The 114,632-nt window shown below is 75.4% G+C and carries 105 protein-coding genes and 1 tRNA gene; 51 read left to right on the top strand and 55 right to left on the bottom strand.

Translation table 11 applies throughout. The annotated features are described in order from the left end of the window. Nucleotides 1–14: 14 nt before the first annotated feature. A tRNA-Tyr gene (locus tag KK617_RS00790) sits at nt 15–96 on the top strand. A 71-nt stretch (nt 97–167) separates the two neighbouring features. Here KK617_RS00790 and KK617_RS00785 read toward each other — a convergent pair. Further along, nucleotides 168–1,145, bottom strand: a complete 978-nt coding sequence (locus KK617_RS00785; protein WP_277497481.1) for a Gfo/Idh/MocA family oxidoreductase — start codon at nt 1,143–1,145, stop codon at nt 168–170. Nucleotides 1,146–1,201: 56 nt separating this feature from the next. Between KK617_RS00785 and KK617_RS00780 the strand changes: the two genes are divergently transcribed. The 5 genes from KK617_RS00780 (at nt 1,202) to KK617_RS00760 (ending at nt 4,375) form a co-directional block, all read left to right on the top strand. Next, complete coding sequence (locus KK617_RS00780; protein WP_277497506.1) at nt 1,202–1,516, top strand: EXLDI protein; 315 nt, start codon at nt 1,202–1,204, stop codon at nt 1,514–1,516. Nucleotides 1,517–1,566: 50 nt separating this feature from the next. After that, entirely contained in the window at nt 1,567–2,343 is a 777-nt protein-coding gene (locus KK617_RS00775) for an ATP-binding cassette domain-containing protein (RefSeq protein WP_277497480.1), read from the top strand. Further along, complete coding sequence (locus tag KK617_RS00770; protein ID WP_277497479.1) at nt 2,340–3,188, top strand: ABC transporter permease; 849 nt, start codon at nt 2,340–2,342, stop codon at nt 3,186–3,188. The genes KK617_RS00775 and KK617_RS00770 overlap by 4 nt, the downstream gene beginning before the upstream one ends. 78 nt (nt 3,189–3,266) lie before the next feature. Further along, complete coding sequence (locus KK617_RS00765; protein ID WP_277497478.1) at nt 3,267–3,866, top strand: hypothetical protein; 600 nt, start codon at nt 3,267–3,269, stop codon at nt 3,864–3,866. Between the two features lie 65 nt (nt 3,867–3,931). After that, the gene (locus KK617_RS00760; protein WP_277497477.1) at nt 3,932–4,375 is read left to right on the top strand and encodes a hypothetical protein; all 444 of its coding nucleotides are present in this window, start codon (nt 3,932–3,934) and stop codon (nt 4,373–4,375) included. 51 nt (nt 4,376–4,426) lie between these two features. Here KK617_RS00760 and KK617_RS00755 read toward each other — a convergent pair whose 3' ends face one another. The 3 genes from KK617_RS00755 to KK617_RS00745 are packed head-to-tail and all read right to left on the bottom strand — an operon-like array spanning nt 4,427 to nt 7,176. Then, nucleotides 4,427–5,467 (bottom strand): phosphatidylserine decarboxylase, encoded by a 1,041-nt coding sequence (locus KK617_RS00755; protein ID WP_277497476.1) that lies wholly within the window; start codon nt 5,465–5,467, stop codon nt 4,427–4,429. Between the two features lie 3 nt (nt 5,468–5,470). After that, the gene (locus KK617_RS00750) at nt 5,471–5,620 is read right to left on the bottom strand and encodes a hypothetical protein (protein ID WP_277497475.1); all 150 of its coding nucleotides are present in this window, start codon (nt 5,618–5,620) and stop codon (nt 5,471–5,473) included. Nucleotides 5,621–5,652: 32 nt separating this feature from the next. Next, a complete protein-coding gene (locus KK617_RS00745) occupies nt 5,653–7,176 on the bottom strand; it encodes a PucR family transcriptional regulator (protein WP_277497474.1) in 1,524 nt (507 codons plus the stop codon). A gap of 159 nt (nt 7,177–7,335) precedes the next feature. On the opposite strand from KK617_RS00745, the gene KK617_RS00740 reads away from it, so the two are divergent. Then, nucleotides 7,336–7,800 (top strand): nucleoside deaminase, encoded by a 465-nt coding sequence (locus KK617_RS00740; RefSeq protein WP_277497473.1) that lies wholly within the window; start codon nt 7,336–7,338, stop codon nt 7,798–7,800. Next, complete coding sequence (gene codB, locus KK617_RS00735) at nt 7,797–9,170, top strand: cytosine permease (RefSeq protein ID WP_277497472.1); 1,374 nt, start codon at nt 7,797–7,799, stop codon at nt 9,168–9,170. Before KK617_RS00740 ends, codB begins: the two co-directional genes overlap by 4 nt. 67 nt (nt 9,171–9,237) lie before the next feature. Here the strand turns inward: codB and KK617_RS00730 are convergent, their stop codons facing one another. The 6 genes from KK617_RS00730 to KK617_RS00705 all read right to left on the bottom strand — a co-directional run bounded on the left by KK617_RS00730 (nt 9,238) and on the right by KK617_RS00705 (nt 14,296). Beyond that, entirely contained in the window at nt 9,238–9,501 is a 264-nt protein-coding gene (locus tag KK617_RS00730; protein ID WP_277497471.1) for a hypothetical protein, read from the bottom strand. A 99-nt stretch (nt 9,502–9,600) separates the two neighbouring features. Beyond that, nucleotides 9,601–10,239, bottom strand: a complete 639-nt coding sequence (locus KK617_RS00725; RefSeq protein WP_277497470.1) for a LysE family translocator — start codon at nt 10,237–10,239, stop codon at nt 9,601–9,603. A 126-nt stretch (nt 10,240–10,365) separates the two neighbouring features. Next, nucleotides 10,366–11,991 (bottom strand): fibronectin type III domain-containing protein, encoded by a 1,626-nt coding sequence (locus KK617_RS00720; protein WP_277497469.1) that lies wholly within the window; start codon nt 11,989–11,991, stop codon nt 10,366–10,368. Nucleotides 11,992–12,610: 619 nt separating this feature from the next. Next, the gene (locus KK617_RS00715) at nt 12,611–13,069 is read right to left on the bottom strand and encodes a pyridoxamine 5'-phosphate oxidase family protein (RefSeq protein WP_277497468.1); all 459 of its coding nucleotides are present in this window, start codon (nt 13,067–13,069) and stop codon (nt 12,611–12,613) included. Nucleotides 13,070–13,144: 75 nt separating this feature from the next. Continuing rightward, entirely contained in the window at nt 13,145–13,669 is a 525-nt protein-coding gene (locus KK617_RS00710; RefSeq protein ID WP_277497467.1) for a MarR family winged helix-turn-helix transcriptional regulator, read from the bottom strand. 9 nt (nt 13,670–13,678) lie between these two features. Beyond that, a complete protein-coding gene (locus KK617_RS00705) occupies nt 13,679–14,296 on the bottom strand; it encodes a TetR/AcrR family transcriptional regulator (protein WP_277497466.1) in 618 nt (205 codons plus the stop codon). 24 nt (nt 14,297–14,320) lie between these two features. Here KK617_RS00705 and KK617_RS00700 point away from each other — a divergent pair, with 24 nt between their 5' ends. Then, complete coding sequence (locus tag KK617_RS00700; protein WP_277497465.1) at nt 14,321–15,508, top strand: MFS transporter; 1,188 nt, start codon at nt 14,321–14,323, stop codon at nt 15,506–15,508. A gap of 19 nt (nt 15,509–15,527) precedes the next feature. On the opposite strand, the gene KK617_RS00695 is transcribed toward KK617_RS00700, so the two are convergent. After that, complete coding sequence (locus KK617_RS00695) at nt 15,528–16,091, bottom strand: DUF5709 domain-containing protein (protein ID WP_277497464.1); 564 nt, start codon at nt 16,089–16,091, stop codon at nt 15,528–15,530. A gap of 101 nt (nt 16,092–16,192) precedes the next feature. Here KK617_RS00695 and KK617_RS00690 point away from each other — a divergent pair, with 101 nt between their 5' ends. Both KK617_RS00690 and KK617_RS00685 read left to right on the top strand, forming a co-directional pair. Beyond that, nucleotides 16,193–16,882 carry a class E sortase gene (locus KK617_RS00690; RefSeq protein ID WP_277497463.1) on the top strand — a complete coding sequence of 230 codons (690 nt, stop codon included), beginning with the start codon at nt 16,193–16,195 and terminating at the stop codon, nt 16,880–16,882. A 121-nt stretch (nt 16,883–17,003) separates the two neighbouring features. After that, nucleotides 17,004–18,563, top strand: coding sequence for a hypothetical protein (locus KK617_RS00685; RefSeq protein ID WP_277497462.1), 1,560 nt, complete (start codon nt 17,004–17,006; stop codon nt 18,561–18,563). A gap of 12 nt (nt 18,564–18,575) precedes the next feature. On the opposite strand, the gene KK617_RS00680 is transcribed toward KK617_RS00685, so the two are convergent. From KK617_RS00680 to KK617_RS00670, 3 genes are all read right to left on the bottom strand, one after another. Beyond that, nucleotides 18,576–18,974: an alpha/beta hydrolase-fold protein gene (locus tag KK617_RS00680; protein ID WP_277497461.1), complete on the bottom strand. Its 399-nt coding sequence runs from the start codon at nt 18,972–18,974 to the stop codon at nt 18,576–18,578. A gap of 172 nt (nt 18,975–19,146) precedes the next feature. Next, nucleotides 19,147–19,776, bottom strand: coding sequence for a uracil-DNA glycosylase (locus tag KK617_RS00675; protein ID WP_277497460.1), 630 nt, complete (start codon nt 19,774–19,776; stop codon nt 19,147–19,149). 55 nt (nt 19,777–19,831) lie between these two features. Continuing rightward, nucleotides 19,832–21,076 carry an alpha-amylase family protein gene (locus tag KK617_RS00670; protein ID WP_277497459.1) on the bottom strand — a complete coding sequence of 415 codons (1,245 nt, stop codon included), beginning with the start codon at nt 21,074–21,076 and terminating at the stop codon, nt 19,832–19,834. A gap of 173 nt (nt 21,077–21,249) precedes the next feature. On the opposite strand from KK617_RS00670, the gene KK617_RS00665 reads away from it, so the two are divergent. From KK617_RS00665 to KK617_RS00640, 6 genes are all read left to right on the top strand, one after another. Further along, nucleotides 21,250–21,633: a hypothetical protein gene (locus tag KK617_RS00665; protein WP_277497458.1), complete on the top strand. Its 384-nt coding sequence runs from the start codon at nt 21,250–21,252 to the stop codon at nt 21,631–21,633. Nucleotides 21,634–21,938: 305 nt separating this feature from the next. Next, nucleotides 21,939–23,000 carry a glycosyltransferase family 4 protein gene (locus KK617_RS00660; protein WP_277497457.1) on the top strand — a complete coding sequence of 354 codons (1,062 nt, stop codon included), beginning with the start codon at nt 21,939–21,941 and terminating at the stop codon, nt 22,998–23,000. Beyond that, complete coding sequence (locus KK617_RS00655; protein ID WP_277497456.1) at nt 22,997–24,040, top strand: glycosyltransferase; 1,044 nt, start codon at nt 22,997–22,999, stop codon at nt 24,038–24,040. Before KK617_RS00660 ends, KK617_RS00655 begins: the two co-directional genes overlap by 4 nt. Beyond that, nucleotides 24,037–24,840, top strand: a complete 804-nt coding sequence (locus KK617_RS00650) for a galactosyltransferase-related protein (protein ID WP_277497455.1) — start codon at nt 24,037–24,039, stop codon at nt 24,838–24,840. Before KK617_RS00655 ends, KK617_RS00650 begins: the two co-directional genes overlap by 4 nt. After that, on the top strand, nt 24,837–25,862 hold the full coding sequence (locus KK617_RS00645; protein ID WP_277497454.1) for a hypothetical protein: 1,026 nt from the start codon (nt 24,837–24,839) through the stop codon (nt 25,860–25,862). Before KK617_RS00650 ends, KK617_RS00645 begins: the two co-directional genes overlap by 4 nt. Next, complete coding sequence (locus KK617_RS00640) at nt 25,859–27,157, top strand: glycosyltransferase (RefSeq protein WP_277497453.1); 1,299 nt, start codon at nt 25,859–25,861, stop codon at nt 27,155–27,157. Before KK617_RS00645 ends, KK617_RS00640 begins: the two co-directional genes overlap by 4 nt. On the opposite strand, the gene KK617_RS00635 is transcribed toward KK617_RS00640, so the two are convergent. Beyond that, complete coding sequence (locus KK617_RS00635) at nt 27,145–28,281, bottom strand: glycosyltransferase family 1 protein (RefSeq protein ID WP_277497452.1); 1,137 nt, start codon at nt 28,279–28,281, stop codon at nt 27,145–27,147. The two genes, KK617_RS00640 and KK617_RS00635, sit on opposite strands and share 13 nt — an antisense overlap. Before the next feature lie 68 nt (nt 28,282–28,349). Between KK617_RS00635 and KK617_RS00630 the strand changes: the two genes are divergently transcribed. Continuing rightward, a complete protein-coding gene (locus KK617_RS00630) occupies nt 28,350–29,309 on the top strand; it encodes a WcbI family polysaccharide biosynthesis putative acetyltransferase (protein ID WP_277497451.1) in 960 nt (319 codons plus the stop codon). Nucleotides 29,310–29,315: 6 nt separating this feature from the next. Here the strand turns inward: KK617_RS00630 and KK617_RS00625 are convergent, their stop codons facing one another. Continuing rightward, nucleotides 29,316–29,540 (bottom strand): hypothetical protein, encoded by a 225-nt coding sequence (locus tag KK617_RS00625; RefSeq protein ID WP_277497450.1) that lies wholly within the window; start codon nt 29,538–29,540, stop codon nt 29,316–29,318. A 151-nt stretch (nt 29,541–29,691) separates the two neighbouring features. Here KK617_RS00625 and KK617_RS00620 point away from each other — a divergent pair, with 151 nt between their 5' ends. Together KK617_RS00620 and KK617_RS00615 are read left to right on the top strand one after the other, a co-directional pair. Beyond that, complete coding sequence (locus tag KK617_RS00620; protein WP_277497449.1) at nt 29,692–30,591, top strand: ATP-binding cassette domain-containing protein; 900 nt, start codon at nt 29,692–29,694, stop codon at nt 30,589–30,591. Between the two features lie 250 nt (nt 30,592–30,841). Continuing rightward, the gene (locus KK617_RS00615; RefSeq protein WP_277497448.1) at nt 30,842–31,633 is read left to right on the top strand and encodes an SDR family oxidoreductase; all 792 of its coding nucleotides are present in this window, start codon (nt 30,842–30,844) and stop codon (nt 31,631–31,633) included. A 30-nt stretch (nt 31,634–31,663) separates the two neighbouring features. On the opposite strand, the gene KK617_RS00610 is transcribed toward KK617_RS00615, so the two are convergent. The 7 genes from KK617_RS00610 to KK617_RS00580 all read right to left on the bottom strand — a co-directional run bounded on the left by KK617_RS00610 (nt 31,664) and on the right by KK617_RS00580 (nt 41,936). After that, nucleotides 31,664–33,166 (bottom strand): carboxyl transferase domain-containing protein, encoded by a 1,503-nt coding sequence (locus KK617_RS00610; RefSeq protein ID WP_277497447.1) that lies wholly within the window; start codon nt 33,164–33,166, stop codon nt 31,664–31,666. A gap of 142 nt (nt 33,167–33,308) precedes the next feature. Beyond that, entirely contained in the window at nt 33,309–34,442 is a 1,134-nt protein-coding gene (locus tag KK617_RS00605; protein WP_277497446.1) for a ring-opening amidohydrolase, read from the bottom strand. Nucleotides 34,443–34,503: 61 nt separating this feature from the next. Beyond that, nucleotides 34,504–35,505, bottom strand: a complete 1,002-nt coding sequence (arcC, locus tag KK617_RS00600; protein WP_277497445.1) for a carbamate kinase — start codon at nt 35,503–35,505, stop codon at nt 34,504–34,506. Between the two features lie 154 nt (nt 35,506–35,659). Next, complete coding sequence (locus KK617_RS00595; RefSeq protein ID WP_277497444.1) at nt 35,660–36,823, bottom strand: CoA transferase; 1,164 nt, start codon at nt 36,821–36,823, stop codon at nt 35,660–35,662. A 57-nt stretch (nt 36,824–36,880) separates the two neighbouring features. Then, on the bottom strand, nt 36,881–37,798 hold the full coding sequence (locus tag KK617_RS00590; protein WP_277497443.1) for an NmrA family NAD(P)-binding protein: 918 nt from the start codon (nt 37,796–37,798) through the stop codon (nt 36,881–36,883). Nucleotides 37,799–37,803: 5 nt separating this feature from the next. Further along, nucleotides 37,804–39,828, bottom strand: a complete 2,025-nt coding sequence (locus tag KK617_RS00585) for a hydantoinase B/oxoprolinase family protein (protein WP_277497442.1) — start codon at nt 39,826–39,828, stop codon at nt 37,804–37,806. Further along, entirely contained in the window at nt 39,825–41,936 is a 2,112-nt protein-coding gene (locus KK617_RS00580; protein ID WP_277497441.1) for a hydantoinase/oxoprolinase family protein, read from the bottom strand. Before KK617_RS00580 ends, KK617_RS00585 begins: the two co-directional genes overlap by 4 nt. Nucleotides 41,937–42,310: 374 nt before the next feature. On the opposite strand from KK617_RS00580, the gene KK617_RS00575 reads away from it, so the two are divergent. Genes KK617_RS00575 through KK617_RS00565 form a run of 3 tightly spaced genes read left to right on the top strand, consistent with a single transcriptional unit; the run spans nt 42,311 to nt 45,487 of the window. Continuing rightward, nucleotides 42,311–43,159 carry a MoxR family ATPase gene (locus KK617_RS00575; RefSeq protein ID WP_301799679.1) on the top strand — a complete coding sequence of 283 codons (849 nt, stop codon included), beginning with the start codon at nt 42,311–42,313 and terminating at the stop codon, nt 43,157–43,159. Next, nucleotides 43,156–44,349, top strand: a complete 1,194-nt coding sequence (locus tag KK617_RS00570) for a VWA domain-containing protein (RefSeq protein ID WP_277497439.1) — start codon at nt 43,156–43,158, stop codon at nt 44,347–44,349. Before KK617_RS00575 ends, KK617_RS00570 begins: the two co-directional genes overlap by 4 nt. Next, nucleotides 44,342–45,487: an XdhC/CoxI family protein gene (locus KK617_RS00565; protein ID WP_277497438.1), complete on the top strand. Its 1,146-nt coding sequence runs from the start codon at nt 44,342–44,344 to the stop codon at nt 45,485–45,487. Before KK617_RS00570 ends, KK617_RS00565 begins: the two co-directional genes overlap by 8 nt. A gap of 286 nt (nt 45,488–45,773) precedes the next feature. On the opposite strand, the gene KK617_RS00560 is transcribed toward KK617_RS00565, so the two are convergent. From KK617_RS00560 to KK617_RS00545, 4 genes are read right to left on the bottom strand one after another with little or no spacing between them, the layout of a single operon-like run. Then, on the bottom strand, nt 45,774–46,979 hold the full coding sequence (locus KK617_RS00560) for an MFS transporter (RefSeq protein WP_277497437.1): 1,206 nt from the start codon (nt 46,977–46,979) through the stop codon (nt 45,774–45,776). Further along, a complete protein-coding gene (locus KK617_RS00555; protein ID WP_277497436.1) occupies nt 46,976–48,394 on the bottom strand; it encodes a DUF1116 domain-containing protein in 1,419 nt (472 codons plus the stop codon). The genes KK617_RS00560 and KK617_RS00555 overlap by 4 nt, the downstream gene beginning before the upstream one ends. Continuing rightward, the gene (locus KK617_RS00550) at nt 48,391–49,899 is read right to left on the bottom strand and encodes an FdrA family protein (RefSeq protein ID WP_277497435.1); all 1,509 of its coding nucleotides are present in this window, start codon (nt 49,897–49,899) and stop codon (nt 48,391–48,393) included. The genes KK617_RS00555 and KK617_RS00550 overlap by 4 nt, the downstream gene beginning before the upstream one ends. Next, on the bottom strand, nt 49,896–50,759 hold the full coding sequence (locus KK617_RS00545) for a DUF2877 domain-containing protein (protein WP_277497434.1): 864 nt from the start codon (nt 50,757–50,759) through the stop codon (nt 49,896–49,898). Before KK617_RS00545 ends, KK617_RS00550 begins: the two co-directional genes overlap by 4 nt. A 75-nt stretch (nt 50,760–50,834) precedes the next feature. Between KK617_RS00545 and KK617_RS00540 the strand changes: the two genes are divergently transcribed. The 10 genes from KK617_RS00540 (at nt 50,835) to KK617_RS00495 (ending at nt 64,971) form a co-directional block, all read left to right on the top strand. Further along, the gene (locus KK617_RS00540) at nt 50,835–52,610 is read left to right on the top strand and encodes a PucR family transcriptional regulator (protein ID WP_277497433.1); all 1,776 of its coding nucleotides are present in this window, start codon (nt 50,835–50,837) and stop codon (nt 52,608–52,610) included. 202 nt (nt 52,611–52,812) lie between these two features. Further along, the gene (locus tag KK617_RS00535; protein ID WP_277497432.1) at nt 52,813–54,267 is read left to right on the top strand and encodes a solute carrier family 23 protein; all 1,455 of its coding nucleotides are present in this window, start codon (nt 52,813–52,815) and stop codon (nt 54,265–54,267) included. 87 nt (nt 54,268–54,354) lie between these two features. Next, nucleotides 54,355–55,284, top strand: coding sequence for a xanthine dehydrogenase family protein subunit M (locus KK617_RS00530; RefSeq protein ID WP_277497431.1), 930 nt, complete (start codon nt 54,355–54,357; stop codon nt 55,282–55,284). Then, nucleotides 55,281–55,898: a (2Fe-2S)-binding protein gene (locus tag KK617_RS00525; protein WP_277497430.1), complete on the top strand. Its 618-nt coding sequence runs from the start codon at nt 55,281–55,283 to the stop codon at nt 55,896–55,898. Before KK617_RS00530 ends, KK617_RS00525 begins: the two co-directional genes overlap by 4 nt. After that, complete coding sequence (gene cutA / locus KK617_RS00520; protein ID WP_277497429.1) at nt 55,895–58,381, top strand: aerobic carbon-monoxide dehydrogenase large subunit; 2,487 nt, start codon at nt 55,895–55,897, stop codon at nt 58,379–58,381. The genes KK617_RS00525 and cutA overlap by 4 nt, the downstream gene beginning before the upstream one ends. After that, nucleotides 58,378–59,091, top strand: a complete 714-nt coding sequence (locus tag KK617_RS00515; RefSeq protein ID WP_277497428.1) for a carbon monoxide dehydrogenase subunit G — start codon at nt 58,378–58,380, stop codon at nt 59,089–59,091. The genes cutA and KK617_RS00515 overlap by 4 nt, the downstream gene beginning before the upstream one ends. Continuing rightward, entirely contained in the window at nt 59,091–60,026 is a 936-nt protein-coding gene (locus KK617_RS00510; protein WP_277497427.1) for a carbon-nitrogen hydrolase family protein, read from the top strand. Before KK617_RS00515 ends, KK617_RS00510 begins: the two co-directional genes overlap by 1 nt. Nucleotides 60,027–60,124: 98 nt before the next feature. Beyond that, nucleotides 60,125–60,334 (top strand): hypothetical protein, encoded by a 210-nt coding sequence (locus KK617_RS00505; protein WP_277497426.1) that lies wholly within the window; start codon nt 60,125–60,127, stop codon nt 60,332–60,334. 58 nt (nt 60,335–60,392) lie between these two features. Further along, the gene (locus KK617_RS00500; protein ID WP_277497425.1) at nt 60,393–62,558 is read left to right on the top strand and encodes an ATP-binding protein; all 2,166 of its coding nucleotides are present in this window, start codon (nt 60,393–60,395) and stop codon (nt 62,556–62,558) included. A gap of 34 nt (nt 62,559–62,592) precedes the next feature. Beyond that, nucleotides 62,593–64,971 carry an excinuclease ABC subunit UvrA gene (locus KK617_RS00495; RefSeq protein WP_277497424.1) on the top strand — a complete coding sequence of 793 codons (2,379 nt, stop codon included), beginning with the start codon at nt 62,593–62,595 and terminating at the stop codon, nt 64,969–64,971. 58 nt (nt 64,972–65,029) lie between these two features. Here the strand turns inward: KK617_RS00495 and KK617_RS00490 are convergent, their stop codons facing one another. Then, complete coding sequence (locus KK617_RS00490) at nt 65,030–65,470, bottom strand: ATP-binding protein (protein ID WP_277497423.1); 441 nt, start codon at nt 65,468–65,470, stop codon at nt 65,030–65,032. Between the two features lie 123 nt (nt 65,471–65,593). Continuing rightward, nucleotides 65,594–66,370 carry a GAF and ANTAR domain-containing protein gene (locus KK617_RS00485; RefSeq protein WP_277497422.1) on the bottom strand — a complete coding sequence of 259 codons (777 nt, stop codon included), beginning with the start codon at nt 66,368–66,370 and terminating at the stop codon, nt 65,594–65,596. A 204-nt stretch (nt 66,371–66,574) separates the two neighbouring features. Between KK617_RS00485 and KK617_RS00480 the strand changes: the two genes are divergently transcribed. Together KK617_RS00480 and KK617_RS00475 are read left to right on the top strand one after the other, a co-directional pair. Next, on the top strand, nt 66,575–66,880 hold the full coding sequence (locus tag KK617_RS00480) for an STAS domain-containing protein (RefSeq protein WP_277497421.1): 306 nt from the start codon (nt 66,575–66,577) through the stop codon (nt 66,878–66,880). 26 nt (nt 66,881–66,906) lie between these two features. Beyond that, nucleotides 66,907–67,338, top strand: coding sequence for an ATP-binding protein (locus KK617_RS00475; RefSeq protein ID WP_277497420.1), 432 nt, complete (start codon nt 66,907–66,909; stop codon nt 67,336–67,338). A 54-nt stretch (nt 67,339–67,392) separates the two neighbouring features. Here the strand turns inward: KK617_RS00475 and KK617_RS00470 are convergent, their stop codons facing one another. Further along, nucleotides 67,393–67,923, bottom strand: a complete 531-nt coding sequence (locus tag KK617_RS00470) for a hypothetical protein (RefSeq protein ID WP_277497419.1) — start codon at nt 67,921–67,923, stop codon at nt 67,393–67,395. Between the two features lie 105 nt (nt 67,924–68,028). Further along, nucleotides 68,029–69,282 (bottom strand): GAF domain-containing SpoIIE family protein phosphatase, encoded by a 1,254-nt coding sequence (locus tag KK617_RS00465; protein ID WP_277497418.1) that lies wholly within the window; start codon nt 69,280–69,282, stop codon nt 68,029–68,031. A 67-nt stretch (nt 69,283–69,349) separates the two neighbouring features. On the opposite strand from KK617_RS00465, the gene KK617_RS00460 reads away from it, so the two are divergent. After that, nucleotides 69,350–71,008, top strand: coding sequence for a PP2C family protein-serine/threonine phosphatase (locus tag KK617_RS00460; RefSeq protein ID WP_277497417.1), 1,659 nt, complete (start codon nt 69,350–69,352; stop codon nt 71,006–71,008). 43 nt (nt 71,009–71,051) lie between these two features. Here the strand turns inward: KK617_RS00460 and KK617_RS00455 are convergent, their stop codons facing one another. From KK617_RS00455 to KK617_RS00440, 4 genes are all read right to left on the bottom strand, one after another. Continuing rightward, complete coding sequence (locus KK617_RS00455; protein ID WP_277497416.1) at nt 71,052–71,894, bottom strand: alpha/beta fold hydrolase; 843 nt, start codon at nt 71,892–71,894, stop codon at nt 71,052–71,054. A gap of 50 nt (nt 71,895–71,944) precedes the next feature. Continuing rightward, the gene (locus tag KK617_RS00450) at nt 71,945–72,619 is read right to left on the bottom strand and encodes a cysteine dioxygenase family protein (protein WP_277497415.1); all 675 of its coding nucleotides are present in this window, start codon (nt 72,617–72,619) and stop codon (nt 71,945–71,947) included. After that, nucleotides 72,543–73,574: an amidohydrolase gene (locus tag KK617_RS00445; RefSeq protein WP_277497414.1), complete on the bottom strand. Its 1,032-nt coding sequence runs from the start codon at nt 73,572–73,574 to the stop codon at nt 72,543–72,545. The genes KK617_RS00450 and KK617_RS00445 overlap by 77 nt, the downstream gene beginning before the upstream one ends. A gap of 82 nt (nt 73,575–73,656) precedes the next feature. Beyond that, entirely contained in the window at nt 73,657–74,730 is a 1,074-nt protein-coding gene (locus KK617_RS00440; RefSeq protein ID WP_277497413.1) for a spore photoproduct lyase family protein, read from the bottom strand. A 120-nt stretch (nt 74,731–74,850) separates the two neighbouring features. Here KK617_RS00440 and KK617_RS00435 point away from each other — a divergent pair, with 120 nt between their 5' ends. The 3 genes from KK617_RS00435 to KK617_RS00425 all read left to right on the top strand — a co-directional run bounded on the left by KK617_RS00435 (nt 74,851) and on the right by KK617_RS00425 (nt 78,072). Further along, nucleotides 74,851–76,269: a mycothione reductase gene (locus tag KK617_RS00435; RefSeq protein WP_277497412.1), complete on the top strand. Its 1,419-nt coding sequence runs from the start codon at nt 74,851–74,853 to the stop codon at nt 76,267–76,269. A gap of 49 nt (nt 76,270–76,318) precedes the next feature. After that, entirely contained in the window at nt 76,319–77,098 is a 780-nt protein-coding gene (locus KK617_RS00430) for a GNAT family N-acetyltransferase (RefSeq protein ID WP_277497411.1), read from the top strand. A gap of 116 nt (nt 77,099–77,214) precedes the next feature. After that, the gene (locus KK617_RS00425) at nt 77,215–78,072 is read left to right on the top strand and encodes a M15 family metallopeptidase (RefSeq protein ID WP_277497410.1); all 858 of its coding nucleotides are present in this window, start codon (nt 77,215–77,217) and stop codon (nt 78,070–78,072) included. A 21-nt stretch (nt 78,073–78,093) separates the two neighbouring features. Here KK617_RS00425 and KK617_RS00420 read toward each other — a convergent pair whose 3' ends face one another. The 11 genes from KK617_RS00420 to KK617_RS00370 form a co-directional block, all read right to left on the bottom strand. After that, nucleotides 78,094–78,999 carry a hypothetical protein gene (locus KK617_RS00420; RefSeq protein ID WP_277497409.1) on the bottom strand — a complete coding sequence of 302 codons (906 nt, stop codon included), beginning with the start codon at nt 78,997–78,999 and terminating at the stop codon, nt 78,094–78,096. A 161-nt stretch (nt 79,000–79,160) separates the two neighbouring features. Further along, nucleotides 79,161–79,772: an NAD(P)H-dependent oxidoreductase gene (locus tag KK617_RS00415; RefSeq protein WP_277497408.1), complete on the bottom strand. Its 612-nt coding sequence runs from the start codon at nt 79,770–79,772 to the stop codon at nt 79,161–79,163. A 385-nt stretch (nt 79,773–80,157) separates the two neighbouring features. Further along, nucleotides 80,158–81,432 carry an HNH endonuclease signature motif containing protein gene (locus KK617_RS00410; RefSeq protein WP_277497407.1) on the bottom strand — a complete coding sequence of 425 codons (1,275 nt, stop codon included), beginning with the start codon at nt 81,430–81,432 and terminating at the stop codon, nt 80,158–80,160. 324 nt (nt 81,433–81,756) lie between these two features. Beyond that, nucleotides 81,757–82,518, bottom strand: coding sequence for an ABC transporter permease (locus KK617_RS00405; RefSeq protein ID WP_277497406.1), 762 nt, complete (start codon nt 82,516–82,518; stop codon nt 81,757–81,759). A gap of 54 nt (nt 82,519–82,572) precedes the next feature. Continuing rightward, a complete protein-coding gene (gene ribA / locus KK617_RS00400; protein WP_277497405.1) occupies nt 82,573–83,247 on the bottom strand; it encodes a GTP cyclohydrolase II in 675 nt (224 codons plus the stop codon). 75 nt (nt 83,248–83,322) lie between these two features. Continuing rightward, nucleotides 83,323–84,300 carry a TauD/TfdA family dioxygenase gene (locus tag KK617_RS00395; protein WP_277497404.1) on the bottom strand — a complete coding sequence of 326 codons (978 nt, stop codon included), beginning with the start codon at nt 84,298–84,300 and terminating at the stop codon, nt 83,323–83,325. A 148-nt stretch (nt 84,301–84,448) separates the two neighbouring features. Beyond that, a complete protein-coding gene (locus KK617_RS00390; protein ID WP_277497403.1) occupies nt 84,449–84,772 on the bottom strand; it encodes a multidrug efflux SMR transporter in 324 nt (107 codons plus the stop codon). 104 nt (nt 84,773–84,876) lie between these two features. Further along, a complete protein-coding gene (locus tag KK617_RS00385; RefSeq protein WP_277497402.1) occupies nt 84,877–85,365 on the bottom strand; it encodes a DUF4383 domain-containing protein in 489 nt (162 codons plus the stop codon). A gap of 157 nt (nt 85,366–85,522) precedes the next feature. Then, nucleotides 85,523–87,037, bottom strand: a complete 1,515-nt coding sequence (locus KK617_RS00380) for an FAD-dependent oxidoreductase (RefSeq protein ID WP_277497401.1) — start codon at nt 87,035–87,037, stop codon at nt 85,523–85,525. A gap of 1 nt (nt 87,038) precedes the next feature. Further along, the gene (locus KK617_RS00375; protein WP_277497400.1) at nt 87,039–89,312 is read right to left on the bottom strand and encodes a catalase; all 2,274 of its coding nucleotides are present in this window, start codon (nt 89,310–89,312) and stop codon (nt 87,039–87,041) included. A 27-nt stretch (nt 89,313–89,339) separates the two neighbouring features. Then, nucleotides 89,340–90,563 carry a cytochrome P450 gene (locus tag KK617_RS00370; RefSeq protein ID WP_277497399.1) on the bottom strand — a complete coding sequence of 408 codons (1,224 nt, stop codon included), beginning with the start codon at nt 90,561–90,563 and terminating at the stop codon, nt 89,340–89,342. Between the two features lie 147 nt (nt 90,564–90,710). Between KK617_RS00370 and KK617_RS00365 the strand changes: the two genes are divergently transcribed. Further along, nucleotides 90,711–91,889, top strand: a complete 1,179-nt coding sequence (locus tag KK617_RS00365; protein ID WP_277497398.1) for an alcohol dehydrogenase catalytic domain-containing protein — start codon at nt 90,711–90,713, stop codon at nt 91,887–91,889. Between the two features lie 76 nt (nt 91,890–91,965). Here the strand turns inward: KK617_RS00365 and KK617_RS00360 are convergent, their stop codons facing one another. Together KK617_RS00360 and KK617_RS00355 are read right to left on the bottom strand one after the other, a co-directional pair. Continuing rightward, nucleotides 91,966–92,799: a sigma-70 family RNA polymerase sigma factor gene (locus KK617_RS00360; RefSeq protein WP_277497397.1), complete on the bottom strand. Its 834-nt coding sequence runs from the start codon at nt 92,797–92,799 to the stop codon at nt 91,966–91,968. A 277-nt stretch (nt 92,800–93,076) separates the two neighbouring features. After that, a complete protein-coding gene (locus KK617_RS00355; protein ID WP_277497396.1) occupies nt 93,077–93,640 on the bottom strand; it encodes an isochorismatase family cysteine hydrolase in 564 nt (187 codons plus the stop codon). A gap of 150 nt (nt 93,641–93,790) precedes the next feature. On the opposite strand from KK617_RS00355, the gene KK617_RS00350 reads away from it, so the two are divergent. Then, nucleotides 93,791–94,648 (top strand): SDR family oxidoreductase, encoded by an 858-nt coding sequence (locus KK617_RS00350; RefSeq protein WP_277497395.1) that lies wholly within the window; start codon nt 93,791–93,793, stop codon nt 94,646–94,648. Nucleotides 94,649–94,667: 19 nt separating this feature from the next. Here KK617_RS00350 and KK617_RS00345 read toward each other — a convergent pair whose 3' ends face one another. After that, nucleotides 94,668–96,572, bottom strand: coding sequence for a hypothetical protein (locus tag KK617_RS00345; protein ID WP_277497394.1), 1,905 nt, complete (start codon nt 96,570–96,572; stop codon nt 94,668–94,670). Between the two features lie 70 nt (nt 96,573–96,642). Next, nucleotides 96,643–98,271: an acyl-CoA dehydrogenase family protein gene (locus KK617_RS00340; protein ID WP_277497392.1), complete on the bottom strand. Its 1,629-nt coding sequence runs from the start codon at nt 98,269–98,271 to the stop codon at nt 96,643–96,645. Nucleotides 98,272–98,333: 62 nt separating this feature from the next. On the opposite strand from KK617_RS00340, the gene KK617_RS00335 reads away from it, so the two are divergent. The 10 genes from KK617_RS00335 (at nt 98,334) to KK617_RS00290 (ending at nt 108,187) form a co-directional block, all read left to right on the top strand. Further along, complete coding sequence (locus tag KK617_RS00335; RefSeq protein WP_277497391.1) at nt 98,334–99,065, top strand: PaaX family transcriptional regulator C-terminal domain-containing protein; 732 nt, start codon at nt 98,334–98,336, stop codon at nt 99,063–99,065. Nucleotides 99,066–99,125: 60 nt separating this feature from the next. Further along, nucleotides 99,126–99,968: an NmrA family NAD(P)-binding protein gene (locus tag KK617_RS00330; protein WP_277497390.1), complete on the top strand. Its 843-nt coding sequence runs from the start codon at nt 99,126–99,128 to the stop codon at nt 99,966–99,968. Between the two features lie 80 nt (nt 99,969–100,048). Continuing rightward, nucleotides 100,049–101,704, top strand: a complete 1,656-nt coding sequence (locus KK617_RS00325; RefSeq protein WP_277497389.1) for an FAD-dependent oxidoreductase — start codon at nt 100,049–100,051, stop codon at nt 101,702–101,704. 58 nt (nt 101,705–101,762) lie between these two features. After that, nucleotides 101,763–102,647, top strand: a complete 885-nt coding sequence (locus KK617_RS00320) for a Cof-type HAD-IIB family hydrolase (RefSeq protein WP_277497388.1) — start codon at nt 101,763–101,765, stop codon at nt 102,645–102,647. Then, complete coding sequence (locus tag KK617_RS00315; RefSeq protein ID WP_277497387.1) at nt 102,644–103,414, top strand: sulfite exporter TauE/SafE family protein; 771 nt, start codon at nt 102,644–102,646, stop codon at nt 103,412–103,414. The genes KK617_RS00320 and KK617_RS00315 overlap by 4 nt, the downstream gene beginning before the upstream one ends. 47 nt (nt 103,415–103,461) lie before the next feature. Continuing rightward, nucleotides 103,462–104,859 (top strand): NAD(P)/FAD-dependent oxidoreductase, encoded by a 1,398-nt coding sequence (locus KK617_RS00310; RefSeq protein WP_277497386.1) that lies wholly within the window; start codon nt 103,462–103,464, stop codon nt 104,857–104,859. Between the two features lie 106 nt (nt 104,860–104,965). Continuing rightward, nucleotides 104,966–105,817: an ATP-binding cassette domain-containing protein gene (locus tag KK617_RS00305; RefSeq protein ID WP_277497385.1), complete on the top strand. Its 852-nt coding sequence runs from the start codon at nt 104,966–104,968 to the stop codon at nt 105,815–105,817. After that, nucleotides 105,814–106,506, top strand: coding sequence for an ABC transporter permease subunit (locus KK617_RS00300; RefSeq protein WP_277497384.1), 693 nt, complete (start codon nt 105,814–105,816; stop codon nt 106,504–106,506). The genes KK617_RS00305 and KK617_RS00300 overlap by 4 nt, the downstream gene beginning before the upstream one ends. Next, entirely contained in the window at nt 106,503–107,276 is a 774-nt protein-coding gene (locus KK617_RS00295; protein ID WP_277497383.1) for an ABC transporter permease subunit, read from the top strand. Before KK617_RS00300 ends, KK617_RS00295 begins: the two co-directional genes overlap by 4 nt. Continuing rightward, nucleotides 107,276–108,187, top strand: a complete 912-nt coding sequence (locus KK617_RS00290; protein ID WP_277497382.1) for an ABC transporter substrate-binding protein — start codon at nt 107,276–107,278, stop codon at nt 108,185–108,187. Before KK617_RS00295 ends, KK617_RS00290 begins: the two co-directional genes overlap by 1 nt. 10 nt (nt 108,188–108,197) lie before the next feature. Here the strand turns inward: KK617_RS00290 and KK617_RS00285 are convergent, their stop codons facing one another. The 5 genes from KK617_RS00285 to icmF form a co-directional block, all read right to left on the bottom strand. Further along, nucleotides 108,198–109,385 (bottom strand): thiolase family protein, encoded by a 1,188-nt coding sequence (locus tag KK617_RS00285; RefSeq protein WP_277497381.1) that lies wholly within the window; start codon nt 109,383–109,385, stop codon nt 108,198–108,200. A gap of 46 nt (nt 109,386–109,431) precedes the next feature. After that, nucleotides 109,432–110,202, bottom strand: a complete 771-nt coding sequence (locus KK617_RS00280; RefSeq protein ID WP_277497505.1) for a helical backbone metal receptor — start codon at nt 110,200–110,202, stop codon at nt 109,432–109,434. Between the two features lie 31 nt (nt 110,203–110,233). Continuing rightward, nucleotides 110,234–110,554 carry a DUF4333 domain-containing protein gene (locus tag KK617_RS00275; RefSeq protein WP_277497380.1) on the bottom strand — a complete coding sequence of 107 codons (321 nt, stop codon included), beginning with the start codon at nt 110,552–110,554 and terminating at the stop codon, nt 110,234–110,236. Between the two features lie 116 nt (nt 110,555–110,670). Further along, nucleotides 110,671–111,210 (bottom strand): DUF4333 domain-containing protein, encoded by a 540-nt coding sequence (locus KK617_RS00270; protein ID WP_277497379.1) that lies wholly within the window; start codon nt 111,208–111,210, stop codon nt 110,671–110,673. A 79-nt stretch (nt 111,211–111,289) separates the two neighbouring features. Next, entirely contained in the window at nt 111,290–114,565 is a 3,276-nt protein-coding gene (gene icmF, locus KK617_RS00265; protein ID WP_277497378.1) for a fused isobutyryl-CoA mutase/GTPase IcmF, read from the bottom strand. Nucleotides 114,566–114,632 lie beyond the last annotated feature (67 nt).

The following is a 114,632-nucleotide window of genomic DNA, read 5'->3' as shown; positions in this document are numbered from 1 at the left end:
GGAGGCACGAGCACGGCGGGTTGCCCGAGCGGCCAATGGGAGCGGACTGTAAATCCGTCGGCGTAGCCTTCGAAGGTTCGAATCCTTCACCCGCCACGCGTGCGAGGGACGGCCCCCGGCCTGCAGAGATGCGGATCGGGGGCCGTTCTGCGTCCCGGGCGGAGGGCTCAGCCCGGGAAGGTCACGCCCAGCTGGCGGCGCAGGTCGTCCATCTGCGCCATCAGCGTCAGCGTCTGCGCGTGCGGCACGAGCGGGCTCTCGAGCAGCCCCGCCGCGAGGCAGCGACCGACCTCGACGATCTCGTTGCCGTAGCCCGCGCCGATCACCGGCTCCTCGCCCTCGATCGTCACCGGGTCGCCGTCGATCGGGTGGAAGACCGCACGGGCCGGGTGGTGGAACGGCGGCTCGAGCTCGACGAGGCCGCGGTCGGTGGCGATGCGGCCCGAGCGCCCCGACCACGACGTCATGGAGGCGGTCATCGTCGCGAGCGCGCCGCCGGGGTAGCGCCCCGTGACCGCGCAGTCGAGGTCGATCCCGCGGTCCGACAGGGCGGCGACGCCGGTCAGCTCCTCGGCCTCGCCCAGCGCGAGGTGGGCCAGGGTCAGTGGGTAGATCCCCATGTCGAGCAGCGCGCTCGCACCCAGCGCCGGGTCGAGCATCCGGTCGTCGGGGTCGGCGTCGACGACGAAGCCGAGCTCCGCGTGCAGGTGACGGGGGGTGCCGAGCTCCCCGGCGCGCAGCCGGCGCGCCACCTCCCGGACCACGGGGTGGGTCGCCATCCACATGGCCTCCATGAAGAAGAGGCCGCGCTCCGTCGCGAGGGCGATCATCTCCTCGGCGTCGGCCCGGTCGAGCGCGACCGGCTTCTCGCAGAGCACGTGCTTGCCGGCCTCGAGGGCGAGCCGCACGTGCGCGAGGTGCAACGCGTGGGGGGACGCGACGTACACGACCTCCACCTCCTCGTCGGCGACGAGGGCCTCGTACGACGCGTGCGCCCGCGGGACGTCGAACTCCGTCGCGAAGGCGGTGGCGCTCCCGGCGCTGCGCGAGCCGACGGCGACCACCCGTGCGTCCGGGACGAGGGCCAGGTCGCGCGCGAAGCTCCGCGCGATCTTGCCGGTGGCGAGGATCCCCCAGTTGACCATGCGGCCGAGCGTAGCGGCGGGGCCGTGCGGGGTGGCACGGGAGGCCCCAGGGCGTCCTGCTCGTGGACTGGAGCCGGGTCACCGGGGGCGTCGAGGAGCGCTTCCGCGTGTACCGCACGCGCACCGGCCGCTTCGCGCTGCACGTCGCCCGCCCCAAGGGGTTCGTCCACACCGCGGGCAAGGCCGGTGAGCTGACCGGCTGGCGCAAGCACTTCGCCTCCGAGCAGCAGTGGGGCGAGACCGCCGCCTCCGCCGTCCTCGAGGTCTTCGAGACCGCCGAGGAGCTGCAGGCGGCACTACCGGCCGAGCTGGCCGACCTGGTGGGGGCCCTGGCCACCGCCGAACCCGAGGTCGAGGACCTCGACATCTGACGCGCCCCGACGTCGCCGGGGCGTTCCCGGCGACGCTTCGAGGAGCGCACATGTCCACCAGTCCCGTCCCGGCGATCGAGGTCACCGGGCTCCGCAAGACCTACCGCGACCGCGCCGTGCTGCACGGTCTCGACCTCACCGTGCCCGCGGGCACCGTGACCGCACTGCTGGGGCCCAACGGCGCCGGCAAGACCACGACCGTCTCGATCCTGTCGACGCTGCTGCCCGCCGACGGCGGCACCGCCCGCGTGCTCGGCCACGACGTGGCCCGCGACCCGCAGGCCGTGCGCCGCGTCATCGGCGTGACGGGCCAGCTGTCCGCCGTCGACCCGCTGCTGACGGTGACCGAGAACCTGCGGCTCGTCGCCGACCTGTTCCACCTGCCCCGGGCCCACGCACGGCGTCCTACGACGGAGCTCACCGACCGCTTCGGGCTCGGCGACGCCGCGCGCCAGCCGGCCCAGCGGCTGTCGGGCGGCATGCGCCGCAAGCTCGACCTCGCGATGACCCTCGTCGGCGACCCGCAGGTCGTGTTCCTCGACGAGCCCACCACCGGGCTGGACCCCCGCGCCCGCCGCGACCTGTGGGACCAGGTGCGCGCGCTGGTGGCCTCGGGCGTGACCGTCCTGCTCACCACGCAGTACCTCGACGAGGCCGACCAGCTCGCCGACCGCGTCGCGGTGCTGCACGAGGGGCGGCTCGTCGCCCACGACACCCCGGCCGGGCTCAAGGACGCCCACGCGGCCGGCTCGCTCGACGACGTCTTCCTCGCCCTCACCGCCCCGGCCGCCCCGGGGACCGACACCGCCCCGGAGGCCCGCTCATGACCACCGCCACGCCCGCCGTCCTCCCCGCTCGTCCCCACGAGCGTCTCGCGTGGCTGCTCGCCGGGCGCGACCTCGTCACCATGACGCGGCGCAGCCTGCTGCGGATGGTCCGCTACCCGTCGTTGACGGTGCTGATCGTCGCGATGCCCGTCGTGCTGCTGCTCGTCTTCGTCTACGTCTTCGGCGGGGCCGTCGGCGCCGGGGTGGTGCCCGGCGCGGTGCCGGGGGCCTCGGGTCGGGAGGCCTACCTCGACTACATCACCCCCGGCATCCTCGCGATGACCGGCGCCAGCATCGCCCAGTCGACCTCGATCAGCGTCGCGATGGACATGTCGGACGGTGTCGTCACGCGGCTGCGGACCATGCCGGTCGCGCCCCTGGCGGTGTTAGGCGGCCACGTCGTCGCCGCGGTCGTGCAGACGCTGATGGCGATCGCCGCGGTGCTCGGCGTCGCCGTGCTGCTGGGCTTCCGCCCGGACGCCGGGCCGGCCCACTGGCTGCTGCTCCTCGGCTTCGTCGCCCTGGTCGCGCTGATGCTCACGTGGCTGAGCGCGGCGATGGGCGCCGCGGCGCCGTCGGTCGAGTCGGCGTCGAACACGCCGATGCTGCTCCTGCTCCTGCCGTTCCTCAGCAGCGGCTTCGTGCCCGTCGAGACCATGCCGGGCCCGGTGCGGTTCTTCGCCGAGCACCAGCCGTTCACGCCGATCATCGAGACCCTCCGCGGCCTGCTGGCCGGGCAGGCCGTCGACGCCACGACGGCCGGCGCCGCGGTCGCCTGGTGCGTCGGGCTCGGGGCGCTCGGGTGGCTGTGGGCGCGCGCGGCCTACCGCCGTCCCCGCGTCTGACGTTCCCGCCCGGGGCGGCCGGCGCGCGTGCCACGATGGGCGCCGCCGGTCGCCCCGACCGGCGAGCGAGGGGGGCGGGTGACAGCGACGACGACGGCCCCGGCGGTGGCGACGGGACGCGGTGACCTGACGCGGGTGCTGCAGGTGGGCTACCTGTACGTCGCGCTCGCCGCGGTCGGGCACGCGGTCTGCGTGCTGGTGCACCGCGCCGAGGTCGAGGAGCTCGTCGCCGCCCTCGAGGGCGGGTCCGGTTGGATCGCCTGGGTGGCGACGCCGGTCCTCCCGCTCGCGTCGCGCCTGGCGCTCGCGGCCGCCGCCGTGGTCGTGGTGGCCACGGTCCTGGCGGTGCGCGCGCTGCCCGTGCCCGTCGTCCTGACGAGCGCGGCGCTGCTCGTGCCGCTGCTCGGTGTCGTGCCGCCCGGACCATGGCCTCCCGGGCAGTGGGAGGGGACGAGCGCGGCCACCGCCGACGACTGGTCGCCGTACGTCGCTCCGCTGGCCGCCGACGCCGTCGCCGTGGGCGTGGCGCTGCTCCTGGCCGCGGTCGTCACGGTGCGGCGACGCACCGGGGAGCGTGGCACGACCCGTACGACGCTGCTCACCGTCGCGGCACTGGCGGCGATCACGGCGGTGCCGGTCGGCATGACGTTCCTCGAACCGCTCCGGTGGCTGCCCTGACGGGTGCCGCTCGATCGGCGGCGCGTCAGGTTTGCCGGCGTCGCGCCGGCGTCATCCTCGCCGGCATGGCCGACGACTTCGACGTCACGTACCGCCCCGACGAGTCCGCGCGCAGCCGGGCGGTCGCCGTGCTCGTCGCCGTCCTGGGGCTGGTGGCGCTCGTGCTCGCCCTGGTGCGTCTCGTCGACGGCGCGGAGGTCGACGGCCCCGACGCCGTCAGCACGGAGACGTTCACCGTCGCCTGCGCGTCCGTGCTGGCCGGCCCCGCGGAGCCGGCCGACGACGAGACCGACGACGGGCCGGACGGTGGCGGACGGCTCGGCGAGGACGGTGAGCCGGTGGTCGAGGACGACCCCGGCCTGGGCGGCGCCGACGGCGTCGGCCCGGCCCGCGACGCGTGCGACCGGGCGCGGACGCAGCGCCTGGGCCAGGCGGGCGTGCTCGCCGTCGCGGGCCTGCTCGCCCTCGCCGGCGCGGGCGTCCTGCGGGCGCGCGCCGACGCGGACTGAGCCACGGCGGGCCTGCGGCGGTGACGGGGAGCGGTCTGCGCCGCGTGCTCCTCAGGCGCAGCGGGCGATGACCGTGCCCGTGCGCCGGGGCTCCTCGCCGGTGTCGACGTCCAGGTCGACACCGGACTGGAACAGCAGGATCAGGTCGGAGCCGCCGAACTGGAAGAACCCGAACTCCTCGCCCTTGGTGACGAGGCGGCCCTCCGTGGTGGTGAGGTTGACCAACGCCACGTGCGACATGCCCACGGGCACGATCGCCACCAGGCCGACGTCGCCGTCGGGGGAGTCGGCGGTGTCGAGCACGACGACCCCGCGGGTCTGGCTGAACTCGTAGCCCGTCTCGGCGTCGTCGAGAGACAGCAGCTCGCCGTCGGTCAGCTCGACCTGCGCGTAGACCCGGCCGGGCACGACGTACGACTCGAGCACCCGCCCCGACACGGGGAGGTGGTAGCGGTGGTAGGCCGGGGGCGGCAGCACGTAGTGCACGAACGTCCCGCCCGCGAAGGCGTCGGCGTACGCGCTGCCCTCCAGCAGCTGGCGCAGGTTGCCGTAGGTGTGGGTCTGCTTGACCCGGGTCGCCGGGATCGCGGAGTCGTCGCCGACCGCGTAGGTGGCCACGTAGCTGCAGTCGCCGGGGCAGGTGACGACGCGGTTGTCGCCCGGACCGGCGAGCGGGCGCAGGCCGGGGTTGAGCTCGCGCGCGAAGAACTGGTTGAACGTCAGCCAGCCGCTGGGGGAGTTGGGCCGGCCGTCGGGCATGAGGGAGTCCTCGACGGCGTACTCCTCACCGTTCTCGCGGAAGGAGCCGAGAACCTCGTCGGAGAACGACTCGGGGGTGTCGAGGAACGCGCCCCACTCCCGGGCGAAGCGCGTCATCCAGTCGCGGAACGCCGCGTGGCTGCCGCCGACGGTGTCGCTGTCGTCGTCGTCCGCCGGCTGGTCGAGGAGCCAGTAGAAGTGCGCGAGCCGGTGCGCGACCTCCTTGGAGTACTGCTCGTGGGGGGCTCCCACCGCCCAGACGGGGTCGCCGCCGTGCCGGGGGATCCAGCGCACGAACCCGCGCAGGTAGGCGTCGTACGACGCGAGGTCCACCGGTTAGTCGAGCGCGGCGAACAGGTCCGGCCGCAGGCCCTCCTCACCGCGCTCGCGGGCTCGGGCGAGCGAGGCCAGCAGGCGCTCGGTGAGCGCCTCGTCCTCGGCGAGCAGGGCGCGCAGGGCGTCGACGACGTCGTCGGGGTGGGGCACGACCGATCGGTACCCAGCTGCGGGGCGTCCGCTCAGAACGAGGCCTGCGGGTCGAGCCCGGTCCGCAGGCGCCACGCGGTCAGCGCGAGCGTCAGACCCGCCCGGTGCTCGGGGTCGTCGAGGCTCACGCCGAGCAGGCGCTCGACGCGCTCGAGGCGGGCGTAGAGCGACTGCCGGCGGATGCCGAGGGCCTGCGCGGTCGCCGCCTTCGACAAGGCGTGGCGCAGGTAGGCGTCGAGGGTGCGGAGGAGGGCCGAGCCGTGGGACCGGTCGGCGTCGACGAGCGGGCCGAGCTGCTCGGCGACGAAGGCCGCGACCTCGTCGGCGCTGGTCACCGACGCGAGGAGTCGCTGCACGCCGAGGTCGCGCGCGAGCACGGCGCCGCCCGGGCTGCCGTGGCGGCGGGCGAGCCGCAGGAGGTCGCGGGCCTCCTCGAGGCGGGGCGCGAGGGTCGTCAGGTCGCCGGTCGGCGAGGTCACGGCGAGCAGGACGGCGCTGGGGCACCCCAGGTGCCGGCCCACCGCGTCGGCGACGTCGGCCAGGTGGCGCCGCGTCGTCCGCGCGTCCCACGACGGCGGCAGCCGGGTGACGCTCACGACGTGGGTGCCCACGACGCCGGCCACCGCGGGCGCGGGTGGCGCGTGCTCGCGCAGCGCCGCCAGCAGGTCGGTGGGGGCGACGTCGGGCCCGGCGTCCAGCGCGGTGGTCGCCACCAGGTCGCCGGCGGCGACCCGCAGCCCGGCGTGCGCCAGGCGCGAGGCCACGTCGCCGGCCGAGACGAGCACGCCCGCGTGGAGGTCGCTGATCATGGCCTGCTCGGCCGAGGAGTGCTGCCCGGGGTCGGGGTGGCGGGCCAGCTCGAGCGCCACCGCGACGGCCGCCTGCGCCGCGACCCGGCGGGTCAGCGGGGTCGCCGGGGCGAGCAGCACGAGCGTCGCCCGGGCGCCGCGCCGCCCGAGCACCGGCGCGGTCGTGCGGTCGTCGGGGGAGCGCACCGTGCGGATCCGGCTGCGCTCGACCAGCCGCCCGCCCATGTCGTGCACCTCGGCCTGGCAGCCGGCGGCGCGCGCCACCTCGTCGAGCAGTGCCCGCAGCCCCGCGGCCGAGAGCACGAGGTCGACGAAGCGCCGGGGGATGGCGTCCCCGCCGCCGTCGGGGTCGGAGCGGCGCCGCAGCACCAGCTCGTGGAAGTCCTCGACGTGCCGCTCGAAGGGCACGACCGCGCCGAAGGCGAGCAGCACGAGCCCCCGCTCCCGCGCGCGGCGCACGAGCGGCTCGGGGACGTCGAGGAACGACCGGCCCAGCTCGAGGCCGAGAGCGACGCACCCGGCGTCGGCGAGCTGGTCGACGTACGTCGCGAGCTGGGCGTCGGTGCGTCCGTGCAGCCCGAGGCCGGTGGTGAGCAGCACCTCGCCGCCCTCGAGCAGGGCGCCCATCTCGTAGACCTCCGAGGAGTGGACCCACCGCACCTCGGCGCCCGCCACCTCGCCCGCGAGGACGGTGGGCCGGGCCGCCCGGAAGGCCGGCAGGGCCAGCACGTCGGCCAGGGGGACCACCGCCACGCACCTCCCGCTCGACGTCCGGTCTCCGTTCGGGAGACGATGTGTCCACCCGACCGGCCGTCAGCGCGGACAGCCTGTCCCTTGGGCGTCGCGTGCCATCCCACCAGCATGTGACCCGTACCACAAGGGCGAGCCGCCCTACCCGACCGAGAGGTGAGCACCGTGCGAGACCAGGACCGACAGTTCCTCGACCAGGCCGTCGAGCAGGCCAGGATCGGCTGGGAGGAGGGCGGCGTCCCCATCGGGGCCGCCCTCGTGCACGGGGGCGAGCTGCTCGCCGTCGGCCGCAACCGCCGCGTGCAGCTGGGCAGCGCCATCCGCCACGGCGAGACCGACTGCCTGGAGAACGCGGGCCGGCTGCCGGCCCGCACCTACCGGGAGAGCACGCTCTACACGACCCTCTCGCCCTGCTACATGTGCGCCGGCACGATCGTGCTCTACGGCATCCCGCGCGTCGTCGTCGGCGAGAACGAGAGCTTCCAGGCGTCGGAGGAGTGGCTGCGCTCGCACGGCGTCGAGGTCGACGTCGTCGACGACGCCGAGTGTCGCGCCCTCATGGAGAAGATGATGGCCGAGCGGCCGGAGATCTGGGCCGAGGACATCGGGGAGGAGGCGTGAGCACCGAGGCGGTGCGCGCCGGCGGCCCGGCGGGGGCGGGCGGCCCCGGTGGCGGGCCCGGCGACGGGCCCCGCGGAGCCGAGGGCGCGGTCGTCGACCACGACTACCCGGTCACCCCGGTCCCGGCCCACGCCCGGAAGTCGCTGTTCTCGCTGGCCGTCGTGCTGCTGGGCTTCACGGTCTTCACGCCCACGATGCTGGCGGGCGCGGAGCTCGGCAACGCGTTCCCGCTGGCCGACCTGCTCTGGGTGATCCTGCTCGGCTCGCTCATCCTCGGCGCCTACGTGGCGGTGCTCGGCTGGATCGGCGCGCGCACGGGCCTGACGACGGTGGTGATGGCGCGCTACACGCTCGGCACCTCGGGCTCGCGCTTCGCCTCGCTGCTGCTGGGCGGCACGCAGATCGGCTGGTACGGCGTCATCATCGGAACGATCGGCGCCCTCACCGCCCAGGCGTTCGGGTGGGAGTCCTACGCCGCCGAGGCGGCCGTCATGATCGCGGCCAGCGTGCTGATGTGCGTCACGGCCTGCTACGGCTACCGCGGGATGTACTGGGTCTCGCTCATCTCGACCCCGCTCATCCTCGTGCTGGCCGTCTGGGTCGTGCACCGCTCGCTGCAGGAGGTCGGCGGCTGGTCCGGGCTCGCCGACGTCGACCCCGACGGCTCCATGACGCTGGCCGTCGCGGTGACGACCGTGGTCGGCACGTTCGTGTCCGCCGGCACGCAGACCCCGAACTGGACCCGCTTCGCCCGCCACGGGTGGCACGCCGTCCTCGCCTGCTGCATCGGCTTCCTCGTCGGCAACGGGCTGATGATCTTCTTCGGCGCCGTCGGCGCCATGACCTTCGGCGAGGGCGACTTCGTGCTGGTGCTCTACCAGCTGGGCCTCGTCGGCTGGGGCCTGTTCCTGCTCTTCGGCAACCTGTGGAAGTCGAACGCGGACACGGCGTACGCCTTCGGCGTCGCGGGCGCCGCCATGTTCGATAAGCCGAGCAAGATCCCGTTCGTCGTCGGCGGCTCGGTCATCGGCACGGTGCTGGCCCTCGCGGGCATGCACGAGCACCTCGTCGACTACCTGGTGCTGCTCGGCATCTTCGTGCCGCCGCTGGGCGGCGTCATCATCGGGGACTACCTCGCCCGCTGGCGCCGGGGCATGCCCGAGGGGGCGCGGCTGCCGTCGTACGACGTGCCCGTCCTCGCCTGCTACGTGGTCGCGAGCGCCCTGGCGTGGGGCTCGGACCACCTCGAGATCGGCATCCCGCCGCTCGTCGGCATCCTCGTGGCCGCCGCCCTCGCGTACGTCGTGGGTCGGGTCCGCCCCGGCACCGCGGTCGGCGCGGGGGAGACCTCGGTGACCTCGGCGCGCTGAGCCCGACCGGCACCACACGGCGACGGCCCCGCCCCCACGAGGGGACGGGGCCGTCGTGCCGTGCGGGTCAGATCCAGCGCGCGCCGATCTCGTCGTGCAGCTGCTGGGTCTTGCGGACCTTCAGCACCCCGTCCTCGACCCGGGCCTCGAGGCCGACCTCCGTGGCGATCGCGATGATCGCGTCCCGCTCCTCGGGGTGGTCGTCGGCGTCGCCGCCGTCCCACAGATCCAGCCACTGGTCGGTCGGGTCGTCGCTGCCCACGTCGGCCCACACCCGGCAGATCCGGTCGAGCTCGTCCTGCGTCATCGGGCGGGTGGGGGTGGCGTACATCGGCGGCTCTCCTGGGTCGTGGGGTAGGTCGTGGGCTGGATCCGGGTGGGGCGTGACCGCTCCGGACGTCCCCCGCCGCCGGGCGGGGCAAACCCCGGGTCAGGAGCGCCGGCCCACCGTGGCGAGCAGTCCGCCGAGGCCGATGAGGGCGACGCCCGAGACGCGGTCGACCACCAGCCGGGAGCGCCGCGCCCCGAGCGCCGAGCGCAGCCGCTGCACCCCGGCGACGAAGACGGCCCACCACACGAGGCCGAGCGCGACGTCGAGGGTGCCCAGCAGCAGCACCTGCGGGGCGACCGCGGACGACGTCGACAGGAACTGGGGCAGCACGGCGACGAAGAACAGCGCCGCCTTGGGGTTCAGGACGTTGGCGACGAACGACTGGCGCCACACGGCGAGCGAGGACGTGGCGGGGGTCGGGCCGCCGTCCGCCTGCGCCTCGGCGAGCCGGTGGCGGAAGGAGTCGCGCAGGGCGCGGGCGCCCAGGAAGACGAGGTACGCCGCGCCCACCAGCTTCAGCACGAGGAACGCCTCCGCGCTGGCCAGCAGCACGGCGGCCACGCCGACGGCCGCCGCGGTCATGTGCACCACCAGGCCCGACTGCACCCCGAGGGCGGCGACGAGCCCGGCCCGTCGCGAGGTGGCCGCGTGGCGCATCACCACGAACCAGTCCGGACCCGGCGTCACGTAGGCCACCGTGGCGACGAGGAGGAAGGCGCCGATCGTCCCGAGATCCATCACCCCACCCTCGCGCCGCCGACGGGAACGGACAAGGGGGGTACGACGAACGGGCGGGCGCCGCGGGTCGCGACGCCCGCCCGTCGGCGGAGCGGGTTCCGGGCCCTGACACCGGGCCCCGGGGCCTCAGCGCAGGGTGACGAGGCGGACCGGGGAGCCGGCCGAGTTACCGAGGCGGTTGGCGGCGTACACGCGGAAGTAGTGGTTCCCGCGGCCCAGGCCCCGGAAGGTCAGCTCGCGCGTGGAGGCCGGGACGGCGACGTAGGTGTTGCCGTGCTGCACGACGTACCCGGTCACGGGGAAGCCGCCGTCGGTGCGGGGCGGGGTCCAGCCGACGGTGACGTCGGCGCCGCGCACCCGGACGCCCGGGAGGGCCGGGGCGGCCGGCGGGCGGACGACGTTCGTGGTCACGACCGGGCTGCCGGCCGAGTTCCCCTTGCGGTTCGCGGCGTAGACGCGGAACGCGTGCGTGCCCGCAGCCTGGCCGCGCATCGTGACGCGCCCGAGGTCACCGGGGACGGTGAACCAGCGGGAGCCGCCGACGCCGGTCTGGTGCACGACGTACTCGGTCACGGGGCTGCCGCCGTCGGCCACGCGGCCCCAGGTCAGGGTGACGTCGCCGGTCGTCGTGGAGCGCACCACGGGCGTGGTCGGGGTCGCGGGGCGCGTCGCCGCCGGGCTGCCGTCGCAGACGGTGGTGCTGCCGACGTGGTACTCGAGGGAGTCACCGAAGTGGTCGTCCTCCTCGATCGAGAACTCCGACCAGTAGACCTCGATGCCCTCCTCGCCGACGCCGGAGAAGTCGAACGTGACCGGGGCGTCGCCCATCCACTCGTCGAACCAGTCGGGGTCGATCGGCTCGTAGTCGGTGATCTCGACGCCGTCGAGCGACATGGCGCCGTCGGCGTCGCGGTAGAAGACGTGCCCCAGCTGCAGGAAGCGGTCGTGCGGCGGCACGAAGGTCAGCTCGCAGCCGGCGACGCCGACCCGGGAGGTCTGCGTGCCCTCGCCGACGCCGCACTCGAACGTGTCGACGGAGTCGATCGCGGGCTCGCTGTCGTCGTCGGGGTGCTGGGCGAGGAACTCGACCGAGGTCCAGGCGCTGGTGACGGTGAACGCCCCGCCCGGCTGCAGGAGGACGGTCTCGAAGTAGTCCTCGTACTCCCACTCGCCGTCGACCTCGACGGTCTCACCGCTCCCGGCCTCGCGGGCCAGCTGGGTGTCGGAGGCCGCGAGACGCTCGCGCATCTGCTGCGGCACGGCGAGGGCGATGAGCAGGCCGCCCTCGGCGTAGGCCAGCTCGACCGGGTAGTCCCGCTCGTTGCGGATGTCGACGGCGCACCCGTCGCTCACCACCGTGAGCAGGTCGGTGCCCTGCTGGGTCGTGAAGTGGTCCGACGCGCGGCCGGTCCCGGAGTCGTACTCCTCCCACCCGTGCGGGGCCAGCGCGTAGCCGCGGGTCGGGGCCGCGGTGATGAGCAGCTGCCGATACCCCTGCTCGTCCGCCGCCGGCACGTCGACCTCGCCGGTGAGGGTGCGGCCACGCTCGTCGAGGTACCGCACGCCCTCCACGGTCGGGATGAGCAGGGTGTCGAAGTCGACGTACGACGGCCGCGGCGGCACGACCGCGGTGGCGGCCCCCGCGGCGGGCGCGATCGCGGTCGTCGCGGCCACGCCGGTGGCGAGCGTCGCGGTCAGCGAGACGGACAGGGCGGCGACGCGCGTCAGCGCGTGCCGAGGACGAGTGGTCACGAGTGGTCCCCCGGTGTCGGTGGTGCCGCGCCCCCCGGCGCGCGAGCGAAGTAAAGCGCCCCGCGGGCCCCGGTGTCGCGGCGACGACCGGTCCGGCCGCAGGCGGTCCAGACCAGGGGGCGGGATCCGCGCGTCGGGGGAACCGTCGGGCGCTCCCGCGGCGTCCGGGATGGTCGTCGGGTCCGCTGGCGCGGCTACCTCGACCACCGACTCCCGGTGGTCGAGGTGGGTCGGTCTGGCAACCCCTCGACACCCGACGACCACCGTCCCCGATGGTTGAGGTGGGTTGGTCTGGCAACCCCTCGAAACCAGACGACCACCGTCCCCGGTGGTTGAGGTGGGTTGCTCTGGCAACCCCTCGAAACCACGCGGTCATCGGCGGGTGGGGTGGTTTCGAGGGCCGCTGGCGCGGCCACCTCGACCACCGTCCCCGGTGGTTGAGGTGGGTTGCTCTGGCAACCCCTCGAAACCACAGGGCCATCGGCGGGCGGGGTGGTTTCGAGGGCCGCTGGCGCGGCCACCTCAACCACCGGTACGGGCCGCTGGCGCGGCCACCTCGACCACCGCTCTAGGCCGCTGGCGCGGCCACCTCGACCACCGGTACGGGCCGCCGTACCCCTCAGGCGTGGTGCACGTGCCGGCCGGTGACCTGGTGCGGCTGGATGCGCAGCGTCCACGACCTCGGACCGCCGGGCCACGGCACGAGTCGGTGCAACGCCTCGGCGGCCAGCAGCTGCTCGTCGTCGACGAGGCCGCTGGTGCCCCGCACCACGACGCTCCAGCCGTCGCGCGCGAGCTGCGCGTGGTGGTCGGCCTCGAAGACGACCTCGCCGTCGTGGTCGGCCAGGGCGGCCAGGGCGCTCTCGGGGGAGGTGCGCAGGAAGATCGCGCCCTCCACGACGCGGTAGTTGACCGGCAGCAGCACGATCCCGTCGGGGCCGAGGAACGCGACCCGTCCGACGGTCGTGGTCGCGAGGAGCTCGTAACACCGCTCGGTGCTCAGCTCCTGCGACGTGCCCTCCGCGGCGGACCTGTCGGTCGTGCCCGGGTCCGTGCTGCGCTGGTCCGTCGAGTCCATGCCTGCTCCTCCCGTCACGGGCGGCGGCGGACCGCCCTCGTCAGGCTAGCGCCGGGGGCGGTAGCGCCCGGCGGGTCAGCAGGGTCCGGGGTCGCTGCGGGTGCACGCCCGCGGGTCGGGGGCGATGCGGTCGAGCGCGCGGACCAGCTGCTGCAGGTCGAATCCGTCGACCTGCTCGATCAGGTGGTGCCGCACGCTCGCGAGGTGGGCCGGCCACGCCTGGCGCAGCCGCTCCAGCCCGGCGTCCGTCAGCACCGCGGTGGCGCCGCGCCCGTCGTCGGTGGCACGGCGCCGCTCCACCCAGCCCTCGCGCTCGAGCCGCTGCACGACCCGGGTCATCCCGCTCAGCGACAGGTTGGCCGCCAGGGCCAGGTCGCCCATGCGCAGCGTCCGACCGTCGGCCTCCGACAGGTGCATCAGGGTGAAGTAGTCGGTCAGCGCCAGCCCCTCCTCCCGCACGAGATCGGCGTCGAACGAGCGGGTGACGACCGCCGAGGCGCGCGCGAAGGCCCGCATGAAGGCCTCCTCGTCCGGCGAGAGCGGGACGGGGTGCTCCTCCGCGCGGTCGCCCGTGGGGTCGCCGGGATGGTCCGTGGTCACCAAGACAGGTTACTTGACTCTGCAATGATCCACGAGTGCCGCCGCGACGGCGCGTGCGTCGCGTCGTACCGACGGGGTCCCGCCCCCGTCGCCCCCGTCGCCCCCGTCGCCCTCGTGGGCCGTGTCGCGCAGCCGCATCGCGAGCTCCCCGGACACCACCAGCAGCAGGGCCTCTGCCAGCGCGTCGGCCCCCGCCTCGCCGACGACCGGTACGGCGAGCCGCCGCAGCGTCGCGCGCAGTGTGGTCGTGTCCCGCGCGACGGCGACGGCCAGTGGCGGGGGAGGGTCGACGTACTCCGCCGCGGTGCCGAGGAACGCGCACCAGCGCGCGGCGCCCGGCCGGGTGCGGAAGGTGTCGAGCGCGTCGAAGACCGCGAGCAGCCGGTCGGTGTCGGTCGTCGCGGCGGCGACGGCGGCCTCCCAGGTGGCGACCCACTCGTCGTGACGACGCTCCAGGGCCGCGGCGAGCAGGCCGTCCTTGCTGCCGTAGGCGCGGTAGAGGGTCGCGGGGGACACCCCGGCGAGCGCGAGCACCTCGTCGACGGGCGTGGCCGCGATGCCGCGGGTGAAGAGGAGGTGCTCGGCCGCGTCGAGGAGCTTCTTCTCGGTGCTCGCGCGGGTGGCCACGCCCTCCACCCTAGACTCGGGAGAATGAAACGCACGTTATCGTTTGTCGAGCCCCGTCCGATGGCCCTCGTCGTGACCGGGACGTGCCTCGTGGCGGCGACCTACGGTCTCGTGCGGCTGGCCTACGGGCTGTTCCTCCCCGACGTCGCGGCCTCGCTCGACCTCGACCCGCGGCTCGCCGGCTGGACCTCGTCGGCGGCGTCGCTGTCCTACTGCGTCGGCGCGCTCCTCGGGCTGGGGGCCGACCGGGCACCCCGGCTCGTCGTCGTCGGCGCGCTCGCGACGGGCGCGGTGGGCTCGGCCGGCATGGCGCTGGCCCCCGACCGCGCCTGGTTCGCGGCGCTGGCGGTCCTCGGGTCCGCCGGCGCCGGCCTCGCCTCGCCGGGGCTCGTCGGCCTCGTCGACCGGGTCGTCCCGGCCGAGGGCCGCGCGCGGGCCCAGGCGGTGGTCAACTCCGGCACCGGGCCGGGGCTCGTCGCGGCCGGCCTGCTCGCGCTGCTGCTCCTGCCGGACTGGCGCCTCGGCTTCGCCGTCAGCGCCGGGCTGACGCTGCTGGCCGGCGCGGGCGTGCTGCTCGCGGCCGGCCGCGGCGCGGCGTACGGGGTGGGGGCCGACCGGCCCGAGCGCCGTGGGCAGGCGGAGGGTCGGGGTCGAGCAGGACGGGGTCTCGTGGTCGCGCTGGCCGCCCCGGCGGCGGGCGCGCTCGGCCTGGGAGCGGCGTCGGCCGCGGTGTGGACCTACGGACGCACGCTGCTCGTCGACGAGGGCGCGGGGCCGACCGGCTCGACGGTGGGCTGGATCGCCGTCGGGGTCGGGGGCGCGGCCACCGTCCTCACCGCCGGCGTCCTCGGCGCCCTCCGGCCACAGGTCGCGTGGCGCGCGACGGTGCTGGCCGTCGCGCTCGTGCTGCTCGTGCTGGGGGTCGCCGCCGGGAGGCTGCCGCTCGCGGTGGCGGCCTGCGCCGTCTTCGGCTGGGGGTTCGTGGCGGCGACGTCCGCGCTCATCGCGTGGGCCGCCGAGGTGCGCCCGGAGCGGGCGGCGGCGGGCACCGCGCTGCTCTTCGTCACCCTCGTGCTCGGTCAGGCCGTCGGGTCGGCCGTGGTCGGCGAGATCGGCGCACGCACCGACCTCGCCGTCGGCTTCCGCGTGGCGGCCGGTACGGCGGCACTCGCCGCAGCGGCCGGGTTGCGCGGGCGCCGGGCCAGGGGTTGACCCGCGCCCGCGCGGCGGCTCACGCCGGGAGGTCGTCCTCGTCGACGACGTGGACCGCGGCCTCCTCGGCCCCGGCGGCGGCGCCGTCGATGCCGACGTCGCTCGCGACGAGGTCCTTCTCGGTGTCGGTGCGCACGCCCTCGTCGGGGGCCACGAGGCGCCCGGACCGGGGGTCGCCGACCTCGCGGGTCTCCGTGCCCTGCGCGGCCTGGTCCTCCGCCGTCGGCTCCTCGCTCACCAGCGTGGCCAGGTCGCCCGCCGCGTCGGCCCGCTCGGCCTCCTCGTACGGGTCCGGCTCGGGCTCCTCCTGCTCGAGGCGCTGGTCGAGCGACTCGCCCAGGCTCTCCTCGAGCGGGGTGTTGCCGTAGCGCTGGCCGGCCGACCACTTCTCGGGCGGCGAGTAGCCCTCGTCCAGCGGGTCGACGAGCCCGCGGTCGTCGTCGACCAGGCTGTCCCCCGTGCTCTGCGGCTGCGTCTCGTCGTCGACGCTGTAGCCGTGGTAGTTCTCGTCGTCGGTCGTGTCACCGGACACGTCGACGCCGGGGTCGGTGCCGATCTCGCTCGCCACGCCGTCCTGGCTCATGGTTCCTCCGTCTCGCTCGGGTCCGTGCCGGTACCCCGCGGGGGAGCGGGCAGCGGAGCGGGGCCGTGTGACGGACACCCCGAGGACGGAGGATCGCCGGCGTGAGCCCCTCGTCACCCGTGCCCGGCCGCGTGCCCGGCCGCGCGCCCGGTCGTCGCTGGTCCACCCGGGTGGGCCTCCTGCTGGTCGCGCTCGGGCTCGGCGTCCTCGCCCACCTGGCCTGGCAGCTGTGGGGGACGAACGTCGTCGCGGAGCGCCGCCACGACGAGGCGGTCACCGCTCTCGAGCGCGCCTGGGACGACGGCCGTGACTCCGCACGCGTCGACGCCGGGGAGGTCACGGCGGTCGTGCGCGTGCCGCGCTTCGGCGAGGAGTACGCCGTACCCGTGCTGGAGGGCACCAGCGACACCGCGCTGGCCTCGGGTCTCGGGCACTTCGCCGGCTCGGCGGCGCCCGGGGAGGTCGGGAACGTCGCCCTCGCCGGGCACCGGGTGACGCACGGCGAGCCGCTGCGCCGCATGGCCGAGCTGCAGGTGGGCGACCTCGTCGTCGTCGAGACCCGCGCCGCCACCCACACCTACCGGCTGACGACCGGCGGCGACGACCTCGAGGTGTCGTTCACCGACACCTGGGTCGTCGACCCGCGCCCCGTCGACCCGTCGGGGGACGGACCCCGGCCGGTCGCGGCGCCGGGCGCCCGGCTGCTCACGCTGACGACCTGCGCCGAACTGTTCCACACCGACCGGCGGCTCGTGGCGTTCGCCGAGCTCGTCGAGACCGTCGAGCGCTGAGGGCGCCCGGTGCCCCCGGCACCGTTCCCCACCCGGGTTCACCCCCGGCGCACAACCCGGTGCCTGTCGTCCCACCCCGCGCGGGTGAGGGTCCACCCCGAGGATGCCGAACAATGGCGAGATGGCTGGACGACGCTCGACCGACGGTGACGACCCGACTCCCATCCGGGGGGTGCGCCTGGGCGAGCAGGACGGGCGGCGCAGCTCGACGCGGTACGGCGCGGCCGTCGTCGCCGACTCGCTGCGCGGCACCGACCCCGCCCTCGCCGACGAGGTGGCCGCGGGCGGCGACTGGCGACGGGAGTACGCCGGGCACCTCGCCCGCTCCACGGCGCTCGCGGCGAGCGCCGACACTGCGGTGCGCATCGCCCGCGACGGGCTGGCCGCGGCGCACGCGCGGGCCGTCCTCGTCGACGACGCGGGCGTCGAGGCCCCACTCGACGCGTGGCGGCGGACGGCCGACGTCGCCGCGGCCCCGGCGCTCGGCACGACGACCGTCGAGGGGACGGGCGAGCGACTCGGGCGCGTCGAGGTGCCCTACCGCGGCGCGGTGCTGAGCGGCGCCGTCCTGCTGCGCCAGCTCGACACGTGGGTCGCCGACGGCGTCGTCGAGCCCGGGTTCGCAGCGGCGATCGCGCGGGTCGAGGCCCACCCGGAGTGGCTGCGGCTGCCCGACCACCAGGTCGTGCTGCTCGGGGCCGGCGCCGCGATGGGTCCGCTGCCGTCGCTGGTGCGGTGGGGCGCCGACGTGGTCGCCGTCGACGTGCCCACGCCCCGCGTGTGGGAACGCATCGCGGGCCTGGCGCGGGCGGGCGCCGGGCGGGTCACCGCGCCGGTCCGGGAGCCGGACGACGCGGGGGCCGCGGTCGTTCCCGGCGTCCACGTCGCCCAGGACCTCGCCGCCCTGCGCCGCTGGCTGGCCGAGCGCCACGCCGGCGGCCCGGCGCCGGTGCTCGGGACCCACCTGTACGCCGACGGCACGGCCCACGTCGAGCTGACGCTGGCCGCCGACGTGCTCGCCCAGGACGTCGCGACCACGACGGAGGGCGTGCTCGCCTACCTCAACACCCCCACCGACAGCTTCCTCGTGCCCGAGGAGGTCGTCGCCGCCGCCCGCGAGCGGGCCGGTGACCGGGCGTGGAACGGCCTCGTGCACCGCACCGCCCACCGGGCGAGCGGCGACCGGCTGTTCCGCCCGGGCTACGCCACGACGTACGCCGACGAGCAGGGCGGGCGCTGGGGCCTCGTCGACACCCTCGTCGACGTGCAGGGCCCGAACTACGCCCTGGCGAAGCGGATGCAGCGCTGGCGCGGCGTCGTCAACGTCGCCGACGGGCGGCCCACCTCGAGCACGGTCGCGCCCGCCTCGTGGACCCGCTCGGTGACGAAGAACCGCGTGCTCGCGTCCGTGTACGCCGGCGCGCACCGCTTCGGCGTCGAGATCTTCCAGCCCGAGACGGCCGCGGCGCTGATGGCGGCGAAGCTGGTCGCCGACGTCCACGACGGGCCGGACGGCTCCGCCCACCCCGAGGCGCTCTTCAGCAGCACCGCGGTGCACGGCGGCCTGTGGCGCCAGCCGTTCGAGCCGCGCTCCGCGCTGGGGGTGGCCGCGCTCGTCGGCGGGCCGGGGACGCTCGCGCGGGCGCTGCCGGTGCCCCGCCGTACCGGCGCGCGGGGCTGACGCCCCGCCGGGTCAGAGGTGGGCGCCGAGGAACGCCAGCTGGGCGGGCGCCGTGCGGCGCCAGTAGCCGACGTCGTGGTCGCCCCGCTCGAACGCACCGGCCGGGCGCTGCGCGAAGCCGTCGACGTAGTCCTCGGTCGCCGCGCAGAAGGGGTCGCCCAGCCCGCAGTCCACGCGCGTCGGGATGTCGGCGAGCCGGGACTGGCGGCCCATCACGGTGACGGCCTCGAGGTCGGCCTCGTCGTCGAACGCCCCGGGGGCGGTGTCGCGGTGGTCGTGCCACAGCGCGGGGCTCATGACCGCGACGGCCCGCACCCGCTCCGGGCCCAGGAGCCCCGCGAGGTGCAGCGCCCCGAAGCCGCCCATCGACCACCCGCACTCCCGGCCCCGCCGCGCCCGGGAGACGAGCACCCCGCTGTCCACCGGGCCCCGGCGGCCTCCAGCACGGTGCCGTCGGCGCCGTCGAGGCCCGGGTGGCGGTAGAGCGTCGCGCGACCGGGCAGCACGCCCTCCACGACGCCGACCCCTCCGGCGGCCGCCGCCAGGGCCCCGGCTCCGGCGCCGAGCAGCACGCCGCGGCGCGTCACGCCCCGCACGCCGGGCCCGCCTCGAGGTGGAGTCGCGCCTGGCGCAGCGCGTTGGTCAGACGGGTTCGGGCCTCCGCGCGGTGGTAGCCGTTGCGGGGCGAGGGGTGCGGTACGGCGAGCACCGGCAGGAGGCGGGGCAGGGGGCCCGGGCCGGCGTTTTCCTCGGTGCCGAGGGTGAGGTGGCGCATGACGCCGGTGAGGGCCGGCGTACCGACCGTGACGACGACGGCGAGGTCCGGGCAGGCAGCGAGGACGGCGCGCAGCGCCGGGCGGGCGGCGTCGAGGTCGGCGGTGGTCGGGGCACGGCGGCGCCCGTCGGCGTCGTGCAGGGGCCACGGCACGACGTTCCAGCGCAGGTAGTGCGAGCGCTCCAGGCCGGCCTCGACGCGGGCGGCCCGCAGCACGGCGCTCGTCGGGTCGGTGTTGTCCTCCGAGCTGAAGCCCAGGTCGCCCGCGGCCACGGTGCGCGGCCCGGGGGACTCCATCAGCACCAGGACCCTGGCAGCCGTGCCGGCACCGGCGGGGTCGAACCAGGGGACGAAGCGGCCGTCCGAGCGCCACCCGCGGGCGAGCGCGTTGAGGGCGGCCACGTGCGGGGCGTCGACCCGGCGCAGCTTGTCCTCCACCCGCGCATCCTCACACCCCCGGGCGGACGGGCCGCGGTGGCGCCCCGGTCGGTCCCTAGCGCGCCGAGCGCCAGAGCACGGAGCCGTCCGGGGCGCGCACGAGGGCGGCCGGCGCGCCCTCGAGGTCGATCTCGACGTCGAGGTGGTCGTCGGCGGAGGTGCGCGACGTGGCCCGGTAGGCGTACCGCGTGTTGTCGAGCCGCAGCGACCGGGTGGTCGCGTCCACGAGCCAGGGGTGCCGCCGGCGCAGCGCGACCAGCGCCTGGTGCGCCCGGAACACGGGCTCGCCGAGCGGGCTCAGGTCGGCCGGCGAGGCGGGGAACGCCGGCCGCACGGCGTCGTCGCCGCCCAGGCGCTCTTCCTTCGTGCCCGTGAAGCCGTGCTCGTCCCCGGCGTACACCGACGGGATGCCACCGACGGTCATCAGCACCGCGAGCGCCACGACCGCGCCCTCGGCGCCCAAGGTGGTCGCGATGCGGGTGACGTCGTGGTTACCCACGAAGGTCTGCGGCACGAAGGAGCGCAGGAACTCCGCGTGCCGCCCCAGCGCGTGGTCCAGCTCGTGGAGGTTGCGGTCGAGGATGCTCGACCAGATCGCCTTCCACAGCTCGTACTGCGTCACCGAGTCGACGCCCGACGCGGCGACGAAGGCCGGGTAGTCGCCGTGGATGACCTCGCCCAGGAACCACGCCTCGGGGTGCTCGGCACGCACCCGGGGCAGCACCGCGGCCCAGAAGGCGGGGTCGACCGAGTACGCCGCGTCGAGCCGCCACCCGTCGACGCCCCGGCGCAGCCAGTGGCCCATCACGTCCACGACGAGGTCCGCCGTCGCCGGGTCGGAGTGGTCGAGGCGCACCAGGGCGTCGTGGCCCTCGAACACCCGCGGGCGGGGACCGCCGGGTGCGCCGCGGTCGAGGTCGACGACGCGGGCCGCGTCGCCGTCCGGGTCGGCCAGGGCCTGCGCGACCAGCGGGTGCTCCCGCCCGACGTGGCTGAAGACCCCGTCGAGCAGCACGCGGATGCCGCGGCGCCGGCACTCCGCGAGCAGCAGGTCGAGGTCGGCGTCGTCACCGAGGCGCGGGTCGACGCGGAAGTGGTCGACCGTGTCGTAGCCGTGGGTCTCGGACGCGAACACCGGGCCCAGCAGCAGCCCCGAGGCGCCGAGCTCGATGACGTGGTCGAGCCACGGCAGCAGGGTCCGCAGGCGCGGGCCGGGCGACGGGTCCGGCTCCCGGATCGGCGCGCCGCTGAAGCCGAGGGGATAGACGTGCCACCAGATCACGTGCCGCTGCCAGTCCATCGGTGACGCCTTCCCTCGGTGGGCCCTCGGTGGGCACGGACCCGCCGAGTCTGTCCGTGCGGGCCAAGCGGGCTCGCTACCCTCGCGGCTGTGTCGACCCCGCTCAGCCCGGCCACCGTCAAGGTGGTGCCCGACGGCCCCCACCCACCCCGGGTGGGCGGGCGATGAGGGTGATGGGCGCGGACCGGGTGGAGCCCCCGGTCGACGGTCCCGCCGTACCCCGGCCCGGCCGGGCCCTGTGCTGGGACGCCACGGTCGAGGTCGTCGAGCCCGCGGGGGTACGGCGGCGCCCGGGCGTCGTGGTCGTCCACCACGACGACACGGGCCGGCTGCGGATCCACCGGCTCGCCGCGGACGCCGAGGCGTGGGGCCGTCCGGGTGACCGTTACTCCCTCGTGCTCGTCTCCCGGGTGGGGGACCTGCAGGAGGCGCGCGACGTCGCGGCACCGCACGGGTGGGAGCGTGTGGGCACCGAGCTGCCCGGGCCTGCCGGGGAACCGGTGGTCCCCGCCCCCGGGGCCTTCCTCGTCGAGCTCTACGCCCACGCACCCGCCTGACGGGGCCCGCGTGACCGGCACCACGCGCGGCCGCCGGAACACCCGCCGGGGGCGCCTCGTTGTGCAGGTCGCGTCGGTCCGAGTTCATGCCCCCGGGCCTCACCCCTTGCCGCTACGAGCGGCCTTTCGCCGAGAGGCGGCTGACGGGCCGGCGAGCACGACCACGCGGCCACCCGCCGGGTAAGCCCCGGTCGGTGGCCGCGTGCGTGAGGGCCGTGCACGAGGCCCCCACCCGCGCCCGTGAGGCCCCCCTTCGCACCGTTGACTACTGTCGGCCCCATGTCGTCCACGTGCCTTGAACGCCGGTGAGGGTCTGCGTCGTCGCGTCCAGCCGTTTCCCGCTCGCCGAGCCGTTCGCGGGGGGCCTGGAGGCCCACAGCCACCACCTCGTGACCGAGCTGCGCCGTCGCGGGCACGAGGTGACGGTGTTCGCTGCCCCGGGCTCCGACGAGTCGCTCGGTGCCCAGCACCTCGACGTGCAGCCCTTCGCGTCCACGCCGACCGCGCGTGCCGACGTCGCGGCGCCGCCGGAGTGGTGGATGCAGGAGCACCACGCCTACCTCAGCCTCATGCTCGACCTGCGCGACCGGGGCGTGGACGTCATCCACAACAACAGCCTCCACCACCTGCCCGTCGCCCTCTCGCGCATCGTGGACGCCCCCGTCGTCACGACGCTGCACACCCCGCCGCTGCCGTGGCTCGAGTCCGCCGTGCGCCTCGCCTCGGACGACTGCCGCTTCATCTCGGTGAGCGCCGCGATGGCGGCGAGCTGGTCGCCCTGCGTCAGCTCGACCGTCGTGCCCAACGGCATCGACCCCGCCCGCTGGACGCCCGGCCCCGGCGGCGACCGCGCGGTCTGGGCGGGCCGGCTCGTGCCGGAGAAGGCACCCCACCTCGCGATCGCCGCGGCCCGCCGGGCGGGCATGGGCCTCGACCTCGTCGGCCCGCTCGGTGACCACTCCTACGTCGCCGAGCACGTGCTGCCGCAGCTCGACGACCAGGTGCGCCACCTGGGACACCTGGGCCAGCAGCAGCTGAACGAGGTGCTCGGCCGTGCCGCGGTCGCCGTCGTGACCCCCGCCTGGGACGAGCCGTTCGGCCTGGTCGCCGTCGAGGCCATGGCCTCCGGCACCCCCGTGGCGGCGTTCGCGCGGGGCGCCCTGCCGGAGATCGTCGACGCCTCCTCGGGCCGCCTCGCCGTGCCGGACGACGTCGCCGGCCTCGCCGCGGCCATGCGCGAGGCCGCGGGCCTCGACCGGCACGCGGTGCGCGAGCGCGTGGAGCAGGCGTTCTCGCTGCGGGCCATGGTCGACTCCTACGAGAGCGTCTACCGCGACGTGGTGGCCTCCGCGTCGAGGGCGGCGTGACCGCTGCCCGGCCGCGCGTCGGCTGGTACGTCCACCACCACGGCCACGGGCACCTGCACCGGGCCCTCGCGGTCGGCGCCGAGCTCGGCCGCCGCGGGGCCGAGGTCACCGTGCTCAGCAGCCTGGCGCCCGACGCCGCGCACGCCGGCCCGTGGGTGCGGCTGCCCCGCGACGACGGCGGCGACCCCGCGGCCCTGACGGACCCGACCGCGAACGGCCGGCTGCACTGGGCGCCCCTGCGCCACGACGGCCTGCGGGAGCGCACCCACCTCGTCTCCGCGTGGATCGCCGAGCACCGGCCCGACGTGGTCGTCTGCGACGTCTCCCAGGAGGTCGCCCTGCTCTGCCGCCTCCACGGCGTGCCCGTCGTGTCGCTCGTGCAGCCGGGTGACCGGGGCGACGGCCCGCACCGCCTCGGGCTGGGGCTCGCCACCGCGCTCGTCGCGTGCTGGCCGCCGGCGGCCGGGGACCTCGTGACCGGCCTGCCCGCGACCGAGGTACGCCGCGTGGTCGCCGTCGGCGGCCTCTCCCGCTTCCCGGTGGCCGCGGCGCTGCCGGCCGCGGAGCGCACGGACGAGGTCGTCGTGTTCGGCGGCTCCGGCGGCACGGCCTGGACGCCCGCGCAGCTCGACGCCCTCGCGGCGCGCGCGGGGCGTCCCGTGCAGGTGCTCGGCACCGGGTCGTGGGAGGAGCGCCCGTTCGACCGGCTGCGCAGCGCCGCCGTCGTCGTCGTGCAGGCGGGGCAGAACGCGTTGGCCGAGGTGGCGGCGGCCCGGGTGCCCGCGGTCGTCGTACCGGCCGACCGGCCCCACGACGAGCAGCGCACGACGGCCCGGGCGCTGGCGCGCGGGGACTGGCCCGTGCGCGTGCTCGACGACCTCGAGCACGACGACTGGCCCACGCTGCTCACCGAGGTCGCGAGCCTCGACGGCGCGCGCTGGGCGGGCTGGTGCGACGGGGGAGCGCCCGTGCGGTTCGCCGACGTCGTCCTCGACGTGGCCGCCGGCGCGCGGCACCCCGGCGACGGGCTGGTCGCGTGAGCCGCACCGCGGTGCTGACGGTGGCGCACGGGCGCCACGAGCACCTCGCCGCCCAGGAGGCCTCGCTCGCGACGAGCACCCGCCCCGCGGACGTGCGCGTCGTCGCCGCCCTCGGCGACCCCGCGATCGAGGGCCCGCACGTGCTCCACGTCGACGCCGACCCCGCCGCCCTTCCCGTGGCGGCCGGCCGCAACCGCGCCGCCGAGGCCGCGATCGCCGCGGGCGCCGAGGTGCTGGTCTTCCTCGACGTCGACTGCCTCGTCGCGCCGGGCACGGTGGGCGCGTACGAGCGGGCGGTCGCCGCCCGGCCCGACGCGTTGTGGTCGGGCCCCGTGACCTACCTCCCGGCCGAGGCCCGCCCGTACCGCCTCGACGCCCTCGCCGACCTGGACGACCCCCACCCGGCCCGGCCGGCGCCCGCCCCCGGCGAGCGCGTGCCCGAGCCGCGCTGGGAGCTGTTCTGGTCGCTGTCGTTCGCGCTCCACGCCGACGCCTGGCGGGCCACGGGCGGCTTCGACGAGGCCTACGCCGGCTACGGCGCCGAGGACACCGACTTCGGCCAGCGCGCCGCCCGCGCGGGGCTCGAGCTGTGGTGGGACGGCAGCGCCCGCGCCTACCACCAGCACCACCCCGTCTCCCGGCCGCCGGTCGAGCACGCGGCGGCGATCGTGCGCAACGGGCGCGTCTTCCACGAGCGCTGGGGGTGGTGGCCGATGAGCGGCTGGCTCGAGGAGATGGCCGCGCTCGGCGTCGTGCGCCGCGACGGCGACGGCTGGGCGCTCGCGGAGGCGGCCCGGTGATCGTGCCGACCCCCCGTGCGCCCACCCACCTCGTGCTGGGCCCGCCCGGCCACGGGGTGACCCGCTACGCCCGCGACGTCGCCCGCTGGGTCGGCGCGCGGGTGGTGACCGACGCCGCGCAGCTGGACGCGGGCGAGCGGGTGCACCTGCACTTCACCGACCGGGTGGTCGCCCCCGACCTGGACGGCGCGGCCCGGGAGGTCGAGGCGCTCGCCGCGCGGGTGCGGCTGACGGTGACGCTGCACGACGTACCCCAGCCGACCGACGGGCGCGCCTTCGAGCGGCGGGCCGAGTGCTACCGCCGCGTCGTGGCGGCGGTCGACGGCTGGGCCACGAACTCCCGCCACGAGCGGGCCTCGGTCGAGCGCTGGTGCGCCCCGCCCACGGCGGGCGCCGTCGTGCCGCTGCCCGTCGTGCCGCTGCCCGGCGAGGCGGTCGCCGCCCCCGGGCCCGCCACCGGGCAGGTCGCGGAGGCCGCGCGCGGGGGCGAGGTGGCCGTGTTCGGCTTCGTCTACCCCGGCAAGGGCCACGCCGAGGTGCTCGAGGCGGTCGCGGCCCTGCGTGCCGCGGGCCGGGAGGCCGCGGCCGCGTTCCTGGGCGCCCCGGCCCCGGGCCACGCGGACGACCTCGACGCGCTGGTACGACGTGCCGCGACGCTCGGGGTGCCGCTGCGGGTGACCGGCTCGGTGCCCGACGCCGACCTGGCCACCGCCCTGCGCGGGGTGGCCGTGGCCGTGGTCGGGCACCGCAACGTCTCGGCGTCCGCCAGCCTCGCGTCGTGGCTGGCGGCGGGCCGCCGTCCGCTGGTCCGCGACGGGGTCTACGCCCGGGAGACGGCGCAGCTGCGTCCCGGGACCGTCGTCAGCTACACCGACGACGACCTCGTCGCGGTGCTCGCCGTCGCCCTCGACGACCCGGCCTCGACCTGGCTGCCCGACGGCGCGGACCTGCGCCCGGGGCCTGACGAGGTGGGTGCGGCCTACCGGTCGTGGTGGGCCCGGCTGTCGGCGGAGGCGGCGTGACCCAGCCGCCACCGGTGCCCGCGCCGCCGCCGTGGGGGACCACCGTGCCCGGCAACGCGTGGGACACGGTCCCCGCCGCCGAGCACCGCCCCGTGACGGTCGTCGTCACCCACTTCGAGCAGCCGGTCGAGCTCGCCCGCACCCTGGCGGCGCTGGCGCGCCAGACCCTCGCCGCGCACCAGGTGGTCGTCGCCGACGACGGCTCGGCGACCGCGCCCGTCGTGCCGCCCGGCGTCGAGCTGGTGCGGCAGGAGGACCGCGGGTTCCGTGCCGCCGCCGCCCGCAACCTCGGCGCCGCCCGCGCGACAGGCGACGTGCTCGTCTTCCTCGACGCCGACACCAGCCCCGAGCCCGACTTCCTGGCCCGGCTCACCCGGCTGCCGTCGGCGCTGCCCGAGGTGCTCACCGTGGGCCGCCGCCGCCACGCCGACCTGGCCGGGCTGCCGGTCGACGCGCCGCTGCCCGCGGCCGCCGACGGACGCGAGCTGGCCGAGCCCGCCTGGCTGCGCGACGCCTACCGCCGCAGCGACGACCTGCGGGCCGCCGACGCGACGAGCTTCCGGTTCGTCATCTCCGCGGTGCTCGCCTGCTCCCGCTGGTGGTTCGAGCAGGTGGGCGGCTTCGACGAGACGTTCGGCGGCTACGGGGGCGAGGACTGGGAGCTGGCCCACCGCTCGTGGCTCGCGGGCGGGCTGGTCGCGCACGTGCCGGAGGCCGTGGCGTGGCACGACGGGCCCGACGCCGGCGTGGCCCCCCGTGCCGTCGACGACGGGCTGGCCGAGGCCGTCGCGGTGGCCGACCGGGTCGCCGTACCGGGGGTCGCGTGGCGCGGCCTGCTGCGCGGACCCGTCGACGTCGTCGCGAGCGTGCCCGCGGACCTCGGGGGTACGGCGCTGCTCGCCACCGTGGACGGCCTGCTGGCCGCCCTCCCCACCGTGCGCGTCACCGTCACGCCCGACCAGCACCGGCTGCTCGGGGACGACCCGCGCGTGGTGGGTCGCGACGCCGGGGCGGCGCTGCTCGACCGCGCCCGCCTCCACCTCGAGCTGCGCGGCGGGCTGCGGGGCGACGCGGCGGCGTACCGGGAGCTGCTGGCGCCGCTCGCCGGCCCGTCGGGGACCGGCACGTTCGTGCTGGGCGACGGCCTCGTCGCGGTCCACGACCTGCGCCTGCACCGGCGCGCCGCCCGGTGGGGCCGCCCCGACCTGGCACCCACCGCCGTCCTCGACGTGCCGGGGCTCGACGCGGTGCCCGCCGACGGCGAGCTCCGCGCGTACCTGGGTCAGTGGTGGTGAGCCGCCGCGGCCAGCGCCTGCGCGTAGACCGCGTCGTGGGCGTCGGCGACGACCGCGCGCTGCGCGCGCCGCTCCGCGACGCTGACGGGCGGTCGGCTGCCGCGCTCGTGGGCCGCGCGCAGGGCCGCGGTGAGCGAGCCGGCGTCGATGCCGTCGTCGTCGAGGTCGAAGAGGTCGACCGGGCCCTGGTCGCGGTAGAAGCCGCCGCGCGGCGCCACCACGTCGGTGCCGAGGTCGCGGCAGGCCTCGAGCCAGCCCGAGTGCGTGCCGAAGCGGTAGGGGAGCACCGAGACGTCGAGCGCCGCGAGGTGCGCCCACAGGTCGTCGTCGGGGAGGTAGTCGTGGACGAGCACCTCCACGTGGTCGCGTCGCCCCGCCTCGTCGAGCAGGCGGACGACGTCGGGGTCGTGGCGCGGCGCGTCCGGCCGCAGGGCCGCGGCGTGCACCGCGACCTGGAGGGTCGACCCGGGCAGGGCCGCGACGGCGTCCACGAGGGCGGGCAGCACGTCGCGGGCGGCGACGTTGGCCCGCAGGCTCTTGAGGTCGACGCCCACCCGCATCGGTGCACCGGGCGACCGCGGGGCGCGGCGGGCCTGCCACTGCTCCATCGCGTCGAGCGGTACGACGTGGGGGTGCGGCACGACGGTCGGCCGGCGGCCCCAGCGGCGCTCGACCGCGTCGGCCGCGCCGTCGGTGAGGGTGACGAGCGCGTCGGCGGCGGGCACGAGGACGTCGAGCTGGGCCTCGTGGGCACCTGCGTCGGGCAGGTGGGGGTTGCGCAGGTCGTGGACGGTGAGCACGAGGGCGCGACCCCGGGCGTGCAGCGTGGCGACGACCTCGGCGAGCTGCTCCGGGGTGCGACCCTCGAACCCGAAGTGCACGTGGAGGAGGTCGAGACCGGTGGTGTCCGCGACCTCGGCGACGTACGCCGCCTCGAGCAGCCGCGGCGGCCACCAGTGGCCGGTCGGCACGCCGTCGGCGTCGAGGCCCGGCGGGTCCGGCAGGCGCAACGGGCCCGCGCGGTCGAGCGGCGCGACGTGGTGCACGTAGGCGTGGTCGGCGGGCACGGAGCCGACGACCACCCGGGCGCCGTGGTCGGTCTGCTGCTCGTCGGGGGGCGTCACCCGGTGGAGCGTAGGGGACGGCCCCACGCCTGCCGCCGGGTGGCGGCGGACGCGGCGGGGGTGGTCGCGTGACGCGCGGCGAGGCCGAGCGGCAGCACTTCGGCGCGTTCCACGGGCTGCGGGACGCCGACCCCGCCGACCCGTCGGGACCGGTCACGACGCCGCCCGCAGCGGACGCCCCGCTCGTGGTCGTCGTCGGCAACTGCCAGGCCGAGTCGCTGCGGCTCCTGCTGGCCTCCGACGACGTGCGCACCGTGCGGCTGCCCGCGATCCACGAGCTCGGCGCCGACGACGTGCCGCTCCTGCGCGCGCTCCTGGCCCGCACCGACCTGTTCGTCTCCCAGCCGGTGGGCGCGGGCTACCGCGGCCTGCCGCTCGGCACCGAGGAGCTCGCGGCGCACCTGCCGCCGAGCGCGCGCACCGTCCTCGTGCCGCCGATCCGCTACCACGGCCTGCACCCCTGGCACGTCGTCGCGCACCCGCCGGGCCTCGCGGACCCGGACCCGCCGCGGGCGGCGTATCACGACCTCCGCACGCTCGCCGCGGCCCTGGGGGCCGGGGCCGCGGCGTACGACGTGGTGCCCGATCCCGCCGCGCTGCGGGAGCTGGCCGCCGCCTCGGTGACCGAGCTCGAGCGCCGGCAGCGGCTGCACGGCACGGTGGCGGTCGCGGACCTGTTCGCCCGTCCGGTGCGCGAGGCGATGCGCACCGTCAACCACCCGGGCAACGTCGTGCTCGCGCCCGTGGCCGCCCGGGTGCGGGAGGCCGCCGGCCTGGCGTCGCGGCCGCCCGGTGTCACCCGTCCCCTGCTGGCCGGGGTGCACGCCCCGCTCGAGGCGCCGGTGCTCGCGGCGCTCGACCTGCCGGGCGAGCCGGAGCCGGACTGGCGCATCGGGGGCCTCGCGGTGCCCGCGGCGGAGGTGGCCGCCGCGCACCGCGCCTTCTACGCGGCGCGGCCGGACGTCGTGGAGGTGCTGGTGCGGCGCTACGCCCCGACCATGCGCCTGCTCGGGCTGCCGGGGGTCTGAGCCGCCTCAGGCGTGCTCGGCCGGCGCGTCGGCGCCGGTGAAGACCGTGTCGGGCCCCAGGTAGGGCCACGAGGCGGCGCACGGGAACTCGCCCTCGGCGTCGCGCACCACGCCCTCGGCCGCGACGTGGGCCTGCAGCGAGTCGTGCTCGCAGCAGTCGCACTCGTGCAGCCCACCGTGTCCCCGTCCGCGCACGCAGCGGTGCGACCCCCAGAACACCCGGCACTCCATCGCGCGAAGGTAGGCGGCGAGGGTCTCGCTGCGACGCGCGTTTCGCACAGATTTCCTCGTGCATCGCCTCAACGCGCCGCGGTGTCACCTCAAGGTGGCCTCATGGCGGCGGCGTCCGTCCCGCCCCGCGGCGGCCCACGGCGTCCGGTGGGTGACCCGCCGACCGGTCGCGGCGCCGTACGCGGGATCCTGGGTACGCACCCCGCACCGACCCACCGAGGAGCCCGTCATCGCCGCGCCCGACGCCGACCGCCCGACCGTCCTGCAGCTCGAGGACGTGACCCTGCGGCGGGGGGCGAAGGAGATCCTGCGCGGCATCGACCTCGAGGTGCGGGCCGGCGAGCACTGGGCCGTGCTGGGGCCGAACGGGGCCGGCAAGAGCACCGTGCTCAGCCTCTGCGGCGCGAACCAGCACCCGACGTCGGGCACCGTCCGCGTGCTCGGCCACCAGCTCGGCCGCATCGACGTGCAGTCGCTGCGCCGCCTCATCGGCCACGTGAACCCGCGGCACACGCTGCACTCGCCGCTGACGGTGGAGCAGGTGGTGCTGACCGGGCTGACGGGTACGGCGGACCTCCCCCGCCGCTGGGAGCCCGCCGCCGACGAGCTGGCGCTGACCCACGAGCTGCTCGCCCAGGTGGGCATGGGCGCGAAGACCCAGGAGCGGTGGCCGACGCTGTCGCAGGGGGAGCGGGGCCGGGTGCTGATCGCCCGGGCGCTCGTCGGGCGCCCCCGCCTGCTGCTGCTCGACGAGCCGACGACCGGCCTCGACCTGGCGGCCCGCGAGCAGCTGCTGTCGGCGATCGACGACGTGGTGACGCAGCGTCCCGACACCGCGACGGTGCTCGTCACGCACCACCTCGAGGAGCTGCCGCGCTCGACCAGCCACGCCGCGCTCGTGCGCGACGGCCGGCTCACCGCCGCCGGCCCCATCGACGAGGCGCTGACGAGCGCCTGGGTGAGCGAGGCCTTCGACCACCCCATCGAGGTGCACCGCACCGCCGGCCGTTGGCACGCGAGCGCCGGCGACCTCGGCGCACGCGTGGGCTGAGGCTGGGCGCCGGCAGGGTGCGTGGATTCAGTCCGCGGCGGGGCCGGCGACTGAACCTGCGCACTCGACCCGGGCCCCCGCCGTACTCCCTGACGTTCTCGACGCGACACGCCGTGGGGACCGTCGGAAACGTCAGGGACTACGCGAGTACGGCGGGGCCGCGGGGCGCAGGCGACCCCCGCCGGCTGGGTACCCGGGAGGGGTCAGCACCGCAGCACCCAGCACCCCCGAGCCCCAGGAGGAACCCCGCATGAACCACTACCCCCGCCTCGCCGTCGTGACCGGAGCGGACTCGGGCATCGGCCGGGCCACCGCCCAGCTGCTCGCCACCGAGGGCTTCGACATCGGCATCACCCGTCACCACGACGCGCAGGGTGTGGCGGAGACAGTGGCGGAGGTCGAGCGCCGGGGACAGCGCGCGTTCGTCGCCGACTTCGACGCCGCGTCGCCCGACGCCGGCGCGGTCGTGGACCAGCTCGTCGCGCAGCTCGGCGGCCTCGGCGTGCTCGTCAACGTCGCCGGCACCGGTCACAGCAGCCGGGTGCTCGACCTGACGCCGGAGAAGTGGCACGAGGTCATCGCCACCGACCTCGACGGTCCCTTCCTCACCTCCCAGCGCGCCGCGCGCCACCTCGTGGACGCCGGCCAGGGTGGGCGGATCATCAACGTCACGAGCGTGCACGAGTACGTCCCGCGGCTCGGGGCGGCGGCGTACTGCGCTGCGAAGGCCGGCCTCGGCGCCCTCAGCAAGGTGCTCGCGCTCGAGCTGGGGGAGCACGGCATCACCGTGAACACCGTGGCGCCCGGCGAGATCAGCACCGAGATGACCGGCCAGGACACCGAGGAGGCCTACCACCAGGACCGCCCCGGCAACCCGCTCGGGCGCCCGGGCCACGTCAACGAGGTGGCCTCGATGATCGCCTTCCTCGCGTCGCCCCGCTCGGCCTACGTCACCGGCAGCACCTTCACCGTCGACGGCGGCCTCGGCCTCATGGCCGCCCACGGCCACGACCACGCCAGCCCGGAGTGGCGCCAGGTCTGAGCGCGACGGGGACGACGGGCGGGGCGGGCGTCAGACCCGCGCCGCCCGCAACCGCTCGAGCTGCCGCGCGCACTCGGCCGCGAGGGCGACCGCGAGCTCCTCGGGCGCCTCGCCCGCCACCTCGGGCACGAGGTGCTGCACCGTGCCGTCGGCCATCAGGTCGTGGGCCCGCACCCGCTGCCGCTCCGCCATCTGCGCCGCGTGGTCGGCGACGCCGTGCACGATGACGCTGGCGCCCTCCGGCGGCAGCGGGGACAGCCACGCGTCGCCGGCCGCCACCACCACGTCGGCCGGCAGCAGCGCGAGCGCGCCCCCGCCGCAGCCCTGCCCCATGAGCAGCGCCACGGTCGGCACCGTCATCGTCGTCATCGTCGCGATGCAGCGCGCGATCTCGCCCGCGATCGAGCCCTGCTCGGCCGCCACCGACAGCTCGGCGCCCGGGGTGTCGATGACCGTCACGAGCGGGAGCCGCAGCTCCTCCGCCAGCCGCATCGCGCGCCGCGCCTCGCGCAGCGCCGCGGGGCCCATGGGGGTGGCCGCCGTCTGCCGCGCGCGGTCCTGCCCGACCAGCACGCACGGCTGCCCGTCGAGGCGGGTGAGCGCGATGATCACCGAGGAGTCCTGCTCGCCCTCGGAGGTGCCCCGCAGCCGCACCGTGCTGCGCGCGCCGTGCCGCAGCAGGTCGCGGACGCCCGCGCGGCCGGGCTCGCGGGTGCGGGTCACGGCCGTCCACACGTCGTACGGCGGCGCGACCCCGGCGAGCGCGTCCGGTCCGTCCAGCCCCTCGCGGCGCGGCAGGCGCGGCGCCTCGGCCGGGTCGCGCAGCACCGACAGCGCCAGCTCGACGAGCTCGCGCAGCTGCTCGGGCGTGGCGACGGCGTCGATGATCCCGTGCGCCGCGAGGTTCTCCGCGGTCTGCACGCCGGGCGGGAACGGCTCGCCGTGCAGCGCCTCGTAGACCCGCGGCCCGAGGAACCCGACGAGCGCCCCCGGCTCGCCCAGCGTCACGTGGGCCAGGGAGCCCCACGAGGCGAGGACGCCGCCGGTGGTGGGGTGGCGCAGGTAGGCCAGGTACGGCAGCCCCGCCGCCCGGTGGTCCATCACCGCGCGGGTGATGGCGACCATCCCGACGAACGCCGGCGTGCCCTCCTGCATGCGGGTGCCGCCCGAGGCCGTGCTCGCCAGCAGGGGCAGGCCCTCGGCGGTCGCCCGTCGTACGGCGGCCACGATCCGCGCCGCGGTGGCCGCCCCGATCGACCCGGCGAGGAACCGGAAGTCGTTGACGACGACCGCGACCCGGCGCCCGCCGACCGTGCCCGCGCCCGTGACGACCGACTCGTCGAGGCCGGAGCGCTCGGCGGCGCTCGCGAGCTGCTCCCGGTACGCCGCGTCCCACCCGTCGGTGGCGACCGGCGCGTCCCACGACGCGAAGGACCCGGGGTCGAGCACGAGCGACACGAGCTCGCGGGCGCCGACGCGGCGCGGCGTGGCGGGCGCGGCGCTCGGGCCGGTGGGGTCGGGGGTGGCGGTCATCGGCTGCTCCTGGCGAGGTCGGGGAAAGGCGAGGGCCCCCAGGGCGGGGCGGAGCCGGTGGCTCCGCCCCGCGCCTGGAGGCCCGGGACGCCGGGGTGCCCGGCGGTGGTGCGCGACGGCCCGTGCGGGCCGCCGGGTGGCCTCAGGCCGACGGGTAGCCCGTCGGGTCCTCGCCGAGGTCGACGATGGCCGCGACCGGGCCGCCGCCGTCGGGGCCCTGGTGGGCCGCGGAGACGGAGACGAAGACCGCCGGGTCGCCGGTGACCGACGCGGTCACGCCGCCGACGGCGCTCTTGATCTGGCGGTGCCAGTGCACGTCGGAGTCGTCGAGCATCGCGTTGCGACGGCCACGGACCTCGCCGTCCTGCGACACCTCGCACTTGAGGAAGACGTTGACCAGGCGGCCGCCGAGGTCGCTCGTGTGCGGGCGCTCCGGCAGGTCGAGGCCGGCGTCCTTGATCGCGGCCCAGATGCCGTCGGTGTCGAGGGCGTCGTTCATCACCGAGTGGCCGATGCGGTAGCGACCGCCGACGCCGCGGGCGTTGCCCACGACGACGATCTGCGCCTGGTCGAGCTCGACGCCCGAGGAGCAGGAGGCGACCGAGGAGTAGAGGTCGCGGTTGTGCATGACGTCCTCGTCGGTGGGCTGCTCGATCTCGCCGAGCGCCACCGCGATGCCGAGCGCCGTGCAGCCGTTGGAGAGGTCCATCGACTCGTGGGTGTGCTCGGTCCAGACCGACTTCCCGCGGCTCTTGGCGTCGCGGATCGTGTGGATGGTGAGCAGCGGCGTCTTGGTCTGCACGTAGTGCACGTCCGCCGGGTCGGTGATGCCGGCGCGCTCCATCGCGACGCGGACGCCCGCGGCGACCTTGTCGACCATCGCGACGCGGCCGATCTCCTCCGGGAGGAGCTCCTCGCTCATCGCGAAGCCGACCGTGAGGCGCAGGTCGTCGGTCTTCTCGACCTGCTCGTCGGGCACGGTCGCGAAGATCGTGGCGTGGGGGGAGATGACGCCGTCGGTGCCGCCGGACCACACGATCGGGACCTGCTTCACCTCCTCGGCCGGGCGGGTGCCCTTCTCCATCAGCACCTCCCGGAACGCGCGGTCCGCGATGATGCGGGTGTAGTCGTTGACGCCGCCGTTGCCCTCGGTCTTGCCGATGACGGCGATGACGCGGTCGGCCTCGATGGTGCCGGCGTCGATCAGCTCGGCGAGTCCGGATGCGTCCGAGACGTTCTTGATGGGGACCTTGCGGACCTCGATTGCGTCGGGCACGGCTTTACCTCTCCTTCGGTGGGCCACGGACCGCGTGGGCGGACCGGGGGGTTGCGGTGGGTCAGGCGACGGCGCTGCGCGCCGGGTCGGCCGCCGGGTCGGGCACGGGGTCGGGCACCACGACGGTGCCGACCAGCGCGTCCTGCGAGCCTGCCCCGATGGCGGTGACGGCGTCGCGGATGCGGTCGAGCGAGGTGATGACGGAGGTGCCGCCGGACTCGGCGAAGCGCAGCGCGGCCTCGACCTTCGGGCCCATGCTCCCGGCCGCGAAGTGGCCGGCCGCGGCGATCTCGCGCATCTCCGAGGCGGTCACGCGGCCCAGCGGGCGAGCCTGCGGCGTGCCGTAGCCGATGATCGCGTTGTCGACGTCGGTGGCGATGACGAGCACGTCGGCGTGCACGACCGCGCCGAGCAGCGCGGCCCCGAGGTCCTTGTCGATGACGGCCTCGACGCCGGACAGCGAGCCGTCCGCGGCACGCAGGACGGGGATGCCGCCGCCGCCGGCGGCCACCACGACGTACCCGGCCTCGACGAGGGTGACGACCGCGGGGGCGTCGACGATCTCGCGCGGCTGGGGCGAGGGGACGACGCGGCGCCAGCCCTTCTCGCCGCGGTCCTGCCACAGCTGGCCCTCGGCGACGAACCGCTGGGCCTCCTCCTCCGGCAGGAAGCGGCCGACGGGCTTGCTGGGCGCGAGGAAGTCGGGGTCCGCGGCGTCGACGACGGTGCGGGTGACGAGGCCGGCGGCGCGCCGGTCGATGCCGCGGCGGGTGAGCGCCGCGTCCAGGCTCGAGGTCAGCGTGTAGCCGAGCGTCCCCTGGGTCTGGGCGCCGCACCAGTCGAGCGGCACCATCGGCACCACGTGGGCGGTCAGCTCGTTCTTGACGAGCAGGTTGCCGACCTGGGGGCCGTTGCCGTGGGTGACCACGACGTCCGTCCCGGTGGCGACGAGCTCGGCGATCCGATCGGCCGCCACGTCGATGGCGGCCCGCTGGGCCTCCACCGTCGCGGACCCGTCCGGCCCGGTCATGGCGTTGCCGCCGAGTGCGATGAGCGCACGCACGTCGATCTCCCATCCGTGTGATCTGCACCTCGCCGTCGCGGCCAACCTAGGCCGCGGACGAGGTGGGGGTGTAGGGCGAGTGGTGCCCGAGCTGGGTCCGCACCTTCGGCAGGACGTGCCAGTCGACGGGCGCAGGCAGGGCAGGCCAGGCGGGTCAGGCCTCGTCGAGCCAGGCGCGGATCGCGTCGGAGTGCTCGCCGAGCGCCGGCGGCGCGAGGTGGGTGTCGCGACGGCGCTCGCCGGCGGCGTCGAACCACCGCAGCGGCGGGCCGGGCAGCTCGACGGGGCCGAGCACGGGGTGGTCGACCTCGACGACGAGGCCCTGCGAACGGGTCTGGTCCCACTCGTAGACCCGGTCGAGGGTGCGGACCTCGCCGGCCGGGATGCCGGCGGCGGCCAGGCGCGGCATGAGCACGTCGTACCCGAGGTCGGCGAAGGCCGCGTCGACCATCGCGATCACCTCCTCGCGGTGCGCCACGCGGGCGGCGTTGGTCGCGAAGCGGGGGTCGTCGACCGGCAGGTCGAACTCGGCGGCCAGCTTGCGCCACAGGCCCTCGCTGCCCACCGCGATCTGCACGTCGCCCTCGGCGCAGCGGAAGAGGCCGTAGGGGCTGATGGAGGGGTGGTGGTTGCCGGAGGCGCGGGGCACCTCGCCGGCGACGGTGTAGCGGGTGCCCTGGAACGCGTGGACGCCGACGATGGCGGCCAGCAGGGAGGTCCGCACGACGGTGCCGCGGCCCGTCCGGTCGCGCTCGTGGAGGGCGGCGACGACGCCGTACGCGCCGTACATGCCCGCGAGCAGGTCGCCGATGGGCACCCCGACCCGCGTCGGGTGGTCGCGGTCCGGGCCGGTCAGCGACATGAGGCCGGCCTCGCCCTGCGCGATCTGGTCGTAGCCGGCGCGCCCGCCCTCGGGCCCGTCGTGGCCGAAGCCCGAGATGGACAGCTGCACGAGGCGCGGGTTGAGCTCGCGCACGCGGTCCTCGCCGAAGCCGAGGCGGTCGAGCACGCCGGGCCGGAAGTTCTCCACCAGCACGTCCGCACGCTCCAGCAGGCGGGCGAGCACGTCGCGGCCGTCGTCGCTCTTGAGGTCGAGGACGATCGACTCCTTGTTGCGGTTGCACGACAGGTAGTACGTCGAGACCGTGTCGTCCTCCGGCCCGACGAACGGCGGGCCCCAGCCGCGGGTGTCGTCACCGGTCTCGGACTCCACCTTGATGACGCGGGCCCCGAGGTCGCCCAGCATCATCGCGGCGTGCGGCCCGGCGAGGGCGCGGGACAGGTCGACGACGAGCACGTCGTCCAGGGGCAGGGTCATCGAGCACCTCCGGGAGCGGTGGGGGACGACCCGGTCGGGCCGCCCCGGGGTACGGCGTCAGGCCGGGTCGGCGGCGGGGTCGGTCGGGGCGTCGGCCAGGTCGCGGCGTAGCGCCGCGGCCAGGGTCGTGGGCGCACGGCCCAGCAGGGTGCGCAGCGAGAGCGGGCTGCCGACGAGGCCGTGGTCGTCGTACCAGGCGAACATCGCGGCCAGGTCGTCGAGGTCGCGGCGCGTGCCGGTCGGGTCGACCCCGGCGCGCCACCGCTCCAGCGGCAGGTGCTCGGCGACCACGGGCCGGCCGAGGACCTCGGCGAGCACGTCGGCCGTCGCGGCGCTGCTCAGCACCTCGGGCCCGGCGAGCTCGAAGGTGCCGTAGGTGGTCGCGTCGTCGCCGAGCACGGCGACCGCGGCGGCGGCCACGTCGACGAGGTCGACGGGGGTGAAGGGCCGCGTCACGTCGTACGGCACGCGGTAGCGGCCCTCGGCGCGCGCGGCGGCGACGAACGGCAGCACGTTCTGGACGTAGCTGGCGGGCTGGAGCACGGTCCACGCCAGCGGGCTGCGGCGCACGATCAGCTCGGAGGCCGCCTTGCGCAGGTGGTGGGGCATCGCGGGCACGTGCGGCTGCAGCACGGAGTGGTAGACGAACCGGCCGACGCCGGCGCGGACGGCGGCGTCGACCACGGTGCCGGTGACGGCGTCCTCGGTCGGGTGCATGTTCGGCGGCACGTGGTAGACGGCGTCGACGTCGTCGAGGGCGGCCGCCAGGTCGGCCGGCCCGCCCTCGACGTCGACGATCCGGCTCGCCACGCCCTGGCCCGCGAACGCGTCCGCGGCCGCGGAGCGGCGCACGAGCGCCACCGGGTGGTGGCCGGCCTCGAGGAGGCCGGCCACCACGGCGGTCCCGGTCTTGCCGGACGCGCCCGTGACCGCCACGCGCAGGGAGCGGTGAAGGGCAGGGTGCGGGACGGACACGGTGCTCAGAGGTAGTCGTACGGCGAGGCGGTGGCTCCACCGGAGAGCAGGGCGTAGCCCGGACCCCGGTCGAAGAACGGGGCGTCCGCGTCGCGCTCGGAGCGCAGCTGCTCGCGCAGCGCGACCGTCGCCTCCACGTCGACCGCGGGGGCCGCGACGGCCTCCGGGTCGAGCTCCTCGGCCAGCACGACGCCGTAGTCGGCGCGCGCTGCCTCGACCGACACCTTGCGCCACCACACGTCGCGGGCCACGGACGCCGGCTCGCGGTCGAGCGGGTCGCCCCAGCCGCCACCGCCCGTCGTGCGGATGCGGATGACCTCGCCGGCCTTGACCGCGACGGCGTCCACCAGGGCGTCCACCTCGCGCTCGTCCGGCCCGCCCGGGTCGATGGTGACCTGGAACGACTTGCCGGCCTTGCCGCCCTTCACGCCCCAGCAGGCGAGGATCGAGCGGTCGGCGATCGACATGAAGTGCGCGTCGGCGAGCATGCGGATCTGCTTCTCGTAGCCGAGCCCGCCGCGGAACTGGCCCGCGCCGCCCGAGTCGAGCGCCAGGCCGAGGCTCTCCACGCGGAACGGGAAGCGCGACTCGGTGAACTCGGTCGGCAGGTTCCGCGAGTCGGGCACGACGTGGATGGTGTCCTCGCCGTCGGCGTAGTAGCGACCGCCCGAGCCGCCGCCCAGCACCTCGCGCATGAGGTAGGGGTTGCCCTCGAGGTCGTTGCCGTAGACACCCGTGTAGCGGATGGTCTCCTGGTCGGCCGGCATCCGGCCGTCCACGGCCTTCGCCACGACGCCCGACAGCACGCCGAGCAGGCGCAGGATGACGAACGTGCGGGCGTTCGTCGGCGCCGGGAACTCGGGCGTCAGCAGCGTGCCCTTGGGCGGGAAGCGCATCTCGATCAGCGGGGCGATGCCCTCGTTGACGTCGAGCTCCGCCATCCGCTCGGGGGTGTCGGCCAGGTTGCGCAGGATCGGCGCGATCCACTTCTTGAGGAAGGCGCCGTCCGCGTAGTCGCCGCAGTGGTTGATCGGGCCCTTGGCCTGCGGCGCCGTGCCGGTGAAGTCGATGACGAGGCGGGGGCCGCCGTCGGGGCCGCCCGTCTCCTCCTTCGTCAGCGTGATCCGCTGGGTGTGCAGCTGCGGGTCGTCGACGCCGTCCTGCTCCGCGTAGTCCTCCCAGATGAACGTGCCGGTGGGGATCTTCGAGAGGATCTCGCGGCGGAACGTCTCGGTGGTCTTGTCGAGGATCGCGTCGAAGGCGGCGAAGACCTGGTCGCGGCCGTAGCGGGCGAACAGCTCGGTCAGCCGGCGCGCACCCAGCAGGCAGGCGGAGCACTCGGCGTCGAGGTCGGCCGCCAGCGAGTCGGGCATGCGCGAGTTGCGCGTCATGATCTTCAGCGCGGACTCGTTGGGCACGCCGCCGTCCCACAGCTTGATCGGGGGGACCATCAGGCCCTCCTCGAACACGCTGGTCGCGGTGCTCGGCATCGAGCCGGGCACCGAGCCGCCGATGTCGTCGTGGTGGCCGAAGGCCTGCACGAACGCGACCACCTCGGGGCCGTCGCCCGAGTCGTGGAAGACCGGCGCGGTGATGCACAGGTCGGGCAGGTGGCCGATGCCGCCCTCGGACAGGTAGACGTCGTTGTGGAAGAAGACGTCGCCGGGCTTCATCGTCTCGACCGGGTAGTCGCGGATGACCGGCTGCACGAGCGCCGAGTACGAGCGGCCCGTGAGCTTGCGGGCGTGCTTGTCGTGGATGCCCGCGCGGTAGTCGTGGGCGTCGCGGATCATGGGCGAGCGGCTGGTGCGCCCGATGGAGGTCTCGACCTCCTGCTCGACCGACGCCAGGTAGCCCTCGACGATCTCGACGACGACCGGGTCGACGTCGACGCCCTCGGTGAGGCGGTACGGCGCGTCACCGCCGGGGGCGCGCACGCCCACCACGGTCGGGGGCTCGGTCTCGGCGCCGGGCACGCGGGTGGTCGCGGAGCCGCCGGCCGCGGGGGTGGGGAGGACGTCGCTGGTCACGAGAGGGACTCCTTGCGGGTGATGAGCAGGTTGCCGAAGCGGTCGACCTCGGCGCGGAAGCCGGGGTGCAGCGGGACGGTCGAGCTGAACTCCTCGACGATCGCCGGGCCGGTCACGACGTCGCCGGCGCCGAGCTGCGCGCGGGCGACGACGGGCGCGTCGTACCAGTCGTCGAAGTAGACGCGGCGGGTGCCGGTGACGGCGCCCTCGGCGCCGCTGCCGCCAGCGATCTCGCGCAGCTCGGGCTTGCGGATCGGGCCGATGCCGGAGACGCGGAGGTTGACCCACTCCACCGGCTGCGAGGAGTCGCCGCGGAAGTCGTAGCCGTAGAGCTTGTGGTGCTCGGCGTGGAAGGCGTCCGCGACGGCCTCGACGAGCGCGTCGTCGACGGGGCCCTCGGGCACCGGCACGCGGACCTCGAAGGCCTGGCCGACGTAGCGCAGGTCGGCGGATCGCACGAACTGGCGCTCGGCCGGCTCGAAGCCCTCCCGGGCCAGGGCCTCGTCGGCCTCGGCGGCCAGCGACGCGAGCAGCTTCTCGACGCGCGGGCGGTCGAGGTCGTCGTGCTTGCTGATCGCCGTCTGGACGTAGTCGTTGCGCACGTCGACGGTGAGCAGCCCGTACGCCGAGGTGTTGCCCGGGTTGAGCGGCACGATGACGCCCTCGAGGCCCAGGATGTCGACGAGGCGGCAGGCGAGCAGCGAGCCGGAGCCGCCGAACGTGACCATGTGGAAGTCGCGGGCGTCGAGCCCGCGCTTGACCGTGACCTGGCGCAGCGCGTTGGCCTGGTTCCAGGCCGAGATCTCGAGGATGCCGTCCGCGGCCTCCTCGACGCCGAGGCCGAGCTTGCCGGCCACGTCGGTGATGCCGGCGCGGGCCGCGTCCACGTCGAGCGGGATCTCGCCGCCCAGCAGGTGCGGGGGGATGCGGCCGAGCAGCACGTGCGCGTCGGTGATCGTGGGCTCGGTGCCGCCCTTGCGGTAGCAGAGCGGGCCGGGGTCGGCGCCCGCCGACTGCGGGCCGACCTTGAGGGTGCCCTCGGGGCTGATCCAGGCGATGGACCCGCCGCCGGCACCGACGGTGACGACGTCGATCATCGGGATCTTGCTGGGGTACGGGCCGACCGTGCCCTCGGTGGTGAGGGCGGGGTGGCCGTCCACGACCACGGTGACGTCGGTCGACGTACCCCCGCCGTCGCAGGTGAGCACGCTGTCGAAGCCCGCGCGCTGCGCGATGACCGCGGCGCCGAGGGCACCCGCGGCCGGGCCGGAGAGCACCGTGGTGATCGGCTGGCGCACGACCTCCTCGGCCGAGAGCACACCGCCGTTGGACTTCATCACGTAGAACGGCACCTCGCGGTGCTCGCCCGCGGCGTCGCCGCCGCCGGCCTGCGCGGTGAAGGAGTTGAGCCGCTCGGTGATGTTGTTGACGTAGGCCCGGATGTTGGGCTTCACGGCGGCGTCGACGAGCGTGGTGACGCTCCGCTCGTACTCGCGGTACTCGCGCAGCACCTGCGAGGACAGCGAGTAGTCGGCCTCGGGGTACTCGCGCTGCAGGATCGCCAGGGCCTGCTCCTCGTGCACGGGGTTCGCGTACGAGTTGAGGAACGACAGGCCGATCGTGGTGACGCCGCGGGCGCGGAAGTAGCGCGCCGCCGCGACGACGTCCTCCTCGACCAGCGGGCGGACCTCGGAGCCGTCGACCGCGAGGCGGCCGCCGATGGTGCGGACCAGGTCGACGGGGACGATGCGGTCCGGCTTCACCCAGAAGTACGAGTTGCCGTAGCCGTCCGGGACGGACTGGCGGGCGATCTCGAGGAGGTGGCCGTAGCCCTCGGTGGTGATGAAGCCGAGGCCCTCCACCTTCTCCTCGAGCAGCTTGTTCGTCGCGACCGTGGTGCCGTGGCTGACGGCCGTGACCGCGTCGCCGTCCAGGCCGAGCAGGCCCAGCACCTTGTCGATGCCGTTGAGGAACCCGTCCGCGGGGTTCGACGGCGTCGAGGGGGTCTTGGTCGTGACGAGCTCGCCGGTCTCCTCGTCCACGGCGACGACGTCGGTGAAGGTCCCACCGGTGTCGATGCCGATACGGATGCGACGCGTGGCGCTCATGCAGCCTCCAGGTTCGTTGGTGCGTTCACGGCATTGAACCCCGAACGGCGTGACCAGGGCTTCGTCAAACATCGCCGGATCTCGGGTCGATCTTGGGCAGATAGCCGCAAGCTCGGCGCGGCGCTGTGCGGGCACGCCGTGGTCCGGGCGACGCCGGCGCCGTTGGCACAAGGCGCCAAGGGCGCCGCGCGCCTGTTGGCAACGGTCGGCGGTGAACGCCGTCACACGCCGACCTAGGGTGGATCCACGCGCCGCCCCGGCGCGGTCGCGGCGGGACCGTGACGTCGAGGGACGTCGAGGAGAGGTGGCACGTGGACGCGCTGGACCGGCCGGACGGGCCGCTGGGGCCGGACGGGCCGCACGACGTCGAGGAGCTGACGCGCCGGCTCGACGGCGTCGGCTACCTCGCGGACCCGGGCACGGCGACCGCCGCGTGGCTGGCGTGGCGCACGTCGCGGCCCCTGTTCCTCGAGGGCGAGCCCGGGGTCGGCAAGACCTCGCTGGCGACCGCGCTCGCGCGGGTGCTGGGCCGCGACCTCGTGCGCCTGCAGTGCTACGAGGGCATCGACGCCGCCGCCGCGCTCTACGACTGGGACCACCCGCGCCAGCTGCTCCACGTGCGCGCCCTCGAGGCGGCCGGCGAGGCCGACCAGGAAGCGCTCGAGCACGACCTGTGGAGCCGGCGGTTCCTGCTGGCCCGCCCGCTGCTGCGCTCGCTCGAGCGCCCGTCGGTCCTGCTCGTCGACGAGCTCGACCGGGCCGACGACGAGTTCGAGGCGTTCCTGCTCGAGCTGCTGAGCGACTTCTCGGTCACCATCCCGGAGTACGGCACCGTGCGCGCCGAGGTGCCGCCCGTCGTGGTCGTCACGAGCAACCGCACCCGCGAGGTGCACGACGCGCTCAAGCGGCGCTGCTACTACCACTGGGTCGAGCACCCCGACCTGGCCCGCGAGGTCGAGATCGTGCGCCGCTCCGTGCCCGCCGCGAGCGCCGAGCTCGCCGCAGGGGTGGCCCGCGTCGTCGCCCGCCTGCGGGAGGGCGACCTGCTCAAGCCGCCCGGGGTCGCGGAGTCGATCGACTGGGCGGTCGCGCTGCAGGCCCTCGGCGCCACCCGCGTCGACGTCGCCACCGCCGCGCGCACCCTCGGCGCCGTGCTGAAGTACCGCGAGGACCAGCAGCGCGTCGCGACCCATCTCGCCCAGCTGCTCGGGGAGCAGGCGTGAGCGCCGGTCCCGCGTCGTCCGGGCCTTCCGGCCCCGCTGCCCTGCCCGACCTCGTCGCCGAGCTGACCGGACTCGCGACGGCGCTGCGCCGCGCGGGCGTCGACGTGCCCGCCGGCGGCGTGGCCGCGACCGTGACGGCCCTCGCCGCGCTCGGCACGCCCGGACGCGACGCCACCTACCGGGCCGGGCGCCTCACGCTCTGCCAGCGCCCCGACGACCTCCGCGTGTACGACGAGGTGTTCGACCTCTGGTTCTCCCGCGCCGAGTGGGCCGGCGACGTGCGGCGGGCGGTGAGCGTCCCGACGTACCGCGACGTGCCGGTGCCCGGCGACGCCGACGCGGGCGACCCGGCCGCCGCCACCGCCCCGCCGACCTCCAGCGAGGTCGAGGTGCTGCGCTGCCGCGACGTCGCCGCGCTCACCCCGGAGGAGAAGGAGCTCGTCGCCCACCTCGTCGCCCGGCTGGCGCACCGCCCCGCGCTGCGCCGCTCGCGGCGCACCCGGTCCGCGGCCCACGGGCGGGTCGACCTGCGGCGCGTCGTGCGTGACGCCGTGCGCACCGGCGGCGACCCCGTGCGGTGGTCGCACCGGCGGCCGCGGGTGCGCCCCCGCCGTACCGTGCTGCTGCTCGACGTGTCGGGGTCGATGAGCCGGTACGCCGAGACCTACCTGCTCTTCGCCCACGCGCTCGTGCGCTCGCAGCCGAGCGCCGAGGTGTTCTCGGTCGGCACGCGCCTGACCTGCCTGACCCGAGCCTTCCGCTCGCCCGACCCGCAGAGCTCGACCGAGGAGGTCGCCCGGCGGGTCGTCGACTGGAGCGGCGGCACGCGGCTCGGCGAGGGCCTGCAGGTGTTCCTCGACCGGTGGGGGCAGCGCGGCACCGCCCGCGGCGCCGTCGTCGTGCTCTTCTCCGACGGCTGGGAGCGCGGCGACGCGACCCTGCTGGGGGAGCAGGTGGAGCGCCTGCACCGCCTGGCCCACCGCGTCGTGTGGGTGAACCCGAACCGGGCGCGGCCGGGCTACGAGCCGCGTACGGCGGGCCTGCGCGCCGCCCTACCCCACGTCGACGCGTTCGTCGACGGCCACAGCGTCGACGCGCTCGAGGCGCTCGTCGACGAGATCGCGTCGGGGAGCCGGGCCCGTCCCGGCGCGACCCCGCTCGCCCCAGCAGGAGGAGACCGACGTGCGTGAGGTGCTCGCCGAGGCCCGGCGGTGGTGGGAGGCGGGGGAGCGGTTCGCGCTCGGCACCGTCGCCGCCACCTGGCGGAGCGCGCCCCGACCGGCGGGCGCCACGATGGCGGTGGGCCCGGACGGCACCGTCGTCGGCTCGGTCTCCGGCGGGTGCGTCGAGGGCGCGGTCTACGAGCTGGGGCAGGAGGCCATGGCGACCGGCGAGGCGCACTTCGAGCGGTTCGGCGTCTCCGACGACGATGCGATCGCGGTCGGCCTGGTCTGCGGCGGCATCCTCGACGTGCTCGTCACGCCCGTGGACGCGACGACGTTCCCCGTGTTCGAGGCGGTCGCGGACTCGATCGACGCCGACCGCGCGGTCGCGCTCGTGACGGTGCTCGCCGGCCCCGCGCCGGTCGGGGCGCGGCTCGCGGTGTGGGCCGAGGAGACCGCCGGCGGGCTCGGCGACGCCGGGCTCGACGCCGTCGTCGCCGCCGAGGCGCGGGCGCTGCTCGCGGTGGGGGAGACCCGCACGCTGGCGCTCGGCCCGCAGGGCCAGCTGCTCGAGGACGACGTCACGGTGCTCGTCGAGGTGTTCGCCCCGACGCCGCGGATGGTCGTGTTCGGCGCCATCGACTTCGCCCGCGCGACGGTGCGGGTCGGCAAGGTGCTGGGCTACCACGTCACCGTGTGCGACGCCCGGCCGCTCTTCGCGACCCCGCAGCGCTTCCCCGAGGCCGACGAGGTCGTCGTCGACTGGCCGCACCGCTACCTGGCCGCCACCGAGGTCGACGAGCGCACCGTGCTCTGCGTGCTCACCCACGACCCCAAGTTCGACGTGCCCCTGCTCGAGGTCGCGCTGCGCGGCCCCGCGGCGTACGTCGGCGCGATGGGCTCGCGCCGCACCCACGCCGACCGGGTACGGCGGCTGCGCGAGGCGGGTCTCGGCGACGCCGAGCTGGGGCGCCTGCGCTCGCCCATCGGCCTCGACCTCGGCGCCCGCACGCCCGAGGAGACCGCGGTGTCCATCGCCGCGGAGATCGTGAGCCTGCACCGCGGCGGCGGCGGCCGCCCCCTGACGGACCTCGACGGCCCCATCCACTCCGGCCTGCTCCGCGCCGACCCGCCGAGCGACAGCCCCGCCGGCTCCGGCGGCTGACCCCGCGTTCGTGCCGGTGGTGGAGGTGGGTGCGCCAGGCCGGTGGTTGAGGGGGGTGCGCTAGCACCCCTCGAAACCACGCTCGTTCTCCGCCGGGCATGCACGGATCGCGGCGAACGGCCAGGAGAACCGGCCCTGAAGGCTCCTCGGCGCGCGGTCGCCGCGATCCAGGTCGTGGGGCGGCTGCGGGATGGTTTCGAGGGCTTGCCAGAGCAAGCCGCCTCAATTACCGGTGGGCCGCCCTGGCGGCCACCTCCACCACCGGTGGGCCGCCCTGGCGGCCACCTCAACTGCCGGCGCGCGCCGTACCCTCCGCGCCGACGCGCCGCGTCGGGCCCAGGCCCAGCGCGGTCACCACCTGGGCGACGGCCACGCACGCCAGCAGCACGAACGGCGGCGTCCACGACCCGGCGGCGTCGTGCAGCGCACCGATGCCGGTGGGTCCGAGGGCAGCCACCAGGTACGACACCAGGAACGCCATGCCCGCCAACCGCGCGGAGTCCTGCGCCGTCGCCGCGTGCTCCACCAGCTGCGTGAGGCCGAGGGTGAACGCCGCGCCGTTGCCGAACCCCAGCAGCAGCACGACGGCCCACGGGGACCACCCTGGCGCGACGACCAGCGCCGCGAGGCCGACGACGTTCACGAACCCGGCCGCCGCGTAGAGCCCGCGCCGGTCCCGCAGCCGGTCGACCGCGAGCGGCACCAGCAGCGCCGCACCGAGCTGCGCCGCGCTGAACCCGGCGAGCAGCAGGCCGGCGGCGCCGTCGCCCCAGCCGCGGTCGACGTACGACGGCGCGATCCACGCGAGCAGCGAGTAGAACATCACCGAGCTGGTCGTCAGGTACGCCGTCACCAGCCAGGCGCTCGGGCTGCGCCACGGCAGCCGGGCGCCCCGGGCACCGACGGCGGCCCCGCGGGTGCCCGCGACGGCGGGGCGCGCCGTACCCCGCACGCGCAGCACCCACCACACGGCGCCGACGGCCGCGGGCAGCGCCCACACGCCGAGGGCGGCGCGCCAGCCGGCGGCCCCGGAGAGCGGTACGGCGAGCGCCGCGGCCAGCGTCGCGGTGGTCATCATCGCCGCCATGTAGGCGCCGGTCATCGCGCCCGGGCGCCGGGGGAAGTGGCGCTTGACCGCCCCGGGCAGCAGCGCGCCGACGATCGCGATACCGGCACCGGCGACGAACGTGCCGCCGTACAGCAGCGTGACGCCGCCCCAGGGCCGCGCCGCCGTGCCGACGGCGACCGCGACGGCCCCGACGGTCAGGGCGCGGTCGAGCCCCAGACGCACCGCGAGCAGCGTGGCCACCGGGGCCAGCGCCCCCATGCAGAGCACGGGGAGCGCCGTGAGGAGCCCCACGGCCACGCTGCTCAGGCCGAGCGCGCGGTCGAGGTCGCCCACGAGGGGCGGCACGGAGGTGAGGGGCGACCGGGTGCTCGCGGCCACCGCCACCAGGGCGGCGACGACCGCGAGCCGACCGGTCCGGCTCACCCGAGCGGCGGTGCGGCGTCGGCGAGGGCGGCGATGGCGCCCTCGAAGCACTCCATCGGCGGGGTGACGAGCCCGGCGCCGACCTGGCCGGTGCCGGCGACGCGGCCGGCCATGCCCGTGTTGATCTGCGGCAGCACGCCGGACTCGACGACCTTGGTGACGTCGATGCCGGTCGGGGTGCCGCGGAAGTCGAGGATCGGCACGCCGAAGCGCTGGTTCTCGGTGGTGGTGACCTGGTACATCAGGCGCGTCGCGGTCAGCGCGTCGCCGACCTCGCCGCCGATGAACCGCACGATCGCCGGGGCCGCCGCCATGGCGAAGCCGCCGATGCCGGCGGTCTCGGTGATGGCGGAGTCGCCGATGTCGGGGTTGGCGTCCTCGGGGCCGTAGTCGCCGAGGTACATGCCCTCGGGCGTCTGCGCCGGGCCGGTGAACCAGGTGTCGCCGGTGCCGGCGGTCTGGATGCCGAAGTCCGTGCCGTTGCGGGCCATGACGGTCACGACGCTCGAGCCCGGGATGCCGGCCGCCGCGCTCGTGACGAGCTTGCACGCGGGCATGACGAGGTTGAGGAAGAAGTGGTCGTTGCCGCCCACGAACCGCACGACCTCGGCGAGGCGGGCCGGCTCGACGCCGCTCTCGATGACGTCGGGCAGCAGGTCACGCAGCAGCATCAGCGTGCCGGCGCGGTTGCGGTTGTGGCCCTCGTCGCCCATCTGCACCATCTGGGCGATGATCGCGAGCATGTCGAGCTCGACGCCGCGGTCGCGGGCGCGGCGCACACCGGCCTGGAGCGCCGGGCCCAGCACCGCGCTCATCCAGCGCAGGCGCGTGATGACGTCCTCGCTGTAGGCGCCGTAGCGCAGCACCTTGCCCAGGCCCTCGTTGAGCGAGCACCACGAGGTGCGGCCGTCGGCCGGGTCGGTCAGCTCGAAGACCCACATCGACGGGCTGACGACGCCGGCCATCGGGCCGACGGCCCCGCGGTGGTGGCACGGCTCCCACGACAGCGAGCCGGAGGCGAGCAGCTGCTCGGCCTCGTCGGGCGTCGATGCGAGGCCCTCGAACAGCACCGCGCCGATGAGGGCGCCGCGCATCGGGCCCGACGCGCGCTCCCAGGTGACGGGCGGGCCGGCGTGGAGGAACTGGCCGGGCGCCAGGTCGAGCGCCTCGCCCGCGGGACGCACGTCGACGAGGTGCGCGCTCGCGGCCAGCATGCGCTCGGCGGCGAGGCGGTTGGCCTCCTCGCGGCGGGCGTCGGCGAGCACGCGGGCCAGCGCGGCCGACGTACCGGCCGGCGGCGGGGCCCACGCGACCTCGGTGACGTCGACGCCCTGCGAGCGCAGCGCGTCGGAGAAGAGGGCGACGCCGGTGGTGACCACCGAGGGCGTGCCGTCGAGCAGGGGGAGGGTGGTCATCGCGTGGCTCCGCTCACGAGGGCGACCGCGTAGCGGGTCGCGTCGGCGTTGGACGAGAAGACGGCGGCACCGGCGGACGCGAGCGCCTCCGCCTGGGCGGCTAGGCCCTGCGGGTCGGCGTCGGTGCCGCACAGGGACACGACGACGGCGAGCTCGCGCCCACCCTCGCCGGCGGTACGGCGAGCCGCGGCCACCGCGGGCGCCAGCTCCGCCGCCGGGTCGGCGTGGGCGCCGTGGCCCAGCACGACGTCGAGCAGGACCACGCCGGCGAACGGGTCGGCCGCCTCCTCGGCGAGCCGCGCCAGGCGCAGGCCCGGGTCGATCATGGGGTGGGGTCGGCCCTGGGTGAGGGTGTCGTCGCCGAAGTCGATCATCAGGTGCCCGTCGTGGCGCAGGTCGCCCGGCAGCGCGAGCTCGGGCCGCAGGGGGATGTTGGAGCGGATGTCACCGAGCGTCTCCTCGGCGATGAGCATCGACTCGTCGCACAGGGTGCCGCCGGCGAACAGGCCACGGAGGTGGCCGGTCACCGCGGGCGCCTCGGCGGGCACGCCCCAGGTGGGCCAGGTCGGCACGTCGGCGCCGAGCGCGGTGAGCACGCCCTCCACGCCGGCGGTGATCGTGGGCTGGCCGGGGCCGAGCAGCACGAGGTGGACGGGCTTCGACAGGGTGGCGGCGTGCTCGCGGAGGTCGCGGGCGACCTCGGGGTGCGGGGGCTTCGAGACGACCACGATCACCTCGGTGCCCTCGTCCGCGTCGAGCGCGGCGAGCGCCGCGCGGGCCGAGCGGCCGCCGACGGCCTCCGACAGGTCGCGCCCGCCCAGGCCGAGGCAGTGGGAGACGCCGACGCCCGCGGTGTGCAGCAGGCTGGTGAACTGCTGCGCGCCGGTGCCGGACGCGGCCGCGATGCCCACGGGGCCGCGGCGCAGCACGTTCGCGAAGCCCAGGCCGACACCGCCGACGACGGCGGTGCCGCAGTCGGGGCCCATGACGAGCAGGCCGCGCTCGGCGGCCAGGTCCTTGAGCCGGACCTCCTGCTCGACCGGCACGTTGTCGCTGAACAGCAGCACCGACGCGCCCTGCTCGAGCGCGCCGAGCGCCTCGGCGAACGCGTGCTCGCCGGGCACCGAGATGACGGCCAGCGCCGCCTGCGTGCGCTGCACCGCCCAGCCGGTCGTGCGGGCCTCGGGCTCGCCGCCGAACCCGCCGGCGCCCGTGCTGGTGCCGATCGCGTCGACCGCCGCCTCGACCGCCGCGAGCGCCGCGGCCACCGCGTCGTCGTCGCGGGCCGCGATGGCCACGACCATGTCGTTCGGGCCCGTGCCCTCGGGGACGTCGAAGCCCATCCCGGCCAGCACGTCGAGGTTGAGCTCGGTGCCCATCGCCACCTGGGCCTTGTCGACCCCCTCGACCGTCGCGACGGTCGCCGAGACCTGCATGAGCGAGACCGAGTCGACGTAGCGACCTCGTCTCGTCTCGACGTGGTGGACGCCGGTCGTCGCGGTCATGCGCAGTTCCTCTCGGTGGACGGCAGGGGGGTGGTGCGTTCGTGGGCGGCGACCGCGGCCAGGCCGGCGCGCAGGCCGGCGGCGAGGTCGGCGCCGGAGGTGTGCCCGAGGGCGAGCAGCCCGTCGAGGGCCGCCTCGAGCTCGGCCCGCTCGACGTCGTCGGCGAGCAGGGCCTCGACCGCCCGGCGTACCGGCGCCGCGGCGCGGCCCTCGCCCGCGGCCCGCAGCAGGAGCACGGACGGCGTCGTGGTGCGGCCCTCGGCGCGCTCCAGCAGGGCGGCGACGGCCGCGTCCGTGCCGGGCGTGCCGAGCACGCGGTGCACGAGCAGGGCGCCGGCGCACAGGTCGTCGCCGGACGGGGTGAGGCCCGGACCGCGACCCAGCAGCACGGGCGCGTCGGTGGCCAGGGCCGCGGGCGTGGCGCGGCCGCCGGTCCAGCGGTGGGCGGTCACGGCGTCGGGGTCGGTCACGAGCGGGCGCAGGGCGAGGCGGTCGAGGGCGCGGACGGCGACGTCGGCACGCGGGGCGCCCGCGCGGGGGCCCGCGACCCGGCTGTCCGCGGCGACGCGGACGCGCACCTCGTGGGGCCCGCAGACGAGCCGGCCGCCACCCAGCAGCACGGGGCGACCGCCGCGCACGTGGGAGGCCAGCACCGCCGTCCACGCGCGGTGGGGCGGCAGGACCAGTGCGTCCGGTACGGCGACACCCCCGTGGTCGACGACCGCGCACACGGCCCCGCCGCGGCGGTCCGCCTCCCCGAGGTACGCCGCCGCGCGGGCCGCGACGAGCACGCGGAGCGGGCGGGGCGGTCCCGCGACCCGGCCCGCCAGGGCGAGGTCGGCGGTCGCGGCGGAGGTCACCCGTCGGACGCTAGCCGGGACGGGTACGGTCCCCCCATGTACGAAAGTGCCAAGGATCACAGCGAGTCTTCGCAGATGTTCCCAACCCCCTTCGACCGCCCGGTCGAGGAGTCGTGGGACTACGGCATCTCGGTGGCGGAGATGACCGAGCTGCCCGAGCTCGCGGGCACCACGTGCGTGGCGGGCGCCGCCGGCCTGGGGCGCCGCATCGAGCGGCTCAACGTCATGGAGGTGCCCGACATCGCGCCGTGGGTGCGCGAGCGCGAGCTGCTGCTGACGACGGGCTACCCCCTGCGCGGCCGGCCCGAGGCCCTCGTCGACCTGGTCGCGGAGCTCGACGAGCGGGGCGCCGCGGGCCTGGTGGTGAAGCTCGGCCGCTACCTCGAGTCGCTGCCGGCGGCCGTGCTCGCCGAGGCCGACCGCCGCGCGTTCCCGGTGCTGACCCTGCCCGACCTCGGGTTCGACGAGGTGCTGACCGTCGTGCTGTCGGAGGTGCTCGACCGGCAGAGCGTGCTGCTCGCCCGCTCCGAGCGGCTCCACCACGAGCTGCTCCAGCGGATCGTGGCGGGGGAGGGCCTCGCCGAGGTCGCCGACCACGTGTCGCGCCTGGTGCGCGCCCGCATCCTCGTCACCACCGCCGACGGCCGTGTGCTCGTCGAGACCGACCGCTCGACGGAGGACGAGGCGGCGGGGGCCGCCACGGGGCCGGACGCCTTCGACGACGGCCTCGAGCGCGACCCCACGGGCCGGGTGCGCGTCGAGGACCTCTCCTACGGCTTCAGTGACGGCGGCGGGCGGCAGCGGATCGTCGTACCGGTGGTCGCCGGCCGCCACGACCACGGGCGCATGGTCGCCACCGCCACCGTGCACCCCCTCTCGCGCAGCGACGAGCACGCGCTCCAGCGGGCCGCGACCGTGGTGGCGCTGAGCATCACCAAGCAGCGCGAGCTGGCGGCCGTGGAGAGCAAGTACGAGGGCGACTTCCTGCGCGACGTGCTCGCCGGCACCGCGGGTCCGCACGACGAGGTGGTCGCGCACGCCGGGATGCTGGGCTGGGACTTCGACCGGCCGATGGTGGTCGTCGTCGCCCAGCACGACGAGCCGGCCCCGCCGTACCGTCCCGGCGACGGGTTGCAGCCACCGCAGGACCGGTTCTCGGCGGCGTGGCGCTCCGTCGTGCGGACCCACGACCCCGGGGCCGCGGTGGTGAGCCTCAGCGACGAGGTCGTCGCCGTCGTGGGGCTCGACCCCTCGCGGGCGGGCGAGGTCGAGGCGTTCGTGCGCCCGTTCGTGACCCGCGTCAGCGGCGACGGGGGCGGCGGCCGCCGGACCTTCTGCACCGGGCTGTCCCGCGTGTTCAGCGACGTCGACGGCCTGCCCGCGGCGTACGAGCAGGCGCGCAGCGCGGTGCGGGTGGGGCGCTGGCTCCAGGGGCCGGGCGCGCTCGCGCACTTCGACTCCCTCGGCGTGCACCGGCTGCTCAGCCTGGTCTCCGACCCCGCCGAGCTCACCGGGTTCGTGCGCGACACCCTCGGCGAGCTCGCCGGCGGGGGCGCCGAGAACGAGGACCTCCGCACGACCCTGCAGGCGCTGCTCGACCACAACCTCAACGTGGCCGAGACGGCGCGGCACCTGCTCTTCCACTACAACACGCTGCGCTACCGCATCTCGAAGCTGGAACGGATGATCGGGCCGTTCACCACCGACGCCCACCTGCGCCTCAACGTGGCGGTCGCCCTGCAGGCCCTCCAGCTGCGCGCGGCGACGGGCCGCGAGCCCGGCGGGGAGCCGGGACGCGAGGGCGGTCGCGACGGGGCGGCGGTCGGTGAACACCAGCGGTCCTCCCGGTGACCACCGTCACGCGACAGGCGCAGAACTGCACAACGACCGGGGGCCGACGCTGGCAGACACTGATGACGACGTGCCCCGTCGCTCTCCGTAGGCTCAGCGACGCCGCGCGTGTGGCAGAGGCCACAACCCGCGTCGAACGACACGGCTGAGCGGGCCACTCCTGGACACGCTTCGCGTGCCAGCCCGAGAGGAGACAAGCAAGATGGCCTTGAAGTGGAAGCTGTACGAAGGGGGTGCCACCCCGCCACCGGGGGCGGTCGTGGCACCGGACGAGCGGCTGTCGTGGCCGCGGACCATCGGACTGGGTGCGCAGCACGTGGTCGCCATGTTCGGGGCGACGTTCGTCTTCCCGATCATCATGGGGCTGAACCCGCAGCTCGCGGTCCTCATGTCGGGCGTCGCGACGATCCTGTTCCTCCTGATCGTCAACGACAAGATCCCGTCCTACCTGGGCACCAGCGCCGCGTTCGTCGCGGCCGCCGGGGCCATCCGGGCGCAGGGCGGTGAGAGCTCCGACGTGACCGGGGCGATCCTCGTCGCCGGCCTGCTGCTCGTCGTCATCGGCATCGGCGTCCACCTGGTCGGCGGCTCGATGATCAACCGCGTGCTCCCGCCGGCGGTGACCGGCGCGGTCGTCATGCTCATCGGCTTCAACCTCGCACCCGTCGTGGCGGACCTCTACTGGCCCGCCGACCAGTGGGTCGCGGTCTCCACGATGATCTTCGTCATCGTCGTCTCCGTCGTGGTGCGCGGCTTCCTGTCGCGGATCGCGGTGCTGCTCGGCCTCGTGTTCGGCACGGCGCTGTCCTGGATCCTCGACGTCGTCTCCGGCCCGCTGGCCGGCGCCGACGGCACCGAGGCCGACCGGGTGAACTTCAGCGCGGTCGGTGACGCCGCCTGGATCGGCCTGCCGCAGAGCATCACGCAGGCGGACGGCACCGTTCTCTCGGGCGCGCACCTGCCCAGCTTCAGCGCCACCTTCATCCTCCTCATCGTCCCGGGCGTGATCGCGCTCGTGGCGGAGAACGCCGGCCACGTGAAGGCCGTCGAGGAGATGACGAACCGCAACCTCAACCCCTACATGGGCCGCGCCTTCATCGGTGACGGCGTGGGCACCGCGCTCGCCGGCTTCGTGGGCGGCTCGCCGACCACGACGTACGCCGAGAACATCGGGGTCATGGCGGCGACCCGGGTCTACTCCACGGCGGCGTACTACGTGGCCGCGCTGGTCGCGATCCTCTTCGGCTTCTCGCCGAAGTTCGGCGCCGCCGTCTCCGCCGTCCCCAGCGGCGTCCTCGGCGGGATCACCGTGGTCCTCTACGGGATGATCGGGCTCCTCGGCGCCAAGATCTGGGTCGACAACCGCGTCGACTTCGGCAACCCCGTCAACCTGGTCCCGCTCGCCGCCGGCCTCGTCATCGGCATCGGCGACGTGTCGCTGAAGTTCAGCGACGACTTCTCCGTCACCGGCATCGCGCTGGGCACGATCGTCACCATCGTGGCCTACCACGCGGTGCGGGCGGCCGCCCCGGCACGGCTGCGGGAGGCCGGACCCGTCGAGCGGGTCGGCGGCCCGGGCTCGCCGGACACCCCCGGGACGCCGGGGACGCCGGGGACGCCGGGCCACCGCGGCCCGGGAGGACCCGCGGCGCACTGACCGGCCCCGGCCCGGCCGGGACACCACCGTCACACCTCCGGGGGAGACCCGCCGCACGGCGGGTCTCCCCGCACGGACAGGGAGAGCATGAAGACCTCCAAGTTCACCTACCACGCCCCCCGCACGGTCGCCGAGGCCCTGGACACGCTCGCCGAGCACTCCGTGGACGCCAAGGTCCTCGCGGGCGGCCAGAGCCTCGTGCCCGTCATGGCCATGCGCCTGGCCGCGCCGGCGCACCTGGTCGACATCAACAAGCTGACCCCCGAGCTGGGCGACCTCGAGGTCACCGGCGACGGCGTGCGCATCGGCGCCCTCGTGCGCCACGCCCGCCTCGAGCGCGACGCCGACGCCGCGGTCCGGGTGCCCCTCGTGGGCCAGGCCCTGCGCCACGTCGCGCACCCCACCATCCGCAACCGCGGCACCACCGTCGGCAGCCTCGCGCACGCCGACCCCTCGGCCGAGATGCCCGTCGTGCTCGCGCTGCTGGGCGGCTCGGTCGTCGCCCGGTCCGTGCGCGGCGAGCGCACCATCGACGCCGCCGACTTCTTCGTCGGCCCCATGGAGTCCGTGCTGGGGTACGACGAGCTCGCCGTCTCCGCCTTCTTCCCGGCCGTGCCCGGCCGCGCCGGCACCGCCTTCGACGAGATCACCCGGCGCCACGGCGACTACGCGATGTGCGGCCTGGCCGTCGTCGCGCAGCTCGACGAGGCCGACCGCTTCACGTCCCTGCGCCTGGCGTTCGTCTCGGTGAGCGACGTGCCCGAGGTCGTCGACCTCACCGACGACGTCGCGGGCACGCCGTACACCGACGTGGACCACGCGGCGCTCGGCGACCGCGTGCGCGAGCTGGTCGACCCCGCGGGGGACCTGCACGCCAGCGCGGACTTCCGCCGCCACCTGGCCGCGGTGCTGACGCAGCGCCTGACGCGCGAGGCCGCCGAGCGTGCGGCCGGCGTGGCCCCGGGAGCCGCGGCGACCGCGGGCACCGCACCGACGACGCGAGGAGGACGGGCATGACGAGCACGAGCCACAGGACGGGCCACAGCACGGGCCACGGCACGGGCCAGGTCGGCGAGCAGCACGCGGAGATCCGCGTGAAGGTCAACGGGGTGCCGCGCCGCTTCGACGTGCCGGTGCGCCGCACGCTGTGCGACGCCCTGCGCACCGACCTCGAGCTGACCGGCACCCACGTCGGCTGCGAGCACGGCGTCTGCGGCGCCTGCACGGTGCTGCTCGACGGCGAGCCCGTCCGCAGCTGCCTGATGCTGGCGGTCTCCGCCGACGAGCACGAGGTCACCACTGTCGAGGGGCTCACCGAGCCCGACGGCACGCTGAGCCCCACCCAGCAGGCGTTCGTGGACTGCCACGGCCTGCAGTGCGGCTTCTGCACCCCCGGCTTCCTCACCACGATCAGCGCCTTCGTGGCCGAGAACGACGACCCCACGCCCGAGGAGGCCCGCGAGGCCATCGGCGGCAACCTGTGCCGCTGCACGGGCTACCAGAACATCGTCGCCTCCGTGCTGCGCGCCGCCGAGCTCACCCGCGAGCGCGCGGCGGGCGACGCCCCGCCCGCGGACCGCGGCCCGGCACCCGACGCCCCCGCCGCCTCCACCCAGGGCGGTGCGCTGTGACCACGCGTGGCTTCGGCGAGCCCGTCAAGCGGGTCGAGGACCCCCGGCTCGTCACCGGCAAGGGTCGGTACGTCGACGACATCGGCGACGACCGCACGCTGCACGCGGCCTTCGTCCGCAGCCCGCACGCCCGCGCGCGCATCCGCGACATCGACCCCTTCGAGGCCTACGAGGTCGACGGCGTGGTCGCCGTCTACACCTGGGACGACCTCGCCGGCCCGGCCGCGGAGCCGCTGCCGCTGCTCATCCCGCACCCCGACCTCACCCACCCGCGCACCGGCTACGCGCTGGCCCGCGACGCGGTGAACCACGTCGGCGAGGCCGTCGCGATGGTGGTCGCCCGCGACCGCTACGTCGCGGAGGACGCCGTCGCGCTGGTCAAGGTCGACTACGAGGTACTCAAGCCCGTCGTCGGCCTGCGCAAGGCGGCGGCCGCCGAGGAGCTCGTGTACGACGACGTGCCCGGCAACGCCGCGGCCGTCTCCACCCAGGCGTACGGCGACGCGGCGACCGCCGTCGCGCAGGCCCCGCACCGCCTCACCTTCGAGTGGGACATCGAGCGCAGCGCCTGCATGCCGATGGAGGGCAAGGGCGTGCACGCCCGGTGGGACCGCCACGAGGAGAAGCTGACGCTGTGGACGGCGACGCAGACGTCGACCGGCGTGCGCGGCGCGGTCTCGGCCAAGCTGGGCCTCGACCTCACCCAGGTCGACGTGGTCACGCCCGACGTGGGCGGCGGCTTCGGCGTGAAGATCGTGCACCCGTGGCCCGAGGAGATCATGGTCCCCTGGGCGTCGATGCGGCTCGGCCGCGACGTGAAGTGGACCGAGGACCGGCGCGAGCACTTCGTGTCCAGCGCCCACGAGCGGGCCCAGCTGCTCACCGTGGACGTCGGGTTCGACGACGAGGGCCGGGTGCTCGGCATGGAGGTCGACATCCTCCACGACCACGGCGCCTACATCCCCTACGGCCTCATCGTGCCGATCAACGCCTCGACGCAGCTGCTCGGCCCGTACAAGCCGGACGCCTACCGGGTGACGTTCACCAGCCTCTACACGAACACCGTGCTGGTCACGCCGTACCGCGGCGCGGGCCGTCCGCAGGGCGTGTACGCGATGGAGCGCACGATGGACCGCATCGCGCAGTACCTGGGCAAGGACCGCCTCGCCGTGCGCGAGGCCAACTTCATCCAGCCCGACGAGTTCCCCGTCGACTTCGGCCTGATGTTCCAGGACGGCCGGCCGCTGAAGTACGACTCCGGCAACTACCCGGGCCTCGCCGACAAGCTGCGGGCGCTGGTGGGCTGGGACGAGTTCGAGGACTTCCGCGCCCAGGCGCGCTCCGAGGGCCGCCGCGTCGGCATCGGCCTCGGCTTCTACGTCGAGGGCACCGGCCCCGGCCCCTACGAGGGCGGGCACGTGCAGGTGCTGACGTCGGGCAAGGTCAAGGTGGCCACGGGCATCACCTCCCAGGGCCAGGGCCACCAGACCGCCTTCGCCCAGATCGTCGCCACCGAGCTCGGCGTGCCGTTCGAGGACGTCATCGTCACCACGGGCGACACGCGTCGCTTCGGCTACTCGGTGGGCACGTTCGCCTCCCGCGGCGCCGTGATGAGCGGCAGCGCGATCGCGCTGGCCGCCCGCAAGGTGCGCGACCGCACGCTCCGGCTGGCGGCCGACGCGCTCGAGGCGGACCCGGGCGACCTCGAGATCGTCGAGGGCCAGGTGCAGGTCAAGGGCGACCCGTCGACGGCCGTCGGCATCGGCACGGTCGCGGTGCTGTCGAACCCGTTGCGCTACGCCTTCGACGAGGCGAGCAAGGCGGCGACGCAGTTCAGCGGCGGACCGGTCGACTACTCCCAGCCGCCCATCGCGCCGGGGGACAAGCCGGGTCTCGACGAGACCGACTACTACTCCCCGCCCGCGTCCACCTTCGCGGCCGGCGCGCACGCCGTCATCGTGGAGACCGACCCGGACACCGCGGAGATCCACATCCTGAAGTACGCCGTCGTCCACGACTGCGGCCGCATGGTGAACCCCCGCATCGTCGAGGGCCAGATCCACGGCGGCGTCGCGCAGGGCGTGGGCGGCGCGCTCTACGAGGTCATGGCGTACGACGAGGCGGGCCAGCTCGCCAACGCGTCGTTCATGGACTTCCTCATGCCCTACGTCTCCGAGGTGCCGACCAGCATCGAGATCGACCACCTCGAGACGCCGTCCCCCCTCAACCCGCTCGGCATCAAGGGCGCGGGCGAGGCGGGGGTCATCCCGACGAGCGCCGCGATCGCGGCCGCCATCGAGGACGCGGAGGGCATCCCGATCGTCCGGATGCCGATCTCGCCCTCGGAGCTGTTCGACCTGCGCCGCGCCGCGGCGTACCCGGAGCCGGTGGTCAACACCATGCCGGGCACGGCGAGCACCCGGTGGGTGGACCCGGCGTCCCTCCCCGCAGCACCGACCACCGAGAGTGAGGACCGACCGTGAAGGTCACCGGCGAGGCCACCCTGACGAGCGACATCGACGCCCTGTGGGCGGCGTTCAACGACCCCGAGGTGCTGGTCGCGACCATCCCCGGCTGCCAGCGTCTCGAGGCGGTGGCCGAGGACTCCTACCGGATGACCATCAGCGCCGGCGTCGCCGCGATCCGCGGCACGTACGAGGGCGAGGTGCACCTCAAGGACAAGCGCGAGCCCGGCTACCTCAAGATGGTCGCGACCGGCGCCGGCGGCCCGGGCACCATCCAGGTCGAGGTCGACGTGGACATGGAGACGCAGGGCGACGGGACGCTCATCCGCTTCGTCGCCGACGCGGTCGTCGGCGGGATGATCGGCGGCGTCAGCCAGCGCATGCTCGCCTCGGTCGGCAAGCGCCTCGCGGCCGAGTTCTTCAAGGCGGTCGACGACCACCTGCAGAACGGTCCCGCGACCGGCGCCGCGACCGGGCCGACGGTCGGCGCGATCAGCGCGACCGACCAGAGCCCCGCGGAGACCCGCGAGGGCGGGGCCGGCAGCGCCGCCGCGGGCACCACGGGCGCTGCCGACGCGCCGCGCACCTTCTCCCGCCCCGGTGCCCCCGCCCCCTCCGCGGCGGCGGGCGGCTCGCCCGAGCAGTTCGTCAAGGGCGCCCTGACGGGCGCGGGCCTCGTGCTCGTCGGCGTCCTGGTCGGCTCGCTGCTGGGACGGAGGAGCCGCTGATGCGCGACGTGACCGTGGCCGCCGTCCAGGTGGCGCCCGACCACCGGCCGCTGAGCGTCGAGACGGTCGCCGGCAACACCGAGCGCGCCCTCGACTGGGTCGAGCGGGCCGTGGAGGCGACGGGCGCGGAGCTCGTGGTGCTGCCCGAGACCGTCACGACCGGCTTCGGGCCCGCGATGGGCCCCGACGACCTGTGGGACCTGCTGCAGGCCGCGCCGGGGGCGGGCACGGCGCCGTACACGGAGCTGGCCCAGCGCCTCGGCATCCACCTCGTGTGGGGCGCCTACGAGCCCGGCGAGCAGCGGGGCGTGGTCTACAACGCCGCCCACCTCGCGGGCCCCGACGGCACGGTGCTCGGGACCTACCACAAGACCCACCCGTTCTGCAGCGAGGACGTCAACCGGGGCGGCTGGGTCACCCCCGGCGAGCACGTCACCGTCGTCGAGACCGAGATCGGCACCATCGGCCTCATCATCTGCTTCGACGGCGACTACCCGGAGCTGTCGCGCATCAACGCGGTCAAGGGGGCCGAGATCATCGCGCGCCCCTCGGCCCTGCTCCGCAGCGCCGACCTGTGGGAGCTGACGACCCGCGCGCGGGCCTACGACAACCACGTGTACGTCGTGGGCACGAACGCCACGGGCCTCGACCCGGCGGGCTCGCCGTACTTCGGCAACTCGATGATCGTCACCCCGATCGCCGAGGTCGTGGCGCGTGCCGCCAGCCACGAGTGCTGGGTCAGCGCCCGCCTGACGCCTGCGACGGCCATGGCGTCGCTGACGCCCGGCTCGAGCGTCCCGCAGCGCTGGGACCACCTCGACGAGCGCAACCTGGCGCTGCTGGCGAACTACGCCGAGGAGCTGGCGGGGCCCGCCCGCACGCCGTTCCCGCACGCCGCGCACGAGCCGCCGCCGAGCAGCACCACCGGCGCCTGAGGCGTCACCCGCGCGACGCGCGTCGTGCACCCCGTCGTCCCCGTCGACCGATCTAGGATCGGGCGGCGGGGACGACCCCGTCCGAGCGGAGGTGGGACGTGTACGGCGACGTGGAGCCCTGTGCCGAGTGCGGTGCGGCGGTGCGGCTGCGGCCGCACGAGCCGGAGCGGGAGTCCGGCGACGGGCCGGTCGGCCCCGCCGACGGCGTCGTCGGGGGAGCGGACCCGACCCTCGACGACCGGGTGTGCACGAACGACGCGTGCCCCACCAACCACCGCGCGCCGGGCGAGGACGCACCGCGGCCCTGACCGGGTCCGTGCGACGGAATCCCTCAGGCCAGGCGCGCGCCAGCCGATCTCGGGCCTCGTGAGGACCCCCGACGCCGGCACCGTCCCCGCGCCGGCGCGCGAGGTCGCGCAGCAGCTGCTGCTCGCGGCGGGCTACCTCCTGGCCGCCGTGGCCGGCCGGGCGACCGTGGTCGACGGCAGCGCCCTGAGCCTCGTGTGGCCGGCCGCCGGCGTGGCCGCCGTGTGGGTGACCTGCCGCGACGGCCTGTGGCTGCTGGTGGCCCTGGCGGGACTGGCGGCCGCCACGTTCGGCGTCAACGTCGCGACCGGTGCGCCGCCGGCCCTGGGCCTCGTCTTCATCGTCACGAACCTCGTGCAGGCTCTGGTGCTGCGCGGCCTCCTGCGGCGCTGGGTGCCGGAGGTCGCGTGCTTCGGCGGCGACCGCCCGCTGAGCGAGGTCGCCCAGCTCGTGCGGGTCGTCATCGCCGCCGTTCTCGCCTGTGCGGCGGGCGCCGCGCTGGGCCAGCTGGGCACGGCCCTCGCCGTGGAGGGCGAGACCGGGCTGTTGCCCGCGGCCGCCTGGTGGAGCCGGAACAGCCTCGGAACGGTCGTCGTGCTCTGCGTCCTGGTCCTGGCCCTCCAAGCCTGGCGGTCCGCCGGAACCACCGGCGCGTTCCTCCGCGGCCTCGTCGAGGACCCGTCACGACCGGATGGCGCCGCGGGGGCGCTCGAGGGCCTCGCGCTGGCCGTCGCCTCCGGCGCCGTGTGGGTGGCCGTGTTCCTGGGCCCCGGGGCCGACGCCTACTCGTTCCTGCTGCTGGCGCCCGTCGTGTGGGCCGGGCTGCGCTTCGCCCCGCTCGTGGTGGCGCTGCACGGCTTCCTCACGGGGGCGGCGGCCATCTGCTTCACGATCGCGGGGCGCGGCCCCTTCGTCGACACCGCGGACGTGCGGTCCGAGGTGGTGGTGGTGCAGGCCTTCGTGGGCATCGCGGTGGTGACGGGTCTCGCCCTGGCCTTCGCGCGCGCCGAACGCGACCACGCCCTGCGGCGGCTGCACGCCAGCGAGCGGGAGGCGACCGCCCACGCCGCGCTGCTCGGCTCGGTCCTCGAGCAGATGCGCGACGGCGTGGTCGTCGTCGACGAGCACCACCGCGTCGTGCTGCGCAACGAGGCGGCCGGACGCATCCTGGGCCGGCGCGGCGAGCGGCCGGACGTCGTCGAGCCGGCCGCCGCGTACCACCTCGTCGAGACGGACGGCACGCCCGTGGGCGACGAGGACCTGCCCTACCGCCGCGCCCTCGCCGGCCAGGTCGCCGGGCCGCGCGACCTGCGGGTCGTCGCCCCCGGCGTCCCCTCCGGCACGATCGTCGAGATCGGCGCCCACCCCGTCCCGCCGTTGCCCGGCGCACCGCGCCAGGCGATGGTGCACGTCCGCGACGTGACCGTCGAGCGGCAGCGGCACGCGGCCCTCGCCTCCTTCGCGCGCGTCGTCGCGCACGACCTGCTCAACCCGCTCACCGTGGTCCAGGGCTGGGCGGACGTCGTGCGCAGCGGGCTCGACGCCCCCGAGCCGGACCTCGCGAGGCTGCGCGGGCGCGCCGACCGGATCCTCGAGGCGGCCGAGCGGATGCGCGAGCTGGTCGACGCCGTCCTCGCGCTCGCCCTCGCCCGCGACCGCGACCTGCGTCCCCGCATGGTCGACCTCAGCGGCCTGATGGTCGAGGTGGCGCGCCTTCAGGCCGACAGCGGTCAGCCGGCCGAGATCACCGTCCAGCCGGGTGTGCGCGTGTGGGGCGACCGCGCTCTGCTGCGCCAGCTGCTGGAGAACCTGCTGACGAACGCGGTGAAGTACGCCGTGCCCGGCCGCGTGCCGCGGGTCGCCCTCACCGCCGAGCCCGAGCCGGGCTCGGAGTGGCTCGAGGTGCGGGTGAGCGACGAGGGGATCGGGATCCCGACGGAGGACCGCGAGCGGGTCTTCGAGCCGTTCCACCGGGTGGGGGGCGCGACGGGGGTCGACGGCCACGGGATCGGACTGGCCACCTGCGCCCAGATCGTCGAGCGCCACCACGGCACCATCCGGGCCGAGGAGACGCCCGGTGGCGGCACCACCATCGTCCTGCGCCTGCCCGGCGGGCCCGTGGAACCGGGGTCGGGGGGCACCGGCGCGGACACGCGGACGCCGTCGGTGGGAGCCGACATACTGCCCCCGGACCGCCGGAGCGGGGCGGGGAGCGCGTCGGCCTGACGGGCGCCCCGGGCCCGCCGCACCGAGGAGAGACATGAGCGCGAGCACGCCCACCGCCCCGCCCCACCCGGCCGACAGCCACGACCTCATCCGGGTCGTCGGCGCGCGGGAGAACAACCTGCAGGACGTGCACGTCGAGCTGCCGAAGCGGCGTCTCACGGTGTTCACGGGCGTCTCGGGCTCGGGCAAGAGCTCGCTCGTCTTCGCCACCATCGCCGCGGAGTCGCAGCGGATGATCAACGAGACCTACAGCTCGTTCGTGCAGGGCTTCATGCCGAGCCAGGCCCGGCCCGACGTCGACGTGCTCGAGGGCCTGACGACGGCGATCATCGTCGACCAGGAGCGGATGGGCGCGAACCCCCGCTCCACCGTGGGCACGGCCACCGACGCCAACGCGATGCTCCGCATCCTCTTCAGCCGCCTCGGCCGCCCCCACATCGGGCCGCCGCAGGCGTTCTCCTTCAACGTCGCCTCGGTCAGCGGGTCCGGCGCGATCACCACCACGAAGGGCGGCCGCGAGACCAGGGAGCGCCGCTCCTTCAGCGTGCTGGGCGGCATGTGCCCGGCGTGCGAGGGCCGCGGGCAGGTCAACGACATCGACCTGTCGGCGCTGTACGACGCGTCGAAGTCCCTCGACGAGGGTGCGCTGACCATCCCCGGCTACTCGATGGACGGCTGGCAGGGGCGGATCCTGCGCGGGTGCGGCTGGTTCGACACCACGAAGCCGATCGCCGAGTTCACCGACCGCGAGCTCGACGCCCTCCTGCACAAGGAGGCGACCAAGGTCAAGGTCGACGGCATCAACCTGACCTACCTCGGGCTGGTCCCGCAGATCCGCAAGTCGTTCCTGGCGAAGGACCGCGAGGCCATGCAGCCGCACGTGCGGGCGTTCGTCGACCGCGCGGTCACGTTCACGACGTGCTCGGCCTGCGCGGGCACCCGGCTCACCGAGGAGGCCCGGTCCTCCCGCATCGGCGACGTCAGCATCGCGGACGCCTGCGCGATGCAGATCAGCGACCTCGCGGCGTGGGTGCGCGGCCTCGACGAGCCGTCCGTGGCGCCGCTGCTCGGGGCGCTGGGCGACACCCTCGACTCCTTCGTGGCGATCGGCCTCGGCTACCTCTCGCTCGACCGCCCGGCCGGCACCCTGTCGGGCGGCGAGGCGCAGCGCACCAAGATGATCCGCCACCTCGGGTCGTCGCTGACCGACGTCACCTACGTCTTCGACGAGCCCACCATCGGCCTGCACCCCCACGACATCCAGAGCATGAACCAGCTGCTGCTCCAGCTGCGCGACAAGGGCAACACCGTGCTCGTGGTGGAGCACAAGCCGGAGACCATCGCCATCGCCGACCACGTGGTCGACCTCGGCCCGCGGGCCGGCTCGGGCGGCGGTCACATCGTGTTCGAGGGCACGGTGGAGGGGCTCCGGGCCAGCGGCACCCTCACCGGACGCCACCTCGACGACCGCGTGACGCTCAAGGAGACGGTGCGTACCCCCACCGGGCGGCTCGAGATCCGCGGCGCCGACGCCCACAACCTGCGCTCGGTCGACGTCGACGTGCCGCTCGGCGTGCTCACCGTCGTCACGGGGGTCGCCGGGTCCGGCAAGAGCTCGCTGGTCCACGGCTCGGTGGCGGGTCGCGAGGGCGTCGTCGTGCTCGACCAGGGCGCCATCAAGGGCTCGCGCCGCAGCAACCCCGCGACGTACACGGGACTGCTGGAGCCGATCCGCAAGGCGTTCGCGAAGGCCAACGGGGTGAAGCCGGCGCTGTTCAGCGCCAACTCCGAGGGCGCCTGCCCCGCCTGCAACGGGGCGGGCGTGATCTACACCGACCTGGGCCCGATGGCGACGGTCTCGTCGCCCTGCGAGGTCTGCGAGGGGCGGCGCTTCTCCGCCGAGGTGCTCGAGCACGAGCTCGGCGGGCGCAACATCGCCGACGTGCTGGGGATGTCGGTGAGCGAGGCCGAGGCGTTCTTCCGCGAGGGCGACGCCCGCCTGCCGGCCGCCCACCGCATCCTCACCCACCTGGCCGACGTGGGCCTGGGCTACCTGACGCTGGGGCAGCCGCTCAGCACGCTGTCGGGAGGCGAGCGCCAGCGCATCAAGCTGGCGACGCGGATGGGCGAGCAGGGCGGCACCTTCGTGCTCGACGAGCCCACGACGGGGCTCCACCTGGCCGACGTCGAGCAGCTGCTGGGCCTGCTGGACCGCCTCGTCGACGCGGGGCGCAGCGTCATCGTCATCGAGCACCACCAGGCCGTCATGGCGCACGCCGACTGGATCATCGACCTCGGGCCGGGGGCGGGCCACGACGGTGGCCGGGTCGTCTTCGAGGGCACCCCCGCCGAGCTCGTGGCGGCGCGCTCGACGCTGACCGGACGGCACCTGGCGGAGTACGTCGGCGCGTGACGCCGTGGGCCGGGCCGGCGCAAGGTCGGCGCCGGCTCAGCGCTGGTCCAGCGCGGGCTCAGCGCGGGCCGGGTACGCCGCGCTCGCGCGGGATCCGCGCCGTGACGGTCGTGCGGCCGGTGCGGTCCGCGCTCCAGCTGTCGCTCAGCGCCTCGACCAGCACGAGGCCGCGGCCGCGCAGCGAGTCGTCGCTGCCGATGCCGCGGACGATGTCGGGGCCGACCCCCGCGTCGACGACGCGGAGGACGACGTGCTGGCGGGTGAGGCGCCACGAGAACTCGATGGTGCCGGTGGTGCCGGGCATGCCGTGGTCGACGGCGTTGAGCACGAGCTCCCCGGCGACGATCACCGTGTCCGTCACCGTGCTCGACGGCAGGTCGGCGCCGTCGGGACCCAGGGCGTCACGCAGCAGCACGCGGGTCGCGCGGACGGCCTCGTCGTCGTGCGGGAGGTCGACGGAGCGCCAGGCCGCCAGCTGGACCGGGCTGTCGCTCGTCACGTGATCAGTCCTCTCTGTTCCGTCGTCGGGTGCGTCGCGGGGACCGGTACCCCGCGACCCGGTCGTGACTCGTGGGGCGTGCCCCCGGCTCACGACGTGGACGGCACCGGCGGGGTGGTCGCGTCAGCGCTCGGCCCGCTCACCGGTCCCGCGGCCCGCGGTCTCGGCGTCGTGGTCGTCGGTACGGCGGTCCTGGCCCACGTCGGAGCCGGGGCCCTCGCCCTCGGGGTCCGCGACGATCCGGGCGGCGATCTCGGACAGCTTGGTGTTCGTCTCCTGCGAGCGCCGCTGGAGCAGGCTGAACGCCTGGTCGATCGTCAGGCCGTAGCGCTGCATCAAGATGCCCTGGGCGACCCCGATCTGGTGCCGGTTCGTCATCGCCGTGCGCAGCCCGCTGGTGACCTGCACCGCGTTGAGCGCGAGCGCCGCGTGGGTGGCGTACAGGTAGGCGAGCTCGCGCGCCTCGGTGTCCCACACGCCCGGGCGGTGCGAGTAGAAGTTGATGGCGCCCATGACCGTGTCCTCCTGGTCGACCAGGGGGACGGCCAGGACAGAGCCGCAGCCGGCCGCGGCGGCCGCCGGCGCCCACGTGGGCCAGCGCCGGGCGGCCTCGCGCAGCTCGTTGGCGTGCTGCAGGGTGCCCTCCCGCGAGGCGTCCGCGCAGGGGCCCTCGTCCGCGTCGTACTGCGCCTGGTCGAGCTCGTGGGCGAGCTCGGAGGAGCTGGCGGCGGTGGAGAGGCGCCCCCGTCCGCGGCGCAGGGTGATGCTGGCGTGGTCGCAGCCGGCGACGTGCTCCGCGGCGAGCTCGCAGATGCGGACCGCGGCGTCGTCCGCGTCCGGGGCGCCCCGGTTCAGCTCGCGGCTGAGGGCGGCCAGCGTGCGCGCCTCGTCACCCCTCATCGTCTACCTCCTGCGGTCCCGTGCTCGTCCGGCGTCGTCCCGACGGGGGCGGGGGGCGACGTCGGGGACATCATGACCGATCGCGCGCCCGGCCGTGGGTCCCGAGACCGTCCCGTGACCCGGCCCACCCGCCGGGAGGACCTGCCGCGCGCCCCCTGGGGAGTGCTCGCGTGATCCGCGGGGGCGGGGGCGTAGGGTGTCCCCATGGGTGCACCTCCCTTCGTCGCCGAGGCCGTGGACGGCCGCGTCGCCCTCGTGGGCGACGTCGAGGCCCACGAGCACGAGCAGCTGATCGAGGTGCTCGACGAGTCGAGCCACGGTTTCCGCCACGACCTCCTCGTCGACCTCAGCGCCGTCACCTTCCTGCCGAGCAGCATCGTCGGGGCGCTGGCCCGGGCGGCGGCGGAGGCGACGCGGAACGGCACGTCCCTCGTCCTCGGCGTGGTCGAGCGCACGGTGCCGCACCGCGTCCTGGAGGTGTGCAAGATCCCCTACCGGGTGCTGACGTGAGCGCGGGCACGAGCGAGGTCCGGTCCGTGGGCGCAGCCCGCGCGGCCGTGAACGAGTGCGTCCGGCAGCTCCGTGCCCGGTGGAGCCACGTGGACCTGCCGCACGGCCCCGAGGCCGGCGGCGAGGCGCGACGCAACCTGCGGGCGGCGCTCGCCGAGAGCGGGCTGCCCGAGCACGTGGTCGACGACGTCCTCATCGTCGCCGGCGAGCTCGTCGTCAACGCGGTCGACCACGGGTGTCCCGGGGTGCTCGGCACCATCCGGATGGCCTGGGGCTTCACCCCCCGGCACGTGGTGCTCCGCGTCGTGGACGCCGGCACCGGGCCGGCCTTCGTCGAGCCCGAGCAGGAGGAGGCCTCCACCCGCGGGCGCGGCCTCATGATGGTCGACGTCATCTGCGACGACTGGGCCGTCGACCGCGGCGACGCCACCGTCGTCACCGCCTGCATCCAGCGCTGACCGGGCGCCGACCCCGCGCCGACCCCGCGTGGGCCCCCGGCCCCGCGCCCTCCCTCACGCCCCCACGGGCGGGCGGGGGAAACCGAGCGCCGCCTGCACCAGCGCAGCGTGCAGCAGCTCGACGATCGCCGTGCCGCTCGGCGGCCCGGCCACCGCCACCGCCGTGACCCAGCTGCGGGCGTCGACGTCGAACCCGCCGGACACGAGGAGGCGGGGGTGCTCCACCAGCACGTCGCCGCCGAGGCCGGCCTCGGGTCCGCCGCCGTGTCCGCTCCCGTGCCGGGCGACGAGGTGGGCCACGGTCGCGGGGTCCAGCACGGACGCGCGGCCCTCTGCCGCGGCCGCGAGCGCGCCGCACCCGTGCACCTCGAGCGGAACCGGCAGGGCGGCGGCGCCGCGGGAGCGCCGTACCCGGGTGGTCCCGTCGACGTGGTCGCCCAGCCACCAGCCGCGCACGGACGCCGGGGCGTCGGAGCAGGGGGCGTGGAGCAGGTCGAGGACGGCCTCCAGGCGCTCGTCCACGGGCGCGCGGGACATCGCGTCGAGCGTGGAGAGGCCTGCCTGGAGCAGGTCGGTGGGAAGCACGGGTGGGGCTCCTGCGCGGGTCGGACGGGCCCCGAGGTCTACAGGGCCTACTGGTTCGTCGCGCCGAGCCGATCGGATGTCACGCGCGGTGAGATGTGGCGATGCTCACAGCGTCTCCGGCCCGTCGTGGGGACGGCGGACCACGAGCAGCGCCACGTCGTCCTCGGTGCCCGCATCGCCGAGGGCCTCGGCGAGGATGCGGCTGCAGGCCACCTCCGGGTGGTCGGCGGCGGAGAAGCCCCGGCCGATGCGGGCGAGCTGGGTCCAGTACGGGTCCTCGCCGGCGGCGCCCCGGGTGCGCAGCTCCACGAGACCGTCGGTGAAGAAGGCGAGCGCGTCGCCCGGCGCGAGCGACACGGACGTGCACGCGCGGGGGGTGTCGGGGTCGAGACCCAGCAGCGCGTCCGACTCGACGTCGACCGGCGCCACCGTGGTGGCGCCGGCCCCCACCGGCGGGAGGTGACCGGCGCTGCTGACCACGAGGTGGTCGAAGGGCGGCTGCGTGACGGCGTACAGCACGGTCGCCGTCATGCCGGGCTCGAAGTGGCACAGCATCCGGTCGAGCCGCGTGAGCACCGCCGCCGGGTCCTCCTCGTCCAGGGCGTAGGCCCGCAGGGCGCTGCGCAGCCGGCTCATGACGACGGCCGCCTGCAGCCCGTGACCGACCACGTCGCCCATGACGATGCCGAGGCGGTCGCCGGGCAGCGGGATGACGTCGTACCAGTCGCCGCCGAAGTCGCCGTCGGCCGGCAGGTAGCGGGCGGCCAGCTCGAGCCCGTCCACGTCGCGCAGCGTGGGTAGCAGGCTGCGCTGGAGCACCAGGGAGGACAGGTGCGCGTCGTGCGCGCTGGTCGACAGGACGGTGCGGGCGATGCTGGCCGCGGCCAGCTCCAGGTCGGCCACCTCGCACGCGCTGAACGGGCGGCGGGCGTGGAAGCCGACGTGCAGCACCCCGAGGAGGTCGTCGTCGTCGCCCGCGAGCACGGGGACGCCCAGGAGGCTCGTGACCTCGCTGTACTTCAGCACGGGGTTGACCACCGGGTCGCCCGCGGCGCGATCGACGACCACCGGTTGCCGGGTGGCGGCGACGCGGCCTGCGAAGCCCTGGCCGATCGCGACGTACGACGCCGTCCGCCACCGGCGCCCGAAGCCCAGCGAGGCCGCCGTGCGCAGCTTCCCGGACGTCTCGTCGAGGAGCAGCAGCGTCGCGGTCTGCGCGCCCATGAGGGTGCGGACGTTCTCGAGAGCGCCCTCGAGGTCGGGTCCCGGACCGGTGGGGGTGACGGTCAGGGGTGCGGGGAGGGACGACATGGGTCGGTCGACCGCCTGGGGGTGGGTCGGGCGCGGCGTCTGCTCCACCGCTCAGGCACCCTAACCCGGCGCGGCCCGCGGGTCGCCGCCCCGTCCGGCGCGGTAAGTTCACCGGGTGGAACGGTGGGAGGGCGCGAGCGCGGGCCTGCGACAGGTGTACACGGAGGTCGACTGGGCCGCCACGGCGCTCGGCGCGCCCGACGGGTGGTCCCCGGCGCTGCGCGGAGCGGTGCGCACCGTGCTGCGCACCCGCTTCCCGTCGGTCCTCTTCTGGGGGCCCGAGTTCGTCCTCGTCTACAACGACGCGTACGTCGAGATGATCGGCGACAAGCACCCCACGGCCCTGGGCGCTCCCGCCGCCGAGGTCTTCTGGGAGGCCTGGGGCCAGATCGGTCCCCTGATGCAGGGGGTCCTCGACGGGCGGGGGGCGACCTGGACCGAGGACGCGCTCGTGCCGCTGCACCGGCGCGGCTTCCTCGAGGAGTGCTACTTCACCTTCTCCTACTCGCCCGTGGTGGCCGAGGACGACACCATCGAGGGCGTCCTCGACATCGCGACCGAGACGACGCGGCACGTCGTCTCGCAGCGCCGGCTCGAGCTGCTCAGCCGCCTCTCCGACGTGCTCGCCACGGTGGAGACGAAGGCCGACCTGCGTCGGCTCTCGCTCTACCTCCTGCGCGACCAGGTGCGCGACCTGCCCGCCGTCGACATCCGCATCCCCGGCCTGGAGGAGGACGCGCCCATCCCGCACTCCGGCGCCACCGCGCCGGCCCTGCCCGCCGCGCCGGGCGTGCCGATCGACGACCTCACGCTGTACGTCGAGAACACCGAGGCCGGCAAGGTCGTCTGGCAGCGCCTCGACCTCTCCACCCGGCCCGGCCTGCCCGCGCCGGTGCTGGTCTGCTCCGTCAGCGACCAGCTGCCGTTCGACCACGACTACCGCTACTTCCTGCGGCTCATCGCGGCCTCGCTCAACCAGGCGCTCACGCGCATCGACCTGCTGGAGTCGGAGCGCCGCGTCGCCACGGCGCAGCGCAACATGTCCATCGCCCTGCAGCAGGCGCTGCTCACCCCGCCGATGCAGCCCGACCACCTCCAGGTGGCCGTGCGCTACGTGCCCGCGGCGGACGTCGCGCAGATCGGCGGCGACTGGCACGACGCGTTCCAGCAGACCGACGGCGCCCTCATGCTCGCCATCGGCGACGTGGCCGGCCACGACCTGGCCGCGGCCGCGACGATGGCGCAGGCGCGCAACCTCACCCGCGGCATCGCCATCGCCACGGGTGACAGCCCGGCCCGCGTCCTCGAGGGCCTCGACCGCGCCTTCGCGAGCCTCGGGGTGGGGACGATCGCCACCGCCATCGTGGCGCGGGTGGAGCAGACGGAGGCCGACGCCGCCGCGGGCCGCCGGCTCCTGCGGTGGTCGCGGGCCGGCCACCCGCCGCCCGTCCTGCTGCAGCCGGACGGCACGGCGACGCTGCTCGACGAGGCCGGCGAGATCATCCTCGGCATCCAGCCGGGCACGGAGCGCACGGACGCCGAGGTCGTGCTGGCCCCGGGCTCGATGGTGGTGCTCTACACCGACGGGCTGGTGGAGCGCCGCGGCGTGCCCCTCGACGCCAGCTTCGAGCACCTCCGCTCCGCCGTCAGCGGCCAGCAGCACCTGGACGCCGAGGAGCTGTGCGACCACCTGCTGACCACGATGCTCGAGCTCCCGGCCGGGGACGACGACGTCGCCCTCATGGTGCTGCACGCCCGCCCCGAGGACGACTGACCGACCGGGCGGCCGGCCGGCCGGCTCAGCCGGCTCAGCCGGCTCAGCCGGTGAGGAACTCCCGGACCCACGGCACCACGACGCCGCGGTGCTCGTCGAAGAAGCCGTGACGCCCGCCCTCCACGAGCCGGGTCCGCGCGTGCGGCAGCAGGCCGGCGAGGACGTCGGCGTTGGCGGCCGGCACCATCAGGTCGTCCGTCCCGTGCAGCACGAGGGTCGGCGCCGCCAGGTCGCCGAGGCGGTCGGCCGCGTCGTGGTCGGAGCTGGTCTCGAGGTGCCGGCGCGTCGCCTCGACGCTCATCGACGGGTCCCCGAGCAGGTCGCGGGGCACCGCGTCGTACCCGCCGTGGGCGTGGGTCCACGCCGGTGTGTAGAAGAGGTCGACGAGCCCGCGCTGCCGCTCCTGGCCGTCCGGGCCCGCGAGCAGCAGCCCCACGTCGCGGGTCCGGTGGACCGCGGGCGCCCCGCCGGAGGACGTGCAGGCCAGCACGAGGCGCCGCACCAGGTCGGGCCGGGCGAGGGCCAGCTCCTGCGCGACCCGCCCGCCCATCGAGGTGCCGTAGACGTCGGCGGTGTCCCGCCCCACAGCCGCGAGCACGGCGGCCGCGTCCTGGGCGAACCCGGCCGTCGACCACGCTGGCCCGCGCTCCTCGCCCCCCGGCGCCAGCTCGGTGGTGCCCGTGCCGCGGTAGTCGAACGTCACCGTCAGCCAGGCGTCGGCGAAGTCGCCGCGCAGGCGGTCCCACCACGCGTCCGAGTTGGCCTGGCCCTGCAGCAGGAGGAGCGCCGGGGCACCCCGTCGCCCCTCGACCTGCAGGGACAGGCGGGTGCCGTCGGGCCGCCGTACCCACCCGCGGGTGCGGGGCACGTGTCGTCTGCGGAACACGGGGTCCTCCTCGGTCGACCGGGCCCGCGGTGCGCGGGCCCGCGCCGACGCTAGTCGAGGGGGCGCAGCTCGTCGGCGTAGGAGACGGGCACGCGGCGCAGCACGCCGGCCGGGTCGACCGAGTACTGCCCCATCCGCCACAGCGGCGGGCTGTAGGCGTGCACGCTCACCGAGCCCGGTCGCGCGCCGTTGAGCCGGTGGATGTGGTCCGGCCCGAAGGAGAAGACGCCGCCCGCGCCGACCCGCGTCTCCCGCGCACCGTGCAGCAGCGTCAGGTTGTTCTCGACCAGCTCGCCCGCGACGACGGCGACGGCGCCGGAGGAGACGTCGTGGTCGTGCCAGCCCGTGTCGTTCTCCGGGGTCCAGCACAGCAGCCAGACGTCGACGTGTGCGTCGCGGTGCAGCGAGGCGTAGACCCGCTCGTCGGCGTCGAAGGCCACCAGGTGCTCCCACGCCTCGGGCTGCTGGGCCACGGCGGCCGCGAGCGCCTCGAGCTCGGCGGGGTCGAGGTCCCGCTCGGGGAGGTCGGCGATGCGCAGCGTCGCGTCGTACGACGCCAGCGGCGCCGCCGCCTCGGCCGGCACGCCGGGGCGCGCGGGCCGGTCGGGCCGGTCGTGGGGTTCGTCGCGCCGGTCCTCGCCAGGCCGGTCAGGCGCCGCCGGGCGCTCGGCGGCGCGGGTCTGGCTGCGGGTCTGGCTGCGGGTCTCGGTCGTGGTGGCGCCCACGGCGGGCTCCTTCCCCCGGTGTCGCGGTGGTCGTGGCGGCGCCCAGGAGGCGCGCCGGGTTGGTCACCCGGACGGCGTGGGTCGCCGCGGGGTCGAGCAGGTGGTCGAGCGGGTCGGCGTAGGGCCGGTCGCTGCCCAGCACGAGGGCGTCGACGCCGACGGCCCGCACGACGGCCTCGAGCGCGCGGGGGCCGTGGCCGGAGGTGTCGAGGAAGACGTCGGGGTCGACGACGCCGCGCCCCAGGAGGCTGCCGCCCCCGCGCAGGGCCTGCCGCTCGGCCAGCAGCGGGGCCAGGCCGGCGGCCGCGGCGAACGCGACCCGCAGCGTGGGGTGGGAGCGCCGCGCGCCGGCGGCGTGCCATCCCCACCACGCCGCCTGCAGCTGGGCGGTGTAGCCGAGCACGGGCGCCCACCAGGGCGGGAGGTCCGCCGCGCCGGGCCGCGCGGGCTCCGGGCCGGGATGCACGAGGAGCGCAGCGCCCGCCGCCTCGACCACCGCGAGCACGGGGGCGAGGCGGTCCCAGGCCGCGGGCGTGGTCACCCAGGTGGCCGGCACCTGCAGCCCGACGAAGCGGGGGGCGGCGAGCAGCCCCGCCAGCAGCCCGAGGTCGGGGTCGGTCGCCGTCGTGGCGGCCCACCCGCGGAAGTGGGCGGGCAGGTCCGCCACGTCGCGGTGGTGGGCCTCGAGCAGCGGCCCGGCGACGGGGACGTCGAGGTCCTCGACGCCGAGCGGGGAGGAGAGGCCGACGACCGCCGTACCGATGCCGGCGGCGCGGTCGGCCGCGACCCGCCGGTCCACGTCGTGCGCGGCGGGGTCGACCTCGAACGGGCGCTCGCCGTCGAGGTGGAGGGTCCACCCGCGCAGGTACGGCGCACGCGAGCGGGCGCGCAGGCGGTCGACGAGCCGGGGCGACCACAGGTGCTGGTGCACGTCCACGGCGACGGGGTGGGCCACGGTCCCCCCTTTCTCTAGTGAGTCACTGCACTTTAGGGAGGGGTGCGGTGCTGCGGTGGCCGTCTCGCGGGGCGGACGGCGGTCAGAACGCGTAGCGGACGCGGCAGGACGGCAGCTCGGCGGCCAGGAGGTCCGTGAACTGCTGCACCCAACGCGCCTTCCAGGCCGCGCGGTAGCGCACGTTGACCTGGCCGCTGTGACTGCGCTTCTCCTCCTGCAGGTCGGGGCGCCACAACAGCTCCTCGCCCCGCGGGTGCCAGCCGAGGTTGACCTCGTGGAGGGCGGCGCTGTGGGTCAGGAGGATGACCTCGCACGCCAGCTGCTGCTTCGTGGCGGGGGACAGCACGTCGTCGAGCTGGCGGAACAGCGCGGTCCACTCGGCCTGCCACCCCTCGTGCAGCACGACGGGGCTGAAGTTGAGGTGCACCTCGTAGCCGGCCTCGACGAAGTCGTCGATCGCCGCGATGCGCTCGTCGATCGGCGTCGTGCGCAGGTCGAGGCGCCGGGAGGTCTCGCGCGGCATGAGGGAGAAGCGCACCCGGGTTCCGCCGCGGGGGTCCCAGTCCAGCAGGTCGCGGTTGACGAACTTCGTGGCGAAGCTGCCCTTGGCGCCCGGCAGACGGGCGAACAGGTCGACGAGGTCGCGCACGTTGTCGCTGACGAGGGCGTCGACGGAGCAGTCGCCGTTCTCGCCCAGGTCGTAGACCCAGTCGACGGGGTCGCACTGGTTGGGCTCGGGCTTCGGGCCCTGGCGCCCGGCGTGGCGCTCCAGGTAGCCCAGCACCTTCTCGATGTTGACGAAGACCGTCACGGGGTTGGCGTAGCCCTTGCGGCGCGGCACGTAGCAGTAGCTGCAGGCCATCGCGCAGCCGTTCGACGTGGAGGGCGCGATGAAGTCCGCCGAGCGCCCGTTGGGGCGGGCCGCCAGGCTGCGCTTCTCGCCCAGGACCAGCACCTCGCGCTTGTTGCGCACCCAGTCCTCCACCTGCCCGGCGTTGCCGTAGAGGCCGGGGATCGACTGGTGGCTCGGCACCTCGACGCGCTCCGCGTCGGGGAAGCGCTCGAGCACCTGACGCGCGCGGGGCCAGCGCTCGATCTCGGGCTCGTGGTAGATGCGCCGCACCGCCAGCACGCGCTCTGCCGCGGGGAGGACCATGACGACCACGCTAGCCACCACCACCGACGGTCCCGGGGGGCCCGGGGGCCCGGCCCGTTCCCGGCTCCCTGGTTGCATGGCAGCGGGCGCGCGACCGCGGCCCGGCGAAGGAGGCACCGCGTGAGCAGCCACTACGACGTCGTCGTGCTCGGCGCTGGCTCGGGCAACACGATCATCGACGACCGCTTCGCCCACCTGCGGGTCGCGATCGTCGAGCGGGGCCCGTTCGGCGGCACCTGCGTCAACCGCGGCTGCATCCCCTCCAAGATGTTCGTCCACGCGGCCGAGGTGGCGGGCGCCGCGCTGCGGGGCCCCGCGCTCGGCCTGCGCACGCGCCTCGACGGCGTGGACTGGCCGGCGCTGCGCGACCGCGTGGCGGGCCGGGTCGACGCCGTGGCCCGCTCCGGCGAGGAGCACCGGCAGGGCCAGGACCACGTCGACGTGCTCACCGGCACCGCGCGGTTCACCGGCCCGCGCCGGCTCGTGGTGGACCTCGCCGACGGCGGCTCGGCCGAGGTGACGGCCGACCAGGTGGTCGTGGCGACCGGCAGCCGGCCGGTGGTGCCCGACGTACCCGGCCTGCACGACGTGCCGCACCACACCAGCGACACGATCATGCGCATCGACGCCCTGCCGGCCCGGATGGCCGTGCTCGGGGGCGGGTACGTCGGGTGCGAGCTCGCCCAGGTGTTCGCCGCGCTCGGCGTGGAGGTCACGCAGGTCGAGAGCGAGGACACCCTCCTGGCGAGCCAGGACGAGGACGTCGCCCGCGCCGTCACCGCGGCCGCGGGACGCCGGTGGACCCTGCGGCTCGGCACGCGGCTCGAGCGCGCCGTACCGCTCGACGGGGGCGGGGCCCGGCTGGAGCTGGACGACGGGAGCACGGTCGAGACGGACCTCGTGCTCGTCGCGACGGGTCGCAGGACCAACGCCGACCTCCTCGACCTCGACGCCGCCGGGATCGAGGTCGACGACACCGGCCGCGTCGTCGTCGACGCGCACCAGCGCACCACCGCCGCGGGCGTGTGGGCGCTCGGGGACGCGAGCAGCCACGAGCCGCTCAAGCACGTCGCGAACCAGGACGCTCGGGTGGTGCAGCACAACCTGCTGCACCCGGACGACCTCGCGACCTCCGACCACCGGCACGTGCCGCTCGCCGTCTTCACCGAGCCGCAGGTGGCCGCCGTCGGGCTCACCGAGGCGGAGGCCCGCGAGCAGGTGGCCGATCTCGCGGTCGCCCGCCACGACCTCGCCGACACGGCGTACGGGTGGGCGCTGCAGGCGGATCCCGACGACCGCGACCCGGCCGGCCCGGGCGGCTTCGTCAAGCTGCTCGGCGACCGGTCGACCGGGCTGCTCGTGGGCGCGCACGTCGTGGCGCCGCAGGCCGCCACGCTGGTGCAGGTGCTCATCCACGCGATCACCCACGACGTGCCGGTGGCGGGCCTGGCGCGCAGCGAGTACTGGATCCACCCCGCCCCGACCGAGGTCGTCGAGAACGCGCTGCTCGCCCTCGAGGACGAGATGCGCCGCGCCTGAGCGGTCGCGCGTCCCGGCCCGCGCGGGGCGGATCGGTACGGTCGTGGCCATGGATGCGGCGCAGGGACAGCGCACCGTCGACCCGACCGCGCCGGGAGCAGGGGCTCCCGAGCGCGCCGTCGGGCTCCGCCCCATGGGCGGGGACGACCTTGAGCTCGTGCTGGGGCTGCACCGCAGCGCGTTCCCGGACAACGTGATCGGACGGTTCGGCGGCGGGCTGCTGGCGGCCTACTACCGCACCTTCCTCGACGGCCCCCACGCGCTGGCCGTCGTGGCGACCGGCCCCGACGGCGCGCCGGTGGGCTACCTGGTGGGCGTGCTCGCCACCGACCGGCACCGCCGTTGGGTGCGGGCCCACCGCCTGCGGCCGCTGCTCCTCGCGGGCGTGCCCGCGCTGCTGCTCCACCCGCGGCTGGCGTGCGGCGTGCTCCGCCGCCGTGTCGTGCTCCGGCTGCGGCGGCGCTCGACCCGGGTCGTGACCGCCGAGCGTCCCGTCCCGGCGGGGGCGGCGGCGGGCCCCGTGGCCGTGCTCTCCCACGTCGCGGTGCTCCCCGAGGCCCGGGGAGCCGGCGCCGGGGTCGGGCTCGTGGCCCACTTCGAGGTCGAGGCCGTGCGCTCCGGGGCCCGACGGCTGTGCCTCGCCACCCTCGACGAGGGCGGCGCCGGGGGCCTGTACGAGCGGCGCGGCTGGCAGCTGCACGCCCGTCGCCGCACCTTCGACGGGCGCTTCCTGCGGCTCTACGAGCTGCCGGTGGCCGGGGCCGGGGACGCCGGTGGCGCCGGTGGCGCCGGTGGCGCCGAAGAGCCGCCGGAGGCCCGCGGGGCCTGACCCCCGTGGCGCCGAGCCGCACGCTGCTCGCCGTACCCGGCCGCCACCTCCGCACTCCGCACCGACCCCGACCCGATCCGCATCCCGACCTCGACCGACGACGGAGGCTCCTCGTCATGTCCCGCTCCACCCGTGGCACCGTCCGCCCGTCCTCCTCGCCGTCCCGGCGGTCCACCCGCCCGGGAGCGGGGACGGTCGGGCTGGTCGTCGGGTCGCTGCTCGCGCTGACCGCGTGCGGCGGGGCCGCCGACGACGGGGACGCCACGCCCGCACCGAGCTCGTCGAGCACCACCACGGGGTCGCCGTCGACCTCGGCGACGACCGCCCCGACGGCGACCGCGCCGACGGCGACCGCGCCGACGACCCCGCCCGCCCCCGCGCCGGCGCGGATCACCGAGGTGCCGCAGCAGCAGTGGGACGCGATGGTGGCGGCCGGGATGGTGCGCCCCGAGTGCCCGGTGCAGGAGCGCGCCCAGCTGCGGCGGGTGGAGGTGAACTTCGTGGACTTCGCGGGCGCCACGCAGCGCGGCCACCTCGTCGTGCGGGACGACACGGCCGAGACGACGCTGCGGATCTTCGAGCGCATCTACGCCCTCGGGTTCCCCATCCAGCGCATGGAGGGCGTCGAGGCCTTCGACGGCGACGTCGCGGCGAGCCTCGCGGCGAACAACACGTCGGCGTACAACTGCCGGCGCGCCGACCAGATCAACGCGCCGTTCGCGGACTCGCCCCACGCGAACGGGCGCGCGGTCGACGTGAACCCGGTGCAGAACCCGTGGATGGACCTGCGCTGCGACTGCTGGACCCCGGGCCCGGAGAACCACGAGCGCACCCCCGGGCCGGGGAAGGTCCTGGAGGGTGAGCCGGTGTGGCAGGCGTTCGTCGACGAGGGGTGGATCTGGCAGAACATCGACGTGCCGGACTACATGCACTTCGACACGGGGTACCCCTCGCGGCCGTACGCCGCGCGCTGAGCCGGGCGCCCGGGCGTCGGGTCAGCCCCGGCGGGGGAGCGGGATGCCGAGCGCCGCGTGGGTGGCGGCGGTGACCAGCACGCGCAGCGGGGTCACCGCGCCGGTGCCGCCGTCGAGGAGCACCACCAACCACTGCCGGGCGTCGTCGTCGTAGCCGCCCGCGCCGACGGCCTCGCCGCCGTCGGGCCCGGCGCCGCCGAGCCAGGGGGAGGGGGTGAGGGGGGCCGCGAACGAGCCGCCCTCGAGGGCGGCGAGCAGGCCGGGCACCCGGCTCAGGGACACGAGCGGCAGGATGCGGGGCGGGTCGACCGCCGCGTCGGCGAGGCCGCTCGCCGTACCCCCTCCCGGCAGCGGGGCGCCGCGCCCCTCGGCCACGACGCAGAGCGCGGGTCCGTCGACCTTGCCGACCCACCAGCCGCCGACGGCGCCGGCGAGCGCGCAGGTGTGGGCGACCACGGTGAGCCGGGCCTCCGTCGAGGCGCCCACCATGCCGTCGAGCCGGTCGAGGCAGCGCTCGAGGGTCTCGGCGAGCAGGGCGACGTCGTGGGTGGGGAAGCGGGCCGGGGTCGCGGGTGCGACGCCGCGCCCCACCGCGGGCGCCGCCGGGGCGGGTTGCAGCGTCACGTCGGTGAGGCCGTCGACGAGGCGGGCGGCGAGCCCGCGCTCGGTGGCGGTGAAGGGGTGCGCCCGGGCGAGCCGGACCCGGGTGCCGCCGGCGGTACCGGGGACGACGACCTCGAGGACGTGCGCGTCGTGGACGTCCGGCCGGGGGTGGTCGGGGTGGTCGGCGTGGCCGGGGTGATCGAGGTGATCGAGGTGACCGGGGTGATCGGGGTGATCGGGGAGCGGCACCCGGGGCGTCGCGGCCGGGTCGCGCCCCGGCCGCTGCTCACCAGCGTCGGCACCACCGACGACACCGTCGACCATCCGGACCCCCTCGGACCAGTCCGCGGCCCGGACCGCGCGCCGCACGGCGCGGCTGGTGCCGAGTACACCACGACCCGGCCCCGGTGCGCTGGCCCGAACGGTCGCCGCGGCGTAGTTCGAACGGGCCGGGCGGCGGGCCCGGCCGGGCCATGCGGACCGCGTCAGCCCTGGGCGGGGTAGGGCTGCTCCTTCAGCAGGCGCGCGAGGTGGGCCGCGTTGGCGGCGGCCGTGCTGGTGGTGCCGGCGACGGGCTCGGGCGTCTCGGTCAGCTCGAGGTAGTCGGTGCCCTGCATCGCCTCGCCGACCCAGTACGTCGCGCCCTGCGCCGGGATCGTGAACCCGACGTCGTCGAGCCCCTGGAAGATCTGGGCCGTCGTGTGGTGGGCGCCGTCCTCGTTGCCGACGACCGCGACGAGGGCGACCTTGCCGAACATGGCCGGCCGGCCCTCGTCGTCGGTCTCGGACAGCTCGGCGTCGAGGCGCTCGAGCACCATCTTGCAGACCGACGACGGCTGGCCCATCCAGATGGGCGTGGCGATGACGAGGATGTCGGCGGCCTGCACCTTGGTGCGGATCGTCGGCCACCCGTCCCCGTCGCCCTCGTCGGTGCTGACGCCGAACGCCACGTCGTGGTCGACGACCCGCACCTCCTCGCCGCTCACGCCGTGCTGCTCGAGGGCGTCGAGCAGCTGGCGGCCGAGCACCTCGGAGCTCGACGGCGTCGGGGACTTCTTCAGCGTGCAGGTGAGCTGGAGGGCGCGGAGTTCCGTCATGTCTTCGACGGTACCGAGGCCCCCGTGACCCGCCCCCGCGCCCGCACCGGGGCGGTGGTCGGGGGTGGCCGCGCCAGCGGGGCGGTGGTTGAGGTGGCCGCGCTGGTCCGGTGGTTGAGGTGGCCGCGCTGGTCCGGTGGTTGAGGTGGCCGCGCTAGCGGCCCCCGAAACCACGAGGGGTTCCTGCGCGTGGTTTCGAGGGGTTGCCCAGAGCAACCCACCTCAACCACCGGCAGGTCCGGGTGGCTGAGGTGGCCGCGCTGGTCCGGTGGTTGAGGTGGCCGCGCTAGCGGCCCTCGAAACCACAACAGGTTCTCGGGCGTGGTTTCGAGGGGTTGCCAGAGCAACCCACCTCAACCACCGGGGGTTCGGGCGCGCGGGTTGATCAGACGCGTCGGGTGAACCTGAGCTTGCCGGTGCCGAGGGTCTCGGTGAGGTACGTCGGGTCGTGTGCGACGCGGTGGTGGCGCCAGCACAGCAACCGTCCGCGTTCGACCGACGTCCTTCCTCCGCGTGACCAGGGGTCGTCGAGGTGGGCCTCGCACCAGTGCGGTGGTGCGTCGCATCCCTCCGCGGTGCAGCCCCCGTCCCGCAGCAGCATGGCGATGCGCTGGGGTTTGCTGTGGAACCGCGCCGACCGGCCGAGGTCCAGCACCTCGCTCTTGCTACCGAGCACGGCCGGGACGAGGTCGGCGCTGCAGGCGAGGCGGCGCGCTTCGCCGGGTGAGATGCGGTGGCCGGTGTCGAGCGAGGCCGCTGCGAGTCCGCCGGTGAGGGTGTCGACCTGCATGGTGACGACGACGGTGGCGCCGGCTCCTGCGGCGTCCGGGAGGTCGGCGTCGCGCATCCGCTCGATCAGCTCGACGAACGCCTGGCCGCGGCGCTCCCAGGCGGGCCGAGCGTCGACCGTGTCGTCGGCGGTGTCGTCGGCGGCGCCATGAGCCGCGTCGTTCCGGAGATGGCTACGTCGCGGCGAGGCGATGGCGTCGAGCATCTTGGTGAACATCGCGCCGTGCATCTCCGGCACCGTGAACTTCCCGTGGACGCAGCCGTGGCCGTCCTCGCGCATGGTGAGTCGGATCTTCGCGGCGGCCTCCCGCTCCTCCCGCGCCAGCAGCTCCGCCTCACGGGCCTCGCCGACGGCGGGGGCGACGACGTCGAGGATCCGGCGGCCCAGGACGCGGAGGGCCTTTGCGTCGTGCTGATGGGCGAACCCGACCAGCGTCCGTTCCGCCTCGGCCCTGATCTCCGCGGTGACGCCTTCGCCCAGGTCGTCCAGCGCCCGCACCACCACCTCAGCCTGACCGGGCAAGACAGCGCCGGAGGTGCCCGCGGCGGCGAGGGCGCCGTACCGCTCCTCGGTGGCGACCGCGGCACGGACCCGGCGGTGCGCCTCCGCGCGGGTGGTGTTCGTCGCGTTCGCGAACCACACCGCGGTCGACGGCGCACCCGTCATGTCTTCGACGCGCACCTCGGTGGCATGGGCCAGCAGTCTCGACTGCAGGGCAGCGAGGCGGTTGGATTCGCGTTCGAGCGCGACCAGGGCGGCGCTTGTCTCGACCGGGCCGGCGGTCAACAGACCGGTCGCGAACCCGTCGTCGAGAACAGCGGCGAGACGCGCGACGACCCCGGCCAGGGGGTGCAGAGCAGTCTCGGTCATGAACCCATCACACCAGGCGCCACCGACAGTTCTGACCGGAGACGACACCTCTCCACAGATCGAGTTTCCGCAGGTCAAGGCGGGTCCGCACTGACCCTCTCGACCCGGTCGTGGTTTCGAGGGCCGCTAGCGCGGCCACCTCAACCACCGGGACTAGCGCGGCCACCTCAACCACCGGGACTAGCGCGGCCACCTCAACCACCGGGACTAGCGCGGCTACCTCGACCACCGGGCAGCGCGGCTACCTCGACCACCGGGAGCAGCGCGGCCACCTCGACCACCGGGCGCGAGCACCTCGACCACCGCAGCAGCGCGGCCACCCGCTCACTCCCGCAGCGGCGCACCAGCCACGGGGACCCGTCCCGCCGCGACGAGCTCGACGGCGGCGGCCGCCGCGAGGGTCTGGGCGGCGAGGAGCCCGGCCAGCACGAGCAGCTGCGCGGCGCCGGCCTGGACGGGCGAGGCCCCGGCGAGCAGCACCCCGACGAACGCGCCCGGCAGGGTGACGAGCCCGACCGTCCGCGTCTGGTCGAGGCCCGGCACGAGGGCGAGGGCGGCGGCGGGGCGCCCGACGACGTCGACGGCCGCGCGGCGGGCCAGGCCCAGGGACAGCGCCGCCTCGTAGGCGCCGCGCTGCTCGGTGAGCTCCTCGACGGTGCGTCGTGCGGCGAGCGTGGTGGCCGACATCGCGCCGCCCACGAGGATCCCGGCGACGGGCAGCACCGCCACCGGTTCGGCCGGCACGACCCCGGTGGCCACGACGGCCAGCAGCACCGGCAGCGCGCCGGCCGCGATGGGCAGCGCGAACCACGCCGTGTGGCGACCGTGGCCGCCCACCACCCGACGGGCCGAGGTGAGGGCGCCGACCACGACCATGGTCGCGACGAAGGCAGCGGTCGCGGGCAGGCTGTGCAGTGCGGCCGTGATGACGAGGCTGACGAGCGCGAGCTGGGCTGCCGCGCGGGCCGTGGCCGTCAGCGGCGCCCGCCACGACCCCAGCCCAGCGAGCCGGGTGGCCACGGCGGCGACCACGGCGAGCAGCGCCACGAGCACCCCGAACGCCCACCCCAGCTGCACGGTCTCCACCGGCCCAGGCTCGCACGCCGGCCGCCGCGCGCTCAGGCAGCCGCGGGCCCGCGCTCAGGCGGTCGCGGGCAGGTCGATCGTGTGGGCCGTGTGGTCGCGCTTGGCCAGGAGGTAGCGCGCGTTGCTCGCCGACAGGTGCACCCCGGTGGGCACGCGCTCGGTCACCGCGACGCCGTACGACGCGAGCTGGGCCGCCTTGTCGGGGTTGTTGCTGAGCAGCCGGACGCGCTCGGCGCCGACGGTGCGGAGCATCTGGGCGGCGGCGCGGTAGTCGCGCTCGTCCTCCCCGTGCCCGAGGGCCAGGTTGGCCTCGTAGGTGTCGAGCCCGGCGTCCTGCAGCGCGTAGGCGTCCAGCTTGGCGTACAGCCCGATGCCCCGGCCCTCCTGGCGCAGGTAGAGCAGGAACCCGCCGGCCTCGGCGATCCGCTCGACCGCCTCCCGCAGCTGCGGCCCGCAGTCGCAGCGCTGCGACCCCAGCACGTCGCCGGTCAGGCACTCGCTGTGCGGGCGCACCAGCGGAGCCACGCCTCCGCCGGCGGAGCGCTCCAGCGCGGCCCGCCAGTCACCGAGGCCGAGCAGCAGGTGCTCCCGGCCGTCGACCAGGCCGTCGAACGTGACGACGTCCGCGGTCGTGACGAACCCGTCGGCGAACGAGAGCGGCACGCGGACGCTCGTGCGGGTCGTGGTCGCGGGCAGCCCGTCGGCGAGGGGGTGCAGGTACTGCGTCATGGGGACATCCAAACACTTGAAGATTAAAGTGTCCTGTGAATGCCCCGGGAGCGCGATCTGTTCCCACCGCCCTGGTCAGGAGATGAGCTCGTCGAGCCGGGAGTAGGCCCGGGCGTCGCCGGCCAGCACCTCCGAGCGACGCCCGTCGACCGAGACCGGCACGTCACCCGCGACCGTGATGCGGCGCATCTCCCGCGGGTGCTCGTCGAAGTCGGCGACCGCGTAGTGCTGCGTCGCCCGGTTGTCCCACAGGGCCACGTCGCCCGGCTGCCACGTCCAGCGCACCGTGTTCTCCAGCTTGGTGATGCGGCCCTGCAGCAGGTGGAACAGCTGGTGCGACTCCGAGGCGTTGAACCCCTCGAACCGCTTCACGAAGTTGCCGAGCACCAGCGAGCGCCGCCCGGTCTCCGGGTGCACGCGCACCACGGGGTGCCGCGTCTCGAACACCGTCGAGGCGAAGTCGTCGCGCGTGTAGTGCGCGTCCGGCTGGTCGTGCTCCTCGTCGAGCTGCGCGTAGTCGTAGGAGTTCGTGTGCACCGCCCACAGTCCCTCGACGAGCGCCTTCAGCGGCGCGGGCATCGCGTCGTACGCGGCCACCGTGCTCGCCCAGGCCGTCGTGCCGCCGTACGGCGGGAGGGTCACCGCCCGCAGCACGCTGATGGCCGGCACCCGGTCGACGAAGGTGACGTCGGTGTGCCACGCGTTGGCGGCCATGCCCTTGTTCGCCGTCACGCGCAGCACGCGCGCGCTGCCGGTGTTGACCGTCGGGTGCGCGGTCGTGAGCGGTCCGAGGCGCTCCGCGAAGGCGGCGTGCGTCGCGTCGTCGAGGTGGTGCTGGTCGCGCAGGAAGACCACCTGGTGGCGGAGCAGCGCGTCGCGGACCGCCGCGACCACGGCGTCGGGCAGGTCCCCGCCGAGGCGCACGCCCTCGATCCGGGCACCCAGCCGCCCGCCGACCTGGTGGACCGCGACGCCGTCCGGCAGCGGGGCGGCCGGGTCCGGGGTGGGAGCAGTGGTCGGGCTCGCGGTCGGGCGGTCGACGGTGACGGTCACGGGTGCCTCCTGCGGTCGGGTGGTGCAACCCGTAGATACTCGACCGAGACACTACGGTTACGCGACCACGAACGCCGCCGCCGTCCACCGACTGGTCACCCGGCCGGGGTGCTCGTCCGGTCCGGGCTGCTCGTCCGGTCCGCGCTGCTCACCGGTGCACCGCCCCCAGCTCGACGAGCACGACGCCGGCCACGACCAGCACCAGCCCGGTGACCTGCACCGCCGTCAGGGTCTCGCCGAAGAGCACGATGCCGAGCACCGCGATGGTCGCGATGCCGAGCGCGCACCACACGGCGTACGCCTGCCCCAGCGGCATGCCCGCCACCAGCGCCTGCGACAGCGCGTAGAAGGCCGAGCAGTAGCCCAGCACCACGACGACCGACCAGCCGGGCCGCGAGAAGCCCTCCGACTGCCGCAGCGACAGCGTCGCCACGACCTCGCTGCCGACCGCCACCAGCAACCAGCCCCACATGCGCCTGCTCCTCCCGCCGGGTGCGCGAACGCCGCGCCGCCCGATCCCACCACGGGGAGGGCGACGCGGCGTCGCGGGTGCTGCCGCGCGGACGCGGCCGGGGCTCACATCGGCACGTCGCCGCCGATGCCGCCGCGCAGGCGCTGGTAGCCGTAGACGCCGAGCCCGATCATGCCGACGGCGAGGCCGAGGTGCAGCCAGTTGTCGGCGTCGTTGAGCGGCACGAAGTTGGCGTCGGAGTGGTGGCCGACGCTCAGCCCGTAGATCCACAGCACGAGGTAGATGAGCCCGCCGCCGATGAGGTAGGTCACCGCGGCGCGCGGGCGCTTGGCGGCCGCGATGCCGGCGACGCCGAACAGCAGGTGGACGACGTTGTGCAGGATCGACACCTGGAAGAGGCCGAGCAGCTTCGCCTGGCTCTCGTGGCCGGCGAGCTCGAGCTGGTCGTAGTCGGTGGTCACGCCGGGGACGAACCCCAGGATGCCCACGAGCAGGAACGTGCCGCCGACGACGAGGGCGACGGTCCGCAGAAAGCGGTCGCCCCTGGGCGGCGGGGTGCTGACGCGCTGGGCGCTGACGTCTTCGGATCGCATGGTGTCTCCTCGGGGAGGGGGAAGGGTGCTCTCGGGACGGGTGCTCCCGGCGCCGGTACCCGCTCGCGGGTCGTCGCGCACCCCGTGGCACACGCACCACGGCCCGTGGCCGGCACCCCCGAGGGGGCGCCGGCCACGGGCCGTGGTGGCGGGACCGTCAGTCGCGGGTCGCGAGGGGCCGGACGGCCGGACCCTCGATGACCTCGCCGCGCTCCTCGAAGCGCGAGCCGTGCAGCGGGCAGTCCCAGCTGCGCTCGGCGTCGTTCCAGGTGAGCACCCCGCCGAGGTGCGTGCAGACCGCGGAGCCCTCCTTGCCCGGCACCAGCCCGCACAGGCGGGAGCGCTGCCGCGCCTCCCCGCTGCCGGAGGTGCCGGTGCCGGCGGCGACGGAGGGGACCCGCGGTGCCAGCCACCCGGCGGTCATGGCGACCGCGACCTCGGTGTTGAGCCAGGCCGACCCGGGCAGGCCGGTCAGCTCGTGGGCACCCCACGGGCGGTAGGCGCCCGCCCACGCCGGCGTGTTGCCGAGCAGCCCGCCCGTGATCGCCAGCGCCGCGGCCACGCCGTTCGTCATGCCCCACTTCGAGAAGCCGCCCGCGACGAGGATGCGGTGGTTGCCCGGCAGGAGGGGACCGGCGTACGGCAGCCCGTGGTGCGGCGAGTAGTCCTGCGCCGACCAGGCGTGCGTCTCCTGGGCGCCCGGGAAGTGGTCCATCGCCCAGATGCGCAGCGCGTCGAGCCGCTGGCTGGTCGGCCGCTTGCGGCCGGTGACGTGACCCTCGCCGCCGATGAGGAGCGTGGGCGGACCGCCCGGCCGGGTCGCGTCGCGCAGGGAGCGGGACGGCATGTCGGCGGCCAGGTACATCCCGTGCGGCGCCTCCTGCGGCAGCGTCACCGCGAGGCTGTAGGAGCGCTCCGGGCTCATCCGGGCGAAGAACGCGCCCCGGTCGAGGATCGGCATGCCGGTGGCCAGGACCACCGTGCGGCCCTGCACGACGGCCTGCTGGTCGGTGCCGGGGTCGTCGCCCGGCACGCGCACGGCCACGCGCACGGGGTCGCCACCTCCGACGCGCTGCACCCGGGCGTGCTCGACGACGGTGACCCCGAGCTCCCGGCACTGCCGCGACAGCTCGCCGACGAGCGCGACCGGGTCGACCTGCACCTGGTCGTCGAGGCGGATCGCGCCCCGCACCGCGAACGGCAGCTCGGTGTCCTCGGTCCAGCGCACCGGCAGGTCCGCCTTCTGCGCGGCCGCGAGCTCGCGGCGCAGCACACGGGCGCCGAGGGCGCCGTTGGCGTAGGTGAACGCGTCCCGGCGCTCGAGCGGCACCCCGGCGTCCTCGGCGAACGCCGTGACCCAGGCCTGTGCCTCGCGGTTGGCCGCGGCGTAGGACCGCAGCGTCGCGGTGCCGTGGCGGCGGTCGATGCGCGAGAACTGGCTGCCCTGCAGCAGGCTCACCTTGGCCGTGCTCCGGCCGGTGGTGCCGCCGCCCAGCTCGCGGGCCTCGAGCACCAGCACCCGCTGGCCGCCGCGCGCCAGGAGCAGCGCCGTGGTCAGGCCGGTGAGGCCGCCGCCGACGACGACCGCGTCGTACGCCGTGTCCGTGTCGAGCGCGGTCGCAGGGATCGACGACGCGGCGGAGGAACGGTCCTCCCAGATGGTCCTCAGCACGTCACACCCCCACGGCGCCGAAGCGCTCCCAGACGCGGTGCCCGCGCGCGGCGGCGGACATCCGGGTGCAGACCTCGGCCGGGTCGGTGCCGACCACGACCCCGACGCCCTCGGGCGCGACGCCGGCCAGGTCGAGCACCGCGGTGCCGTTGCCGACCGCGGCGATCACCTTGGCGTGGCGGTAGGCCTCCTGCACCAGCAGCAGGACCCGTGGGTCGACCGCGGCGGGGCCGCCCGGCACCGACGTCTTCTCGTCGTGCGGCGCGTCGGCTGCGGGCGAGGGGGCGTCGAGGAGGACGACGGTGTCGAACTCGACCGAGCGGGTCGTGGCGAAGGTGCGCTGCGCCGTCGTGCCGGCGACCTGCCCGCCGTGGGGGCCGACGACGAGCGGCAGGGCGCCCTCGGCGCGCACGGCCTCCTGGACCGCGGTGACCAGGCCCGGGTCGGTGTCGGTCGCGACGACGATGCCGACCATCCGACCCTCCAGCGGCCACGTGCCGCCGAGCTGCGAGAGCGCGGGGCTCGGGTCGACGTCGGGCAGCGGCCCCGGAGCCTCGGGGGCCGGCAGGCCGAGCCCGGCGGCGACCTCGGCGCACAACGTGGCGTCGACCTGCGCCAGCGACCGGAGCTGGCGCACCTTGATCGCCTCCTCGTAGCACTTGCCGAGCTCGAAGGTGTAGGCCCGGACGACGTGCTCGCGCTCGACCGGGGTCAGGCTGAGCCAGAACTGGCGCACCTGGCTGAAGTGGTCGTCGTACGACGCGGGCTGGGCCCGCACCTTCGCACCCTCCGCCACCGTGGCGGCGGCCTCGACGAACGCCCGGGTGGCCGGGTCGCTCTGGTCGGTGGTGGCCGAGAAGGGGCAGCCGCCGTCGAGGGAGTTCGGGCGGTACGGCGCCGCCCCGGCGTGCACGGCGTGCTGGTGGAAGCCGTCGCGCAGCATGTCGTTCACCGGCGTGTGCGTGCGGTTGATCGGCAGCTGGTTGAAGTTCGGGCCGCCGAGCCGCGAGAGCTGGGTGTCGAGGTAGGAGAAGTTGCGCGCCTGCAGCAGCGGGTCGTCCGTGCCGTCGATGCCGGGCACCAGGTGGCCGGTGTGGAACGCGACCTGCTCGGTCTCGGCGAAGAAGTTCGTCGGGTTCGCGTCGAGCACGAGGCGCCCGATCGGCTGCACCGGGGCGAGCTCCTCGGGGACCAGCTTGGTGGAGTCGAGGAGGTCGATGCCCTCGAACATCTGCTCCGGGGTGTCGGGGAAGACCTGCACGCCCAGCTCCCACTCGGGGTACGAGCCCGCCTCGATCGCGTCGGCGAGGTCGCGCCGGTGGAAGTCGGGGTCGATGCCGCCGAGCATCTGCGCCTCCTCCCACGTCAGGGAGTGCACGCCCAGCTTCGGCTTCCAGTGGAACTTCACCAGCGAGGTCCCGCCCTCGGCGTTGGTGCAGCGGAAGGTGTGGACGCCGAACCCCTCCATCATCCGGTAGGAGCGCGGGACGCCCCGGTCGGACATGTTCCAGATGGTGTGGTGCTGCGCCTCGGTGTGGAGCGAGACGAAGTCCCAGAAGGAGTCGTGGGCGCTCTGGGCCTGCGGGATCTCGCGATCGGGGTGCGGCTTGCCGGCGTGGATCACGTCGGGGAACTTGATGCCGTCCTGGATGAAGAAGACCGGGATGTTGTTGCCGACCAGGTCCCAGATGCCCTCGTCGGTGTAGAACTTCGTCGCGAAGCCGCGGGTGTCGCGCACGGTGTCGGCCGAGCCGCGCGAGCCCAGCACCGTGGAGAAGCGCACGAAGACCGGGGTCGTGCGGCCCTCGTCGAAGACGCTCGCGTGGCAGATGGACGCCGCCGTGCCGTAGCCCTCGAAGTGACCGTGGGCGGCCGCGCCGCGCGCGTGCACGACGCGCTCCGGGATGCGCTCGTGGTCGAAGTGCATGAGCTTCTCGCGCAGGTGGTGGTCCTGCAGCAGCGTCGGGCCGCGCCGGCCGGCCTTGAGCGAGTGGTCGGTGTCGTGCAGCCGCACCCCGGTGGAGGTGGTCAGGTACGAGCCCTGCTGGTGGCGGTCGCCGGGCTTCCCGGTGGCCTCGGCGCCCGTCGCGGTGCGCAGCTCGGGCGCCCGCTGGTCGGGCTTCGGCGGGGCCGGCGGGTGGGGCGTCGTGGGCTCCTCGAGCGGGGCGGGCGCACTCGCGGGGACGCCCGGGACGGTGTCGGGGGAGGAGGTGAGGGCCTCGGCGGCGTCCTCGACGAGCTGGGCGGCCTTCTTGACGGGCGTGGAGGGGTCCATGGCGTGACGGTGCCTTCCGGTGGGGGTTCAGGCGGACGGGTCGGTCGTGCGCACGCGCAGTCGCAGCCCGCCGTGGGGGCGGCGGGGCATCCGGGTCCGGTCGGTCCGGCCCGGCTGGTCGTCGACGGCGGTGAGGTCGTGGCGGGCGAGCTCCCCGAGGGTCGCGGCCACCAGGGCCACGGTGAGGGGCTCGCCGGGGCAGCGGTGGCCCTGGTCGGGGTGGCCGCCGCCCTGGGGGACGTAGGCGAAGGGGTCGGGCTCGGCGTGCGCGAAGCGCGAGGGGTCGAACTCGTCGGGACGGTCCCACCACGCCGGGTCGGTGTCGGTGCCGGGCACGTCGAGCACGAGGTGGTCGCCGGGCCGCAGCCGCACGCCGTCGTGCTCGGTGTCGGTCCGGATGCGCCCGGCGAGGGCGGGGACGAAGGGGTGCACGCGGCGCGACTCGTGCGCGACGCAGACCCGGGCGCGGGCGCCGGGGTCGCCGACGAGGTCGGCCCGTGCGGCACGGTCCACCACGAGGGTGAGCGCGGCCCAGGTGGCGGGCCAGGCCACGGCGACGGTCGGGCGCAGCACGTTGAGCAGCTCGACGCCGGCCGTGCGGTCGTCCAGGTCGGTCGCGGCGATCCGGGCGACCACCGACGTGTCGCCGACCGACGACGCGCGCCGGGTCTCACGGACGAGGCGCGCGGCCCACGCGTTCATCCGGACCCGTTCGCGCCAGCCGCGCAGGTACGCCGTACCGGCACCGCCGAAGCCGTCGACGATCGCGGCCATCCGCCGCGACAGCACCCGCCTCTCCTCCGCGGACCCGGGTACGCCGGCCCAGCGCAGCACCGCGTCGCCGTACGCCTCGACGAGCAGGTCGAAGAGCACGACCTCGCCCCCGTCGGGCTGGGCCGCGTGGGCGTCGAGGCGCGGGCGGAGGAGGGCCGTCACCTCGCCGGTGACCTCCCGCACGGCCGCGCCGTCGAGGAGGTCGAGGAAGAGGGCCTTGCGCTCGGCGTGCTCCGTGCCGTCGAGGCCGTGGAGCGCGCCACGGCCGAAGATGAGGCCGGCCACGGGCGGCGGGACGGCGCCCACCCGGCTGACGCGGTCGGTGTCGTAGAACAGCTCGGCCCCCGCGCGACCGCGGACCACGACGGCGCGCCGGCCCAGCAGGCGAGCGGTGAAGGTGTCGGCGCCGCCGTTGCGTCGGCGCTCGGCGGGCAGGGCGTGGTACCCGCGGCGGAGCAGGGCGAGGGCGAGGTCCATGGCCCGCCCGGTACCCCTGCCCCGGGGCCGCATACGCGGGCCCGGGGCCCGGCGCGCGCCGCGCGGGGGTGGGTCGGCGGTGGGTGCAGCCGGGGGGGCGGTGGGTACCGGATCCGGTCCGCCCACCGACCACCCGAGGAGTGAAACGTGAAGGCAGTGACGTGGCAGGGCTCGCAGGACATGCGGGTGCAGGAGGTCCCGGACCCGACCATCCAGGACCCGGGGGACGTGATCGTGAAGATCACGTCGACGGGGCTGTGCGGGTCGGACCTGCACCTCTACGAGCCGCTGGGCCCGTTCATGACCCCCGGGGACGTCGTGGGCCACGAGCCCATGGGCATCGTCGAGCAGGTCGGTCCCGGTGTGGAGACGCTCGTGCCCGGCGACCGGGTCGTCGTGCCGTTCAACGTCAGCTGCGGCACGTGCTGGATGTGCAGCCGCGGGTTGCACAGCCAGTGCGAGACGACCCAGAACCGCGACCAGGGCACCGGCGCGAGCCTGTTCGGCTACAGCAAGCTCTACGGCCAGGTGCCCGGTGGCCAGGCCGAGCTGCTGCGCGTGCCCTTCGGCGACACGCTGCCGATCAAGGTGCCGCACGGCCCGCCGGACGACCGCTTCCTCTTCCTCAGCGACGTGCTGCCCACCGCCTGGCAGGCGGTGGAGTACGCCAACGTCGGCGAGGGCGACACCGTGCTGATCATCGGCGGTGGACCCATCGGCGCCATGGCGGCCCGCATCGCGGCGCGCCGCGGCATCCGGGTGGTCGTCTCGGAGCCCGAGGAGGACCGGCGCCAGCGTGCCGCCGCCTGGGGCGCCGAGGTGGTGGACGAGCAGCCGCCGGCCGAGCTGGCCGCGACGCTGCGCGAGATGACCGACGGGCGCGGCCCCGACGCCGTCATCGACGCCGTCGGCATGGAGGCGCACGGCTCGCCCATCGCCGAGCTGGCGCAGAAGGCGGTCAAGTTCCTGCCCGACGCCGTCGCCGAGCCGTTGATGAAGAAGGCCGCCGTCGACCGGCTCGTGGTGATCAACACCGCGATCGAGACCGTGCGGCGCGGCGGCACCATCTCGATCTCGGGCGTGTATGGCGGCGCGGTCAACCCGCTGCCGCTCATGCAGATCTTCGACAAGCAGATCCAGCTGCGGATGGGGCAGGCGAACGTCCACCGCTGGTCCGACGAGATCCTCGAGCTGCTCACCGACGAGGACCCGCTGGGGACGGAGGGCTTCGCCACCCACCACCTGCCGCTGAGCGAGGCGCCCGAGGCTTACAAGGCGTTCCGCGACAAGCAGGACGGGATGATCAAGGTCGTCTTCCAGCCCTGAGGGCGGGGGCACGACGAAGGGGCGGGACCGGCGAACCGGTCCCGCCCCTTCGTCGTTCGTGCGGGGTGGAGAGGCCTCAGGAGGCGCGGCGCTGCGTGGCCGCGGGCGCGCCCACGACCTCGCGCAGCTGGCGCAGGATCCCGGCGAGGAGCCGGGACACCTGGGTCTGCGTGATGCCGAGCTCGTCGGCGATCTCCTGCTGGGTGCGGTCGTTGAAGTAGCGCAGCATGAGGATGCGGCGCTCCCGCTCGCCCAGCTGGCGCAGCGCGGGGCGCAGCGTCTCGCGGGCCTCGATGAGCTCCTGCTCGGCGGCCGGGTCGACCACCGTCTCCTCGTGCCGCGCACCGACGCCGGTGGGCAGCGGGGCGTCGAGGGAGACCGGGCGGAAGCAGCCCTCGGCCGCGAGCGCCTGCTCGACGACGTCGACCTCGATCTCGAGCTCGCGGGCGATGACCGCCGCGGGCACGTTCTCGCCGTGGTCGCCGGTGAGGCGGTCACGGGCCCGGATGACGGCCGACTGGTTCTCCTGCACCTGGCGGGGCGGGCGGACCATCCAGCCGTGGTCGCGGAAGTGGCGACGCAGCTCGCCGCGGATGCACGGCACGGCGTACGTCAGGAAGTCCTTGCCCTGCGTGACGTCGAAGCCGTCGGCGGCCCGGACGAGCGCGAGGTAGGCGACCTGCTCCAGGTCCTCGATCGGGATGCCGCGGTTGCGCTGGCGGGCGGCCAGCGATCGGGCGACACCCATGTTGGCGACGACCAGCTCGCGCAGCGCGGCGTCGCGCTCGGCCTGGTCGGTGGCACGCCCGGCGGCCTCGAGGCTGGCCGCGGTGGCCGCGCGCCGCTGCTCACGCTCGCTCTGGCGGGCACTGGTGACGGGGGTGGTGGGGGACAGTTCTTCGTTGGGCATCGTGGATCCTGAGCCTCGAGTGCCTGGCCAGCCCGCGGCTTGAGCTGGAAAGAACGAGATCAGCGCTTGTGGCGCCACCCACCGAACCTAGACCCATCCAGCCGGTCTGGACCAGTCGGAAGGCGAATCATTCCGGAAGTTCCCACCTGGTGAGCCGGTGGGGCTGGGACGCGCGGAGATGGGTACCGCCCCGGCGCGTGGACCGCCTGCGCCCGGATCCGGCCCCTGGACCCCGCCCCTGGACCCCGCGCTCGGACCCCGCGCTCGGGCCGCGGTCTCAGGCGCCCGACAAGGTCCCCGTGACGTCGTCCACGCCGACCCCCGGCTGGTGGTAGCTGCTCCCCAGGTGGTCGAGCGCCCGCACGTGCGTGTCCGGCGACGGCGAGGCGATGGCGTCGATGACGAGCACCGTCTCGAAGTCGTGGGCGTAGGCGTCGAGGGCGGTGGCCGCGATGCAGGACTCGGTCGAGATGCCGCACAGCAGCAGGCGGTCGACACCCCGCTCGCGCAGCAGGTCCACCAGCTCCGTGCGGTGGAAGGCGCTGTCGCGGGTCTTCTCCAGCACCACGCCGTGCGGCGGGCCCACCTCCGGCAGGCCCGGGAGCCGGGCCGCCTCGTCCGAGCCGCGCAGCAGGAACGGCTTGTCGTCCTCCAGCATGTTGCGGGCCCACGTGCTGCGGTCGTGCTCGTGGACGGTCACGACCTCGACCACGAGCGCGCCCGCGTCGAGGGCGGCGCGCACCAGCCGCGAGCAGGCGTCGACCAGCGCCGGCCGCTGCTTTTCGAGCTCCGGCGCGCTGAAGTACCCCTGCTGCATGTCGATCATCAGTACGGCGTCCACGACGGGGCTGGTACCCGAGCCCGGGACGCGTCATGCCGCGGCGGGTGCGCGCTGCGGGGCCGGGGTACCGGCCGCGCGGACGGAGCAGACGACGACTGCCGGACCGGCAGACGAGGAACGACGCCCGCGGGCGTCGGGGAGGAACGAGACATGGCAGACGGTTACCCGGCCCAGCAGCAGGAGCCCCCCGGCCTCACCGACGAGATGGAGCCCCGCCCCGACCACGGCGAGGAGTCGTACGTCGGGCACGGCCGGCTCGAAGGCCTGGTCGGGCTGATCACCGGCGGTGACTCCGGCATCGGTCGGGCGGTGGCGCTGGCGTACGCGCGGGAGGGCGCGGACGTCGCGTTCACCTACCTGGCCGCCGAGGAGCAGGACGCCCGGCAGACCGTGGCGCTCGTCGAGTCGGCGGGACGTCGCGCGGTGGCGATCGAGGCCGACCTGCGCGACTCCGCGACGTGCGACGCCGTGGTGGAGCGGACGGTGGCCGAGCTCGGCCGCCTCGACGTGCTCGTCAACAACGCCGGGTTCCAGATGGCGCGGGGCGAGGGCATCCTGAACCTCGACGACGAGCTGCTCGACCGCACGCTGAAGACGAACCTCTACGCGCTGTTCTGGTTGACCCGCGCCGCGGTCCCGCACCTGAAGGAGCGCGGCGGCAGCATCATCAACAACTCCTCGATCCAGGCGTTCGACCCGTCGACGAGCCTCCTCGACTACGCCTCCACGAAGGCGGCGATCAACAACCTGACGGTCAACCTCGCCGCCGAGCTCGGCGAGCACGGCATCCGCGTCAACGCGGTCGCGCCGGGTCCGATCTGGACGCCGCTGCAGCCTGCGACCCAGCCGGTCGAGAAGATCGAGCAGTTCGGCTCGGACACGCCGCTGGGCCGGGCCGGCCAGCCGGCCGAGGTGGCCCCGGCGTTCGTGTTCCTCGCCTCGCCGGCGGACGCCAGCTACGTCTCCGGCACCGTGCTCGGCGTCACGGGCGGCAAGCCCGTCTTCTGAGCCCGCGCGGTGCGGCGGGTCAGCCGTCGTAGCTGCGGGTCGGCCAGAAGCCGCTCGTGGTGTCGTTGCCGCGGGCCCGGCTCCAGCTGTTCCAGAGCACGACCCCGACGGTGTGACCGGGGCCCGACGATCGGTCCCAGCGGCCCACGACGGGCTGGTAGAAGGGCGCGCTCGAGGAGCTGCCGACGGGGAAGCTGGTGCCGGCGCCCGTGCAGGTGACCTCGGCGCAGGCCCGCAGGTGGAAGGTGCGGGTGCTCGGCTGCCACAGGCCCAGCTCGTCGCGACCGTTCCCGTCCCAGTCGCCCGCGACCGGCTGGTAGGCGATGCGGCCCGACCCGAACTTGAAGCTCGTGGTGCGGGTGGCGCTGTTGCGCAGGTGGAAGGTCTTGTCGGTGAGGTCGAGCAGCCCGAGGTCGTCGATGCGGTCGCCGTTCCAGTCGCCCACGTAGGCCTGGTAGCGGCGGGCGTTGCTGCCGAACTTGACCGCCACCGTCCGGTTCGCGGTGAAGCGCTGGTGCAGCGTCGCCGTGGCGGGGTCGTAGGCGCCGATCTCGTCGATGCCGTCGCCGTTCCAGTCGCCGGCCACGAACTGCCAGCCGTCGCGGCCGAAGGTGAGGATGCGCTCGGCCTCGCCCGCGCCGGGGGCGACCCCCGAGGTGCCGGCGTCGGTGGCCTGGTCGGTGAGGTGCACGCGGTTGCCGAGCACGCCGGCGGGGGTGTCGACGCCGTCCCCGTCCCAGTCGCCGGCCAGCACCTGGTCGAACTGGCTGAACCGGCCGTAGCCGCGGGCGATCGCGTCACCGGGCACGAACTGCTCGGGGCGCAGCGAGCGCAGGCGGGTCTGGTTGAAGGTGCCGGACGGCGCGACGCCGATGCGGGGGTCGCGCTTGACGTGGCCGCCCTGGTCGACCCACTGGCCCCGGTAGGTGCAGTACGTGCCGCGGATCGGGTCGGTGTGGCGCACGGTCGGCGGGCCCCACCACAGGTCGTTCCTCGTGACGTTGCCGCGCCCGTCGAGGCAGTAGGGCTGCACGGCGGCCGGGCCGTTCGGCCAGTTCAGCGTGGCGCCGAGGGTGATGTTGTCCTCGATGAGCGCCGCGGTGGTGTCGAAGGCGACGCGCACGTTGTTGAACGCCCCGACGAGCGTGTTGCGCCGGATCGTCACCCCGGTCGGACCGCCGTCCGGGTTGTCCTGCCGGTCGCGACCGAGCTTGATGTTGGCGCCGTTCGAGGCGCCCGCCAGGATGTTGCGCTCGATGTATCCCGGACCGGCGCCGCGGTCGGTCTCGACGTACATGATGTGGTCCTGGTCGCTGCCCTGCCCGCGCCCGCGGTTCGAGTAGACGAGGTTGTGGCTGAAGGTCCAGTCGGCCGGCTTCCCGTGGATGCGCACGAGGCCGTAGGTGCCGTAGCAGCAGATCTCCGCGTTGCGGAACACCCAGCCCGTGCCGCCGAGCATCTTCACCAGGTACTGCGGCCGGCTCCCGGTGGCCACCACCCCGTTGCCGCCGACGTTGAGCCCGTCGAACGTCCAGTACGCCGCGTTGTCGATGCCCAGGGGGACCGACAGGAAGACGTCGGGCCCGGTCGCCTTCACCGTGATGCGCGCGTCGGCCGTGCCGGCCTGCAGGCGGGGGCGGATGACGCCGTCGCCGTTCCCGTCGCCGTACGTGCCCGGCGCGACGAGCAGCGTGTCGCCCGCCTGCAGCCGGCCCATCGCCGTGTCCAGGTGCTGCCACGGGGCACCCGCGGAGCCGTTGTTCGTGTCGCGCCCGTTCGGGGAGACGTGGAGGACGCGCCCGGGAGCGGCAGCGGCGGCCGCGGACGCGGTCGTCGTGGCGGGGAGGGTGGACGCGACGAGCGTCGCGAGCACGAGGAGGGCGGCACCGAGCAGCGACTGCCGGCGCCGGGGGAGGGTGTGCATGCCCGGGATGCTAGGCGTGACCGAGGACACCTGTCGCCGGAAGAGCCCAGATGTCACCCGGACGGGCGGCTCACAGCCCCGACGCGGTGCGCTCCAGCACGGGCTCGAGGTCGAGGCCCGCCGGCAGGGTGCCGAACGCGCTGCCCCAGTCGCCCGCGAGGCGGGTCGCGCAGAAGGCGTCGGCGACGGCGTGCGGGGCGTGGCGCACGAGCTGGGCGCCCTGGAAGACGAACGCCATCCGCTCCACCACGCGCCGGGCCCGCAGCTCGATGTCGTCGAACGACGTCAGCTCCTTCTTCAGGTCGCCCAGCGCGTCGTCGTACCGGCGGTCGGCGCCCGTGGCGAGCTCGGCCTCGGCGAGGAAGGCGTCGAGGGTGTGCGGCTCGCGGGCCAGCGCGCGCAGCGCGTCGAGCGCGGCGACGTTGCCCGAGCCCTCCCAGATGGAGAGCAGGGGCAGCTCGCGGTAGATCCGGGCGAGGTCGAAGTCCTCGACGTACCCGTTGCCGCCGAGGCACTCCATGGCCTCGCCGGCCGCCATCGGGGCGCGCTTGCACACGGCGTACTTCGTGACGGCGAGGGCGATGCGGCGCAGGGCCGCCTCGCCCTCGTCGCCGCGCACGGCGCGGTCGTTGGCGCCGGCGAGCCGCAGCGCCGCGGTGGTCGCCGCCTCGGACTCGATCGCGAGGTCGGCCAGCACGTTGCGCATGAGCGGCTGGTCGACGAGCGCCCGGCCGAAGGCGTGGCGGTGGCGGGCGTGGTGGGCGGCCGCGACGAGGGCGGTGCGCATGCCGGCCGCCGAGCCCAGCACGCAGTCGAGGCGGGTCATGTTGACCATCTCGACGATGGTGCGCACGCCGCGCCCCTCCTCGCCGACGAGCCAGCCGGTCGCCTCGTCGTACTCGATCTCCGACGACGCGTTCGAGCGGTTGCCCAGCTTGTCCTTGAGGCGCTGGAAGCGCAGGGCGTTGCGCTCGCCGCCCGGCAGCACCCGGGGGAGCAGGAAGCAGGACAGGCCGCCGGGTGCCTGGGCCAGGGCGAGGAAGAGGTCGGACATGGGCGCCGAGGTGAACCACTTGTGGCCCACCAGCCGGTAGGAGCCGTCCGCCTGGGGCGTGGCCCGCGTCGTGCCGGCCCGCACGTCGGAGCCGCCCTGCTTCTCCGTCATCGACATGCCGGCCGTGAGGCCGCGCTTCGTGGTGGGCTCGCGCAGCACCGGGTCGTAGACGCGGCTCGTGAGCAGCGGCTCGAAGCGCGCCGCCAGCTCGGGGTCCGCCCGCAGCGCCGGGACGACGGCGTAGGTCATCGAGATCGGGCAGCCGTGGCCGGCGTCGACCGACCACGCGAGGAACTTCGCGGCCCGCGCGACGTGGGCGCCCGGGCGGTCGTCGGCCCAGGGCGCGCCGTGCAGCCCGTGACCGACGGCGGTCTCCATCAGGCGGTGGTACGCCGGCACGTACTCCACCTCGTCGACCCGGTGGCCGTAGCGGTCGTGCGTGTGCAGCCGCGGCGGCACACGCTCGGCGAGGCGGCCCCACTCCTGCGCCTCGGCGGAGCCGGCGAGCCGGCCGAGCGCGTGCACCTCGTCGAGCGCCCAGCCCGCGCCCTCGCGCTCGAGGCCCTCGAGGAGAGCGGGGTCGTGGGCGGTGTCGTGCCCCGTCAGCGGCGGGACCTGGTTGACGACGTCGTGGGTGGCGGCCATGGCGCGACGTTACGCTTTTCGTCACGACTGTGTCCACAGATGTAACCCGGCATGATGGCCCGGTGCCGCCGCCCCCGACCCTGAGCGCCCGCTCCGTGGCGCTGAGCCTGGCGCTCGGCGCGCACCCCGAGCGGCTCGGGGCCGGCCAGCTCGTCGCGATGGGGAGCACGGTGGGCGTGCCGCCCGCGACGATGCGCGTGGCCCTGACGCGGGCCGTGGCGGCGGGCGACCTGCGGCGCGACGCCGACGCGACGTACGCCCTCGGCGACCGGCTGGTCGCCCGCCAGCGACGCCAGGACGAGGCGGTCACCGACGCGGAGCGGGCGTGGGACGGCACCTGGGAGACCGTCGTCGTCGTCGTCGCGGGACGTCCCGCCGACGAGCGGGCGGCGCTGCGCCAGGAGCTGGCCGAGCACCGGCTCGCCGAGCTGCGCGAGGGCGTGTGGATGCGCCCGGCCAACCTGCGGCGGGCGGCGTCGTACGCCGCGTCCCCCGTGGTGGAGGCCCTCCTCGCGCGCCCGCAGGGCGAGCCCGCCGGCCTGGTGCGGCGGCTGTGGGACCTCGACGGGTGGGCGGTGCGCGGGACCGCCGCGCTCGCCGACCTCGAGCGGGCCGCGGCCCCTGCCGACCGGCTGGCGGCGGCCGCGGCGCTCGTGCGCCACCTCGCGACCGACCCGCTCCTGCCCACGGCGCTCCTGCCGCCCGGGTGGCCGGCCACGGCCCTGCGGGCGGCGTACGGCGCCTACCGCACCGAGCTGCGCCACCTCGCCCCCGCCGGCGGCGAGCGGGGGTAGCGTGCGGAACCGCTGCCGGGTCACCGGCCGCGCTGCGCCCCTCGACCCCCTGGAGGACCCGTGACCTCGTCGCCGATCGCCGTGACGGGCGTGACCGGGGCCCTCGGCGGCCTCGTCGCCCGGGAGCTCGCGGGCCGTGGCGTCGAGCAGCGCCTGCTCGCCCGCAGCCCCGAGCGGGCGCCCGAGCTCCCCGGCGCGACGGCGGTGCGCTGCGACTACGCCGATCCCGGGGCGGCCGTCGCCGCGCTCGCGGGGGTCGGCACGCTGTTCATGGTCTCGGCGTCGGAGACCGAGGACCGCGTCGACGTGCACCGCGGGTTCGTCGACGCCGCCGTGGCCGCCGGCGTGCGGCACGTCGTCTACACCTCGTTCGCCGCCGCCGCTCCCGACTGCACCTTCACGCTCGGGCGCGACCACTTCGCGACCGAGGAGCACCTCCGGGCCAGCGGGATGGCCACGACCTTCCTGCGCGACAACTTCTACCTCGACGTCTTCCCCCTCTTCGTCGGCGAGGACGACGTGCTGCGCGGCCCCGCGGGCGACGGACGCGTCGCTGCGGTGGCGCGCGCCGACGTCGCCCGCGCCGCCGTCGCCGTGCTCCTCGCGCCCGACGACCACGTCGGCCGCACCCACGAGCTGACCGGTGCCGAGGCGCTCACGCTCACGGAGGTCGCGACGCGCATCGCGACGGCCACCGGCCGCCCGGTGACCTTCCACGACGAGACCGTCGAGGAGGCCTACGCGTCGCGCCGCCGTTGGGGCGCGCCCCGCTGGCAGGAGGACGCCTGGGTCTCGACGTACACGGCCATCGCTGCGGGCGAGCTCGCCCGCAGCACCGACGCCGTACGCGCCCTGACCGGCCGCGACCCGCTCACGCTCGACGCACTGCTCGCTGGCGGCTGACTCCTAGGTCGCCGCCGCGACGCCAATCGTGCGCATGATTAGTATGGTGCTCGTCACGCCGGACCACGACGGAGAGCACCATGACCCACGTCATCACGCGCAGCTGCTGCAACGACGCCTCGTGCGTGCCCGTCTGCCCCGTCAACTGCATCCACCCGACACCGGACGAGCCCGACTACGGCACGGCGGAGATGCTCTACATCGACCCGGCGGAGTGCATCGACTGCGGCGCCTGCGTCGACGCGTGCCCGGTGCGCGCCATCCAGGCCGACTACGACCTCGAGGGTGACGCCGCGCAGTTCGAGGAGGTCAACGCCCGCTGGTTCACCGACCCGGCGCACGCCGACTACCCCGCCACCGCACCCGTGCCGCCCCGCCGCGACTGGAGCGCGGTGGCCCACCCCTTGCGCGTCGCCGTCGTCGGCTCGGGCCCGGCCGCCTGCTACGCCACCGAGGAGCTGCTGGCCCAGCGCGGGCTCGACGTGCAGGTCGACGTCATCGAGCGCCTGCCGACGCCGTTCGGCCTGGTCCGCTACGGCATCGCGCCCGACCACCAGGACACGAAGGCCGTCGCCGACGTCTTCGCCACCGTCCTCCGACGCAAGGGCGTCCGGCTGCTCTCGAACGTCGAGGTGGGGCGCGACGTCACCCACGCCCAGCTCGCCGAGCGCTACCACGCGGTGGTCTACGCGGTCGGCGCCCTGCAGGAGCGCCCCCTCGGCGTCGAGGGCGAGGACCTCCCCGGTGTGCACTCCGCCACCGACTTCGTGGCCTGGTACAACGGCCACCCCGACTTCGCGCACCTGAGCTTCGACCTGTCCTGCGAGCGGGTCGTCGTGCTGGGGAACGGCAACGTCGCCCTCGACGTGGCCCGCGTGCTGGCCCAGGACCCCGACGCCCTGGCCCGCACCGACGTCGCCGACCACGCCCTCGAGGCGCTGCGGTCCTCGCGGGTGCGGGAGGTCGTCGTCATCGGGCGCCGCGGCCCGCTCGAGGCGGCGTTCACCACGCCGGAGCTCATCGGGCTGCGCAGTGCCCCGGGCCTCACCGTGGCGGTCGACCCCGACCAGGTCGCCGGGGCGCGCACCGACGACGTGGCCCTGCAGGCCAAGGTCGACCTGCTCGGCGAGGTCGCGGCGGCGGGGGTGCCGGCGGACGGGGGCGGGCGGGTCGTCCGGCTGCGCTTCCTGGCCTCCCCGCGGGCGCTGCTCGGCGACGACCGCGTCACCGGCGTCCGCCTCGAGCGCAACGAGCTCGTCGAGGCCGGGGGCCGGGCCGCGGCGAAGGGCACCGGGGAGACCGAGGACCTGGCGTGCGGTCTCGTGCTCAAGGCCGTGGGCTACCGCGGTCGCCCCGTGGCCGACCTCCCGTTCGACGAGCTGCGCGGCGTCGTGCCCAACGCGCAGGGCCGCGTTCTCGTCGACGACCGCGAGCAGCCGGGGCTCTACGTCACCGGCTGGATCAAGCGCGGCCCGTCCGGCGTGGTCGGCACCAACAAGGCGTGCGCCCGGCAGAGCGTCGGCCTCCTCCTCGACGACCTCCGCGACGGGGTGCTGCCCGTCCCGGCCGCCGGCCCGGGGGTCGCCGACCTGGCCGACCTGCTGCCGGACCACGTCGACCTCGCGGGCTGGAAGGCGCTCGACGCGCACGAGCGCACGGCCGGCCGGGCCGCCGGCCGCCCCCGCGTCAAGGTGGTCGCCGTCGAGCGCATGCTCGAGGTGGCCCGGGCGGGGTGAGGAGGCTGACGCGCCCACCGGCGCGGCGGCCCGCCGTACCCCGTGCGAGCCTGGCCGGGTGACCACCGCGCAGCCGCTCGACCTGCCCGACCTGCCCGCCGGCCTCCGCCTCGTCGTCGTCGACATGGACGGCACGCTGCTCGACGGCCGCGGCGAGGTGCCGGACGGCCTGTGGCCCCTGCTGGAGCGCCTGCGCTCCGCGGGCGTGGCCTTCGCGCCGGCCAGCGGGCGGCAGTACGCGACGCTGGCGCGCACCTTCGAGCGGGCGCGGGACGGCATGGTCTTCATCGCCGAGAACGGCACGATGGTCGTGCGCGACGGCGTCGAGCTCAGCTCGACGACGCTCGAGCGCGAGGTCGTCACGGGGGTGGTCGCCGCCGTACGACGCGTGGTCGCCGCCGGGGCCGACGTCGGGGTCGTGCTCTGCGGCAAGCGGACGGCGTACGTCGAGCGCACCGACGAGGCGTTCCTCGCCGAGGTGCGCCGCTACTACGCGGCGCTCGAGGTGGTGGACGACCTCGACGCCGTCGACGACGCGTTCGTGAAGGTGGCGGTGCACGCCGCCGACGGCACCGACCCGGTCGAGGCGGCCCTCGCGGGCCTGCGGGCCACCCACCAGGTCGTCGTCTCCGGCGCGCACTGGGTGGACGTCATGCCCGCGGGCGTCACCAAGGGCGACGCCGTGCGGCGCCTGCAGGACGAGCTGGGCATCGGCCCGGAGCACACGGTCGCGTTCGGCGACTACCTCAACGACCTCGAGATGCTCGACGCGGCGGAGGGCTCCTTCGCCATGGCCGAGGCGCACCCGGAGGTCCGGCGCCGGGCCCGCCACCTCGCGCCCTCGCACACCGAGGCCGGGGTGCTCACGGTCGTGACCGCGCTGCTCGACCGCGCGGACGCCGCCGGGCCCACCGGCACCGCCGGGGTGCCGGGGACCGCGTGAGCGACGTCCTCCTCCTCGTGCTCGCGGGGGTCGGGGCGGGCCTCTGCGGGTCGGTCGCCGGCCTCGCGTCGCTGGTGTCCTACCCGGCCCTGCTGGCCGCCGGGCTGCCGCCGCTGGCGGCCAACGTCAGCAACACGGTGGGGCTGCTGGCCAACGGCGCCGGCGCCGGGCTGGCCTCGCGCCGCGAGCTGGCCGGCCAGGGCGGGCGCGTGCTGCGGCTGTGCGCCTGGTCGGCGCTCGGCGGCACGGTGGGGGCCGCCCTGCTGCTGGCCGGGGGCGAGGACACGTTCGAGGTCGTCGTGCCGGGCCTCGTCGCGCTCGGCGCCGTGCTGCTGCTCGCGCGCGACCGCATCCGTGCGTCCGTCGCGCGGCGCCGCGAGCGGCGGCTCGCCGCGGGGGAGCCACCCCCCGTGGGGCGGGCGTGGGCCGGTGGCCTGCTCATCGCCCTCGTCGGGGTGTACGGCGGGTACTTCGGCGCCGCGGCTGGCATCATCCTGCTGGCGGTGCTGTCCGTGCAGACGACCGAGGCCTACGCGGTCACGAACGCCGTGAAGAACCTCGTGCTGTGCGCGGCGAACGCGGTCGCCTCCGTCGTGTACGTCGTGCTCGCCCCCGTCGACTGGGTGGCGGCCGCCAGCCTGGGGCTCGGCGCGCTCGTCGGCGGCCTCCTGGGCCCGCACGCCGTGCGCGTCCTGCCCGAGACGCCGCTGCGCTGGGCCGTGGGCGTGGCCGGCCTCGCGCTTGCCGTGCACCTCGCCGTCGGCTGACGGGCGCCGGCGTGGCGCCCCCGCCGCCGGCGCGCGATGCTGGGCGCATGAGCGACGTGCGCGAGGTGGACCTGGTCGTGATCGGGACGGGACCGGGCGGTGAGGCCCTCGCGGGCGGCGCCGCGCGGGCCGGGCTCGAGGTGGTGGCCGTCGAGCAGCACCTGGTCGGCGGCGAGTGCCCCTACTACGGCTGCATCCCCTCGAAGATGATGCTGCGCGCCGCCGACGCGCTCGCGGAGGCCCGGCGCGCCGGTCGCCTCGCCGGTGACGTGGAGGTCGTGCCGTCGTGGCGCCCCGTCGCCGAGCGGGTCTCGGCCGAGGCCACCGCCGGCTGGGACGACACCGCCGCCGTGCAGCGCCTCGAGGACGCGGGCGGCAGGGTCGCCCGCGGCACCGGCCGGCTCGTCGGCGAGCGCCGCGTCGTCGTCACCGCCGCGGACGGCACGGAGACGACGTACGTCGCGCGCCGCGGCGTCGTGCTCAACCCCGGCACCCGCCCCGCGGCCCCGCACCTGCCCGGGCTGGAGGGCACGCCGTACTGGACCAACCGCGACGCCGTGCGCGCCACCGAGCTGCCCGGCAGCCTCGTGGTGCTGGGCGGCGGCCCCATCGGGTGCGAGCTCGCGCAGACGTTCGCGCGCTTCGGCGTGCGGGTCACCGTGGTGCAGCACGGCGACCGGCTGCTGCCGCGCGACGAGCCCGAGGCGTCCGCAGTGCTCGCCGACGCCCTCGTCGCGGACGGCGTGCGGGTGCTGACCGGGGTCGGCGCCACGGCCGTCGACCACGCCGACGGGGCCTTCACCCTCGCCCTCGACGACGGCCAGGAGCTGCGGGCCGACCAGCTGCTCGTGGCCGCCGGGCGCACCCCGAACCTGGACCTCGTCGGCCTCGACAGCATCGGCCTCGACGCCACCGCCCGCAGCCTGCCGGTCGACGACCGCCTGCACGTCGTGGGCGCGGACGGGCCGCTGCCGTGGCTGTGGGCCATCGGCGACGTCGTCGGGGAGGGCGCCTACACCCACGTGTCGATGTGCCAGTCGGCGATCGCGCTGCGCGACCTGCTGGGGCAGGACGGGGCCCCCGCGCGGTACGACGCGCTGCCGCACACGACGTTCACCGACCCCGAGGTCGCGGGCGCGGGGCTGACCGAGGCCGACGCGCGCGCTGCCGGGCTCGCGGTGCGGGTGGGCGCGACGCGGCTCGAGGAGTCGTCCCGCGGGTTCACCCACGGCCCGGGCGCGACCGGGATCGTGAAGGTCGTCGAGGACGCCGACCGCGGCGTGCTCGTCGGCGCGACCGTCGTCGGGCCGGCGGCCGGCGAGATCCAGGCCGTGCTCACGCTGGCCATCCACGCCGCCGTGCCGGTCACCTCGCTGCGCGAGATGATCTGGGCCTACCCGACCTTCCACCGCGCCATCGACAGCGCACTGGCCGACCTGTCCTGACCGCGGCGGGCCCCCGCCGCTGTCCACGATGCGGACAGCGGCGGGGGACCCCCTGCAAGAATCCACCGGACGTCAGGCGGCTCCGTGGCCGCCGAGGAGGTGGCCGGTGATCGAGTTCCGTTCGGTCCGCAAGGAGTACGCCGACGGCACCGTCGCCGTGGGCGACCTCAGCCTCGTCGTGCCCCGCGGGCGCACCGTCGTGCTGCTCGGCTCGTCGGGCTGCGGCAAGACGACGCTGCTGCGGATGGTCAACCGGATGGTCGACCCGAGCGCCGGCACGGTGCTCGTCGACGGTGCCGACGTGCGCGAGCGCGACGCCGTCGAGCTGCGCCGCTCCATCGGCTACGTGCTGCAGGCCGGCGGGCTCCTGCCCCACCGCACCGTCGCCGACAACGTCGCCACCGTCCCGCGCCTCCTCGGCGCCGGGCGGCGCGAGGCCCGCGCCCGGGCGCTCGAGCTGGTCGAGCTGGTGGGCCTCGACGTGGCGCTCGCCGACCGCTACCCGGCCCAGCTCTCCGGCGGCCAGCAGCAGCGGGTCGGCGTCGCGCGGGCCCTCGGGGCCGACCCCGACGTGCTCCTCATGGACGAGCCCTTCGGTGCCGTCGACCCGATCGTGCGCGCCGACCTGCAGGTCGAGCTGCGCCGCCTCCAGGGCGAGCTCGGCAAGACCGTCCTGTTCGTCACCCACGACGTCGACGAGGCGTTCGCGCTCGGCGACGAGGTCGTCATCCTCCGTGCGGGCGGCGTCGTCGCCCAGTCGGGCACCCCGGCGGAGATCCTGGCGGACCCGGCCGACGACTTCGTCGCGGACTTCGTGGGCCTGCGCTCGGCACGCCGGCGGTTGAGCGTGCGGGAGGAGAACGGCTCCCGTCTCGTCGTCGACGCCTCGGGCCGCCCGCTGGGGCTGCTCGAGGGCGGGGCCGCCGAGGCGGGGACGAAGGACGTGCGCACCGCGTGAGGTGGCTGTCGCAGAACCACGAGCAGGTGCTCGAGCTGACGCTCACCCACCTGGCCCTGAGCGTGCCCGCGATCCTCGCGTCGCTGCTCCTCGCCGTCCCGCTGGGCTGGCTGGCCCACCACGTGCGCCGCGCCCGGGGCCCGCTGCTGGTCGGCGTCGGGCTGCTCTACGCCATCCCGTCGCTGCCGCTCTTCATCATCGTGCCCGTGCTGGCCGGCACGCCGCTGCGCTCCGCGGCCACGATGGTCATCGTGCTGACGGTGTACGGCGTCGCCGTGCTCGTGCGCTCGGCCGCCGACGCCTTCGCCTCGGTCCCCGCGCCCGCGCGCGACGCGGCCACGGCGATGGGGTACTCCCGCACGTCGGCCTTCTGGCGGGTCGAGCTGCCGCTGGCCGGACCGGTGCTGCTCGCGGGCCTGCGGGTGGTCACCGTGAGCACGGTCAGCCTCGTCAGCGTCGGCGCCGTCATCGGCATCAGCAGCCTCGGCACGCTGTTCACCGACGGCTTCCAGCGCGGCATCCGTGCCGAGGTGCTGACCGGCCTCGTGCTCGTCGTCGTCCTCGCCGTGCTCCTCGACGCCGTCTGCGTGCTCGTCGGCCGGACGCTCATGCCCTGGTCGCGCCCGGCCCGGCGCACCCGTCGTACCCGGGGCGGGGCGTCCGCCGTACCGGTGGGGGAGGCGGCGTGAGCCTGCTGCTGGAGGCGCTCCGCTGGCTGGGCGAGGCCGACCACTGGTCGGGCGAGGGCGGGGTCACCGCCCGCCTGCTCCAGCACCTCGCCGTCTCCGCGCTGGTCGTGGGCATCGCCGCGGCGGTCGCGCTGCCGCTGGGCGTGCTCGTCGGGCACACCGGCCGCGGCCGCGGGCTCGTCGTCGTGACCGCCAGCGCCGCGCGCGCCGTGCCCACCCTCGGTCTGCTCACCCTCGTCGCCCTCGCGTCGGGCATCGGCCTCACCGCCCCCGTCCTCGCCCTCGTCGTGCTCGCCGCCCCGCCCCTGCTCGCGGGCGCGTACGCCGGCGTGGAGTCCGTCGACCGCGTCACCGTCGACGCGGCGCGGGCGGTCGGCATGAGCGAGGCCCAGGTCGTGCGGCGCGTCGAGCTGCCGCTGGCCGCGCCCCTCGTGGTCGGCGGCCTGCGCTCGGCCACCCTGCAGGTCGTCGCCACGGCGACGCTGGCGGCGTACACCGCCGACGTCGGCCTCGGCCGGCTGCTGTTCGCCGGGCTCAAGGCCCGCCGCTACGACGAGATGCTCGCCGCCGCGCTGCTCGTCGCCGCCCTCGCGCTCGTCCTCGAGCTCCTGCTCGCGGGCCTGCAGCGCCTCGTCTCCCCGGCCGGGGTGCGGACGGCGGGAGCCCGCCGCCGCACCGTGACCGGGACCACCGTCGCCCGGGGCAAACCGGGGGAGCCGCCGGCTCCGAAGCACGACGTCACCGCACCACCCGTCGAGAGGACCCCCTGATGACCCCGCTCCGTCGCCGCGCCACGGCCGCCCTCGCCCTCGCCACCACCCTGGGCCTGGCCGCCGGCTGCGGGTCCTCCGACTCCGACCCCCTGGCCGCCGAGCGCGACGGCGACGCCATCGTCATCGGGTCGCAGGACTACTACTCGTCCGAGATCATCGCCGAGATCTACGCCCAGGCCCTGGAGGCCGAGGACGTCGAGGTGCAGCGCGACTTCCGCATCGGCCAGCGCGAGGTCTACCTGCCCGAGATCGAGGACGGCTCGATCGACCTCTTCCCGGAGTACTCGGGCCCGCTGCTGCAGTACTGGGAGCCCGACACCACCGCCCGCCTCACCGACGACGTCTACGCGGCGCTCGAGGAGGCCGTGCCCGAGGGGCTGCGCGTCCTCGACCAGGCGGACGCCACCGACCAGGACTCCTACGTCGTCACCCGCGAGTTCTCCGAGCAGTACGGCGTGACCTCCGCCGCCGACCTCGCCGACGTGCCGGTGGAGCTCACCCTCGGCGCGAACTCCGAGGCGGAGAGCCGCCCCAACGGCCCGCAGGGCCTGCAGGAGGCGTACGGCGTGGAGGTGGGCTTCACGCCCATCGAGGACGGCGGCGGCCAGCTGACCGTGGACGCGCTGGAGGCCGGCGACATCCAGCTCGCCATCGTCTACACGGCGAGCCCGGTGGTGGCGCAGAACGACCTCGTCGTGCTCGAGGACCCCGAGGGCCTGTTCCTCGCCTCCCACGTCGTGCCGGTCGCCAGTGACAACGTCGACGACGAGGCCGCGGCGATCATCGACGAGGTCAGCTCGCGCCTGACCCCCGAGGGCCTGCTCGAGCTCAACGTCCGCAGCGTCGAGGACCAGTCCCCGGCCGCCGACATCGCGGCCGACTGGCTGGAGGAGCAGGGCCTGGCCTGAGGCCCGCGGCTCAGACGCGCCGGAAGAGCGCGGCGAGGGCCTGGCCGCCGCCGATGCACATGGTGACGACGCCGAGCTCCTTGTCGCTGCGGTGCAGCTCCTTGGCCACGCGCAGGGCGAGGATGGCGCCGGTGGCGCCGACGGGGTGGCCCAGGGCGATCGCGCCGCCGTACGGGTTGACCTTGGCGGGGTCGAGCCCGGCGTCGCGGACGACGGCGACGGCCTGGGAGGCGAAGGCCTCGTTGAGCTCGACGACGTCGATGTCGGACGGGCTCGTGCCGGTCTTCTCGAAGAGGGCCTGCAGGGCGAGCACGGGGGCGTAGCCCATCAGCTCGGGCTCCATGGCGCCGGTGGTGACGGCCTCGAGGGTGACGAGCCCCGTGAGGCCGCGCTCGGCAGCGGCCCGCTCGGAGGCGAGCACCACGGCGGCGGCGCCGTCGTTGATGCCCGAGGCGTTGCCGGCGGTGACCGAGCCGCCCTTGCTGAACGCGGGACGCAGGTTCGACAGCACCTCGAGGGTCGTCTCGGGCTTGGGGTGCTGGTCGACCTCGACGGTCGTCGGCCTGCGGCCCCCGACCTCCACGGCGACGATCTCCTCGGCGAACGCGGCGCGGGCCTCGGGGGTCGCGGCGCGGCGCTGGGACTCCAGCGCGAACTCGTCCTGCTCGGCGCGCGAGACGCCGTACTTCTCGGCGACGTTCTCGGCCGTGACGCCCATGTGGATGCCGTGGAACGGGTCGGTGAGCATCATGACGGTGCCGTCGACGAGCTCGCGGTTGCCGAGCTTGTAGCCGTTGCGGGCGCCGAAGTCGTAGAAGGGCATGCGGGACATCGACTCGTCGCCGCCCGCGACGGTGAGGTCGAGGTCGTTCCAGCGCATCTCCATGGCGGCCGACCAGATGGCCTGCAGGCCCGAGCCGCAGAGCCGGTTGACGGTGTACGCCGGCACGTTCTTCGGCAGCCCCGCGGTGACGGCCACACGGCGCGCGTTGTAGGCGTCGGGGCCGACCTGGCCGATGCAGCCCATGACGACCTCCTGCACGTCGTCGCCCGCCACGCCCGCCCGCTCGAGGGCGGCCGTCGTCGCCGTGGCGCCCAGCTCGAAGCCGGGGACGTCCTTGAGGACGCCGCCGAAGCTGCCGACGGGGGTGCGCGCGCCGTCGACGAGGACGATCTTCTGGGGAGAATCGCTGCTCATGGATGGAGGATAGGCCGCGGTCCCGTTCGGTGGGAACGGAGTCCCGCTACGGCAGGTCGCGGGTCGCGGCGGCGAGGTGCGCCCGGGCGTCGCCGAGCGAGGGGCCGTACCAGGTGAGCAGGCGCCCGCTGACGAGCCGCGTCGGCGTGCGGGTGAACGCCTCGGGGCCGTCGGCGGCGGTGAAGACGTACGGCTCGTCCGGCAGCAGCACGAGGTCGGCGCCGCCGGCGTCGAGGTCGGCGGCCTCGGCCCGGGGGTAGCGGCCGGTCGCCGGGTCGCCGCCCGTCACCTCGAGCCCGACGCGGCGCAGCAGGTCGGCCGTGAAGGTGGCGGGACCGACGACCATCCACGGGTCGCGCCAGACGGGTACGACGACCCGCCCCCGCACGGCGGGCACCGGTCCGCACCACTCCGCCCGCGCCCGGGTCAACCACGACGGGCGGGCCCAGCCCAGCGCGTCGAGCAGCCGCTCCATCGAGCCGACGGCCCCGGGCACGTCGACGACGTCCGTCACCCACACGGCCACGCCGGCCTCGCGCAGGCGCCGCACGTCGAGCTCCCGGTTCTCCTCCTTGTTCGCCACGACGACGTCGGGGGCGAGGTCGACGATGCGCCGCACGTCGGGGTTCTTGGTGCCGCGCACCCGCGCGAGGCCGGGGTCGTCGGCGAGGTCGGCCGGGTGCGTGCACCAGTCGGTGACGCCGACCAGCGCGTCGCGGCGCACGTCGGCGAGGGCCTCCGTCAGCGAGGGCACCAGCGAGACGACGCGACCGACGCGCGCCGGCAGCGCGACCGCGACACCCAGGTCGTCGCGCACGTCGTCCCGCCCGTCCCCGCTCACGCGTCGATCACTCGTTGGGCTCGTCGGCGACCTGGATGTCGAAGGAGACGTCGTCGCCGTCGACCGCGGTGACCTCGACCCCCACGTCGATGGTGGTGTCGTCCTCCGCCGTCAGCACGCACGTCATGGTGGCGCCCTCCTCGGCCTCGAGGTCGTCGGGGCAGTCGACGTCCGCCGGCTCCTGCCCCACGACCTCGGTGAGCTGCTCGGTGATCTGGTCCTCCACGTCGTCCTGGGCGACCTGCGAGGAGCAGCCGCCCAGCAGCAGGGCCGCGACGACGGCGGCCGGGGCGAGGAGGGCGGTGCCCGTCGTGAGGGGGCTGCGCATGGTGGTGCTCCGTTCGAGGTGGGGGAGGGGCCGCGGCCGGCCCGGGCGCGTCGTACCCCCGCAGGGGTCCTCCCAACCGCGGGCCGCCCTCCCGGCCGTCGACCGGGCGTCCCGCGCTACTGCCCGCTCTCGCTCGCGGCCCGGTCGTCGATCTCGATCTCGAGGGTCACGGGGTCGGCGGGTCCGCTCTGGGCGGTGACCGCCAGGTCGGTCACGGTCGTCCCCGCGGTCTGCGCGCAGTAGACCCGGGCGCCCTCGTCGAGGTCGAGCTCGTCGAGACAGGTGACGTCGCCGGGGCTGCCCTCGGTGGTCATCTCCTGCGCCACGAGCGGGGTGAGCTGCTCGGCGGTCAGGAACGTGCGGGTCGGCTCGACGGTGAACTCGACGTCGGTGTCGACGACGGCCGTGACCACCACCTCGGCCTCCTGCGTGCGGTCGCCCAGCACGTAGGTGCACGTCGTCATCTCCTCGGCCTCGGCCGGCAGGGGCCCGCAGGAGATCTCGTCGGGGGCCGCGCCGCCGGTGCGCTCCAGCTCGGCCGCGACGGCGTCGCCCACCTGGGCGGCGTCGAAGTCGGGGAGCGTCTCGGAGCAGCCACCCAGCACGGCGGCGCCCGCCGCCAGACCGACCAGCAGCCCCACCCGCCCTCGGCGCATCGTCACTCCTCCGCGTCGTGGTCGGGCCCGGCGCCCGGCCACGTCGGGGACGACCCTCTCACGAGGCGTGCGCGGCCGTTCAGACGTTGCGGCGGTAGGCCCCGCCCACCTCGAAGAACGCCTCGGTCACCTGCTGCAGCGTGCAGACCCGCGCGGCGTCCATGAGCACCGCGAAGACGTTCTCCCCCGAGGTGGCCGCGGCCTTGAGCCGCGCCAACGCGTCCTCGGCCTCGTCGCGGTGGGCCTCCTTGAAGGCGCGCAGCCGCCGCAGCTGCGCCTGCTTCTCGTCCTCGGTGGCGCGGGCCAGCTCGACCGTCTGCGGGGTGCCGCCGTCGGCGTCGGGACGGCGGAAGGTGTTGACGCCGATGATCGGCAGCGACCCGTCGTGCTTGCGGTGCTCGTAGAGCATCGACTCGTCCTGGATGCGTCCGCGCTGGTATCCGGTCTCCATCGCGCCGAGCACGCCGCCCCGCTCGGAGATGCGGTCGAACTCCGCCAGCACGGCCTCCTCGACGAGGTCGGTCAGCTGGTCGATCACGTAGGAGCCCTGCAGCGGGTTCTCGTTCATCGCCAGGCCCCACTCGCGGTTGATGACGAGCTGGATCGCGAGCGCCCGGCGCACCGACTCCGTGCTGGGCGTCGTGACGGCCTCGTCGTACGCGTTCGTGTGCAGGGAGTTGGCGTTGTCGTAGATGGCGATGAGCGCCTGGAGCGTGGTGCGGATGTCGTTGAAGTCCATCTCCTGCGCGTGCAGCGAGCGGCCGGAGGTCTGCACGTGGTACTTCAGCTTCTGGCTGCGCTCGCCCGCGCCGTACCGCTCCTTCATCGCGACCGCCCAGATGCGGCGGGCGACGCGGCCGATCACCGAGTACTCCGGGTCCATGCCGTTGGAGAAGAAGAACGACAGGTTGGGCGCGAAGGCGTCGACGTCCATGCCGCGGGCGAGGTAGCTCTCGACGTACGTGAAGCCGTTCGCGAGCGTGAAGGCGAGCTGGCTGATGGGGTTCGCCCCGGCCTCGGCGATGTGGTAGCCGGAGATGGAGACCGAGTAGAAGTTGCGCACCTCGTTCTCGATGAACCACTGCTGGATGTCGCCCATCATCCGCAGGCTGAACTCGGTGGAGAACAGGCAGGTGTTCTGGCCCTGGTCCTCCTTGAGGATGTCGGCCTGCACGGTGCCGCGCACGCTGGACACGGCGTGCGCCGCCAGCAGCGCGCGCTCCTCGGCGCCCGGCTCGCGGCCCTCCCGCTCGCGGAAGGCGTCGACCTGCTGGTCGATGACGGTGTTGAGGAAGAACGCCAGCACCGTGGGGGCCGGGCCGTTGATCGTCATCGAGACGCTGGTGGTCGGGTCGGTGAGGTCGAAGCCGTCGTAGAGCACCCGCATGTCGTCGAGCGTCGCGACGCTGACACCGGACGTGCCGACCTTGCCGTAGATGTCGGGGCGCTCGTCGGGGTCGCGGCCGTAGAGGGTGACCGAGTCGAAGGCCGTCGACAGCCGGGTCGCCGGCTGGCCCTCGCTGAGGAGGCGGAAGCGGCGGTTCGTGCGCGCCGGGTCGCCCTCGCCGGCGAACATCCGGGCCGGGTCCTCGCCGTCGCGCTTGAACGGGAACACACCGGCGGTGAAGGGGAAGTGGCCGGGCAGGTTCTCCCGGCGCCAGAAGCGCACCAGCTCGCCGACCTCGTCGGTGCTCGGCAGCGCGACGCGGGGGATCTTGTTGCCCGACAGGGACTCGCGGGTCAGCTGCGTGACGATCTCGCGGTCCCGCACCCGCACGACCTGCTCGTCGCCCGAGTACGACGCGACGACCGCCGGCCACGCCTCGACCTGCTCGGCGACCTCGCGGGGCAGCTCGGTGCGGGCGTCGTCGAGCAGCGCGTCGACGTCGCCGGTGGAACGGTCCGCGGCGGTGAGCTCCGCGCGCACCTGCGCGAGCCGGTCGACGCGGCGGGCCGCGGCCACGAGCGCGTCGGTGCGGGCGTGGTAGTCGCGCACGGTCGCGGAGATCTCGGCGAGGTAGCGCGTGCGGTCGGCGGGCAGCACCTGGCGGATGCGGGTGGAGCGCTTCGTGTCGACCGGGGCGAGCACCCCGTCGCCGGCGGGGAGGCCGTGGCCGACGAGCAGGTCGCGCAGGTGCTGGTAGAGCGCGGTGACGCCGTCGTCGTCGAAGGTGGCCGCCGAGGTGCCGAAGACCGGCATGTCGCCCGGCTGCGAGCCGAAGGCCTCGCGGTTGCGCACCAGCTGGCGTCCGACGTCGCGCAGCGCGTCCTCCGCGCCGCGCCGCTCGAACTTGTTGATGGCCACGGCGTCGGCGAAGTCGAGCATGTCGATCTTCTCGAGCTGGCTGGCGGCGCCGAACTCGGGCGTCATGACGTAGAGCGAGGCGTCGACGAACGGCACGACGGCGGCGTCGCCCTGGCCGATGCCGGGGGTCTCCACGACGACGAGGTCGAAGCCCGCCGCCCGCACGCAGGCGATGACGTCGGCGAGGTGGTCGGGCAGCTCGTGGGCGCCGCGGGTCGCGAGGCTGCGGAAGAAGACGCGGTCGCGGTCGAGGCCCGGCCCGGCGAGGTCGAGGCTGTTCATCCGGATGCGGTCGCCGAGCAGCGCGCCGCCGCCCTTGCGCCGCGTGGGATCGACGGCGATGACCGCGACCCGCAGTTTGTCCTGCTGGTCGACGCGCAGGCGGCGCAGGAGCTCGTCGGTGAGGCTCGACTTGCCCGAGCCGCCGGTGCCCGTGATGCCGAGGACGGGTACGGCGCGCCCCGCAACCGCCTCCCGCAGCCGGGTCAGCGTCGCCGCGTCGAGGCGGCCGGTCTCGGCGCCGGTGATGGCGCGGGCCAGCGCGCCGCGGTCGCCGGAGAGCACCGCGTCGACGTCGGCGGCGCCGACCTCCCACAGGTCGCGGTCGAGGGTGGCGACCACGCTGTTGATCATCCCCGCGAGGCCGAGGCGTTGGCCGTCCTCCGGGGAGAAGATGGTGACGCCGCTGCGCCGCAGCCGTGCGATCTCCTCGGCCACGATGACGCCGCCGCCCCCGCCGACGACCTGCACGTGCCCGGCGCCGCGCTCGGCGAGCAGCTGCACGAGGTACTCGAAGTACTCCACGTGCCCGCCCTGGTACGACGACACCGCCACGCCCTGCACGTCCTCCTCGATCGCCGTCTCGACGATCTCGGCGACGGAGCGGTTGTGCCCGAGGTGGACGACCTCGCAGCCCTGGGCCTGGAAGATCCGCCGCATGATGTTGATCGAGGCGTCGTGACCGTCGAAGAGGCTGCTCGCCGTCACCAGGCGCACCGGGTTCCGGGGCACGTGGAGGGCGGGGGCAGGAGCGGGAGCGGGGTCGGCCACGGGTGCACCTCGGGAGATAGTCGGACGTCCTACTAACCAGATACTAGGACGTCCTAGCAGTTCGCGC

It is taken from the genome of Nocardioides sp. ChNu-99 (genome assembly GCF_029493445.1).
In the GTDB taxonomy this organism is placed as follows: Bacteria; Actinomycetota; Actinomycetes; order Propionibacteriales; family Nocardioidaceae; genus Nocardioides.
This window is presented reverse-complemented; position numbering and strand designations above follow the sequence as displayed.

What these genes read in the sequence shown, in the direction of transcription:
- KK617_RS00785 (WP_277497481.1), bottom strand. Translation starts at nt 1,145, where the DNA reads ATGGTCAACTGGGGGATCCTCGCCACCGGCAAGATCGCGCGGAGCTTC.
- KK617_RS00775 (WP_277497480.1), top strand. Translation starts at nt 1,567, where the DNA reads ATGTCCACCAGTCCCGTCCCGGCGATCGAGGTCACCGGGCTCCGCAAG.
- KK617_RS00770 (WP_277497479.1), top strand. Translation starts at nt 2,340, where the DNA reads ATGACCACCGCCACGCCCGCCGTCCTCCCCGCTCGTCCCCACGAGCGT.
- KK617_RS00760 (WP_277497477.1), top strand. Translation starts at nt 3,932, where the DNA reads ATGGCCGACGACTTCGACGTCACGTACCGCCCCGACGAGTCCGCGCGC.
- KK617_RS00730 (WP_277497471.1), bottom strand. Translation starts at nt 9,501, where the DNA reads ATGTACGCCACCCCCACCCGCCCGATGACGCAGGACGAGCTCGACCGG.
- KK617_RS00725 (WP_277497470.1), bottom strand. Translation starts at nt 10,239, where the DNA reads ATGGATCTCGGGACGATCGGCGCCTTCCTCCTCGTCGCCACGGTGGCC.
- KK617_RS00715 (WP_277497468.1), bottom strand. Translation starts at nt 13,069, where the DNA reads ATGGACTCGACGGACCAGCGCAGCACGGACCCGGGCACGACCGACAGG.
- KK617_RS00700 (WP_277497465.1), top strand. Translation starts at nt 14,321, where the DNA reads ATGAAACGCACGTTATCGTTTGTCGAGCCCCGTCCGATGGCCCTCGTC.
- KK617_RS00695 (WP_277497464.1), bottom strand. Translation starts at nt 16,091, where the DNA reads ATGAGCCAGGACGGCGTGGCGAGCGAGATCGGCACCGACCCCGGCGTC.
- KK617_RS00685 (WP_277497462.1), top strand. Translation starts at nt 17,004, where the DNA reads ATGGCTGGACGACGCTCGACCGACGGTGACGACCCGACTCCCATCCGG.
- KK617_RS00670 (WP_277497459.1), bottom strand. Translation starts at nt 21,076, where the DNA reads ATGGACTGGCAGCGGCACGTGATCTGGTGGCACGTCTATCCCCTCGGC.
- KK617_RS00665 (WP_277497458.1), top strand. Translation starts at nt 21,250, where the DNA reads ATGGGCGCGGACCGGGTGGAGCCCCCGGTCGACGGTCCCGCCGTACCC.
- KK617_RS00625 (WP_277497450.1), bottom strand. Translation starts at nt 29,540, where the DNA reads ATGGAGTGCCGGGTGTTCTGGGGGTCGCACCGCTGCGTGCGCGGACGG.
- KK617_RS00615 (WP_277497448.1), top strand. Translation starts at nt 30,842, where the DNA reads ATGAACCACTACCCCCGCCTCGCCGTCGTGACCGGAGCGGACTCGGGC.
- KK617_RS00610 (WP_277497447.1), bottom strand. Translation starts at nt 33,166, where the DNA reads ATGACCGCCACCCCCGACCCCACCGGCCCGAGCGCCGCGCCCGCCACG.
- KK617_RS00595 (WP_277497444.1), bottom strand. Translation starts at nt 36,823, where the DNA reads ATGACCCTGCCCCTGGACGACGTGCTCGTCGTCGACCTGTCCCGCGCC.
- KK617_RS00580 (WP_277497441.1), bottom strand. Translation starts at nt 41,936, where the DNA reads ATGAGCGCCACGCGTCGCATCCGTATCGGCATCGACACCGGTGGGACC.
- KK617_RS00555 (WP_277497436.1), bottom strand. Translation starts at nt 48,394, where the DNA reads ATGACCACCCTCCCCCTGCTCGACGGCACGCCCTCGGTGGTCACCACC.
- KK617_RS00550 (WP_277497435.1), bottom strand. Translation starts at nt 49,899, where the DNA reads ATGACCGCGACGACCGGCGTCCACCACGTCGAGACGAGACGAGGTCGC.
- KK617_RS00540 (WP_277497433.1), top strand. Translation starts at nt 50,835, where the DNA reads ATGTTCCCAACCCCCTTCGACCGCCCGGTCGAGGAGTCGTGGGACTAC.
- KK617_RS00535 (WP_277497432.1), top strand. Translation starts at nt 52,813, where the DNA reads ATGGCCTTGAAGTGGAAGCTGTACGAAGGGGGTGCCACCCCGCCACCG.
- KK617_RS00530 (WP_277497431.1), top strand. Translation starts at nt 54,355, where the DNA reads ATGAAGACCTCCAAGTTCACCTACCACGCCCCCCGCACGGTCGCCGAG.
- KK617_RS00525 (WP_277497430.1), top strand. Translation starts at nt 55,281, where the DNA reads ATGACGAGCACGAGCCACAGGACGGGCCACAGCACGGGCCACGGCACG.
- KK617_RS00510 (WP_277497427.1), top strand. Translation starts at nt 59,091, where the DNA reads ATGCGCGACGTGACCGTGGCCGCCGTCCAGGTGGCGCCCGACCACCGG.
- KK617_RS00495 (WP_277497424.1), top strand. Translation starts at nt 62,593, where the DNA reads ATGAGCGCGAGCACGCCCACCGCCCCGCCCCACCCGGCCGACAGCCAC.
- KK617_RS00485 (WP_277497422.1), bottom strand. Translation starts at nt 66,370, where the DNA reads ATGAGGGGTGACGAGGCGCGCACGCTGGCCGCCCTCAGCCGCGAGCTG.
- KK617_RS00480 (WP_277497421.1), top strand. Translation starts at nt 66,575, where the DNA reads ATGGGTGCACCTCCCTTCGTCGCCGAGGCCGTGGACGGCCGCGTCGCC.
- KK617_RS00440 (WP_277497413.1), bottom strand. Translation starts at nt 74,730, where the DNA reads ATGGTCCTCCCCGCGGCAGAGCGCGTGCTGGCGGTGCGGCGCATCTAC.
- KK617_RS00430 (WP_277497411.1), top strand. Translation starts at nt 76,319, where the DNA reads ATGGATGCGGCGCAGGGACAGCGCACCGTCGACCCGACCGCGCCGGGA.
- KK617_RS00425 (WP_277497410.1), top strand. Translation starts at nt 77,215, where the DNA reads ATGTCCCGCTCCACCCGTGGCACCGTCCGCCCGTCCTCCTCGCCGTCC.
- KK617_RS00420 (WP_277497409.1), bottom strand. Translation starts at nt 78,999, where the DNA reads ATGGTCGACGGTGTCGTCGGTGGTGCCGACGCTGGTGAGCAGCGGCCG.
- KK617_RS00415 (WP_277497408.1), bottom strand. Translation starts at nt 79,772, where the DNA reads ATGACGGAACTCCGCGCCCTCCAGCTCACCTGCACGCTGAAGAAGTCC.
- KK617_RS00410 (WP_277497407.1), bottom strand. Translation starts at nt 81,432, where the DNA reads ATGACCGAGACTGCTCTGCACCCCCTGGCCGGGGTCGTCGCGCGTCTC.
- ribA (WP_277497405.1), bottom strand. Translation starts at nt 83,247, where the DNA reads ATGACGCAGTACCTGCACCCCCTCGCCGACGGGCTGCCCGCGACCACG.
- KK617_RS00390 (WP_277497403.1), bottom strand. Translation starts at nt 84,772, where the DNA reads ATGTGGGGCTGGTTGCTGGTGGCGGTCGGCAGCGAGGTCGTGGCGACG.
- KK617_RS00385 (WP_277497402.1), bottom strand. Translation starts at nt 85,365, where the DNA reads ATGCGATCCGAAGACGTCAGCGCCCAGCGCGTCAGCACCCCGCCGCCC.
- KK617_RS00375 (WP_277497400.1), bottom strand. Translation starts at nt 89,312, where the DNA reads ATGGACCCCTCCACGCCCGTCAAGAAGGCCGCCCAGCTCGTCGAGGAC.
- KK617_RS00370 (WP_277497399.1), bottom strand. Translation starts at nt 90,563, where the DNA reads ATGGACCTCGCCCTCGCCCTGCTCCGCCGCGGGTACCACGCCCTGCCC.
- KK617_RS00360 (WP_277497397.1), bottom strand. Translation starts at nt 92,799, where the DNA reads ATGCCCAACGAAGAACTGTCCCCCACCACCCCCGTCACCAGTGCCCGC.
- KK617_RS00350 (WP_277497395.1), top strand. Translation starts at nt 93,791, where the DNA reads ATGGCAGACGGTTACCCGGCCCAGCAGCAGGAGCCCCCCGGCCTCACC.
- KK617_RS00345 (WP_277497394.1), bottom strand. Translation starts at nt 96,572, where the DNA reads ATGCACACCCTCCCCCGGCGCCGGCAGTCGCTGCTCGGTGCCGCCCTC.
- KK617_RS00340 (WP_277497392.1), bottom strand. Translation starts at nt 98,271, where the DNA reads ATGGCCGCCACCCACGACGTCGTCAACCAGGTCCCGCCGCTGACGGGG.
- KK617_RS00325 (WP_277497389.1), top strand. Translation starts at nt 100,049, where the DNA reads ATGACCCACGTCATCACGCGCAGCTGCTGCAACGACGCCTCGTGCGTG.
- KK617_RS00310 (WP_277497386.1), top strand. Translation starts at nt 103,462, where the DNA reads ATGAGCGACGTGCGCGAGGTGGACCTGGTCGTGATCGGGACGGGACCG.
- KK617_RS00290 (WP_277497382.1), top strand. Translation starts at nt 107,276, where the DNA reads ATGACCCCGCTCCGTCGCCGCGCCACGGCCGCCCTCGCCCTCGCCACC.
- KK617_RS00285 (WP_277497381.1), bottom strand. Translation starts at nt 109,385, where the DNA reads ATGAGCAGCGATTCTCCCCAGAAGATCGTCCTCGTCGACGGCGCGCGC.
- KK617_RS00275 (WP_277497380.1), bottom strand. Translation starts at nt 110,554, where the DNA reads ATGCGCAGCCCCCTCACGACGGGCACCGCCCTCCTCGCCCCGGCCGCC.
- KK617_RS00270 (WP_277497379.1), bottom strand. Translation starts at nt 111,210, where the DNA reads ATGCGCCGAGGGCGGGTGGGGCTGCTGGTCGGTCTGGCGGCGGGCGCC.